Genomic DNA, 86,745 nt, shown 5'->3' with positions numbered 1-86,745 from the left:
TGAAGCCCCGGTAAACGGCGGCCGTAACTATAACGGTCCTAAGGTAGCGAAATTCCTTGTCGGGTAAGTTCCGACCTGCACGAATGGCGTAACGACTTCCCCGCTGTCTCCAGCATCGGCTCAGCGAAATTGAATTCCCCGTGAAGATGCGGGGTATCCGCGGTCAGACGGAAAGACCCTATGAACCTTTACTGCAACTTTGTAGTGGCATCAGGAAAACGCTGTGTAGGATAGGTGGGAGGCTTTGAAGCAAAGGCGCCAGTCTTTGTGGAGCCATCCTTGAAATACCACCCTGAGTTTTTTTGATGTCTAACCATATCCAGTAAGCCTGGATTGGGACCCTGCATGGTGGGCAGTTTGACTGGGGCGGTCGCCTCCCAAAAAGTAACGGAGGCGCGCGATGGTGGGCTCAAGCCGGTCGGACATCGGCTGTTGAGTGCAATGGCATAAGCCCGCCTGACTGCGAGAGTGACAGCTCGAGCAGAGACGAAAGTCGGCCATAGTGATCCGGTGGTTCCACGTGGAAGGGCCATCGCTCAACGGATAAAAGGTACTCTAGGGATAACAGGCTGATCTCCCCCAAGAGTCCACATCGACGGGGAGGTTTGGCACCTCGATGTCGGCTCATCACATCCTGGGGCTGGAGCAGGTCCCAAGGGTTCGGCTGTTCGCCGATTAAAGTGGTACGTGAGCTGGGTTTAGAACGTCGTGAGACAGTTCGGTCCCTATCTGCCGTGGATGTCGAGACTTGAGAGGATTTGCCCCTAGTACGAGAGGACCGGGGTGAACATACCTCTGGTGTACCGGTTGTTGCGCCAGCAGCACCGCCGGGTAGCTAAGTATGGAAAGGATAACCGCTGAAAGCATCTAAGCGGGAAACCCCCCTCAAAACCAGGTCTCATTACGGGCCGTGATAGACCATCACGTTAATAGGTCAGGTGTGAAAGCATGGAAACATGTGCAGCTAACTGATACTAATCGCCCTTGCACTTACTCTACTAAACACACATACACTCATATCAGTCACTCTTATAAAACTATCCAATCAAATTAACCAACCATAAACTCACAATACCAATAAACAAAAGGGTATATTAGATGACCTGGTGGCAATGGCGGGGAGTGAACCACCCGATCCCATCCCGAACTCGGCCGTGAAAACCCCCAGCGCCCATGATACTATGTCTTAAGGCATGGGAAAGTAGGTCGCCGCCAGGTCTTCTAATATACCCATTTAAAAATTACACTATAATCCAACACGTTAATCACCATCAATTAACCAGCATCCACTCACGGATTATAAATATCAATCTTCATTAATAATTATTCCATTAATGATTAAAAAAATTAACCATCTGAATAAGCCTTCATTAACAATTTAGCGCAATTCAGATCTATAATATAACTGAGCTCACCATCTAAAAAATAACTCAGTTACCTATATGCCATTGGGAAAACTTATGAACCCAAATCACTCAGGCATATACACCCAATGCGGGGTGGAGCAGCCCGGTAGCTCGTCAGGCTCATAACCTGAAGGTCAGAGGTTCAAATCCTCTCCCCGCTCCCAAATTATACCACATCATATATAAAAAATAAAAAAGCAAAAAAGCGTATCGATTATTAGCCTTAAATTTCTCTCATATTAAAGAAATTATAAAGATTCCTATATAGTGTGGCAGTTTAGTCGTTCAACTACAAAATTCATTTGCTGGTAAGTACGCTTGACCTGTTTGCGAGGCGTGGCGTCTAACCCTTGAAATAATTTCTTTAAAATTCATGACACCTGAGAAAAATAGGTATAGATGACTTGCGTCTATAGTGATTAATGTCGTTTTGCTGCCAGATGCTTCCGAAATTGCTACTTTACTGTAACCGCTTACTGATATCATTATTCCCATTGTATTATCTGCCATTTTGTTGACTTTTGCTTTTAAGGAATCGATCTCTGGAGCTCCAGACTGATTTTTTGTGAATTTTAGTTCCAAAAGATAGGTTGTCCCTTCGTGGGTTAAAGAACCATCTATTTGTCTACCACTAGTAATATATGGGCGTTTATTTTGGATTTCACAAAAATCAAGTAATTGATAAACCTACTTTTCAAAAGCATATCCTCCTTCTTGTGTTCCTATTTGAGATTGTAATGCCTCAAATCCTTGTTGCAGTTTGTGCTTATCAGTTTGTGATCGTTGAATGCGTTCTTTTTCAATTCGTGCTTGCTTTTGTATTTCTAAACGCTCTTTTTCAGATGTAGCTTGTTCATTTAGTTGTTTTAAATATGATTTTAGCTCTTGAATTGCTTTGTGGGCAGCTTGTATTTTCAAATCAGAATCTTCCCAGTATCTGAGGTCAGGAAAAGTGGATTGCTCTGAGAGGCTATGTGCCATGTGAGAAATGACAGCTTTGCCTTTTTCTGCCTGTTGTAGTCTATCAAAGAGCCTATCCAAAAAATCACGTTTGCGTTCCTCATGTAACCAAGTTGCAATGAATGAAGAAGAAATATGAGACGATATAAGAAATTTTTTAAGAGCCTCTTTTCTCCAATAAGACTTGAGAAGAGCTTCATAAGTTAAATCAATTAGACGAGGGGTTATATTTATATTCATAAAAGCCTCTTTCTGATTTATGTCTTTACATTCTTTAATTTACTAAGAGCTTATATTGATAGATTCATACAAATGATTGCAAAGGAACATTATAATTTAGCATTTTATAACTACGTAATAAAGCAAAAATGAAATATAAATTAGATAGTGATTTTATGGATTAATAGAAAACCATACAATAAAATAGGTCTTAAATTATGCATATATTACAAATTGCTATTAAAAGAAAAAGATTGTGGTGATATGTTGGTACATATTTGTCTTTAAGATTTAAATGGATAATGTTTCAAAGGTTATCCTTGAAATTTTCCGAAAAAAGTTGAATATATTTTAATATATTATTAATTTTGTAACAGGATTGATTAAATGCCCAAATATCGTTCACATACTTCTACTCAAGGTCGAAATATGGCTGGTGCTCGTGCTTTATGGCGGGCGACGGGGATGAAAGATGGGGATTTTAACAAACCTATTATTGCTGTGGTGAACTCGTTTACGCAATTCGTGCCTGGCCATGTACATTTAAAGGACTTGGGTGATATCGTTGCCCGTGAAATAGAAGCCGCGGGTGGTGTGACAAAAGAATTTAATACCATCGCCGTGGATGATGGGATTGCTATGGGGCATGATGGAATGTTGTATTCTTTGCCCAGTCGTGAAATTATTGCTGATTCTGTGGAGTATATGGTGAATGCCCATTGCGCGGATGCAATGGTCTGTATTTCCAATTGTGATAAGATCACACCAGGTATGTTGATGGCCTCAATGCGATTAAACATTCCCGTGATTTTTGTTTCTGGTGGTCCGATGGAAGCTGGGAAAAGTAATGTTTCTGATCATAAACTTGATCTAATCGATGCCATGGTGATGGCAGGGGACAACACTGTTTCTGATGATCATGTAACGGAGTACGAACGCTCAGCTTGTCCAACATGTGGATCGTGTTCTGGGATGTTTACTGCCAATTCAATGAATTGTTTAACCGAAGCCTTGGGATTATCTTTTCCAGGAAATGGAACGACATTGGCAACCCATAAAGATCGTGAATCTTTGTTTAAGAAAGCAGGTCGCAGAATTGTTGAGCTATGCAGACAATATTATGAACAAAACGACGATAGTATTTTACCACGTTCGATTGCTACGATCAAAGCATTTGAAAATGCGATGGCGCTGGATATTGCAATGGGGGGATCAACGAACACAATTTTGCATTTACTTGCCGTGGCGCAAGAAGGTGAAGTTCCGTTTACATTAAGAGAAATTGATCAGTTATCTCGTAAGATTCCACAACTATGTAAAGTTGCACCAAATACTCAAAAATACCACATCGAAGATGTGCATCGGGCAGGGGGTATTTTTGCGATTTTAGCAGAATTGGCCAGAGGTGGCTTATTGCACACCGATGTTAAAACCATTCATGCTGCTACGATGGCTGAAGCTATTGCCCAATGGGATATTATGTCAACCAAAGATGAAGCTGTGTTAAAATTCTTTAAGGCAGCACCAGGTGGCGTACCAACACAGCAAGCGTTTAGCCAAGATTCTCGTTGGAAAAGCTTGGATACAGATCGTCAAGAAGGATGTATTCGAACCGCAGAACATGCTTATTCACAAGATGGTGGATTGGCGGTTCTATATGGGAATATTGCTGAAGATGGTTGTGTTGTAAAAACAGCTGGGGTTGATCAATCTATTTTAACCTTCGAAGGCAAAGCAAAAGTCTTTGAAAGTCAAGATGCCGCTGTTGAAGGGATTTTAGGTGATCAAATTCAACCTGGTGATATTGTAGTTATTCGGTATGAAGGGCCAAAAGGAGGGCCAGGCATGCAGGAAATGCTTTATCCAACCAGTTATTTAAAATCTAAAAATTTGGGCAAAGTCTGTGCATTATTAACCGATGGTCGTTTTTCTGGGGGGACTTCTGGGCTTTCGATTGGTCACGTATCTCCAGAGGCTGCGTCAGGTGGGGCTATTGGTTTGGTTCAGGATGGGGATAAAATTACGATTAATATTCCTCAGCGTTCTATTGTTTTAAATGTCACGGATACTGAATTACAAAGACGCCGCAGTGAACAAGATCAAAAGGGCTGGAAACCTGCCAAGCCTCGTGCCAGAAAAGTCAGCATGGCGTTAAAAGCCTATGCGATGATGGCCACCAGTGCGGATAAGGGTGCGGTTAGAAATAAAGAGTTGTTTGAATAGGTTTTAAAACAACCCTATAGAAATTTTTCTATAGGGTTGTTTTTTTATATAAAGATTATGGTTCAATTAAAATATCATGAAATGAAAATCATAGATGATGCATTCAGAATGCGTGGTGGATATGTGTTAGATTTTTCAAATAAATCTTTTTCAGAGCATTTTCACGATGAATTCAATATCGATATTTATAGTGAAAATATGCGATTAATGGAGATTCTAAAGCTAAACGCTTACGGGCATTTGTGGAAATTGAATCATCAAGTATTGTTATACGAGTTTTAAAAAATTTGTGGGAGTATCGAACAAATAATTCTCTTTCTGATGAGACAGTTGAAGAGAAGATTCGTATAGAAAATTGCTTTTTACAATTGCTTGAGAGGATTGAAAATAAAGGAGATGTTATTCAGGCTGATGGGGTAGATACTTTTATAAAAGATCTGACTTTAGAAGAGTTGGTTCAATCTATTAAACAATATATTGATAATAATAAACCCCATGTTGCTATGGATCGTCTTCATACATACTCTATGAAGAAATTTGCTTATTTAATCTTGCAAGAAGATAAAACAATTTGCGAGGAAAGCGATCCTTTATATAGTCGTGTTGGTAAATATATAAAATTATTAAAGAATGACAAGAATTTAACGGCTACTTCAGAAACAATTATCAAAAGTTCAATTAATGTTTTTAATAAATTAAATGATATTCGAAATAATAAATCTTTAGCACATGACAATGATTTATTAGAATATTGTGAAGCAAGATTTATATTTAGCAGTATAAATCTTATTTTACGTTTTATTAAAGATATTGAGAAAGAAAAATTTGAACAATAATTTAATAGAAAATTAGTGGCATCCCGTACGGGATTCGAACCCGTGTTACCGCCTTGAGAAGGCAGCGTCCTAGGCCTCTAGACGAACGGGACAGAGGCGATGTGTTCTTAAGTATAATGCAAGAACAAAACAAAACGATTAGGTAACTAACACGTTTGAAAGTCATATATTGTATATGATATATATGAACCAATTACTATTGGCGTCCCGTACGGGATTCGAACCCGTGTTGCCGCCGTGAAAGGGCGATGTCCTAGGCCTCTAGACGAACGGGACAGAGGCAATGTACTCTTGATTATAGTACAAGAATAAAACAAAACGATTAAGTAACCAAATCGTTTGAAAGCCATATATTGTATATGATATATACGAACCAATAACTATTTTATTGGCGTCCCGTACGGGATTCGAACCCGTGTTGCCGCCGTGAAAGGGCGATGTCCTAGGCCTCTAGACGAACGGGACAGAGGCAATGACGCTCTTGATACATGGATATAAGAAACAGGTCAAGAGAAAAAAATTTTTTTCATGCAAAAGTCGCATCTTTTATGAAAAAATCTGCACTTTCCCTGCCATTCCAGCTATTAACCCGCAACCATCCAGCCAAATGAACGGGACGGCGATTGTTGAAATCTTCTAAAAAAGGGACAATGGGATTTTGATCTGCTTTGAAGATCAAAGCCTTGATGCTTGCACCATCTTCCCCTTGCAGAGTAAGGCGTAAGGTATTGCCGTCTTTGCCGATTCGATCAGAACGAAGAATATGCACGTTGGATAATACGATTAAAGGTTCATCATTGCCATTACCAAAAGGGGTCAGTCTCTCGATTTGTTTAGCTAACTCTACGGATGCACCAGCAAGGGTGGTAATACCTTCAATTTCTAAATCAACGACAGTGGGGCATTGTGCTGCTTTTGCTAAATACTTATTAAGAAAGTCATGCAGCATCGGGGCTTGATCGATATGATAGCTATATCCCGCAGCCATCGCATGCCCACCACCATGCAGTAACAATCCTGCTTGTTTTGCTGCAATAATTGCAGCCCCTAAATCTAAACCTGGAATTGATCGCCCTGAACCTTTAACTGTGCCATCGGATAGTTCCGCCCCGATTAAAGTAGGTCTATTTATTTGTTCCTTAATTCGTCCTGCAACGATACCAACGATACCAGGATGCCATTGCAGGTCATGTAACATAATAACGGAATTGCCTTGCTCGTGTTGTTTCATCGCGCGGTCAATAGCATTTTGCAGCATGTCTTTTTCAACAGATTGGCGTTGTTTATTGATGGTATCCAAGCGTTCTGCTAATTGATGGGCTTCAACAGGGTTTTTGCAAGTCAGCAATCTTACCCCCAAGTCAGATTCAGAAATACGCCCCCCTGCATTAATTCGTGGGCCAAGCGCGAAACCACAGCTAAAGGCATCAGGAGTGTTATTTACCCCTGCAACATCTAATAAAGCAGCTATACCAATGCGCTCTCGTTTGGCCATAATTTTCAAGCCTTGGGTTACCAAAGCACGATTTAGGCCCGTTAGGGGCATGACGTCGCAAACGGTTGACAAAGCAACCAAATCTAAAAGATTGAATAAATTAGGTTCGGGATGATTTTCAAAGAATTTTTGTTGTCTTAATGCACGAATGACAGCAACGGCGGTTAAAAAACTGACCCCCCCCGCACATAAATATCCCAGGCCAGATGTGCAATCTAAACGATTAGGATTAACAGTTGCTAAAATAGGGGGCGGTGTTTCCGATTTATGATGATCTAGGACGACAATATCGGTTTTGTCTTGTGGGATTTCGCGAAAAATATGATGGGCTGCCGTGCCACAGTCGACGCAAATAATTAAATCTATCCCCTGTTGGACCAGTCCTTCAATGGCGGGAACATTAGGACCGTATCCTTCTTTGAATCGATCGGGGATATAAGTAACAGGGTCTATCCCCAAACCGGTGAATAGATCTGTTAAAATGGCAGTAGAACATCCTCCATCAACGTCATAATCACCAAAAATAGCAATTTTCTCATGATTGATAACAGCCTTGGCAATGCGATTGGCAGCAATATCCATATCTTTTAAGCAAGATGGATCGGGTAATAAGCTGCGTAAGGTCGGGGACAAGAAGTGATTTACTTGTTCAGGTGATACCCCTCTGATAGCAATCATTTTTCCGACAATTTCAGAAATAGAAGCCTTTTGGGCAATCAACTGGGCATAACGATCCAAGGTCATTGGATCGTGGGACGAAGATTGCCGCCATAACCATCGTCGACCAGAAAAACTTTGCTTAGTATTAAGAACAAGGGAAGCTTCGGAAGAGGAATGGTTTTCAGTCACTGCACAATAATTACAAAAAATGTTATTTATTAATATCCATAGGTTTTGTTAGCACATGATGGCGTGCGTTGACAAATCTTACTGTTTTAGAATGGGAACGGGTAACAATGGAATTGGTCCATACGTAATCACCCCGCCATTGTACTCCTTTTAAGATGCTGCCATTTGTAACGCCAGTTGCAGAAAATAATACATGCCCACTGGCCATATCGGTTAGGGACAGTTTACGTTGAGGGTCGCTAGGGTTCATGGTTTTGGCACGATCAATTTGACTTTGATCTTCAAACAATAATCTTCCTTGCATTTGACCATCAAAACAACGTAATGCAGCGGCAGCCAATACACCTTCTGGTGCGCCGCCAGAGCCCACATAGATATCGACATTGCTGTCTGGGATACAGGTTGCAATAATTCCAGCGACATCCCCATCTGACAGCAGCTTAATACGCACACCAACTTCGCGTGCTTTGGCAATCATGGGCTGATGACGTTCACGATCCAAAGCACTGAGGGTTAATTCAGAAATATCAACTTTTTTAGCTTTTGCCAGGTTTTTAAGATTGGTTTCAATATTGTTATCTAGATCAATGACCCCTTCAGGATATCCTGGGCCAATGGCAATTTTGTCCATGTAAATATCAGGTGCATGCAAAAATTGACCTTGTTCAGCCAAGGCCACAACCGTGATGGCATCAGGCAGATTTTTGGCAACCAGATTTGTTCCTTCTAATGGATCAACGGCGATATCCATTTTAGGGCCACCTGAACCTACTTTCTCACCAATATATAGCATTGGTGCTTCGTCCATTTCTCCTTCACCAATGACAACAGTGCCAGAAATTGCAACTGTATCAAAAGCATGGCGCATCCCTTCAACAGCGGCGTTGTCTGCCTCATTTTTTTGACCACGACCAATCCAATGAAAAGATTTAATAGCAGCCGCTTCTGTAACCCGAACCAATTCGAGAGCCAAATTGCGATCTGATACAGTGTAGGTTGAGGAATGAGGGGATAACGGCATCGTCATAAGTCCTTTGTAAGGTGATGGTTATGCTTCTTCTATACGAATCATAACAGGTTTTTCTGTGATAACAGGCAGCTTTTGAATAGCCTCTAATGCCTGTAATAATGAGTTTTCTCTGGTTTGATGAGTTACCAAAATAATGGGGACGATTTCTTTTTGCGTTTGTGTGGTTATTGTTCCATGTTGCAATAAACTGCGTAAAGAAACATGATGTTCTTTTAAAATAGTGGCAATGTCGGCCACAACACCAGGCTGATCAACAACCATCAAACGAATATAGTAAGCTTTATTGAATTCGGATTGAGGGATGACAGTGGCTGGGGTTAATCCATTCCAATCCGTTCCCCACATGGGAATGGTGTTTCCTCGTGCCAAATCAATAATATCAGCACTGACGGCTGTAGAAGTTGGCCCTTCGCCAGCACCAGCACCTTCTAACATTAAGCGTCCTGAGAACTCACCTTCAGTAAACACGGCATTGGTTACCCCATTGACCCGTGCCAAAGGAGCATCATTAGGTAATAGAGCTGGGTGAACTCGTAATTCGATCCGATTATCTTTATGCTGTTGTGCCATTCCAACCAATTTAATTACATAGCCCAATTCCTGAGCGTAATGAAGGTCACAGGGGTTAATCCCACGAATCCCTTCAACAAAAACATCTTTGAAATTGATTGTATGCCCAAAACCCAAACTTGCCAAAATAGCAAGTTTGTGAGCTGCATCAAAGCCATCAATATCGGTGGATGGATCAGCTTCGGCATATCCCAGTTCTTGGGTTTCTTTCAGGATTTCATCAAACTGACATCCTGTTTTAGCCATAGCGGTTAAAATATAGTTACAGGTTCCGTTTAAGATACCACCAATTCTCTTTAAACGATCTGCTGTTAATGCCTCTTTAATTGTCTTAATGACAGGAATACCGCCAGCAACGGCTGCTTCGAACAATAAGGGTAATTTTTTTTGTTCTGCTAATTTTGCTAAATCATTACCATGTAACGCAATTAACGCCTTGTTGGCGGTTACAACACCTTTGTTTGCATTTAATGCAGCGTAAACCAATTCATGAGCAATCCCGTTTGCCCCGCCAATTAATTCAACGATAATATCAATATTTGGATCAGCAGCAAGATCTAACGGATTATCGTACCATTGAATATGGGACAGATCAATTCCCCGATTTTTATCCCGATTTTTTGCACTAATGGCAATAATTTCAATAGGGCGTCCAGCTCTGTGTGTCACAGATTGGGCGTTGGTTTGTAAAAGACGTACAACACCTGCCCCTACTGTCCCAAGACCAGCAATACCTAATTTCAAAGGTTTTTGGGAAGACGGGTTACTCATAAAATGTTCTCCAGTTTACTAAAATAGTGGATAAAATTATTTAGAATATTTATTCATAAACGTTTTGATTGAACGACAAGCTTGCCTTAATCTTTGCGTATTTTCAACCATTCCAATACGAACAAAGTCGTCCCCATGTTCGCCAAAGCCCAAACCTGGGGCAACGGCAACTTGAGCCTCTTTTAATAAAAGTTTGGAAAATTCGACACTGCCCATATGTTTAAATGGTTCTGGGATCGGAGCCCACGCGAACATAGATGCCGCAGGAGAGGGAACATTCCATCCAGCAGCGTGTAATCCTTTGATAATGGTATCGCGTCTGTCTTTATAGAGGGCTCGCATATCGTCAACATAGTCTTGCGGGCCGTTTAATGCGGCAACAGAAGCAACTTGAATAGGGGTAAAAGCCCCGTAATCCAAATAAGATTTAATGCGGGTTAATGCTGCAATTAATTTTGGATTGCCTGCTGCAAAGCCAATGCGCCAGCCTGCCATTGAATAGGTTTTAGACATTGAGGTAAATTCAACAGCAATGTCTTTTGCCCCTGGAACCTCGAGAATTGAGGGGGGGATTTGATCTTCGAAATAAATTTCAGCGTAAGCTAAATCAGATAAAATCCAAATGGACTCTTTTTTCGCAAAATCCACCAGTTCACGATAAAAGTCTAGTGTTGCCAAATCTGCTGTCGGATTAGAGGGAAAATTGACAATTAAAACAGTAGGCTTGGGTACGGAGTGTTTGACCGCCCTATATAATGCTTCTAGCATTCTTTCATCTGGGGTTGCTGGGATAGAGCGAACGGCAGCACCCGCAATAATAAATCCAAACTGATGTATAGGGTAAGAAGGATTGGGAACTAATATAGTATCCCCAGGACTGGTAATAGCTGAAGCCAAGTTTGCCAAGCCTTCTTTTGAGCCTAACGTCACTATTGCTTCTGTCTCAGGGTCAAGGGTTACGTTAAAGCGGCGTTGATAATAATTTGTTAGTGCTTTGCGCAGACCAGTAATTCCACGGCTGACAGAATATCCGTGCACGCGGGAAGAGGACGTGGTTGCTTCAACCAGTTTTTGTACAACATGTGGGGGCGGATTACTGTCTGGGTTACCCATCCCCAAATCAATGATATCCTCCCCCCGTGCTCGCGCTGCCTTTTTGGCCGCATTTACTTCAGCAAAGACATACGGTGGAAGGCGACGGATACGATGGAATTCTTCATTCATGGGTAACTCGATTCAATTAATAATCAATGAAAATAGTTAAATAATTATTCATCCATACGAATTCGCACGCCGTGACCAATGGCATGGGCGCGAAGCGCAATAGATGATTCAGGCACGTTATGGGCGATTAACATTTTAGCAACTGCTTTTGCTCGTAACAATGCCAAAGAAAGTGCATTGGCTTGTGCATCTGCGTTGATAGAATCTGCGTCCCCATAACCGTGAACAAAGATCATACGTCCATTTCGTTGCCATGCAATAGAATTAATTGTCTTATCTTGTTTTTCAGAAGGGGCATCTGACCCTAATGGGAAACGGATCAATTCACCTCTGGGAGCCTCTAGGGGTAAAGCAGAAGGACGAAATGGTGCTGGTAAATTGGCATCAGCAGGAATGTTAAATCCAGGATATTGCGGAGGCGATGGCGGATTTACGGGAATGGCAGGAATAACAACGGCCTGATCGTCAATTTTTGCACGTAACTCAGGCATGACAACAGGCACTTTGGGTTCTGGTGCGCGATGGAACGCCTTGGCGTCTTTTGATGTTGAGGACGCTTTACCGTTTTTTTGATCAGAACTAGGATCTTGTCCTGCAGCATCCAAAGTTGCAGAAGATGACTGGTCTTCAGTTTGGGGCGAAGTATTTTGTGCAGTTTTAGGAGTCTCTGATGGTTGAGTATTTTGTGGTGATTGTCGGGGTGCTGGTGGAATTTTAGGAATTTCTAATGGATCAACAGTGTCTTGCCATGCAGAAAGGGTTTTATCTTGCGACAATGTATGTGTAATTTCCTGCCGTAACGCAGGAGAGGGTAAAGGGGGTGCTTGTGTTGGGGTCAATCCTACATAGGGATAGGATTGATCATGGCCTGGGGCAGGTAGTCTGGGTTGTGCGATAATCCCGCCTTCCAGATTATGATACCAGCCGACAGGTGTTTTTATCATTGGGCTACTAGCACAGCCACCAAGACAAAAAAGACCTACTAAAATACTATAACGAAAAAATGGTTGGTAGATAACTGGCACTCTATAACCTCAACATTTTAAAATAGCGTTAATGAATTTAAACATTATTATAGATTTTTTCTTAAATACGCTATTTCCCATTTGCAGTCATTGAAAAATAATCATGATTTGTTGCAATAAAGAACAGTTTATTGCGATATTCAGTATTAATGTCTGAAAAAAAATCTAAATTATTTCTATTCTGTTTATTAAGGTGTATAAAAGGGTTTTAAGAAGAAAATCATCTTAAATATTAAGTGAAAATAATCAATTTATTTTATTTTAAGGGATAAATTAATGAAGTTTATGCAAAATGCAGAACATAATAAGGTGCGTTCAGATGAAAATGATCCAGAGGATCCCGTAAATCCTTCTGAACAACCTGATAATCCTAAAAAAAGTGATGAAGACCCTGCTTCAAGTAATGCATTAGAAAATAAACTTTTAAAAGAACGTAAAATTCTTATTTTTGGTGAAGTCAATGATAAGCTTGCCAAAGAAGTTACTGCACGTTTATTAGCATTGGCTTATGAATCTGATCGTCCAATTGATATTTATGTGAACTCTCCTGGTGGGCATGTCGAAAGTGGCGATACTATTCACGATATGATTCGTTTTGTCGATGATCATGCCCCAATCAATATGATTGGTACAGGATGGGTGGCATCAGCGGGGGCATTGATTTTTGCTGCAGGTCATAAAGATCGCCGTCTTTGTTTGCCAAATACACGTTTCTTATTACATCAACCTATGGGCGGTGTTCGTGGTCCAGCAACAGATATCGATATTGAGGCGCGCGAAATTTTAAAAATGCGTGAACGGTTAAATCATATTTTTGCTAAAGAAACTGGGCACACTTATGAAAAAATTGCTAAAGACACAGATCGGAACTATTGGATGTCTGCAAAAGAAGCAATTGAGTATGGTTTAGTCAGTCGTATTATGACAAAATGGTCTGATTTAAAATAATTCTTTTTAATACGAATTTTATGGAGCTTTCTAGTTAAATGTCTGATTTAGAAGCGATTTACTCAAAACTACCTGAGAATTTACATGATTTGCCTCAACCTAGCTCTGATAAAGAGTTGGAGGAGATGAACTATCGTGTACGCCATTGGATGAGTTCCATTCCTGGATCAATTAAGGTTGGCAGTAAGGAACATAAACAAATGGTTGCTCAGATGTTTCGCGAGACATTTAATCCTTACAGGCCAACTTTTATGGATTGGCCCAAGTTAAGCACAGACGAAATTAATCGACTGAAAAGTTTGCCTATTTGGGATATTGCCGTACATACTGAAGGTAAAGCACGGCTTAGAATGGCTGCATATGTTAAAGAACTCCTTGACCCAGAGATGGCCGACGCAATTGCACGGAATGCTTGGGAAGAAAATCGTCATAAAGAGGTTTTAGCTGATTTGGTAAAATTCTACGACATACCATTAGCATCTGAACCCCCTTATGAAGCACCCAAGGATGCAGAATGGGCCTATATGGTAACAGGGTTTAGCGAATGTTGGGATAGTTTTTTTGCGTTCGGATTGTTTGCTATTGCTGAAAAATCCGGTTTTTTTTCCAAGGAACTGGTCGAAACATTTGAACCTGTCATGCAGGAAGAATGTCGTCATATCCTATTATTTGCCAATTGGTTGGCTTGGCATCGTGCAAACTTGTCCTGGTTGCAAAGGGTTCGATTTGAATTAAAAGTTCTGGCCGTGCATGGTTTTTTAATTTATGAACGTTTGGGACTGATAAAAGGTGTCGATGTTAATGGTAAAGAATATTATGAAGATAATAATTTTACCATTAACGGTGTCAGTGAATTAAGCAGTCAGAAAACTACGTTAAAAGAGTTTTTACAGCTGTGTTTGGATGAAAATACACGCCGTTTTGCCGGATATGATCGACGATTATTGCGACCAAAAACTGCCCCGATATTAACAAAGTTGATTATTAAGTTATTACCTAAAAAACTTGCAAACAAGCAATTAACTTAGTTTTTTTGATGTTGCGTTTATTTAAAAGTCTTTTCTTCTTTATTTGAAAGGAAAGACTTTTTTATATAGGGACATTTAGACAAAATTGTCTTGCTTCTCGGCTGGATTTTACATTATTGGAAATACGACCTAACAGTTTGAATTCGTCAATATACTGAGCGACTTGCTCCCATAATTTGTTGTTAATGGGAATAATATTCTGATTTTGATTTTTCAGCATAGATAAAATTTGTGAAGCATTCATTTGTTTTGAATGATCCGCTAATAGAACACTAGTTTGTTGTAAGTGTTTATTTTGCCACTGTGAAGCCTCGTAAAGGCTTAAGGCTAGGGGTTTTACAATTGTAGGGTTTTGCGATAAGAAATCGTTACTGATCCCTAATATACGGTTTATTCTTGTACTCCAGCTGCCACTTTGGCTGCCAGCCAGTTCAAAAACTTGTTTATTTGCATTATTGAGGATTTCCCACATAAAAGGATCGTTGCCGATAATACCCTGCACTTGATTTGATAATAAGGCAGGTAGCAATTCCTCTGGTTCCATTTCAATCCATTTTACGTTTTGATCTGGATTTAGTCCTTTACGCCTTAGCAAAATAGAAAAAAACAGCCGTTCTTTTTGCGCATTCGGGCGGGTGGCGATCTTTAGCCCTGAAAAATCTGCCAAACGATCAATTCTCTGTTTACGGGAAACCAATAAACGAAAATTACCACCACTGATTCCTATGAGCAGTTTAGCAGGCATACCTGTTAATAAATTTGGTAACCAATCTAAAGCAGATGAAACAGCAGCATCGCAGTGACGTTGCTTTAACGATTCCAAAGCTTGAGAACTGGTGGCGATATAAGGAACTAAGATTACGTTCAAACCATATTTTTTGAAAAAATCTTTTTCTTGGGCAATAGTTAATAGCGAATCTTCTTCATTTTTTGGCCAGGCAATACGGATGGATTGAAGGGGGAAGTCTTCTATAATGCGTTTGCTGTTGGGGATGGTTTGAGTATAGGTATAAATACCAGCACCAGCAAGTAATGCCGAACATCCTATTCCCAATATTAATTTTCTTCTTTTAATCAATGTGTTGCGTACTTGTTGGTGTGATGACATAGAATGAATAATATCTTAAATGAAAAAAAATGAAAAAAAGTAAAAAAAACACTTTACCATTAATATCGATTTAGGCTATAGAGTGTTCACGGCTGATCCCGAATAGCTCAGTTGGTAGAGCAAGCGACTGTTAATCGCTCGGTCGTAGGTTCGAGTCCTACTTCGGGAGCCATCACAATACCAAAGTGCCGTAGATGTCTTGAACATAAGCATTATATAAGAAATTATCTTTTTATAAATTACCCCCCAAATACTAATCGATTATTGTTAACCATAAATCTGGCTTTATTATGGTTTTTAATCCACATTATACATCCTTTAAATTTTGTTGCCAATTTGTTTGATTTTGTCGGTATGAAAGCTTCTGTTTAGTTAAGGCAGGAAATAGAGCAAGTTTTCCATAAAAGTAGTAATTTTTATATATCTTTTGTTGTGATTATTTCAACACTTTATTTTTTTATACTATTTGGGCCTTAATTCGCATTAATTTTACTATGAGATTTGCTTAAATTAATATTTATATTAAGAAGTTGTTAACATCAAAAAAGTTAAGACATTGTTAAAGAATATCAGGGATATTAAACTATATTCAATCGTTGTTTTAAATTTTTAAGCAAGTAAATGGTAATATGTGAATATGGCATTATTTTGTATTAAAAACAGTCTGTTACGTAAAAAAGAATTTTATATACTTTTTAGCATAATGTTTGGGGGATCTGCCACTTTTTTAAATTCTTTTGCTAAGGCAGAAGATGAAGGGCAAAAGGCCTCTGCTGTTAAATCAGTGGATAGTGATAGTGATGTCTCAATGAGTGGCCTGACCGATTGGCACTTAGTGCCAGCTGGTGGTGGTGGTGACTGGAAAACGGCAATTGGTCGTGTACAAAGTAATGCCAAAGATATCGCAAAAATTGAGAAAGAAGGAAATCCACTTTTACCGCAACCTGAGCATCTTTTCGGAGATTGGGGGGGAATTCAACCTTGGTTATATCAGCGTGGGATCAATTTCAATCTTGATAACCAAAATGAGTTTGCTGGGAATATTACAGGGGGTAAAAAAAAAGGGGCAACCAACGCCGGTGCTGTTGACGCTAACCTTGACGTTGATTGGGCGACTTTGGTTGGACGTAATTGGTTAACCGATGGTTTGGTTTCCCATATGACAGTTTTAGGACGTTATGGTTCCCCTGTCAGTAAATTAGTTGGAGAGAATATAACCTCGGTTCAAGAAATTTACGGTGCTGGGGGAAATGTTGTTGCAAAGCTTGTAAACCTTTACAACGATAAATACTTTATGGATGGTAAAATTGTTACCTCTTTTGGTCGTACAAACGTTGGTGGATTTTATGCGACCAGCCCTATTCACTGTTATTTCATGAATAACGGGCTTTGCGGAAACCCAAAACCATTAACTGGACAGGCAGGAGGGTTTAACGCTTGGCCAGATTCAACATGGGGAATTACCACTTTATTTAGACCTTTACCTGAATTTTATATTCGTATTGGTATGTTTCAAGTCAATCGTTATACTTATGGTAATGAGGGTGGTAAACGCGCAGGTTGGGCCGCAATTGTTAGAACTGCAGGTAATGCGGGGGGAGAATTCCCTATTGAAATGGGGTATGAACCACGTTGGGGTAAAAATGAATTAGTTGGGCATTATAAGATTGGCTTTGCTTATGATACCTCTCCTTATCCAGTATGGGGTAGCGGATTGAATGGTCAACATATTACTGCGATGAATGGTGCAGATCAACGATGGAAACGGGGCAGGGATGTTGAATGGTTGTTACTTGATCAAATGATACATCGTAATGGCCCTGGTGATTTGAATGGTGTTATTGGATATGTTGGTTTTGTACACAGTAATCCTTTGACATTTCAACGCCAAAACCAAGTCATTGTCGGTATGATTGATACAGGGTTTTGGAAAGCAAGACCAATGGATGCATTCGGTATTTTATTTATCCATCAAATTATGAGTGGTAAAATGCGTGATGCGCAACGTTATAATTTGGCTCATGGTTTTCCTATTGGAAATATTGGGGGTGCAACAGGAATTCAAACGTCTGAAACGTCTTTTGAGTTAACTTATATTATTCATGTTTACAGAGGTATTCGTTTCCAACCTGATTTTCAGTATGAAATACATCCAAATGCGCAAAAGAACATCAAGGATGCTGCATTTCTTGGATTTAAAAGCCGTGTAGATTTTTAGACAATCGTTTATCAAATGACTAATAATTGATCCTAATAGATACCTAATTATTGAGTATCTATTAGGATTTTTTTATATTTAAATAACATATATTTATAATAGCTATTTTAGTAAAGAGATTGTGATCGTTAATATTATTGACTATTTTTTAGTTATTTGCGTTAACATATAACAACGTATTTAAGTATTATTTTTTATAGGCAATATATTATGAAATTATCACAATTTTTTTTAACTACCTCTATTCTCGCAACTCTACCTTGCACAGTATTGGCTATGGAACCTGTATGGAAGGATGTTAAATCTCCCCCAGGGGTTCGTGCCAAAGCACTTGTTAATGCCATGACGCAAGATGAAAAATTGCAATTAGTCATGAGTCGCTATGCACTGGGAAATGGTCCTAAACATCACAAGATTCCTGAGGGGGCACTAGGTTCTGCTGGATATGTCCCTGGTATTCCAAGATTGGGTATCCCAGCACAGCAAATTACTGACGCAGGCTTGGGTGTTACAAATCCCAATCAGGTCAGACCAAACGATGGTGCAACAGGGATGCCCAGTGGGCAAATCTTATCAGGAACATTTGATCCTGATTTGGCCTATGAAGCAGGCAAGGTTATGGGGAAAGAGGCATTTCATCGTGGATTTAATGTATTATTAGGAGGAGGAACCGTTTTGGTTCGTGACCCTCGTAATGGCCGTAATTTTGAGTATTTGGGTGAAGACCCTTTGTTAGCTGGAAATATCGCTGCTGCGCAAATTCAAGGGGTACAAAGTCAACACGTTCTTTCAACAGTCAAGCATTTTGCTTTTAATGCTGTTGAAACGAATAGAATGAAAGTCGATATGAAAATTGGAGAGCGAGCAGGCAGGGAATCCGATTTATTGGCTTTCGAAATTGCTGTAAAACAGGGCGAGCCTGGTGCAATTATGTGCGCTTATAACAAGGTTAATGGTATTTATAGTTGTGAAAATAGTTATCTACTACAACTACCTAAAAAGGCTTGGGGATATCGCGGTTATATTTTGACAGATTGGGGGGCTACCCACAGTACTGTTGCAGCAGCAAATGCAGGATTAGATCAAGAATCTGCTGCTGAATTTGACGCAAAAGAGTATTTTGGTAAACCATTAAAAATTGCTATAAAGAAGGGAGAGGTTCCACAGGGACGGTTGGATAACATGGCCTATCGAATTCTGTATAGTATGATCCATAGTGGCCTTTACGATCATCCAGCAACCAAATCTTTTGAGCCAGAGGATGTTGCCGCTCACGAGGCTGTTGCGCAACAAGTTGCAGAAAACGGAATGGTTTTATTGAAAAACCATCACAATATACTGCCTTTATCACCCAATATTCAAAGTATCGCAATTATTGGTGGTAATGCGGACAAAGGCGTTTTATCTGGGGGTGGATCATCTCAAGTTACTGCAAGAGGTGGAAATATTATTTCAAAAACTGGGCCTAAAACATGGCCTGGTCCCATATCTTACTTTCCTTCTTCTCCGATGAAGGCAATTGAAGCTTTGGCCCCAAAAGCGAGAGTGAATTTTGCATCGGGCGAGAATATTCAAGCCGCTGTTGATTTAGCAAAGCAATCAGATGTGGCCATTGTCTTTGCAACGAAATGGAGTGCAGAAGCCTTTGATTCTGCAGATTTACAGCTTTCTGACGCCCAAAATAAATCGATTGAGGCCGTCGCAAAAACGGGTAAACCTGTTGTTGTTGTGCTTGAGACAGGCAATCCAGTGGAAATGCCTTGGTTACATGATGTCGATGCTGTATTGGCCGCATGGTACCCAGGTACAGCAGGTGGCCCAGCGATTGCTAATATATTATTTGGTAGGGTTAACCCGTCTGGTCGTTTGACCACAACGTGGCCAAAGGCATTAAGTCAGGTTCCATATCCTTATATTGAAGGTGCTGGAAAAATCATTAACGCAGATCCAGGAAAACGTCCGCAGTATTCTTCTGATAATCAAGTTGTTTCATCGATAGATTTAAACGAGGATGGGGCGAATGTTGGATATCGGTGGTATGAGCAAAAAAGACTAACCCCTCTTTTCCCCTTTGGTTATGGATTATCTTACACAACTTTTAAATATAAGAAATTAAACATTGTTAAGAATTTTACTTCTGACAAACATACGATGATTGCAAATGTAACGGTTAAAAACACTGGTAATCGAGATGGTGCTGACGTTATCCAGGTTTACGGTAAAATGCCTGATGGTTCCCCAAGTCGTTTACTTGGCTTTAGAAAAGTTGATTTGAAAGCAGGTGAAACTAAAACTTTTGACGTTCCATTATTTCCTGCTAGCCTTTCACATTACGAGCCTGCAAAGCATGATTGGGAAATTGTTCCAGGTAACTATGAGATCTTCGTAAGACCTGACGCTTTATCCCATGAAGGGTTAAAAACAACCATGCATTTAGATAAAATTGATCTTCCTGACTAATTATCAGTATCCATTTCATAAATTGAAAAAGATTATGACGTCAAAAGTCATAATCTTTTTTTTAGGATCCATTGATACCGCTGTGATTGGCTTTGAAATAATTTTCATGCATCAGTAAGGTAGGAATAATTTTAGGTAGGATCATACTTTTATCGTTGAGTTGAATATCTGTTGAATTTGTTTACAGAGCTATTTAGCCAGATATTCTAATTTTAATAAAACTTATATAAGTTGTAGATTATATAGTTCGTTATTTTAGAACAAAAAAAACGCCATATTTTCATATGGCGTTTTACGAATTGATATCAAATTACATTGCAGATTTAAAGATAGCTTCCACTTCTGCTTGATTACCAGAACGCGGATTGGTTACTGCACATGCATCTTTTAATGCGTTTGTAGCCAGTGTTGGGATATCCTCAGCTTTTACCTTAAGTTCAGTTAAGTTTGCTGGAATATTAACATCTTTTGATAATGAGCGAATAGCAGCGATACATGCTTTGGCACCAGCTTCGTCATTCATGTTATCAACATCAACACCCATGGCTTTGGCAATATCTTTTAGACGACCAGCACATTTAGGTAGATTGTATTCTTGAACATGAGGTAACAAGACAGCATTACAAACCCCATGAGGAAGTCCATAGAAACCACCCAATTGATGTGCCATCGCATGAACATAGCCAAGAGAAGCATTGTTAAATGCCATGCCAGCCAATAATTGAGCATAGGCCATATTTTCTCTAGCAACCATATTTTTACCATCTTTTACAGCGGTGCGTAGGTTTTCAGCAATCAAGGTTGCCGCTTTTAACGCACATGCATCTGTAATCGGAGAAGCTGCAGTTGAGACATAAGCCTCTACAGCATGGGTTAAAGCATCCATACCCGTTGCAGCAGTCAATCCAGGAGGCATCCCAGCCATTAATGAAGGATCATTAACAGAAAGAATTGGTGTCACCATAGATGTAACGATTGCCATTTTGATATGACGTACTTCGTCGGTAATAATACAGAAGCGGGTTATTTCGCTGGCTGTACCTGCTGTTGTATTGATAGAGACTAAAGGTAATTGAGGTTTGGTTGGTTTATCCAATCCCTCGTAATCTTTAATTTCACCGCCATTTGTTGCAAGGAGAGCAATTCCTTTTGCACAGTCATGAGGAGAGCCACCACCAAGAGAAATAACAAAATCACATTGGTTTTGTTTAAGAATTTTCAATCCTTCATTTACGTTAGTTACCGTCGGGTTTGGATTAGTGCCGTCGTAAACTGAAGTTTTAATACCAGCTTTTGCTAATAAATCAGAGACTTGTTGAGCAGCACCAGATTTATTCATAAATGAATCAGTAACGATTAATCCATGTTTAAAACCATGTCCTTTAATATAAGGGACAGCATCACTTAATGCATTTGTTCCGATAACGTTAACGGGAGGAATGAAAAATGTTGTACTCATTATGAGTGGTATCCTTTTTATTATACAATTTTAAAATACTTTTTAGTATATGCGTGTAAGTATATAATAAAACCGCCTTACTTTGGGTAATTTTTACGTTATTTAAGAAAATTTAATAATTGAGTTTTTTCGTACAAGTTGTAAGATTAAGTTTTGCTTTCACTATAAAAAGCATGGTGCTAATAAAGAAAGGTTTTATACTTAAGATGTTATAAAACCTTTCCTTGACAGTATATTTATTTAAGTTTCAAGCCTTTTGCGATGCCTTGACCATAATCAGGATGTATCTTGGTAAAATGCTCAATCATGCGTTTGACAACGTCTGTTTTTACATCTTGCATGGAACCTACAATATTATCGATTAAGAGCTGCTTTTGCTCAGGGGTCATCAAGTTAAATAGAGCTGCGGGCTGACTGTAATAATCACCGTCTTCGCGATGATCATATATACCTGCCGGACCTGAAAGATCTGCTGGGAAATAAGGTTCTCTTAGATTGGTTTGCTTCGGGGTAGTTTCATCACTATTAGGTTCGTAATTAAGTGACCCACCTCCATTACTGTCAAAGCGCATAGCCCCATCACGTTGATAATTAGCATATGGGCATTTAGGTGCGTTAATTGGCAGCAATTGGTAGTTGGTACCAACTCGATAGCGTTGCGCATCGGCATAGGCAAAAACACGGCCCTGTAACATTTTATCTGGTGATAAACCTGTGCCCGGGATAACATTGCTGGGGGCAAAAGCTGCCTGTTCTACTTCTGCAAAGTAATTTTCAGGATTACGATTTAGCTCGAAATAACCTACTTCGTGCAAAGGAAATTCTTTTTGTGACCAAACTTTTGTGACATCAAACGGATTTTCTTTGTATTGTTTTGCCTGTTCTTCAGTCATAATTTGAATATAGACCCCCCATTTTGGGAAATCGCCTTTTTCAATAGCATCAAATAAATCCTGAGTGGCGTAATCGGGATTTGTTCCTGCCAATTCATCAGCTTTTTGGGGGTCAAGATTTTTAATACCTTGTTGTGTTCTGTAATGCCATTTTACCCATGTTCTGACCCCGTCCTTATTAATTAAGCTATAGGTATGACTGCCGTAACCATGCATAAAACGAAAACCATCAGGAATGCCACGGTCTGAAAATAAAATTGTGACTTGATGTAATGCTTCTGGTGAGTGAGACCAAAAATCCCACATCATATTTGGATCTTTAAGATTGCTTTTGGGATCTCTTTTTTGTGTGCGTATAAAGTCAGGAAATTTAATAGAATCTCTGATAAAGAAAACGGGTGTGTTATTGCCAACGATATCCCAGTTGCCTTCTTCAGTATAAAATTTTAATGAAAATCCTCGGGGATCACGCACAGTATCAGCAGAACCCCTTTCTCCACCTACAGTTGAAAATCGTGCGAAGATAGGTGTTTCTTTACCAACCTGGCTAAACAATTTGGCACAACTATATTTTGTAATATCTTTTGTAACAACAAATTTCCCATGGGCTGCTGCACCCTTAGCATGAACACGGCGTTCAGGGATATTTTCACGGTTAAAATGCGCCAATTTTTCAATTAAATGGAAATCGTCAATTAAAACAGGGCCTCTGGGACCAGCCGTACGAGCATTTTGATTATCTGCAACTGGTGCACCGTTTGCTCCGGTTAAGATTTTTTTACTCATGTCATAATTTCCTTAATTTATTTATAGGGTTAGGTATATTTTGTTTAGTCTGTTCTAATACAATAACGTGTTGTTTCATTTAATCAAGTTGAAAGATTTCATATAAACTATTGAAAAAAACGATCGCATATTTAATTTTTGATTAAATTTATCGTTATTTGTAGAAAAATTATCAGTACAATAAAAATAAATACCTTGGGTTGTATACACGAGCATAATATTTACGATACTATTCACTAAATAATAAAAAGATGAATAGAGTTTAGATTTATTTACAAGTTTGTGATCATCAATTGTAAATTGCAATTTTTGGCGATATGACTAAGCATTATACAAGACGTTTATAGCTTAACCCCCAACGTAATCAGGCGCTTTTTAATGAAAATTTATTATGTTATCAGCAGTTTAGAAGGAGGAGGGGCAGAATTTGTAGTTCCCGATTTAGCAGAATTTTTTACCAGTCTGGGTCATTCGTTCAAGGTATTGGCTTGTTTACCTAGGGATATGGAAACGGCGGCTTTACTGGAAAAAAGAAATGTGCCTTATCAATTATTGTCACTAAATGGGGATCATCGCTTAAAATCAACGTATAATTTACTAAAAACTGTGAGAAACGATCCCCCTGATATATTATGGACCTCTTTATCGCGTGGTGCATTGGATGGACAGATTGTGGGAAAATTGTGTAAAATTCCTGTAATAAGCTGGAAACACAGCGCTAATCTTGCAGCTTACACAGGTCCTATGGTACGTCTTTTACAACGGTTAAGCCAATTATGGATTGCGGATTCCGATGGGGTTGCTGATTTTTTACAAAATAACATGAAGGTTTCGGTCAATCGTATTATGACATGGCCTTTATTCAAGATTCCGACCCATTTGCCCGATCCCAAGCCATGGAACGGGCAAGGAATATTTCATATTGGTAGTATGGGAAGACTGCATCCTGTTAAAAATTTTGATATGATGATCAGAAGTATTCATTATATTAATCAAAAATATCCAGAAATCGGCAAGCGTATTCAACTCTCTATCGCAGGAGCAGGGGAAGAGGAAGCTAAACTAAGATCACTAATTGAGGAACTAAATTTACCCAACGTTGCATTGGTTGGGTTCTATACCAACGTCATGGATTATTTAAAGAACTTGCAACTATATATACAAGTTTCAACTTACGAAGGAATGTGTATAGCCTTACACGAAGCTCTGGCAGCAGGACTGCCTGTTATTTCAACAGACGTTGGCGAAATGCGGTTTTGCGTTAGAAATAATCCCATTGGTACATTACTGAACCAACATTCCTCTGAGGCTTTGGGTGAAGCTATTATTGAATATTTCAATAATTCAGAAAAAACCCAACAATTTGGGAGTAATGCCAGGACCTATATTCAGTCTCGATACAGTCAAAAAGCATTTCAAAATGCGGGACAGGCGATTTTACATCGTATTGAAAGTGAAATACTACCCCGATTCGTTTGATTGGATTTTGGCTTTACTTTTCTTCGATTGGGGGGTATCCGATCAGTTCCCGCCATTCATTTTCATTTAAACAGTTGATATTAAGCTCTTTTGCTTTACGGGCTTTACTACCACCATCAGCCCCTTCGATAACATAGTCTGTTTTAGCAGAGACAGAGCTTGTAACTTTTCCACCTAATCGTTCCGCTATATCTTTGGCCTCAGAACGCGTCATAGAGGTCAAAGTCCCCGTAAAAACAAGGGTTTTACCAACCAATCGTCCTTCTTGTGATGTTTCAACAGTTTCAATTGTTAATTCTGCAGCTAAGTCATCAAGTGTTTCTATATTGTGATCCTCGCTGAAAAAAGCGATTATTTCATTAGCAATGGCAGGGCCAATACCTTCAATGGATCCCAGGGTTAAACGTTCATCTGAACCGATTTGCTGGGCTGCAATCATTTGTTCCCTCCAATAGGGATAGGATCCATAATGTTTAGCCAGTAGTTTGGCGGTGGCTATCCCAATACGACGAATCCCCAATGCATAGATGAAGCGGTCTAATGAGATGGTTTTCTTTGCGTTGATTGCATTTATCAAATTTTGAAAAGAAAGCTCTGCCCACCCTTCGGTATGCAGAATCGTTTGTTGATGATTTTTAAGGTGAAAAATATCAGAAGGTTGATGAATGAGGCCTGCTTTAAAAAATTCAGAGACGGTTTTGTTCCCCATTCCTTCGATATCAAAGGCATCTTTAGAACAAAAGTGAATTAGGCGTTCTTCGATTTGGGCATTACACGTTAATCCTCCCGTGCAACGTCTTACAACCTCGTTTTCAGGTTTATCAGCAATCGCCCCGCAAACAGGACAATGGGTTGGAAAAACAAAGGGTTTTGATCGTAATTCTTTTAAACAAGATGGATCAACAGACACAATTTGGGGAATAACATCCCCAGCACGTTGTAAGACGACCAAATCATTTTCTCTTACGTCTTTTCTAATAATTTCGTCTTCGTTATGTAGTGTCGCTCGGGTTACAATAACACCACCAACATTAATAGGTTCAAGAATAGCAACGGGTGTTAGGGCCCCCGTACGCCCGACTTGGATTTCTATATGTTTTAGACGTGTGACTGCTTTCTCGGCGGGGAATTTCCACGCTGTTGCCCAACGCGGTGAGCGACCGATAAAACCTAACCGCTCTTGCAAGGGAATGGCATTCACTTTATAAACGATCCCATCAATATCATATGACAGCTCAGAACGTTGAAGGACCATCTCTTGTTGAAATGTTTCTGCCTCTTTGGCGTTTTTAACGACCTTGTATAACGGATTGACTTTAAATCCCCATATTTTTAATTGTTCTAAAAATTGTGCATGGGTAGAGGCAATCGAGTTGCTGCTGTAACCTTGGGCGTATACAAATAAAGACAAAGGTCTAGCCCGTGTGATTTCGGGGTCTAGTTGACGTAATGATCCAGCGGCGGCATTTCTTGGGTTGGCAAAAAGACGTTTGTTATTTTTTTCTTGTTCAGCGTTTAATGTCAGAAAATCTTCTTTCGAGATATAGACTTCGCCTCGAATTTCAATTTTTTCGGGAACATTTCCTACAAGTTGTAATGGCAAAGCAGCGATTGTTTTTACATTTTCAGTAACGTCTTCGCCTGTTGTGCCATCACCTCTAGTACTTGCTTGGGTTAATATACCTTGTTCATAGGTCAGATTAATTGATAAGCCATCAATTTTTGGTTCGGCCACAAAAGAAAGTTGTTCCATATCAGAAGGTTTAAGATCAAGATAGCGTTGAATACGGTCAATAAATTCCTGAAATTCCACCCCATTGAAAACGTTATCTAGGGAAAGCATAGGAACCAGATGTTTTCTTTTTTTCAATGCTGTATTGGGTTGGCTGCCTACGGTCTGTGTAGGGCTGCCTGCCAAAATGAATCCTGGAAAACGTTCTTCAATTTCTTTTAATCGACGGCGTAAATGGTCATAGGTAGCATCGTCAATAACTGGATTATCTTGATTATGATACGCATCATCACATTGACGAAGATAGTGGGATAATGCGGTTAATTCTTTTTTTGCTTGGGGAGGGGTCAGGTTAGAAGGGGTAATTGAATGAAAAGGCGATTGAAAATGATCCATTGAATTTCATCTATGCAATAAACTATCTGCTGCGGCCCTGGCCGCATCGGTTACATGATTACCAGCAAGCATGCGGGCTATTTCTTCGCGGCGTTCTTGTGATGTTAATTCCTTAGTATGGGTAAGCGTAACCCCATTATCAATGGTTTTAATAATTTTTAACTGCGTATCCCCGCTTGCAGCAACTTGCGGGCTATGGGTAACAACAAAAACCTGAATATTTTGGGCAACACGATGCAACCGTTCCCCAATGGCGGTTGCTGTTGCCCCCCCTACACCAGAATCGATTTCATCAAATACGAGAGCCGATAAAGTTGATTGATTACTGATTACAACCTTTAATGCCAATAACAAGCGAGATAACTCACCCCCTGATGCTGCTTTGTTTAAAGGTGCGGGGGGAACACCAGGGTTGGCGGCAATTAGAAACTGGACTTGATCCTTACCATTTTGATTCCAAGCTTCATTTGATAAAGGCGTTATCGATACGAAGAATTGAGCACGATCCAGCTTTAAAGGTATTAATTCCTTCGTAATTGCTGTTTGAAGTTTATGTGCAACTTTTTGACGATTCAAAGATAGTTTTTCAGCGGCTTCTTCAAACTCTTGCCTACAGGTCGCTACTTGTTGTTCAAGTTCTTGGATTTGATGATTACCTAAATCAAGATTAAGTAAACGTGTTTCGAATTCTTGTAATAAGGTCGCTAATTCATCTACGGCTACGTTATATTTACGGCTAGCAGCACGTAAGCTGAATAGTCTTTCCTCGATTTCATCCAAGGATTGGGGGTCTAGTTGAATATCATTAACCAGATGGGTCAAAATACTTTCTGCTTCGGCTAAAGCTTCTTCGGAACGGATGATTGCTTCTAACGCTTCTTGAATTGATTGATCTGCTGGGTTTGATGAAGACGTTTCTTCTAAGGAAGAAGGTAATAATTTTTGTAAAGCTTTGCTTGCATTTAATAATGTTTGTGCTGGTTGAAAGGCTCTGCGGTCTTGGGGGGATAGTTGCGCCAATGCTGATGTTAAAGCTTCCAATCGACGTTCATCTTGTTGTAATTCTTTACGTTGACGTACTAGTTCTAGCTCCTCTTCGCCTTTAGGTGCCAAGTTTTTCAACTCTTCAACAGCGTTTCTTAGCCATTCTTCTTCATGGGCGGTTGCTTCAAGAGTTGCTTTTAACGCTGCAAGTTCTGCTGTTTTTTTTATCCATTGATGATAGGTTTTTTGTGTTTCTTGTAACAATAGGCTAGAGACACCAAAATTATCTAAGATTTTAATATGTCCTCTTTGGTCCATCAATCCAACTTGTTCATGTTGTCCTTGCATTTCGACCAAGGATTGGGCGACCTCTTTTAGGAAATTGAGACTTACGGGTTGATCGTTAATATATGCGCGCGAGCGTCCATCAGCAGAGATAATTCGTCTGATCACCAACGTTGTTTCTGAGGGATCAAAAATTTCTAACCCTTGTTCATTTAGTTGATGGTAAATGGGGTGATTTTCTGGAATTTCAAAGCAGGCTGTAACGCTTGCTTGATTGGCACCGCTGCGAATAAGGGCGGTGCTGGCACGCTCGCCCAAAGCCAATCCTAAACTATCCAATAAGATTGACTTACCTGCACCAGTTTCGCCTGTGAAAACGGTTAATCCACGATTAAAAAATAAATCGAGCTTTTCTATTAAGACAACATTACGTATTGAGAGTTGTGTTAACATTTAAACAATCTGATGCAGAATATAAACATATTATCCTCTAGAAAAGAGAGGTAAAAGATCCCCACATGCGTTTAAAGAAACCAGGTTTTTTGCTTGTTGGTTTTTCAGTTTGTGCAGAAACCAAATTATATTTCTTCAAATCGTTATAGCTGTATCGATACCATTGACTGTTGGGATAGTTATAACCTAAAACTGCAGCAGCTTTACGAGCCTGATCAGTCAGTCCAAGTTTAAGATAAATTTCTACCAATCTGTGCAAGGCCTCAGCCACATGGTTGGTGGTTTGATAATCCAAAACAACACGTTGAAAGCGCGTGATGGCAGCTTCGTAATTTTTTTGCTCTTCGTAAAAACGACCTACTAGCATCTCTTTACCTGCTAAATGGTCACGACATAAGTCGATTTTTAATTGAGCGTCACGAGCATAAGAGGTTCCAGGAAAACGATTAACAACATCACTTAGGGCGGTTAACGCTTCGATGGTACTTTGTTGATCACGAGAGACATCAGAAATACGCTCATAATAGCATAAAGCACGTAAGTAAAACGCATAAGGTGCGTCTGGGCTATTAGGATGTAATTGTAAGAAGGTTTCTAACTGTTTTGCCGCTTCTGGATATTTATTTTGAAGGTAATAAGCGTAACCCTCCATTAATTGTGAATTTGCAGTATATCCAGAATATGGAAAATTTTCTTGCAAGGTTTCAAACTGTTTGGTTGCCAGTTTATAGTGCTTTGTCTTAATCGCATCTATACCATTATTATAGAGCTGTTCTGGTGTGCTTTGTTTATAGCTAAGCTCGGAATTATCATCCAGCTTAGATTTGCTACCGCTTTTATCACTTCCGCTACATGCGACCAAGCTTGCTGCAATTAAAACAGAAAAAAAGCCGCGTGATATATGTTGTAACCTATACGAATGTAATTTTTGATTCACTGTAACCACAGTTTTGACAACTTTCTGCTCGTTAAAAATGGCCCAATACTTTAGTAAAGAAATATTTTTATAACATGTAGTCAAAGAAGTTGAAGTCTTTAATTACACAAATTTACATTTTAATTAAAAGGTGAGGTTTTTAAGCCTCTTGTTTTTGTAAATTTGGTATCATAGTTATGCTGTCAAAAGATTTTGTTTTACGGCTAATATAACGCCAACATTCTGTTTTAGCCATTAGTTTACGTAATAACATATTATTTAAAGTATGGCCTGATTTATGACCAATGAAATGACCTTGTATACGGCTGTTTACCAAGGATAAATCACCAATCGCATCTAGCATCTTGTGGCGAACAAATTCATCCCTGCGTCGCAGTCCGCTTGGATTTAAAATACTGTTATTTTCAACAACAATTGCATTGTCCAAACTTCCCCCTTTTGCCAGTCCCATTTTATGCAAGGAATCAATTTCGTCTTTAAATGCAAATGTACGACAGTTTGCTAGCTCTTTTTTGAAATTTTGAGGGGTTAATTGCATGCTAAATTGTTGCTGGCCAATGATAGATGCAGGAAAATCGATAGATAGGCTTAATGACAATCCTTTATATACAGAAGGTCTTAATTCAGCAAAGGCATCTTTATATTCAACCCGAACAGGTTCAAGTATTTTGATTGTTGAAGCAATGCTGAGCAGTGTTTGACGACCTGCAGTTTGGAGTAACTGGTCAAATTTGGCAGCAGATCCATCTAATACTGGTAATTCAGGCCCATCACATTCAATGATAATATTGTCGATTTGGTTACCAGCCAAAGCAGACATTAAATGCTCAATGGTGGCAATTTTTATTTGGGGATTGTTAGGACACGCAATAACAGTGCTAAGGGTTGTATCGATAACGTGATCGTAACGTGCTAAAATAGGGGCGTTATTCAGATCCGTTCTACGAAATAGAATTCCTGTCCCCGCAGGGGCGGGTAGTAGTTTTAGATGAATATATTGCCCAGAATGCAGCCCTATGCCACAACAACTAATAGGAGTAGAAATCGTATATCCAGGAGATACATGGGTGTGCTGAAATGGATGTGGATATATTGCTGAGTGGTGAGAGGTACTGGTGGATTTTGATAATGATTTAACCCGTATTCCATCCATAATCTCTTCTCCTATTGATAGGTGTATAATATCTAAAATATATCAGCAGTATATATATTGGTTTTTAGGACGTAATTCATGAGAATACCAGTCAAAGTTTATTGCATAGTGTTACGGTTGTTATTTCGTAACGTTAATAAAAAAGCCTCTAATGAAAACCATTAGAGGCTTTTTTATTAATTATTTTAGGTAAATCATGAAGATTTTCTTCTTAGAAAAGCTGGGATATCCAATCCTTCTTCATCTGATTTAGCCTGATCACTATTATTGTGGTTTGGTTGAGTGGAATCTCCGTTCGTTATGGAGGGTTCACTTTTGGCATATTCATTTTGTGTGGGGACTGTTGCTTTATTTCCACGAAGTGCCCCTGTTACAATACCAAATAAACTTCTTGATGGCGGAGGAGGAGTGTCATCTTGGCGATGGTGGGGATCTGAAAACAGACCAGATCGCGGTGAAGTTTTAGATACACGCTCAGGAATTGCATCTGGAGAAGGGGCACGAGGCTCATCATTTGTAGAAGAGGGTGCCGTTTCGGATACAGATGTTGCTACAGTTGACGCCGCAGTCTGAGTCGTTGCTGGTCGAGGATCTTGATAACTTATTGGATCTGGCAGCCTATGAGTCGTTGTTTCGACTGGCGCGCTGGCTTTTTTTTCAATCTCAGGAGATGGGGCTGTTTCGTGTGTTGGCTTATGATCCTCTTTTTCAGCAGGTTGTGCTGCTGTTGGTTGTTTTTCATATTGTACGGGGCTATCAATGCCAGTTGCGACAACAGAAACACGAATCTTACCTGTTAGATTCTCATCAATAGCAGAACCGAAGATAATGTTTGCATCTTCTGCAACCTCTTCTCTGATACGATTCGCTGCTTGATCGACTTCGAATAATGTCAGATCTTCGCCACCTGTAATATTAATCAACAAACCACGAGCCCCAGACATTGATGTGTCTTCTAATAAAGGATTCGATATTGCTGACTCTGCTGCACGAATGGCTCTGTTTTCGCCTTCTACTTCACCAGTACCCATCATGGCTTTACCCATTTCAGCCATAACTGTACGAATATCTGCAAAGTCTAAATTGACCAAGCCAGGGGACATCATCAGGTCAGTAACCCCTTTAACACCCATATATAATACTTCATCAGCCATCTTGAAAGCATCTTTCCAAGTGGTGTTTTCAGTGGCTGTTCGGAATAAATTTTGATTGGGAATAACAATTAAAGTATCAACGAATTGTTGTAATTCAGCAATACCAGTTTCGGCAAGGCGTGCTCTTCTAGCGCCTTCAAAGGTGAAAGGTTTTGTTACGACACCCACAGTTAATATTCCACGTTCGCGTGCCATACGCGCAATTACAGGGGCAGCACCAGTGCCAGTACCTCCGCCCATTCCTGCGGTGATAAAGACCATGTGAACGTTTTCCATGTGGCGTGCGATCTCGTCTGCTGCTTCTTCTGCTGCGGCACGACCAATATCTGGTTTAGCACCCGCACCCAGACCTTGTGTTAGGTGTGGTCCTAATTGAATACGATTGTCAGAGCGGCTTTTCATAAGCTGCTGTGCATCTGTATTGGCAACAACAAATTCTACACCTTTGAGTTGCAACAGAATCATGTTATCGACAGCATTTGTACCGCCACCACCAACACCAATTACTGTGATACGAGGGGTAAAATCAGCATAAGTCGGTTGTGGAATTGTTAAATTGAGTGTCATAGTATCCTCGAACCAGTATAGCTTCAGTATCTTAAAAATTAGATTACAATAGAAAAGCTGTTAAATTCAAAGAAAATATTTATATATGTATACGAATAAACTCAATAAGCTTTTTTAAAAACCCTTCGGATTTTTTATCTGAAAAATCTAAATCAGCTAAGGTCCGCCCATCTCCTGCTGCCCAAAATAATAGACCTGCCGCAGTAGAGAATGCTGCAGATGTTGTATTGTCATCAGGTAAACCTATGATATTATTAGGTTTTCCAAGGCGTATTTGACGATTTAAGATACGGGCGGCGAGGGGCCCCAAACCATCCAACAGAGATGCACCACCTGTTAAAATTACCCTGCCATTGGCTGCGTTACCTACGTTTGCATTATCCAGACGGTCACGAACTAGTTCCAAAGTTTCTTCAATTCTTGGACGAATTATTGAAATAACTCGTGATAGTGGTATTTTTGTCACAATTTCATAGTCGTCATCGCCTATCATTTGGATAGGAAGTTGCTGATATTCGTCATCGTATGAGTATTCAGCACTGCCCCACATCGTTTTTAACCATTCCGCTGTATCAATGGAGGTGGATAAAATTCCTGCAATATCTCTGGTAATATGGGATCCACCTATAGGAATTTGTGATGTATACAACAATTGGTTGTCACCAAAAATACCAATGGATGTTGTTCCTCCGCCCATATCGACAATGGTCGCACCTAAATCACGTTCGTCATGCGCCATTACAGCGAGGCCAGCCGCCAAAGGCGAAGAAATGATGGCCTCTATTTCCAACTCAGCTCGCATCAATACGGTTGCTAGATTTCGTAAAGCTGTTGCTGAAGTATCAATGATATGCAGGCGTGTACTTAACATTTCACACTGATGCCCTCTGGGATCTTCAACACCAGAAGTTTCATCAACATCGAAAGCCAAAGGGAGTGCATGGATAATTTCACGGCCTTCGATTTGTGCTCTTAATACGCCTTCATTTACGAGTCGATAAATATCATGATTATTAATTTCACGACCACCAATTGGCCAGTCTACATTATAGAGCTGGCTTTGCGGTTTTCCCCCAGAAAGATTAACATAAATTTTGCTTAGTCGGCGCTCTGCTGCTTCTTCTGCTTGTCCAACTGCAGATCGAATGGCGCGTTCTGCTGCTTTTAAATTAACAATTCCACCTTGTTTAACACCATGGGACCGCCGCCAACCATAACCTAAAACTTTTAGTTGACCATTAGGTTTTCCTTGGCCAATTAAGCAGGTAATTTTAGTACTTCCAATGTCCAAAACCCCGAAAACACCAGGCAACCAATCCTTTTTTGAAGGGAGATCATCGGGGGGGAAAACCTTACTTTTTTCAAGTTGCCTGGACTGGGTCAGTGCCAATGCTTTGCTATCACGGTCAGACGCATTTTTCTTTTGATTATTCTTGTTTCCAGAAATTGACTGACTCATGACTTTATCTTATCCTAAAAAAGCTGTAAGTGGCAGAATGTTGACGATAAGGCTAAGGAGAGGTTGGATTTGAATCGTCTGAATTTTGATCATCAGGATTAGATGATGGATTCATAAAATTCTTGTCTTCACGAATAATTAGTCGATCTGACAGGCGTAAATCAATATTTTTTACAGGACGATCCAAAAGTTGAATTTCTTTTTGATAACGAATTAATCTTTGTATGGCAGGGAGTTCTTGATTTTCTGGAAGTTCTATAACCGTTCCATTTTTTAAATTAAGGTTCCAACGGCGATTCCCAACCCGAACGGCAGCAACCAATCGTTTTTTGACCTCGGGCTGTGCTGATAAAATATCAATTAATTCTGCTGCTGTCGTATTGGCACCGTATCCAACAACCAAAGGCAATTTCAAAAAAGCTTGTCCATCTTTACCACTCATGCCGTGATCATTAACGATATTTCCTTTGCGATCAATAAGCATAAATTTTCCTTTATGCTGCCATACAGCAAAGGGTCTACGTTCTGTAATGTGGATAATAATCGTGTTTGGCAGCTGTCGTTTTAATAAGGCTGTTTCAACGAAGGGAAGGTCGTTTAGTCTGCGTTGTGCATCTTGAACAGAAAAATTAAAAATCGAATCCCCAATTTTAATGCCTAACGCCTTTTTTATATCGTCCTCTGGGGTTAGATCACATCCTGTAATGATGATCTTACTAATTTTCATAGGCACAATATTTGCTAATTTTTCCTGTATGACAGCATAATGTTGATCTGCTGCGATACGAAAAATTAGCCATCCACCACCTATAAATAATCCAATAATAAGGATCAAAAAGAAAAAAGGACGCAAAAGCCGTTTTGAACGACGGAATGCAATTTTACTTTTTGAAGGTCGATCATTTTGGTATTCAGGACGTTTATTTAGGCTCGACATGATGCTTTTTCCACCAGCCACGCACAAAGTTCAGGATAAGAGATATTACAAAAATTTGCCTGTTCTGGTAATAAAGAGGTCTGTGTCATGCCAGGTTGTGTGTTTACTTCAAGAATATATAATTTTCCAGGCTGCTCTTTGCTTTCATTTGTAATATCGTACCTAAAATCTGTTCTGGAAGTTGGGAAACATCCTAAAATATGATGGGCTTTTTGAGCGTAAAGCAGTGCATCTTTGAATGCTTGTGGATGAATTTGTGCGGGCAAGACATGATTAGATTCCCCAACAGTGTATTTTGCATCATAATCATAAAAAATATGTGCTGCGGAAGAAATATCAGTAACTGTTAAGGCTTTATCATCCATGACGCTGACTGTTAATTCCTTTCCAGGAATAAATTCTTCAATCAACATCTCTGGACCGAAATTCCATTTTTCACTAATGGTTTTACGTTTTTCTTGACGGGCGGCATCATCATGTTCGGTAACGATATAAACCCCAACCGATGATCCTTCTTGAACAGGTTTTACAACATAGGGGGGGGGGAGAGGATCATAATCTATCAAATCTTTTGCTGGGATAACTTTGCCTTTTGCGACGGGCAGGCCTGCTTCTGATAATAAAGTACGGGTTATCTTTTTATTCATCGCAATGGCAGAGGCACATATATTACAATGGGTATAGGGAATATTCATCCATTCCAATACACCTTGTATTGCACCATCCTCTCCAAAACGCCCATGCAGTGCGTTAAATACGACGTCAGGGCGATGATTTTCCAAGAAGCGAACGATTTCTCCTAAATCATCGTTGGCAACAAGATCAGTGACGGTGTAGCCAGCTTGACGTAAGGCATCAATGACATTACGACCACTGGCTAAGCTGACTTCACGTTCTGAAGAGATTCCACCACGGATAACGGTTACATGTTTTGCAGGCATGGTTTTATTCTTTCTTACTTGGTGATGGGGAACCAATACGTTTAATTTCCCAGATCAGTTCTATACCAAACGTATCAAAAACACGACGTTTAACGGTTTCCCCTAGATTTTCAATATCTGTGGCAGTGGCTGACCCTGTATTAATTAAAAAATTACAGTGTTTTTCACTGACCTGCGCGCCACCAAGGGTTAACCCTCTGGCTCCTACCATATCAATTAATTGCCAAGCTTTGTGGGTGGAAACGGAAGGGTCTGGATTACGAAAAGTAGATCCCCCCGTTCGCGAATGTATTGGTTGTGAATCTTCACGTTGTTTTTTAATCGCAGCCATAGTTTGACTGATTGTATTTTTATCCGCAGGAATACCTTGCAATCGGGCTTTGGTAACGATGGCATCATGGGGTAGGGAGGAATGTCGATAACTTAACCCCAGTTCGCTGACCGATAGTCGTTTAATTTTTCCATCTCGGGTTATGATTTCAACCCAGTCTATGATTGTAGCCATTTCTGAACCATGTGCGCCTGCATTCATTTTAACAGCACCACCAATAGAACCAGGAATACCGACAAGAAATTCTAAACCTGTTATACCAGCAACGGCCGCGTGTTCCGCAACTGTAGTATCTAAACAGGCCGCACCAACAATTAATCCGTTTTGATCTTGGATAACCTGATTAAATCCTTTTCTTAATTGAAAGGTGATACCAGAGATACCTCCATCACGAATTAACAGATTAGACGTTGCCCCTAAAGTTGTGATGGGCCATTCCAAAGGAAGTTGTTGCAAAATATAGGCAAGGTCTTCATCATCAGCAGGATTAATTAAAATTTCAGCGTTGCCGCCTACTCTGAACCAGCTTCTGGTATGTAAGGGAACATTAAAATTTATTTTGCCTTTAAGATTTGGCAATAAATTTGTGATTGCTTCTGCGGTAAAAAGACCTGGTTGCATAATATTATCTTTTTAACCCCTCTTTTTGTAGTTTTTGTAATTGTTCTGGTAATGCATGCGCCCATTGTGTAATTGAGCCTGCACCCAAGCAAATAACGAAATCGCCAGGTTCTGCAATGGCATTGATCATTTCCGCTAATTGATCAGGATGTGGCAAGGCCACAACCGATTGGTGGCCGTGGGCTCGTAGGCCTTCGATTAATGTGTCTCGGTTAAAATCTGGAATGGGATCTTCCCCCGCAGCATATACGTCGGCAACAATAACAGTGCTGGCATCATTCATACACGAACAAAATTCTGCAAATAAATCACGAAGACGGGTATAGCGGTGGGGTTGCACAACAGCAATAACATTATTAGATGTTGCTTGTCGTGCTGCTTTTAGAACAGCCGAAATTTCAACAGGATGATGACCATAATCATCAATAATACTGATTTTTCCAACTTCACCGACACGTGTAAAACGACGTTGTACCCCTTTAAACGCAGCAAAGGCAGAACGTATATTATCTTCGTTAATATCCATTTCCAATGCCACGGCAATAGCAGCCAATGCATTTTGAATATTGTGATGTCCCAACATGGGTAGCCGGAAAGGGCCGATACGGCGATGAACCTTCTTGTGACGATTGGTTATGACAACATCAAAAGTTGTTCCCAATTTATCAGTTATGACTTTGTCAGCACGAATATCGGCCTGGGGTGAAAATCCATAGGTAATTAATCGACGATCGGAAAGATTAGGCAACATCTTTTGTACGCCAGGGTGGTCAATACATAAAACAGCAAAGCCATAAAAGGGGATATTTGAAACGAACTGATGATATGCTTTTTCCATCGCCTCTGGTGTGCCCCAGTGATCCATATGTTCAGGATCCATATTGGTAACAATAGCAATAACGACAGGTAAGTGTAAAAAAGAGCCATCACTTTCATCTGCTTCGACAACCATCCAATCCCCAGAGCCCATACGGGTGTTGGTGCCATAAGCCTCGATAATCCCGCCATTAATTACTGTGGGATCTAGTTTTGCATATTCTAATAGCGTGGCAATTAAACTGGTTGTTGTTGTTTTTCCATGTGTTCCGCCAACCGCAATTGACCATCGCAGACGCATCAGTTCAGCCAACATTTCAGCTCGACGAACAACTGGGATAAAACGTGCGCGGGCAGCTGTAATTTCAGGATTATCTTTTTTAATAGCAGAGGAGATCACCACCACTTGAGATTGACCCAGATTATCAGCATCATGACCAATATGAACCATAATTCCCAACTTACGTAGGCGCAGAACATTGGCATTTTCTGCAACGTCGGATCCCTGAACACTATAGCCAAGATAGTGTAATGCCTCGGCAATACCGGACATGCCAATACCACCTATACCAACAAAATGAATGGTGCCAATGGAAAGGGGGAGGGATCTCATAATGTTATTCTTTCTTAATCAAAGGGGCAAAGTTTGTTTATATTAATGAATATAAGATTCGATCAAATCCGCCAAATCTTTTGCTGCATTGGGATATGCTAGTTTATGGGATGCGGCTGCATGAGCCAGACGATCTGGATTGGTTAGAAGATCAGATAATAATGATGTCAACGTTGAAATGGACAGGTCACTTTGTTTGATAACCCATGCTGCGCCTTCTTTGGCCAATGCCAAAGCATTGTAATCTTGTTCTTTATTGGCAGCATAGGGATATGGCACTAAAATAGCAGGTCTTCCCGCCAAAGCCAATTCAGAGACAGAAGATCCCCCTGCGCGTCCAATGACCAGATGTGCCTTTTTCAATAGATCTGCAACATTTGTTAAAAAGGGTGCCAAGGTTGCTTGAATGTTGGCTTGTTTATAGAATTGTTCTACGCGTTCGATATCTTCCTTACGGACTTGCTGTGTAATGCGTAAACGTTGTTTGATTTCGGCGGGTAAGTTGCTTAAGGTTTGAGGCACAACTTCACTAAAAATAGCAGCCCCAAGAGATCCCCCCCAAATTAATAATGAAATTTCATTTTCAGGTGTCGTGTAGGATGAAGGATATAGTGTGGTAATATCAGGGCGAACGGGTAAGCCTGTAATTTGGGTGGGAATATTGTTTGGAACACCGATAACTTCTGGGAATGATGTTGCTATGGTTGTTGCAAAGCGAGCCAGCATGGCATTTGCCTTGCCAATAACTGCATTCCCTTCATGCAACAAGATTTTTGGTCGTTTCGATTTTGATATTAAACGGGCAGCAACCAGAGGGGGGATTGAAGGATAGCCACCAAAACCGATGATCGCTGCTACTGGATTTTTTCTTAAAATTGTATGTGCTTGGGCAATGCCTTTTATTAATTCAAAACTATTGAAAATTTTTTGAGTAAAAGATTTTTTTGCAATACCAGCCCCATCCACAATAAATTGTTGAACGTCATGCCATTCTGCCAGCTGTGGATCTTCAACGCGTTTGTCAGTCATAAATAAAATGGGGTAATGACGGTCACGTAATTGCATAGCCAATGCTTTGGCTGGGAAAAAATGCCCACCTGTACCGCCTGCTACGATTGCTATTTTTGGTTTTGTCATCGCATTAAATTTCTTTTACTGAAAGGTTGATTGTTTTTTTTGAAAAAATTGGGGGGTTCTATACGACGTCGAGTAAGTGCTAAAACCATACCAATGGTCAACGCAATGGAAATTGCTGAAGAACCGCCATAAGAAATAAAAGGAAGAGTCATGCCTTTGGTTGGAATCAGATGTAAGGTTGATCCCATATTGATAAATGCTTGCAGTCCAAATCCTGTAATTAGCCCCGATGTTGCTAAAATAATAAAGGGATCATCTTCTTTGATCATTTTTAATAGCGTTCTGGCTACCATAAAACAAAAAATAAAAATAATGACTAAACAAACAACCATACCATATTCTTCACCAGCAACAGCAAATACAAAGTCAGCATGCGCATCAGGCAATAGGTCTTTGACGCGTCCTTCCCCCGGTCCACGTCCCCATAATCCTCCATTTCCAAATGCGCGCAGAGCTGTATCAATTTGATAATGATCCCCAACATTTGGGTGGATAAAACGCTCAACTCGGGATCGCACATGGGGTAAAACCGTATAAGCCCCAATAAAGGCTGCAATCATCCCGCCAAAGGCTGAAAAGACCCAAAACATATTTAACCCATTAATGAAAAGTTGCGTTAGCAATACCGCAGTAATAACAGCCAACATTCCAATATCAGGTTGAGACTTCAACAACATCAATATAACAGCATAAAACCCAAACGCAATCAGCATTCCTGGGACGCAAAAACGTCTATGCCATTGGGTAAGTAACCATGCTGTTAAGATCGCAAAACAAGGTTTTAAAAATTCGGAAGGTTGTACAGACATAATTGGCAACGCAATCCATCGTCTTGCCCCTTTAATGTCCATACCGTGAACAAGGGTATATGCCGTCGCAAGAATAGCAATAAAACTGCCGATAATGCCTAGCTTTTTTATTCCATCAACAGAAATCATGGAAATAATTAAAATGACTAGGGCTGCAATACTTAAAAACATAACTTGTTTAAAAATAAAGACATCGCGCGAGGCACCAATTCTTTGGGCAACTGCGGGACTCGCAGCCATCATTAAAATATATCCAAAACCAATCAGCAATCCAACAGATCCTAATGTCCAATGGTCAATATTGCGCCACCAACGGGCAAGCAATGAATTGTCAGAGCGGGAAACACCAGCCATCGTTTGTAACCTTAATTTTTTTGGGTATGTTTTACGGATAAAGCAAGTTGTTGAACTAGCTGTGCAAAATGATCTCCTCGTTCTTCAAAACTATTATACTGATCAAAACTGGCACACGCTGGGGATAATAGTACGGTATGAATATGACGTTGTTGTGCAAATGTGAATGCTTCTGGCACAGCATGTTCCAATGTTTCTACGATTTTATAAGGAACGTTATGTTTTTGTAAAGTGTGCGCCAGGGTTGGGGCATCTTGGCCGATCAATAATGCAAGCTTAATTCGCGGAAAATAGGGAACCAGATCTTCAATGCCGTTGGTTTTTGCCATTCCCCCTGCGATCCAAACCAATTCACTATAACAGGCTAATGCTTTTGAGGCAGCATCGGCGTTGGTTGCTTTGCTATCGTTAACAAAGGTGATTTCATTTAATGTTGCAATGGGGCGTTGACGATGTGCCAATCCTTGATAAGTATTTAACCCTTGTTGAATTTTAGAACGATCAACACCTAAAGCCAAGGCCATCGTCACGGCCGCTGCTGCATTTTGGGCATTATGATCACCTGGCAGCAAGGGCGCCAAGCCTAAATCAGCAAGTATTCCCTCATAATCTTGTAAAATACCATCTTTAACCCAAACATTGGCTGTTTTATAACTTCCTGCAATGGTTTTGATGGTAACAGAATGATTTGTTTTTAAATGTTGGATGATATTGGTGCAATGATCGTCTTCGATACCGATAACGGCCAAGTTATCAAGCGACTGACGATCAAAGATATGCAATTTTGCGTCAATATATCCGTTCATATCCCCGTGGCGTTCCAAGTGGTCTGGGGTTAAATTTAAAAGACATGCGATGGTTGCGGCAAAGCTGGGCAAGCGTTCCAACATATAAGATGACATCTCTAATACATAGACGCCATCATTGCCTAAAAATGGCAAAGATAAAGCCGCAGGGCCTAAATTCCCCCCTGCAACGGCTGGAATACCAGCGTGGTCTAATAAATGGGTCAGTAAAACAGTTGTTGTTGATTTTCCATTTGTTCCAGTAATTGCAACAAAGCGTGCCGTTGATCCTGACTTTTTAACGGCCCGATAAAGAAGTTCAGCGTCAGATAAGATTGGAATATTCTGGTCAATTGCCATTTGTGCCACGGGATGTGGTTTAGGCAAGTGGTGAGGGATACCTGGCGATAAAACCAAGGCATTAAATCCCTGTAATGTTGTCAAAGGGGACAGGTATTGTTGCAGTTGGGGTGAAATTTCACATCGTTTTTTTTCCTGATCGTCCCATAGTTGGATTTCTGCCCCCATTGCAAGCAAACGCTGGGCTGCGGCAATACCATTTTTGCCAAGCCCCAAAATCGCATAACGATGATCTTGAAATAAAGTAGGTGAGAAATCCATTTTAACGTAACTTTAATGTGGCAAGGCCAATAAGGCCAAGAATAATAGAAATAATCCAAAAACGAACAACAATCTTAGACTCTGCCCACCCTTTTTTTTCAAAATGGTGATGCAAAGGAGCCATTAAAAAAACACGGGTTTTTGTGCGTTTATACCAAGCCACCTGGATAATAACGGATAAGGTTTCAATAACAAATAGACCACCGACAATACACAAGACTAATTCATGTTTAACCGCAACAGCAACGCAGCCCAATGCACCACCAAGAGCCAAGGATCCTGTATCCCCCATAAAAACAGAGGCTGGGGGAGCATTAAACCATAAAAATCCTAAACCAGCACCAATAACAGCAGCACAAAAAATTCCCAACTCTCCGGTTTGAGGCACAAAATGTAGTTGTAGATATTCGGCAAAAACTGCATTTCCAACAATATAGGAAATAAGGGCAAAGACTAAAAATGCAATTACCACTGGGACAATGGCCAAACCATCTAAACCATCTGTAAAATTAACGGCATTTCCAAAACCTGCAATGACAACCATACCAAAAATAGGAAAAAAATATCCAAGAGGAATTAAAACCGTTTTAAAAAAAGGAAGAGCCAGCATATTTTGTAAATTGTCGGTGGGGGTAATTGGCATTAATTGTTGTAATAAAAAGGCTGCAACAAGAGAAATTAAGAATTCTCCGCCTAATCGGGTGCGTTTGGACAGGCCATCACTATTACGTTTGGCTAATTTTTGGTAATCATCAAAAAATCCAATTAAACCAAATCCCAAAGTTACTAAAAGAACAATCCAGATAAATCCATTGGTCCAATCGGACCATAATAACGTTGCAACCGTTAAGGTGAATAATATCATGACCCCACCCATGGTTGGGGTTCCTGCTTTTTCTTTGATATGACGTTCTGGACCTAAGGCACGGATAGGTTGGCCATCACGCTGAATTTTGTGCAGTTTGGCAATGATATAAGGGCCCAGCCATAAGCTAAGAAAAAAAGCGGTAAAACATGCCGCCCCTGCACGAAAGGTAATATAGCGAAAGAGATTTAATAAGGGTTTATACTCCAACCCATGATGCATAATTAGATCATAAAGCATCAATTTTTCCTTATAGCTGGGGCTGTTAATGCGGTAACAATAATATTCATACGCATGCTGTTACTGCCTTTAATTAACAACGTATCATTATCTTGTAATATTGGTTTGATAAAAGGGATCAGTTCTTGAGCGCTAGCACACCAATGTCCTTTCATAGATTGTGGAAGCTGTTCAAATACAATGTTCATCATTGCACCGCAACCAAAAACCAGATCAGTATTTTCTAATAAATCAGGCAATAAAGATAAATGTTCTTGTTTGCTATGTTCTGCTAACTCTAAAATATCTCCTAGAATGGCAATTTTGCGTTTTGGTGCAAGAAGATTAAGTGTTTTCAACGCTGTTTTGACTGAAAGTGTTGAAGCATTATAAGTTTCATCTAAAACAATCCCTTTTTGAGGAAATAACGGCAGGATTTGCCCTCGACCCTTCCCTGTTTTGAAAGTTGCCAGTGCCGCAGAAACATTGTGCAACTCTAAATTAAGTGCATTGGCTGCACCAACAACCAAAGCGGCATTTCTGACCAAATGTTCACCAGGTGAGGATAAGAGAAATGAAATCGTATGGTGGTTTATACGAAGAACAAATTTGGATTGGTTTGCACGAAGATCAATACAATCAATTTGGATATCAGCTGTGCTTGATGTTCCTATTGTTTGCAGGTGTGCTTGATATTGCTGTGCCGTTTCCTTAAAAATTTGTAATCCATAGATATGTTCAGGTAATAAAACAGTGTTATTTGGGGACAGTGCGGTAATAATCTGGCTTTTTTCAATGGCAATAGCTTCCAAACTTTTCATAAACCCTAAGTGAGAGGACGCTACTTCCGTGACGATTGCAATATCAGGTTTCGCCAAGGCGGCTAGGGGGGCAATTTCACCACTATGGTTCATCCCAATTTCGCAAACACAAAAATCATAATGTTCAGGAAGACGGGCCAAAGTTAACGGAACCCCTAAATGATTGTTGTGTGAGCCTGCTGCGGCATGCACGGTACCAAAGGTGGCCAAGGTTGATTTCAACATTTCCTTGGTGGTAGTTTTTCCAACGCTGCCAGTAACAGCAATGGTTTTGCCACGAAAACGTGAACGTCCATAACGCCCCATATCCGTCAGGGCTTTAAAGGTATCATCAACATATAATAGGGGGGCGTTGCTTTCCAAATCTGTAATTTTTTTACTGACAATGGCACAGGCTGCTCCAGCTTGTAAGGCTTTGCTAACATAGTCGTGTCCGTCATTTTTATCCCCAGTAATGGCGATAAAAATATCATCTTTTTGCAGGGTACGGGTATCAATGGAAATCCCTTTACCAACGGATGTAAACGGGATAGAAAACGTTCCGCCTGTTGCTTTAACTAAGTCATCTTTAGTCCATAAAACGCTCATAAAAGACCTGCATGTTTTTGAATGATAGAAACATCATCGAAAGGATAGGTTACATCACCAATAATTTGGCCCTGTTCGTGTCCTTTGCCTGCGACCACTAAAATATCTCCTTTTTGTAACATTTTGAGTGTTTGAGCAATGGCACTTTCACGTCCAGCAATTTCGATAGCAGTTGTACATCCCATTTTGATGGTTTGACGAATTTGACTGGGATCTTCCGAACGGGGATTATCATCAGTGATAATCAGGTGATCTGCATACTTAGCAGCTTCTTGCGCCATAAGGGGACGTTTCCCTGTATCTCTATCCCCTCCAGCCCCAAATATAACATATAGTTCGTTATGGGTATGTGGACGCAAGGATTGTAAAAGATGTGCCAAGGCATCGGGGGTATGTGCATAATCAACATAAACTGCAGCCCCATTAGATAGGACCGCTGCTTGTTCCATACGTCCTCTGACTCCTTTTAAAGCGGGAAGCAAAGGTATAAGTCGATCAATATCTTTTGTATCCTTGGCAACTAATGCCAAAGCCAGTAAAATATTATCGACTTGATATCGCCCTAGCAAAGGTATGGTTGCAGAGTAAAGATGATGATCTTCGGTTTGAATTTGTATAGCTTGTCCTTCTGGTAAAGGACTGACAGAAAGAAGTTTTAAGAAAGAGCCTTGTTTCCCGACTAATCGCAATTTTTGATGACGCTGAGTAATGGCATCTATAACTTTTTGCAAAATATTGGGATTGATATCCGCATTAACCCCAGCAATTGCTTGTGTGGGTAATATTTCAGTAAATAATCGTAATTTTGCTTGTAAATAATGTTCAAAATCACCGTGATAATCCAAATGATCACGCGTCAGGTTGGTAAAACCAGCGGCTTGAAGAGGAATACCATCTAGGCGATATTGCGCCAACCCGTGCGAAGATGCCTCCATTACAACATGTTGGACATGATATTGTGTTAAATCTGATAAAATATGGTGCAGACTGATTGTATCAGGTGTCGTTAATACAGGCCCTGTATACTGATATGCCGTATTGCTAATAACCCCTAATGTTCCGATGCTGGCAACATTTAAATGTTGCAACGTCCACAACTGTCTAACGAAATCAGCAGTGCTTGTTTTGCCGTTTGTACCAGTAATAGCGATTTGATGGTCAGGATGATTGGTAAAGAAAGCTGCTGCCATTATGGCCAAAGCATGTCTGGGATTATCACAATAAATAGGTAAACAATGGTCATTTTCGGGGAAAGGTGTCCCTGTAGTGACTAAAACTGCCCTAGCTCCAAGCTTAATAGCGGTCTGGATATATTGGGCACCGTCAGTTTTGGTTCCCGGCAAAGCAGCAAATAAAAATCCAGGTTGAACGTGACGGCTATCTAATGTTATTCCCGTGATTAGGTGGTCTTGGGATACAAGGGGTAAATTGGCCCGTTGTAACAAACTGTTAAGAGACGTCATGTAAATAACCTTATTGAATTTTGGCTGAGGCAGCTTTGATGGACCGTTTTTGTTTTGTTTTTTCTTTATTTGCTGTTTGTTTTTGACGATTCAAACGCGGATCCCCAGGATCATTTCCCGGCCCCAATGCCCTAACCCCTTTTGGAACAGGGGGGCGCAGTGGAATAGCCATTTTAGCATCTATGGCTGCTGCATCTTTCAAATTTGGAAAGATATTCAGCATAGGACCAATGCGAGCGATAATTTTTGCAACGGTAGGCGCTGCATTCCATCCTGCTGTTGTCCAGCCATGGGTTGCTGGGGTGGGTTTTGGGCTGTCCAGCATGACATATACGGCATATTTTGGATCGTTCATGGGAAATACAGCCGTAAACGCAGAAACGTTGACGTGTTTTAAATACCCCCCAGTTTTACTGACTTTTTCACTGGTTCCAGTTTTACCACCAACAAAATAGCCTGGGACTTCTGCGTTTTTGCCAGTACCTTTGGTAACGTCTAAACGTAAAATCTTTCTTAATATTGCAGAAATTTCTGGGGAAATGACTCTTTCCCCCTTTGGTGTCGGTTTGACTGAATTTGCATTAACCGTGTCGGCATCTAGAGAAGAATTGTTGCTGATATCTTGTAATGATAATAGTGTTGGTTTAATTAAAATCCCTCCATTAACGGTTGCCGCTGTTCCTCTTACGATAGCCAGTGGGGATTCAGCAATACCGTGACCAAAAGCAATCGTCATTACGGTTGAAATACCCCAATTTTTTGCCGAAGGTGCTAGGGGTCTGCCTGCCTCTGGTAATTCGACGGGCACACGGGACAGGAATCCCATTCTGGCCATCCATTCCCTTTGTCTTTCTGCCCCAACATCTAGGGCAATATGCGCGGATGCAGGGTTTGAAGAATAAGCCATTACTTCTGGCACGCTAAGATAGGGAGGGAAACGATCTGTTTTCATATCTTTAATCGTAAAACGCCCAACCCGGATAGGGGCGGTCGCAAAGCGATCCCAGATATGGATAACCCTGTTTTCAAGAGCCATGGCAACATTTTGCAATTTAAAGGTCGATCCTGGCTCGTACATGCCGTTGGTGGCACGGTTAAACCGAAAATCAGGCGGGGCTTTGCTAAAATTATTGGCATCATAATCTGGTAGGCTAATCATGGCAATAATTTCACCAGTGTGAACATCCATAACAATACCGCAGGCTGCCTCTGCTTGGAATAGCTGTTTTGCGGCTTGCACTTCTTCTTGAACCGCGGTCTGAACATGGGTATCTAAAGATAATCGCAGTGGATGGCGCGTTTCCATCAAGCGCTTGTCAAAATATTTCTCTATTCCAGCGATGCCGTGATCATCGATGTCAACGCTGCCCATAATATGGGCAGCAAGCCGTCCCAAGGGATAATGCCTTCGTTCGCCAGCTTCGAAATATAAACCAGGAATTCCTAGGTTATTGATAGCCACCTCTTGTTGAGGGGAAATATCGCGTGCTATATATACAAATTGCTTTTTTGACGATAATCGTTGAATAGTAACAGCCAAATCAAGTTTGGGTAAGATGGTTTTCAGTTTATTAGCAACATCTGTTGGATCAATAATTTCTAATGGATTGGCATAAACCTGAGCAACAGGCAAAGAGATAGCCAATATTTGACCATTACGATCAATAATTGAAGCACGTTTGATTTGAGGCAAAGAAAAATCACCCGCCATTGTTCCTTTGGGATCACTTTTGGGGATTGGGGGTACTTGTGGGGCAATTTGTTGCTTTTGCGGGGAGAGGGGCATAAGAATTGTTGCAAAGGTCAATTTTAATGCCACAGCACTGTAAATAAAACAAAATGCGCACGAGGTTATCAATAAACGCGTACGGGTCTTATCGGCTTTATTGTAATTTTTCTTCTTTTTCTTAATCGTACTTTTGGTATTGCGGACGTCTATAGATGCGTCTTGTTCTTGGCCTTGTGGGGCATTTTGGTTTAAATCATCCCTGTACTTCATTGTTTCTTATATTGCTTTATGAAATGTAATTACTGGGTAAACGGAACAGGGGCTGGTAAGGCTTCATCAGAATTATTACTTAAAGCTGATTCAGAATAGGATTTTTTAGGTTCATAACGGGCCATACGAATAGAAGGACGATCTTTAGATGGATTAACTGCAACCTTGTGGGTTAATTTAGAAGTTTCCTTTTTATTATTAACTTTAACAATACCATCCTCTTTATTATCAGAAGCATTCGCAACAACTACTGGTTTTTGATGTACAGGTTTGTTGTTTTTAGTGACGTCTTTCATACGCGAAAATGTATTTCCGTTTTGAATATTATATGCAACATTTTCAATATGGTTTTGTTTCGAAGCCTCAGGTTTTTTAGGTTCTTTAGCTTGTTCGTTATCGTTGCTTACCTGAGCGACTTGTACTTTTTTACGAGGTTGTTTTACAGGTGTTGTAACAGCAGTAGTGCTGACAGGGTTTGTTACTTGGGCGATTACGTTTTTCTTAACTTTTTTAGGTTCTGCCGGTTTGGGGGTAGGTTGATCCGTGACTTTATCCACAACTGCAGAAGCAACCAAAGAGGGGTTTTGATTATTTGGAGTGATCAAAATTGGTGGTTCACCCTTATGCACAGAGGGAATAGTTTGACCATGGCTTGCAGCGACGGCTTGGGTCAATTGTTCCCGTGTTGAATCTTCGCTTTGATCTTTTTGAATATCAATCGGTGGTAGATATTTTGTTGCAGATGCCATTTGGACAAATTGATTGGGTTGTAAAGGGCGAAGTGTTGGCATGAATTTATTTGATAAATCTTTTAACCGATCAGGTTGATTCAACAACGTCCATTCTGTACGTAACACAGCTGTTCGAGCTTTGATTTTTTGCGTATCGTATACAATTTTGGCAATTTGATGGTCAAGCATCGTAGTTTTATGTTTTTGTGTATACAAAACCATGCCTGATATGCCAGCAAAAATAGCACAAAACAAAGTAAATGGACGGATCATCATCGGGACAAGTTCCTTTATTCAGATCGTGAGCAACGTTTAATCGCTCTTAATCGGGCGCTACGTGAGCGGGGATTTACAGTGCATTCTTCATCGCTTGGGCGTTGTGGTTTGACAGTTAGCAACTGAAAATCGATTTTATGCTCAATATTAGATAAAGACAGAGGGGAATGCCGAGAAGGCATAGCAACGCGTCCTGCTGCTTTATTCATGATTTCTTTGGCAATTCTGTCTTCTAAAGAATGAAAAGATACAACAATTAATTTGCCGTTCGGATTTAACAAAGTTAACGCATCTTGAAGTGCAACATGAATTTGCTCTAATTCATTATTAACAGCAATTCTTAATCCTTGAAAAGAACGAGTTGCTGGATTAATTCCACTTTTGTCTGTTGGAATTGTTTTTTTAATTAAATTGACCAATTCTTGAGTGGTTCGAAAAGGGGTCTCTGCGCGTTGTTTAACAATGGCTTTGGCAATACGACGGGAAAAGCGTTCTTCTCCATAGTGCCATAAGATATCTGCAATTTCTGTTTCTGATAAAGTATTAACCAAATCAGCTGCTGTTTTGCCGTGGCGGCTCATACGCATATCTAATGGCCCATCAAATCGAAATGAAAAGCCACGTTCGGCTTGATCTAGTTGAAAGGATGATACTCCTAAATCCAGAACAATCCCATCGCAAGATGCAATTCCTTGACGATGGAGCAAAGATTTCATGTGTGCAAATTCCCCTTCAATTAAGTGAAGGGAAGGATATTCTTTGCGGATTTCTTGACCTCTCAAAATAGCGTCTGGATCACGATCAATAGCCCAAACTTGACAATCAGCTTTTGATAAAATGGCTTTGCTATATCCCCCAGCTCCAAAAGTTGCATCTAAATATACGCCACCTGGTTGAGGATCTAGATATGTCATCACTTCGCCCAGCATCACTGAGAAATGACCTTGGTTCATGGAGGAGGCAAAATGATTCATGGTTGCTCTCTTCTCGTTTTGATAGGCGGAATAGACAAAGGCGTTTTTTGTAAATTTTGACGTGCGGATTTGCATCGTTCAAGCGCAGCTGATGGTTCCCAGATTTGAAAGATTGTTCCTAACCCCATAAAAGTAACCGTATCGGTCAGGTTCGCATGTTCTTTTAAATGATCAGGCAATAAAATTCGACCCTCTTTATCAGGTTCAATAGGCCATGCCTCGGCATATAGCGTGGTTGCGATATCGCCATGCTCCTCAGAGAAGACGTCCATTGTATCTAATGAATTTGTCAGTTCAGAAAAAATTTCGTAAGGCCACCCTTCGATACAAGCCATTTTATGAGAAGGGCGGAAAATAAGGGGATGGTTTTCCTTGGCTTGTCTTTGGCGTAATGCCGAACGAAAGCTGGCAGGAACAGAGACTCTTCCTTTTACATCAAGACGATTTTGATGTGTGCCAAGGAATAAACTCATTATTGCAATGCCCTTTACCACCAATAAGAACGACAAAATTATAATTTAGAAGATACAGCATGGATTTTATGAAGATCACTATGTGCATTTATGGGATAACATGGGTAAACATGGGAGGTCAAACATTAGAATATAAAAATTGTTATATTTTCAGTATGTTTTGCATAAAAGTTACGATGATTTGTTAACAACTGGGGGCGTTGTTAATGAATTCACAAGGAAAACAACATTTATTTATGGTTGATTATATACATGCATGAAAATTAATAGGGTCAGATAGCCTGTAAGCCGGGTTCTGTTCTTGAATATAAAAACAAGTGATGATCATTCATCTTGAATACGATTCGCATCGTATTTCATGCAACCAACCCGGATAACGAGATGGAAGCTCTCTGATTTCCAAAGAAATCGGTTATCCCTATTAGGTTTTGCTCCTGGTGGGGTTTACCATGCCATTCTTGTTACCAAGAATGCGGTGCGCTCTTACCGCACCGTTTCACCCTTACTTGTATTTATTTGAAACCAAATAAATCCGACAAGCGGTTTGTTTTCTGTGGCACTTTCCCTAAGGTCGCCCTCGCCAGTCGTTAACTGGCACCATCTTTCCATGGAGCCCGGACTTTCCTCCATTGTCTTGAATGAACAAGAGCAACAGCGATCATCTGGCTATCTGACAGGGATAAAGGTGCTTTTTTTATATAAAAAGTCAAGGGGAAAAGGTTTATTATCAGGATATTTTTGTAAATTAAGTCCCATAATATCCTGATAGGATGAACAATTGGATCTAAAATTTCTCATTTACGCAATAAGCGCAGGCTGTTGGTTATGACCAGCATACTGGCCCCAACATCAGCAAACACAGCCATCCACATAGTGCCCAGACCTGCAAGGGTTAATCCTAAGAAAATAGCCTTGATACATAATGCAACGGTAATGTTTTGAACAAGAATGGCATATGTTTGTTTAGATAAAATAATAAATTCGGGTATCTTGCGTAAATCATCGTCCATTAAGGCAACATCCGCTGTTTCGATAGCTGTATCTGTTCCCATTGCACCCATTGCAAATCCTATATTAGACAATGCAATGGCAGGGGCATCATTAATACCATCGCCAACCATTCCCGTAATCCCTTGTTGTGAATATTTTTTTATCGCATTCAATTTATCATCTGGTAATTGATTTCCATAGGCTTCGTCAATTCCAACCTGTTGTGCTATTGCGTTGGCTGTGTGGGTATTATCACCTGTTAGCATAATTGTTTTTACACCAAGTGTATGTAGTTTTTTGATGGCCTCGCGACTGGTATTTTTAACGGTATCCGAAACTGCAAATAATCCTAAAATATGATGACCATCACTTAAAATCACGACGGTTTTACCATCTTTTTCCAATGCTTGTACTTTGTCATGAATAGGTTGAGGGCATTGAGTTATTTCGTTAATTAGGCGTAAATTGCCCAACCAATAAGGTTTATTTTGAATATTGCCTTTGATTCCTAATCCAATAAGAGCTTCAAATGCATCAACTGTATATTGATGGATATGAGGGGATGCAGCTGTAATGGCTTGGGAAACAGGATGATCGGAATAGGCAGCAAGACTGACAGCTATGGATTGAATTGCTTCTTGATCATTATCCCCATAAATCTCCATATCCGTTTGAACAGGTTTGCCATGGGTAATGGTTCCAGTTTTATCCAAGGCCAGCCATTTTATTTTGCGACCAAGTTCAAGGTAAATTCCCCCCTTAATTAAAACCCCACGTCGTGCAGCAGTTGTCAGTCCACTAACAATTGTAATGGGGGTTGAAATAACAAGAGCACAAGGACACGCAATGACCAAGATAACCAGTGCTTTGTAAATCCATTCATACCAACTAGCTACTGTAAATAAAGGTGGAATAATCGCGATTGCTAGGGCAATAAAAAATACAGTTGGTGTATAGATCCGTGCAAATTGGTCAACAAAACGTTGTGTAGAGGCTTTGGCATTTTGTGCCTCTTCAACAACGTGAATAATACGGGCCAATGTGGTATCGTTTGCCGTGGCTGTAACACGATATTCAAAAGAACCTGATTCATTAATGGTTCCTGCAAATACAATATCGCCGACTGTTTTATCGACAGGTAAACTTTCACCTGTAATGGGGGCTTGATTGATCGTTGTGTGACCACGAATAATTTCGCCATCCAGACCAATACGTTCACCAGGTTTTATCCTGACAAGATTGCCAAGCGTGATGGTTTTGATTTCAACTTCTTGCCAGCTGCCGTCATTTTGTTTTACGACAGCTGTATCTGGGGAAAGTTTCATCAGCGAGTTAATCGCATTACGGGCACGATCCAGCGATTTTGCTTCAATTAATTCAGAAAGCGTAAATAAAACCATGACCATGGCAGCTTCTGGCCATTGTCCGATAATCAAGGCACCTGTCACGGCGATGCTCATCAAGGCGTTAATATTGAGATTGCCGTTGCGTAAGGCAATCCAACCCTTTTTGTATGTTGTTAAACCGCATGATGTAATTGCAAATAATGCCAATAGCAATACCAACCACTGCGGCATTTCAGTCCAGGAGGCAACTTCAGAACATACTGCCATGGTTAATGCTGCAATAAGAAGCAACCATGGTTGCTTTTGGTTTTCGATTATAGAAGATGAGTCGCCAGGTGCTGCTATTTGGGGATCAAAACCAAGAGTACGAATAGCGTCAAGAATGGCTTCCAGACCAGTTGGGGTATGGGTAACGGTCAATATTCTTTGAATAAGATTAAATTTTAGGGTTTTAACTTCTGTCATGTTGCCCAATTTTTTCCGAATTAAGGATTCTTCTGTTGGGCAATCCATCTGCATAATACGGATGTCTGTTTCAATGCCGTCATTGACCATTCGTGATGCCGATAATTTAGGAAGATTAGCTATCGGCGATCCCGCGCAGCAATGGTCGTGTTCATGATTGTGATCAGATTGTTCGCCGTGTTCATGACGATGGCTGGTTTGTTCTTCATGATGGTGATTACATGAATTATGTTTATGGTTATGATCATGATCATCACTATGTTTATGAGTTGTTGCACATCTAGTCATTTTAATCTTCCTATTTATAAGCTATAGTTCAGATTATAAACCCTGATGTAACTAAAGGGTCAAATGAAAGAAAAGCAGATCATGAAAATAGGTGAAATTGCAAAAAAAGCAGGCTGTCAGGTTGAAACAATTCGTTATTATGAAAAAGAGGGGCTACTTCAAAAACCATTGAGAGATCATGTAAATAATTATCGCTATTATGACCAATCGCATTTGGAAAGGTTAATATTTATTCGACGCTGTCGTGCATTAAACATGACGCTAGAAGAAATTCATGCATTGCTTCAGGCACGAGAGGAGGGACATAAAAATTGTGGTCAAATCGATGGTATTATTCGAGATCATTTAATCCATGTGCAGCAACGTATCAAAGAGCTATTGGCATTGGAAAAGCAGTTAAGACAATTGAATAAAAATTGTAACGCAGATCGTTCTGTTGATAATTGTGGGATATTACACACATTAGAACAACCTTTAACAGAAGATATAGAAAATGCACTTTCTACCAAAGACTTGAACAAAGTGCATTCTCATTAAAAACAGTGACGACTATGTATTATATGCTTGAATTTAATAAACTAAATTTGTTTTATAGTATGAAAGTCGAATTCCTGTCCGGCAGGATTTTCACCAATTCTAATAATGTTGGGTTTCAAAAATGTATGCGGTGGAATGGCTAAATTATAAGGGGCAGGCATTGCGTTATAAACTCTTCCCGCTAGGTCAAAATTAGAACCATGACAAGCGCATCGATAAAATCCCCCCAATTGGTTTCCTAATTTTAATGTCGGGACACATCCAAGATGAGTACACGATCCGATTAAAACAGCAATCTCTGGTCGAATAGAACGATGCCAGTTCTGAGTATAAGGGGGTTGTTGTAATTCCTTGCTGTCAGGATCGCGTAGGCGCATTAATAACATAGAATCTTGTAAGGCTTTTAACGTTTCATTTGGACGGTTTAATATAAAAACAGGATGATTTTGCCAGTTAACCGTGACTTGCTGTCCAGATTTTAAGGACGAGATATCAACGTCAACATAACTATGTTCGATCGTCGTATTTTGTTTTCCCAGACTGTTTAAAAAAGGCCAAGCCACAGCCACCCCACCAATGGTCACCGAGCTGGCAGTTAATAATGTTAAAAAATTACGTCGTGTTGGCGGCATAGGGGGAACAGGAGTATCTGGCTTATCCGTCATGTTTATGGGCCTTAATTCATAGGAATTAAATTATTGAATAGGATAAAAATGGTTGGGTGTGTTTTTATCAATTTGAATATTACCATTTTGTCGATTAACCCGGAAGGTGAAAAGAGTAGGGAAATCCGTACGTGTGTCAGTACAGATTGCGTTATGCTGTTCCTTGACAGCAATATCAACGCTGTCGCCACCCATATCATTGTTAATCACAAAAACCAGGCATTTTTGAGGCGTGTCTGTTAATTTCTGATGGGTTATAACGGTTCTGAGATAGGCAATAACAGCCTTATTATCAAGCCAATTTACTTTTTGTTTGGCAAATTGTTGGGTAATGTTATCCAGCCAACCCATTTCTTGGGCTGTTATAACACCTGCCGAAAAAATAAGGGCGATAATGACCCGTTGCAATATTCTTTTTTTAAGGGAGGTGCGACGATATCCCGTCAAACGAGATGGATTGCTATCTTGCTTGACGGTTTTTTTCGACGAAGATTCGTTCTTAGACATTCAGATTTACGGCATATCTTCGTGCCAAAGATGACCATCTTTAGCTAGTAATTCAGTTGCTTCGTTGGGACCCCATGTGCCAGATTTATACTTAGCCATTGGTGTTAATCCTTTAGACCAGCCATTTAAAATGGGTTCAATCCATCGCCATGCAGCCTCAACCTCATCGCAACGAATAAATAATAAAGGATCCCCTCTGACTGCATCCATCAACAATCCTTCGTAAGAATCTGGATAACGAATATGGAATGTTGGTGAGAAATCTATATCAATAAAAGTACTGCGCAAGCTAGTATGGGATTTGCTAGGGTCTTTAACTTGCAATGACAAAGATACCCCTTCGTCAGGTTGGATACGAATGTGTAAACGATTGGGCTCTGGAGAAGTAGGGAATAACGACCAAGTAGAGCTTTTAAATTGAATAACAATTTCACTTGTTTTTTCAGCCATTCTTTTTCCTGTTCTAAGGTAAAATGGCACACCACTCCATCGTGCAGTATTAATTTGTGCTTTGATAGCGATGAATGTTTCTGTATCGCTGCTGTCTTTTTTCAAATCTTCAAGATAGCTTGGGATTTTTTCACCGTTTTTGTTGCCCTCTTGATATTGCCCTCTGACAGTATTTGTTCGGATATCCTCATCTGTCATTGGTTTGAGAGAACGCAACACTTTCAATTTTTCATTACGTAAGTCATCTGCATTTAACGAAATGGGGGGATCCATTGCCACCATACACAAAACTTGTAGCAAATGATTTTGCACCATATCACGTAATGCACCCGCACCATCGTAATAGCCCCCACGGCTGCCGACACCAACGGTTTCTGCTGCTGTAATTTGGATATAATCAATAGAATCAGAATTCCACAACCGTTCAAACACAGGATTGGCAAATCGCAAGGCAATAATATTTTGAACGGTTTCTTTACCCAAATAATGATCAATACGGAAAATATGATTTTCGGGCAGATGTTTACCAACACGTCTGTTGATTTCTTGAGCAGTTTCTAACGAAGTGCCAATAGGTTTTTCCAAAACGACACGGGTTGTTTCTGTCAGCAGACCTTTATCTGATAGATTATCACAAATATCACCGTATAAGCGTGGGGCAGTGGCGAAATAAAAAATACGAATTTTATTGCCTTTGTCACCATTTAAAAGATTCTGTAGGTCGCTCCAGTTACTATTCGCATTGGCGCCATCGAGGCTGACATAATGAACTTGTTGAATGAAAGCTTCAATTTTTTCTTGATCGCGATCGGATTCTTGGACGAATTGATTTAATCCTGCGCGGGCGCGTTCTCTAAAATCATTATCATTAAGAGCTGAACGAGCCGCACCTATAATTCGTGTTTCTGCTGGTATTTGCTTATCCAAATAACGGTAAAATAAAGCTGGAATAAGCTTTCTTATCGTAAGGTCCCCAGTTGCACCAAAAATAATAAAATCAAATGGGGGATAGGTTTGTGGCTGTTCCATAAAAAAATTAACCTTTCAGATTATTTTGTTCAATCATATAATCGTTTGGAATAAAATGTATTTAAAATATATGTTTATAGAGTATGAACATAGCATTTTTTCTTATTATCATGATTTAACCTAACCTTAATATCATATTTTGCTTTTTCAAACTTTAAATTATAAAAGATAACTATAATCTTTTATCAAATAATTGACCATATAATATAGATTGCGTAATGCAATAGTATAACTGAGCCAATTGTATGATGCAGTAACAAAATATAGGAATAGAAATTGAGTGATTTAGAAAATACAACAGAAGTCGGTGGTGTTGCAGCAGACCGTTTACGCAGTATTATCGAACGTATTGAACGTTTAGAAGAGGAACGTAAAGGACTGGCTAATGATATCAAAGATATCTATGCTGAAGCTAAGTCAGCAGGCTTTGACGTTCCTGTCATTCGTCGTGTTATCAGTGCGCGCAAAAAAGAGCCTTCCGAAGTTGAAGAACAAGAAACATTATTTGATGTTTATCGTCGCGCTCTTGGCATGTAAGATTAATATGGCTTGATCAAAGCTGCCTGAATTTGCAAATTCATAAAAAGTCAGGGATAGTTGAAACTAATTGAGTTCTTGGCTTTATTTTTCAATGTTTTATTAAGTTAGTGGCTGGATAGGTTTATGGCGCTTTTTTTTCCAGAGTGGATTCCGTGGTGGTTACAATTAACAATTGTTGGGATCATTGTTATTTTTGGTATTTGCTTTTTACTGATGCCTTTTTCTGTATTTGGGGTAAAAAGCCGTTTGACGTATATAGATCACCAGATGGAGGACATACAGGCACAATTGCGTGTATTGCTGAAACGGATGCCAGATGGTCGGGACCGGATGGAATTTAAATTACAACCTATTCAAACTGGCGAGACAGAATCCTATCATTCAGATAATGATAAATTACGGGACAAACCAACATCAAATACAGAACATTATTATCCTCCTGTCCCACCAAGAAGTCGTCAAACTCGCTTTGATCCCCCAAAGCAAGAAGAAAATATAGCTAGCAAAGTGGTATTATCACGCTCTAGTTCACCTGAAATGTCATCGCAAAATGATATGAATGATGCTCAAGAACAAACCGTGCCTACACCTCGTCAGTCTCATGCTAACTCGACAGTTTTCACACGAGATGCTAAACAGCCTTCACCAATGCCAACGGGGAATCGGGATCAACGTATCATGGCATCTGTTCGACGTGATGAGCAGTTGTATGATCCCCCCTCTGCGCCCGTTAAAGAGGAAAGACAGGAAGATACGGGGGGGCGCCGTCGGGCCGAGCCTATTCTTCGGTGGCCTCCGCGTTAGTGGGTAAGGGGAAAACCATATCATCTTGGTGAATGACTTCGTCAGGTCCTTCCCAACCAAGGTAAGAGTTAATTTTTCCAGTTTGTACTCCTATAATTTGGGTAATTTCAGAGGAGTCATAGGCAGTAATACCGTTTCCAAGAATAGTTCCATCCTTACTGGCAATTTTAATTAAATCGCCTCTTTGGAAATATCCTTCAACTTTTGTAATTCCTACAGGTAATAGGGATTTCCCATCATAAAGGGCTTTTTCAGCTCCTTTATCAATATAGACTATTCCCTTTGTGGTGATGCTGCCAGCGATCCATCGTTTGCGTGCAGAGTAGGGGGACGGTGTTGGCAAAAACCAAGAACATTTACCACCATCAATTAATACTTGCAGAGGATGTTGAATTTTGCCATTGGCAATTGCCATGGCACATCCTGCCGTATTGGCTATTTGTCCAGCAGCTAGTTTTGTTGCCATCCCTCCAGAGGAATGCCCAGTAGGGGCTTTTCCACCCATTGCAAGAATATCAGGAGTAATTTCTTCAATAATTGGAATGTGTTTTGCCTGTGGATCACTTCTAGGATCAGCAGTATATAATCCATCAATATCTGAAAATAAGATCAGTTGATCAGCTTTAATCATTTCAGCAACCCGTGCAGCCAAGCGGTCATTATCGCCAAATCGAATTTCAGAAGGGGCAACAGTATCATTTTCATTAATAATCGGAATACATTTTAATCGTAGTAATGTTTCAATTGCTGAACGGGCGTTTAAATAGTGTAGCCGTGTTTCTGTATCCTCTAGAGTAAGTAAGATTTGTGCGGTTACAATGTCGTGGATATCGAAACTATCATTCCATGCTTGTGATATTTGGATCTGCCCGATTGCGGCCGCAGCCTGTTTTTCATCCAGACGTAATTTATGACGGTTTAGTTTTAGTTTATAGCGGGCTAGGGACACAGCGCCCGAAGACACAATAATAACGTCACAATTTCGTTTACGCAAATTGGTAATGTCTTCGACAATTGTTTGTAACCATGCGCGGCGAATAGCGGCTTTTTCGCCGTCCACTAGTAAAGCGCTGCCAATCTTAATAACAACGCGACGAGCTTTATCAATTTGTGGAGCTTTGATCATATTGGACTAAATCTTTTATCTGTTGAAGAAGTATTTAGTTTATGTTGGGTAATGTAATTCTGCAAATAATATAAAATATCTTTTACACCGTGATGAGTGGCAGCAGAAAGCAAGAACACTTTTTGCCCAGTTGCTTGTTCCAAAGCTTGTTGTTTTTGTAATGCTTCTTCGGGTAAAACAAGATCTGCTTTATTCAGTCCTATAATTTCGTGCTTGTCGGTTAAGTTACCACGATATTCTTGTAACTCGTGACGAATGGTTTTCCACGTTTGTACTACGTCTTCAGAGGTAATATCAATTAAATGCAGTAATAAAGCACAACGTTCCACATGCCCTAAAAAACGGTCGCCAAGACCACTTCCCATGTGTGCTCCTTCAATCAAACCCGGAATATCAGCCAATACGAATTCTTCTGTTGAAGACAAGCGCACCATTCCCAGTTGGGGATGCAGTGTTGTGAATGGATAATCAGCAATTTTAGGTCTTGCAGCAGACGCAACGGATAAGAAGGTCGACTTTCCAGCGTTGGGCAAACCAACCAAGCCAGCATCAGCAATTAATTTTAGGCGTAACCAGACCCAACGTTCCTCCCCAGGCCAACCTTTATCAGCACGACGAGGCGCGCGGTTAGTACTTGATTTAAAACGGGTATTTCCAAAACCACCGTCTCCGCCACGACACATAACGATTTCTTTGCCTGCTTCGTCTAAGTCTGCTAGTAATGTTTCTTTATCGTTATCAAATATTTGCGTGCCAACAGGTACTTTAATAACAACGGTCGGGGCAGCAGCACCCGTTCGATTAGAGCCAGAGCCATTATTGCCTTTTCTAGCACGAAAATGTTGAGTATAACGAAAATCGATCAAAGTATTTAAATTGTCGATAGCCTTGAATACAATATCACCGCCGCGTCCGCCATCACCGCCATCTGGTCCACCAAATTCAATAAATTTTTCCCGACGAAAGGCAACGGCACCATCGCCGCCATCCCCTGATTTAATATAGATTTTTGCTTGATCGAGAAATTTCATTGTTTAATTATACCTTAAAATGAAAAAGGTCGATTCATATGAATCGACCCTTTATTGAATAACAAAGACCTTAACGGTACAGTGATACCTTATTCAGCAGCGTTGCTTAGTGCTTCAACAGAAACGAGTACATTTCCTTTAGCACGGCTTTCAAAGCGTACGTTACCATCAATAAGGGCAAAAATTGTGTGGTCACGACCTAGACCAACGTTTCGGCCTGGTTTAATTTTTGTACCACGTTGACGAACAATGATGTTGCCAGCAATGACACTTTGTCCACCAAATTTTTTAACACCTAGACGACGACCTTCTGTATCGCGTCCGTTTCTAGAGGATCCGCCGGCTTTTTTATGTGCCATGATTTATCTCCTGTCTTTTAGTATGATTGTTTGGCGATATTAATTAAGCAGCATTAATTTCGGTAATGCGCAAAACAGTTACAGGTTGACGATGTCCGTTTTTACGGCGGCTATTTTGACGACGACGTTTTTTAAAGATAATTACTTTTTTCAAACGGTCTTGGGCGATCACGGTTGCTTTTACAGAAGCGCCTTGTACAAGTGGGGCCCCAATTGTGTTGGCTCCATCTTTTCCTACAGCTAAAACTTCAGAAAAAGTGACGGTATTTCCTGCTTCTACATCAAGTTTTTCAACTTTTAGTACCATATCAGGTGTAACGCGATATTGTTTTCCACCAGTGCGGATAATTGCAAACATTGTAAACTCTCTATATCTTGCAAACTCTTGTTATAAATGATTATTAACAGAGTTTCTTTTTTTAATATTGGCTTTGCATGGATAAATATCAACAAAGCATGATTATTAGAATTTTGACTTATATCTATTTTTTACCAGAAGAGTCAATAATTAACTCTATCATTTATAGGGATTTTTAACGTAATAGAATAATAATAGATAAACCAACTTGATTAAACTAAAGATTCAGCTTTAATATATAAGAAATTATAGACCTAGATTTCGGGAGAGGTGCCAGAGTGGTTGAATGGGATGGTCTCGAAAACCGTTGTGCATTTATTTTGTACCGTGGGTTCGAATCCCACCCTCTCCGCCATAGATTAATTTAATGTCGATATCAAATTTAATTCGATTTTGTATAAAATGCATTTTGCAAATAAACTTGTTTGGTTTATTTAAGTAATATTTTCAAAAATTTAGAACAACAAATTAAGATATAGCAGGATTTGTGTAGGATTTTGAAAAAAAATATTCTCTTGAAATATTAAAAAAGTTTAGATAAAGCTTTTTTGCATTATCTATTATGCAATTTAAGAACAACGATGCCATTTGGTAAATATTAAAATCTCAAATATTTGAATATTTACTTTTGGCCTCCTGAACCAATTTGCATGTAGGGGCCTTTAATATGGTTGTTAGTTGTTTGTGTACAATTTGATAAGCATAGTAAGGATAGAGGAAACAATATATAGATTATTTTAAATCTCGTCGTCATGTGAATATGCTTTATAATTGTATCAAATTGTTATTGAACTAATGGTATAATATTTCAAGAACACTGTCGACAGTAAACCTTTTCAACAAAGAAATTTGTATAAGCTAATAAAATAAAGCTATTTATTTCTTTGTACAAATTTTGGGAATTTTATAAGGTTTCTTGCTTTGGGTAGAGTAAATATTTATAAAATTATCTTGTAAAATAATATTTATTATATATTTTTGTTTTTAGTCTTGTAAATTAAAGTATTTAGTATGGCTTTTGGATAAATAACAATGGAATTAGAAGAAAAGAAATTGTCGCTATTAGAATTGACGGTGAAGGTTGTATCATCGCATCTTTCTAATAACACAGTAAATACGGATCAATTACCAGAATTAATTCGTCAAGTTCACCAAACATTAACCTCTATAGAAAAGAATGGTGCAGAAACAGAAAAACTACAACCTGTGGTCCCTGTGAAACGCTCTGTTTTTCCTGATTATATCATCTGCTTGGAAGATGGTAAGAAGTTGAAAATGTTGAAAAGACATATTCAAAGTGCTTATGGATTAACACCAGAACAATATCGTGAACGCTGGAATCTGCCCCCCGATTATCCAATGGTAGCGCCAAATTATGCTGAACGTCGTTCGAGTTTAGCACGTGAGATCGGTCTTGGTCGTAAGAATGTCGTAAATAGTAAGGCCGAAGGCCGTTTTCGTCGTGGCCGTAAAGAAGAATAATTGACGGTAACAAATACTGTTTAATATCAATTAAGAAGAATATATTTTGACGAAGTATATCACACCTACTATAAATTAGTATTTTGTTTCACATAAATACTTTTATTCTTAAGGCTAAGGTTAGATGCAATTAGAAAGCGATATATTATTAGAACGTCAAAAGATGCGGCGTAAGCTTATTTTATGGCGCTGCTTTGCCATTGTTATTTTTGTGCTCTCGATTGTACCGATATTAGCTACAACCATGTCTTCTAAGATGAATAACCTTAGTGATCATTTGGTAAAAATGAAGATTGAAGGGGTTATTTCCTCAGATGTTTCTAAGCAAGTTCAATTAATTGATAAGGCTTTAGATAATAAATCTGTAAAAGGCATGATTTTATATGTGAATAGCCCTGGTGGCGCCGTTACGGGGGGTGAGCAATTACACGATGCAATTTTACGTTTTGCAAAAAAGAAACCTGTTGTCGTTAGTATGGGCGGGGTTGCTGCATCAGCTGGATACATGATTTCTGTGCCGGCAAAACGTATTTTTGCTTTAAATTCAACACTGACAGGGTCGATTGGAGTTATTATGCAAACACCTGATATCTCAGGTCTATTGGATAAAGTCGGTGTTAATGTTGATCAATTGGTTTCTGGCCCATTAAAGGGGCAACCTTCAATGGTTAAGCCTTTATCCCCTGCAGGTCGTGAAATGTTACAAGGGCTAATTACTGATTTTTATGATCAGTTTGTGAATATGGTCGCACAGGGACGACACATGGATATTGCTAAAGTCAAAGAGCTTGGTGATGGTCGTCCTTATACGGGACAACAAGCGGTAAAGTTAGGGTTAGTAGATCAAATTGGTACTGAAAAAGACGCAAAATATTGGTTGATTACATCAAATCATTTGCCTAAGAATATCAAAGTTATCGAATTAAAAAGTGACCAACCTAAAAAGTGGTTTGCACGCTTTCTTGGTGAAACTCTTGGGGTTTCTGTAGACAGTGTAATACAGCAAATTCTTTATAAAGACCGTCTTCATCTTGGTGGTGCCGTAGCAATCTGGCAACCATAGAAAAACCAAAATTAAATTGTATTGAGTATTATAAATGACTAAATCTGAACTTATTTTAGAGATTGCGGCAGCGCATCCTAATTTACTATTAAAAGACATTGACTTGATCGTTTCAACGATATTTGACGAAATTGAATCCTCTTTAGCAAAAGGAGGCAGAGTTGAATTACGTGGTTTTGGTGCTTTTTTTGTTAAAAATCGTAAGGCTAGAACAGGACGCAATCCAAGAACGGGTGATCCTGTGGATGTAGAAGAAAAATATGTTCCGTTTTTCAAAACAGGTAAAGAGCTAAGACAACGCGCTAATCAACAGTTAACGGATAAATAATATAAAGCAGGGGATACGGTATGAGCGGGGCAGAAATATGTAAGGTTGTTCCGGTGATTTTATCCGGTGGAACTGGAAGCCGATTGTGGCCCGTATCCCGTGCAAGTTTTCCAAAACAATTATGGCCGCTTTTAACAGAACGGTCAATGCTTCAAGATACTGTATTACGGGGAATCGGGTCTATGTTTACAGACCCGATCATCGTTTGTAATAACGATCACCGTTTTTTGATTGCGGAACAGTTACGCGAAATCGGTATTGAAGAAGCCCAGATTTTATTAGAACCTATTGGAAGGAATTCCGCCCCTGCTATTGCAGCGGCAAGTTTACTGGTTGCTGAAAAAAATCCAAACCATACATTGTGGGTGATGGCTGCTGATGCCGTTGTTACAGAAACGCAAAAACTAGTTGATTTCGTTCAAGAAGCAGCAATTTTAGCAAAGAAAAAGAAGATCATTACCTTTGGTATTCAGCCAACTCGGCCAGAGACTGGGTATGGTTATATTGAAAAAGGTAATAAAATTGATCATAGTCGTCATGGGTTCGAGGTAAAGGCTTTTACTGAAAAACCAAATCTTCAGATGGCCTCTCAAATGATTGCTTCAGGGCGGTATCTTTGGAATTCGGGTATGTTTGTATTCATGGCTGAAACCATGCTGCAAGAAATGCAATTACATACACCCGAATTATTGTCGTCAGTAAAAACTGCTATAGATCGTCGCAAAACCGACCTGTGTTTTGAACGAATTCATCTAGAAGATTTTATTAAGGTTCCCGATATTTCAATTGATTATGCTATTGCTGAAAAAACTGAACATATGGCTGTGATTGCTGCTGACTTAACGTGGTCAGACATAGGCAGCTGGGACGGTTTGTGGGATATCAGTAATAAGGATGAACAGGGCAATGTATCTATGGGGAAGGTCTTTTTGGAAAATACCCATAACAGTTACGTGCGATCTGAAGATGTTGTCACTGCCGTAAATGGATTGGATGATGTGGTTGTCGTAGTGACAGGTGATGCTGTTTTAGTAACGCACCGCAGCAAATCCCAAGATGTCAAAAAGATCGTAGAAAAGTTGCTAGCAGCCAATCAAAAAGAGGCATTTGCCCATAATCGATGTTATCGCCCCTGGGGATATTATGAAACGTTAGCCAGCGGACATCGTTTTCAAGTTAAGCAGCTGGTAGTCAGTGTTGGTGCTCAGCTCTCTTTACAAAAGCATTATCATCGTTCTGAACATTGGGTTGTTGTCTCTGGGGTCGCCGAAGTTACAAGAGGGGATGAGGTCATTTTGGTTCAAGAAAATGAGAGTGTATATCTACCTCTTGGTACCTTGCATCGTTTAAAGAATCCTGGATGTATTCCTTTAGTAGTTATTGAAATCCAATCAGGGTCTTATTTGGCAGAAGATGATATCGTTCGTTTAGAAGATACATACAACCGTTTAGATTGACATAAAAGTAGGTAAAGACCTACTTTTATACGTAATTTTATTTCATAGACGCAATATAACGTTCGGCTTCTAATGCGGCCATACAACCTGACCCAGCAGCCGTGATGGCTTGACGATAATGTTTATCTTGTACATCACCCGCCGCAAAAATTCCAGGAATGGATGTATTAGGTGTTCCTGGGGTAGTAATAATATACCCTTCATCATCTAGCTGTATTTGATTCTTAAAAAAGGATGTATTGGGTGTATGACCAATGGCAATGAACACCCCATCAATTTCAAGAGTAGAGGTTTCGTTAGTTTTTACATTTTTTAATGCAAGACTTGTGACAGCAGCAGGATTACCACCAGAAAGGATATCCTCTACGACAGTATCCCAAATGACAGAGATTTTGGGGTTTGCCAGCAGTCGATCCTGTTGAATCTTCTCTGCACGTAAAGAGTCACGGCGATGAATTAAAGTAACGTGAGAGGCATGATTTGTTAAGTACAAAGCCTCTTCTACAGCTGTATTTCCCCCTCCGATAACGGCAACTTTTTTACCGCGATAAAAGAAACCATCACACGTAGCACAAGCAGAAACACCATAACCTTGCAAGCGTTCTTCCGCTTCTAAGCCAAGCCAACGCGCTTGTGCACCTGTCGCAATGATTGCTGTGCGCGCTTTGTAAATATTGCCCAAGTCTGTGTGAAAGGTAAAATATCCATCATCTTTAGAAGGGTTTAACAAAGAACATTCAGCAATACTATCCATGACGATATTTGCACCAACATTCTTGGCTTGGCTTGCCATTTGTTCCATAAGCCATGGACCTTGAATGGCTTCTGCAAATCCTGGATAATTTTCCACATCATTTGTAATAGTTAATTGCCCACCAGGTTGCAAACCCGTCAATAATGTAGGTTTTAGGTTGGCTCTTGCCCCATAAATTGCGGCCGTATATCCTGCTGGACCTGCACCGATAATCAGCAAATCCGTAAAAAAAGTTTCTGTCATAATAGCTGTTCCGATTTTTATCGTAGTGACTTTTCAAAAATTATATATAAGTTGTCTATTATATAAAAAGAAGACTATTATTTAACAATAATATTGATAGAAGTATATTCAAAGCGTTGAGCGGATAACAATCATATGGCACAATTAGTAGAACTTGATAAAATTGACTGGTTAATCTTAGACGAGTTGCAAAAAGACGGTCGTATAACGAATATTGACTTGGCTCAACGTGTGGGTATATCAGCCCCCCCTTGTTTAAGGCGTGTAAGACGTTTGGAAACATTAGGGGTGATTAAAAGTTATCACGCCAGAATTGATGTTCTATCTGTTGGTTGGTCTTTATCAGTATTTGTTTTGGTAGGGTTGGACAGTCAAAAGGAAGCTGTTTTAAAAGAATTCGAGACTCAAATGGCTCAGCTGCCCGAAGTGCGTGAATGCCACATGGTGCGCGGGGGGGTTGATTTTTTAATTCGCTTTATTGCCCGCGACGCAGAAGACGAGAATCGATTAACGCACGAATTAACCAGTAATCCACATGTTGCAAGGGTGCAGACCTTACAAATTATACGCACCAGTTTGCAACGTGAGGGCGTTCCTTTGGAAATAGAGGATAAAATATAGTTTGTTTATTATGATTTCGTTTTTTTACAGATCGCAATGACTGGTATGAATGCTTCCGCTGAATCAAATGTTCGTTTGGAACTCAGTGTCATTGTTCCGTGTTATAATGAATGCGGCAATGTTGAACCGTTATTTCATGCTTTAATCAAGGCATTAGAGGGACGACGATGGGAAGCAATTTTCGTTGACGACAATTCTCCTGACGGGACTATACAGCGTGTTTGGGAGCTTGCTCAACAAGATTCTCGTATTCGTGGCATATTGCGCGTGGGCAGACGCGGGCTTTCGTCGGCGGTGATTGAAGGGGTACTGGCCTCTTCTGCACAGTGTGTTGCTGTTATTGATGGGGATATGCAACATGATGAATCTTGTTTACCTGAAATGTTAGATGCAGTTTTAAAAGATCATTATGATTTTGCTGTAGGAAGCCGTCATGTTCAGGGTGGGGATTCTGTTGGGCTTGCTAATCGTTGGCGTCATGTTATTTCGCAAAGCGGTATTTGGCTGTCACAAAAGTTTCTACCTGTAAAACTAAATGACCCGATGAGTGGATTTTTCCTGCTAAGACGTGCATTATTTATTGAGCTATTACCTAGCTTATCTGGGACTGGATTCAAAATCTTGCTAGATTTGGTGATGTCTTGTCCAAAAAATATCCGTTTAAAAGAAATTCCTTTTCGGTTTAGACAGCGTTTGTCAGGGGAAAGTAAGCTTAATTTTAAGGTTATGTGGCAATTTCTTCTAATGATGGCTGAAAAACTGTGGCTTTGTTTTGTTCCCGTTCGGCTGTTAGTGACAATAATTATTTTTATTTTAGGTGTGGTTGGCTTTAAATATATAATAAAAGATTAAGGAATATTGATCAGAGATGAAACAAAAGAAACTAATCACGGTATTTCTGGTTTTTTATATATGAAGAATTCCCCTTTTTTTTGGATGTGTATGGGATTAATGGCAATTACCATAGTCCGTGTAGCCATTGCTGCAAATATTCCGTTATCCCCTGATGAAGCTTACTATTGGATTTGGTCCCAACGACTAGATTATAGTTTTTATGATCATCCCCCTATGGTGGCATTATGGATTAAAGCAGGCTGTTTTTTATGGGGAAATACTGCCTTAGGGATACGGTTTTTTGGTGCAGTTGCTGCATTATTAGGCAGCATTTTTATTTATTTTGCCACCTTTGATTTTAGTGGTTCTTTATTAAATCAGCAATCCAAGAAAAATGCTATTTATGCCGTACTGGCTTTAAACGCAACATTGGCTGTGGGGGTGGGGTCGGTTACGATGACCCCCGACACGCCTTTATTATTTTTTATTTGTATGTTTTTATGGGCATGTGGTCGGTTGCTTAGGACACAAATACCACAATGGTGGTGGATGATTGGCGTCAGTGTTGGCTTGGGATTATTAAGCAAATATACAATGCTTTTACCTGTAATGGGATTGGGAATATGGTGCTTCCTTACCCCGCAAGGCCGCTCTTATTTAAAATCAAAAGAATTATGGGGAGGGGCAGTGGTAAGCTGCCTTGTCTTTTCCCCTGTGATTTTTTGGAATGCACATCATCAATGGATTAGTTTTTTAAAGCAAGGAGGAAGAGCAGGTGATTGGAGGCCTGTGCGTGCTGTACAATTCTTATCTGAATTATTGGGCGGGCAGATTGGACTGTCGACCCCCGTATTGTTTATTTGTTTTTGTTTAGGATTTGCTTATTTAACCCGTAATGTTTTGAAAACAAGGGATCAAAAATCATTATTGTTATGGTTAATGGTCTTTATACCAATATGTATTTTTGTTCAACATGCAATTGGGGATCGCGTTCAGGCAAATTGGGTGGGGATTTTATACCCATTTTTGGCGATTATTGTTGCCGTTTATAGCCATAAATTTCTAAAAGTGGGGATTATTGTTGGTTTTCTTTTAGTCATCCCTATTTATGTTCAGGCAGCATTTGCACTTTTTCCCGTACCGCCAAAATTGGATATTACGTTAAAGCGGCTTGGTGGATGGCAAAATTTTAGCCAAACGTTAAATAGACAAGTCCCAAGTGATCAATCTATTTTTACAGATGAATATGGCTTAGGGGCTGAGATGGCATTTTATATTCCTAAGCGTCATATCATTTCTGTTGACCAAAGATGGAAATATTTTAAAAAGAATGATGATAGCAACGAGCAGAAAGGGTATGGTTGTTTAGTTCGTACTCAACGCCGAAAAGATCAACCTTCCTCAGCATATTTTAAAGATATCCAGAAAGTTGGTGAAATAAAACGCCTCAGAAATAATCAAACTGCAGAAGTTTATACACTATATAAAGTTCGATTGATAAATAATATTGGTCAAGATACGATGCTGTTGCCATCAGCACAATAAGTATTAACTTGCAATTGCTTCAGGTGTCCCGATCTTGCAGGCAGTTTCTACAGCTTCAAGTAATGTTTTGATTCTAAATGGTTTGTCAATTCGTTGGAAAGGTAATTGTGTTAATCGCTGATTTAAATCAAAATTTCCACTCATTAATATAATTTGACAATTTTTTTCGCTTAGTTTTTCCACTAGAACGTAAGGATCACCATCAGGAAGACAAATGTCAACAATGGCTATATCAAAGGTATGATTTGCGTATAGATGGCATGCTTGGGCAAGGGAGTTAGCAAAGTAGATGGTTGGGACCTTGTCTGATAAACTCAATTCTATAAGATCACATATTTCTTGTTGGTCTTCTATAATCAAAATAGAGGTTGAGGTGCGTATCATAAGCTATTCAATCTTCAGTTATTTTTCAAAAATGATTTTTGAATCTTATAACAAAAAATTGATTGATAATATAGGGGTGTTCTTGTAAATATTAATTATTTATTAATTTTTTGAGACTGTTATTAATAGTCATTTATTGGCGCACCCGACAGGAATCGAACCCATAACCCCCAGATTCGTAGTCTGGTGCTCTATCCAGTTGAGCTACGGGTGCGTCTGACATGGCTTTTATCGGATCTTTTTACAGACTGCAAGTCTTTTTTTATATTTTTAGAAAATTAATGTGCAACGGCGTCTGATAAACCGTAATGATTAGGACGATAGAACGTAATATGAGCCCGGCAGTCAGGGGTTCCATAAGTACCAATGATGTTTTCATTTTGTGCCTTACCTTCGAATACTAAATCATAGGGTTTATGTTCCATATCGAATTTATGCAAAGTTGCTACGAAATGGCGTGGTCTTTCTTTTTTATCAAAATCGCCACGTAAAATTAAAGCACCATTGTCAGGGGAAAAAAGAACAACTTTCTTATCAATACGCAGGGCTGCCATACGATCCGTTGGGCATGTGCCTTGCTCGACCTCTAATTTACCCAACCAAAGACCTTGGGGGTGATCTTCTGCTAATTTGCTGCTGCATGCGGTTGCAAATAGTAATGTTAATCCAAAAAAAGTCCCATTTTTAAAAAAACAATTAATTTTCTTTTTAATCATAGAAAGCTCCTGCAAGATTCGATAAAAGCAATATAGTGTATTTAGGGCAAAATTGATTTACCCTTATAAAGGAGAAAGGTAAATTATTTTTAGATGATTCCCTTTTTATCTAAATGTTTTTCGCCTATGTGATATGGAAACATGTTTTTCTATAAGTTTATGAAGAAGTTGGTATAATGACCCAAGTAAGTAACCTTGAACAATCTTTGCATGAAGAAAAGATTCTGATTCTTGATTTTGGTAGCCAGGTAACACAATTAATCGCCAGACGCGTTAGGGAAAGTGGCGTTTATTGTGAAATATGGCCATATACCAGTAAAGATGAGAAGATTCGTTCTTTTGCACCCAAAGGGATTATTCTTTCTGGTGGACCATCAAGTGTTACAGATGAAAATGCCCCCCGTATCCCTGATGAGGTTTTTGCATTAAATATACCCGTGCTTGGGATTTGTTATGGTGAACAAGCGATGTGTCATCAATTGGGTGGTCAAGTGGAGGGCAGTGATCACCGAGAATTCGGCCGTGCGCATGTCGAGGTGGTAGAAGATAGCGCTCTTTGTCGTGGGATTTGGGCCCGAGGCAGTCGCGAACAGGTTTGGATGAGCCACGGTGATCGTGTCGTAAAATTACCGCCAGGGTTCAAAGTTATCGGAACCAGTGAAGGGGCTCCATATGCTATGATTGCAGATGAAGGACGTCGTTTATATGGTGTTCAATTTCATCCAGAGGTTGTCCATACCCCACATGGTTCAGCATTATTAAAGAATTTTACCCATAATATTGTGGGTTGTCACGGCAATTGGACAATGGCAGGGTTCCGTGATTTAGAAATAGAGCGGATTCGTCAACAAGTCGGCGATAAAAAAGTTATTTGTGGACTATCGGGTGGGGTTGATTCTGCAGTTGCTGCGGTTTTAATTCATCAAGCCATAGGCGATCAATTAACGTGTATCTTTGTTGATCATGGCATGTTGCGTCAAGGCGAGGTGGATGAGGTCGTTAAAACGTTTACAGGACGATTTAATATTCCCTTGATTAAACGTGATGCTTCTGATTTATTTTTAAAAGAGTTGGAAGGGGTAACCGACCCTGAAAAAAAACGGAAAACGATTGGTCGTTTATTTGTTGAAGTGTTTGAAGAAGAAGCCAAAAAATTAGGTGGTGCAGATTTCTTGGCACAAGGAACATTATATCCAGACGTTATTGAAAGCGTCAGTGTTACTGGGGCTTCTGTAACGATTAAATCCCATCATAATGTGGGTGGATTACCAGAAAGAATGAATATGCAGTTGGTAGAGCCGCTGCGTGATTTGTTCAAAGACGAAGTGCGCGATTTGGGGCGAGAGCTTGGTATCCCTGAAAATATTGTAGGCCGTCATCCCTTTCCAGGGCCAGGGCTTGCCATTCGTATTCTAAGTGATATTACCCGTGATAAACTGGATTTATTACGTAAGATTGACTCGATTTATTTAGAGGAAATACGCAGTGCAGGCCTTTACGATGCTATTTGGCAGGCCTTTGCGGTTTTGCTACCTGTACGAACGGTGGGTGTTATGGGGGACGGTCGCACATATGACCATGCGTGTGCATTACGAGCCGTAACTAGCGTTGATGGAATGACGGCCGATGTTTATCCATTTGATATGGCTTTTTTAACGCGGGTTGCAGGGCGTATTGTTAACGAGGTGCGGGGCGTTAATCGCGTAACCTACGACATAACATCAAAACCCCCTGGAACCATCGAGTGGGAATGAAATCATAATCAATATTTATGGGAAGTGTATTACATATACTAAACTTCCTATAAATATGTTTCTGAAGTTTAGTAAATCTTAGAATATTTTGTTTTCTATTAGATAACTATGCAATTTATCATGAATAAGTGTTTTTTTATTTAGTTTTACTTCTGCCTTTTTTCCATATTTCACTAATTTTTTCTGTTTCCAATGGGTTAGGGTAGTTTAAACTTTCTCAGGATATAGTTGAGTTCGTAATCTTTACTAAAATTTACAAGCTTGTGGTCAGAGATAGGCAATAAATATTTCCTCATTATATTATTATTTAAGTTTATGATTTTACAATATTTTATTTAAGAGGGAAGTATATTTACTTTATTGGCATTTAACGCAATTTAATCGTTATTAAATTTATTGGAATAGCCCAAATGGCTAAGCTTGAAATTTTAAAAATATTTATGAAAAGATAAAAAATTCCCTTAAATAACGATAAGACGAGGTTTTGTTAAAAGTTATTCGTTTATATATAGAAGAAACGTGCTTATGCATAAAACAGGTAATGTTCTATCCCCCACATATTACAAGAATTGGCAAGCCGAATGGATTGGTGACCCGACAGATTCGGATGGAATACATATAATTCTTCATAATATAGCGCATTCACAACAGGTGATCTTTTGGAATATTGCTATAGAGGCAATAGAACAGACATTAAGAAAGCAGAATATTGTGATCTTGTGGGAGGATAAAAAAACATTATCTTATCTTTTATGTAAAGATTATCTATCTAAAAAGATGGCCAAAGCGATCATTCATAATTTTTATGAAAAAACGCATTCTAAAATAGTTTTTAACCTAACCCAACTAGGCTTTGATTTCGATTTTAGTTTGGTAATTTTATCTTTTATTTATGCTGAAAAAGATTGCCCAGAAATCAGATTTTCTTTTGAACAGCTAGAGATGCTGTTATCAAAGTATATAAAACAGTAGTTCTAAATTCATTACGAGATTACGGGATATTTTATGATAATCACGTAGTATCTGACCGTTATAGGTAGATAATTCTAGTGCTTTTGTTTACCAGCATTATGATTGATTTGATGTAAGCGAATTCATTACATTAAATACGCACATTTGAGAAAATGTGCTCTAAATAACGATCTTTTTAATTCGTTATAAAAACGATGTTAACCGTTATAATCAAATTTATGTGTCCTAATTGTACAGGGATAAAATAATTTCCTGTCAAGATTATTGTTATGTTGATTTTGTATCATCATATAGATATTTATAATCTTATATATACTATATATAGAGAAATAATATTTTTTGTTTAAAATTGATGGTGTATATTTGGGGATGTAAAATCCCTTAAACCCCCTAATTTTGTTTTGCGAGGATATGAGACGTGAGTCCTGTTGATGTACTTGAAAAAAAGCCCTCTACGACAGTCAGAAATAAAGTTGAACAACCGATGTTCAATTTTACCGATGCATTGGCTGGGGACATCCAGTTATACGGGCGTTATCAGGTAGAGTTAAAGCATTCTCGTGATGATCTGTTAACGCCTTTTGGTAAAGCAACATTAGACGACCGTTATCTGATGGAAGGCGAATCTTATCAGGACTTATTCGCACGTGTTGCCTCTTATTATGGCAGTGATGCAGGACATGCACAACGTTTGTATGATTATATGTCTCAGCATTGGTTCATGCCTGCAACGCCTGTTTTGTCAAATGGGGGCACAGCACGAGGCTTACCAATTTCATGTTTTTTAAACGAAGCAGAAGACAGCCTAAAAGGTATTGTCGAGTTGTGGAATGAAAATGTATGGTTGGCTTCTCGTGGTGGTGGAATTGGCTCTTATTGGGGTAATCTTCGCTCTATTGGTGAAAATGTTAAACGTAATGGTAAAACTTCGGGGGTGATTCCTTTTATCCGCGTTATGGACAGTTTGACATTGGCTATTAGCCAAGGGTCATTACGCCGTGGATCAGCAGCAGTTTATCTGCCAGTTTGGCATCCAGAAATTGAGGAATTTATCGAATTACGTAGACCGACAGGGGGGGATCCTAACCGAAAGGCATTAAACTTGCATCATGGTGTTTTAGTGTCGGATGCTTTTATGCGCGCAGTTGAAAAAAACGAAGAATGGGCTCTGCTTTCCCCCAAAGATCAATCTATTATTCGTAAAGTTTCAGCACGTTCCCTATGGATACGTTTATTAACAACCCGTATTGAACAAGGCGAACCATATATTATATATTCTGATACGGTTAATAATGCGCGGCCAGAACATCATAAATTGGCAGGGCTAGAGGTCAAAACATCGAATTTATGTGCCGAAATTACATTACCAACAGGTATTGATCATAAAGGGAAAGAAAGAACAGCCGTATGTTGTTTATCTTCCCTTAACTTGGAATACTGGGATCAATGGAATGAAAATCCACAGTTTATTCCAGATGTTATGCTGTTCTTAGATAATGTATTGCAGGATTTTATTGACAATGCCCCCGATGAAATGGAACGTGCACGTTATGCTGCTGCGCGCGAGCGTTCTGTCGGAATGGGGGTCATGGGATTCCATTCGTTTTTACAGGCTAATAAAATTCCATTTGAAAGCGTAATGGCAAAAGTTTGGAACAAGAAAATGTTCAAACATATTCGTCAACAGGCTGATAAAGCATCCGTAATGTTGGCAGATGAGCGCGGGGCATGTCCAGATGCGCAAGATTATGGCGTTCATGAACGGTTTTCTAATAAAATGGCTATTGCACCCACCGCATCAATTTCGATCATTGCTGGGAATGCCAGCCCTGGAATTGAACCGATTACTGCAAATGTATTTTTACAAAAAACATTATCGGGATCTTTTACAGTTCGAAATCGTCATTTGAAACGCTTACTTGAAGAAAAGGGACAAGATACAGATGCTGTATGGTCTTCTATTACTTTAAATAAAGGCAGTGTTCAGCATCTAGATTTTTTAACACAAGATGAAAAAGATGTGTTCAAAACGGCATTTGAATTGGATCAACGCTGGGTTATTGAACATGCGGCCGATCGTGCAGCGTTTATTTGTCAGTCGCAATCTGTTAATATTTTTGTTCCAGCAAATGTCCATAAACGCGATTTGCATCAGATTCATTATCAAGCTTGGAAAAAAGGTGTTAAATCGTTGTATTACTGTCGTTCTTTATCGCTGCAACGTGCGGATGATGTCAGTAAGTTAGCCATAAAAGAAGAGGTTCTATTGCCCGGTGAAAACTCTTCTAATGGAAGCAGTAACTACGAAGAGTGCCTTGCCTGTCAGTAAAACTAATTAACTAGATTTAAATGCCAATATAACCTCTATCTTAAAAAAGATAGAGGTTTTTTTACATTCGTTGTTTTTTCTTATAAGATACTAAAGAGCATTATAATACAATTTAAGTAAGAGGGATATCGAATGACAACTATTCCACAGATAACTTTAAATGATGGGGTATCCGTTCCAGCAGTAGGTTTTGGTACTTACAAATTAAATGGCAGGGAAGGTGCCAGTAATATAGTCAAAGCAATTCACAATGGATATCACTTCTTGGATTCTGCTTTCAATTATGAAAATGAAGGTGCAGTGGGACAGGCTATACGCCAATGTGGTCTGCCAAGGGACAAGATACAAATAACTTCGAAATTGCCAGGTCGCCGCCATCAATATGATCAAGCACTGGTTACCGTTGAGGAATCTTTATATCGTGCTCAGCTAGATTATTATGATTTTTATCTAATACATTGGCCCAATCCGATTACGGGTCATTATGTTGAAGCCTGGCAGGCCCTGATCGAAGCTCGAAAAAGAGGCATGGTTAAATCAATCGGGGTATGTAATTTTTTACCAGAGCATTTGGATCATATTATCAAAGAAACAGGGGTTACCCCTTGTATAAATCAAATCGAGCTGCACCCTTATTTTTCTCAGGCAACGCAACGTGCTTACAATCGAAAGCTTGGTATTGTAACGCAATCTTGGAGTCCTATTGGCAGAGCAAATAATATGTTGCAAAACCCAATAATTCAAGAGATTGCAGATCAATATCATAAATCCATCGCACAAATCATTTTGCGCTGGCACGTGCAATTAGGGGCTTTACCTATTCCAAAAGCAACATCAGAAGCCAGACAAAAGGAAAACCTTGCTTTGTTTGATTTCCAGTTGGCTCAGGCAGATATGGATAAGATTAGTGCTTTGGATAAGCCAGACGGTCGTTTAAAAGGACAAGACCCAGCTAAATATGAAGAATTTTAGTTCTTCTAGATAAGATGCTGTGAAAAGAGGTTATACAATAACCTCTTTTTATTTGATAGGATTATGCGTCTAAAATCATATCTTCAAAAGCATCTTCCCATGTTCCTTGCGTTGCCGCACGGCTATATTCAGTAGAACGATTTTCAAAGAAGTTGGTATGTTCCACAGCATTTAGCATTTCGTCCATCCAAGGTAGGGGATTGCTGTCGATAGGATATAGATTATCTAGGCCTAATTGTGTTAAACGTCGATTAGCAATAAAGCGAATATAATCTTTTACCATTTGTGAAGTTAGGCCTTCGACATCCCCCATTTCAAAGGCCAGGTCGATAAAAGCATCTTCATGCTCAACAATCGTGGCACAAATTTCTCGTAGTTCTTGTTGGAATTCAGGGGTCCATAAGGATGGATTTTCTTGAATAAAGGTACGAAATAATTTGATAATGGATAAACAATGCAAGGTTTCATCTCTTACTGACCATGAAATGATTTGTCCCATTCCTTTTAATTTATTAAAGCGAGGAAAATTCATCAAAATCGCAAAAGAGGCAAATAGTTGTAACCCTTCGGTAAAAGCCCCAAATACAGCCATTGTCTTAGCAATTTCATAAGGATTATCAACAGAAAAATTCTGCATATAATCGTATTTATCTTTCATTGCTTTATAATTCAAGAACGCTGAATATTCGATTTCTGGCATACCGATCGTATCAAGTAGATAGCTGTAAGCAGCGATATGAATGGTTTCAATATTTGAAAAAGCAGACAGCATCATTAAAACCTCAATGGGTTTAAAGACCTGACTATAATATTTCATATAGGCATTATTGACCTCTACATCAGATTGCGTAAAGAAACGAAAGATCTGTGTAATTAAATTTTGCTCTGCAGTATTTAATTTTTTATGCCAATCTTTTACATCTTCGGCCAAAGGAACTTCTTCGGGGATCCAGTGAAGACGTTGTTGAGTTAACCAAGCATCATAAGCCCATGGGTAATGAAAAGGTTTATAAACAGGGTTGTAGGTCATTAGATCATAATGATTTTCGTTATTTTGCTTGTCAGTACTCAACATGCGTCTCCTTTGCAAATTCGTCCTTAACTTTGCCATAGATTTAATATTGAACAAAGAGAAAAACAAATTAATATATAAAGCAAATTGCCATATATAGTATGATAGATTATTTTCTTAGTTTAGATAATTTATTATATATATGGTGGTCAAATAAAAGTAAATATACCATATATTGTTTTATGATTATTTTTTGGCATGTTTTACATAAGATGAAAATAAGATATAAGTTTAGAATTATGGCAGTAATGGCAGTGCCTTGCCTTCTCTTAAAACATGATTTGCTTCAGTTGTAAAATCCCCACTATCATTATGTAAAATTAACCCTGGCGAGATATGACCGCCCCCTGTAGAACCCATACGTCCTTGTAACAAAATGATTCGTGGGGGACGATTAATTTTAGGCCATAAGGGAAATAAGATGATAGATCCTAATTTATAATGATGCATGGTTGCACTAGCCTCGGCATAAAGAGATGCAGATAAAGCTAATGTCAAAGTGCCTCCTTGTCGTAAAGGTCTAGTAAGGGCGTATATCCACTCTGCAAGAAATCCTTTTGGCAGTCTTTTGGCTAGATCTTTTTTAGAATTAGGAGAGCGGCAAGTATTATGGGGATGCCATGGCGGATTTGCAAAGACATGGTCTACATGTTCTTGTCCTTTTGGTAAAAAAGAAAATGGACGTTTTGGCAGTTTTGGTAAGGTGACCTCTATAGCCTTGAGATTAGGCATCTTATTAAGCATAAAATTTTCATTGGCCAAGGTAATCATTTCAGGATGTTTTTCAAAACCGATTCCAGTAATTTCAGGAACGCGATGATTTAAACACATTAATCCAGCACCAGCACCACAGCCCCCTTCAATGACAGTTTGGCCCGACTTAGCGGGGATAGATGCGGCCATTAATATTGGTTCTAGGGCAGTTCTGTACCCTTCTTGATATTGTCGATAGAAAATCTTTCCTTCCAGTAAAGTTCCATCCGATGTATTTTTTGATTTATGGTGTATAAGAAAGGACGAAGGTAGCAATTGCATAAATCATGGACCAAAATAATGTTTTGAACAAAGTAAAATGTATTCTAGCTTAACTGCAGATGAAGTGTTAATGATAAATATGTTCCATTATTTTGCCTTATGTTTTAGAAGGGATGTGTTAAGTGTTACACATAGTCGTCTGGAATTAAAGAGCCAATTCAATAAATGGTTGAGAGTAAGAAGCCTGTTTCCATGGATAAAGAAGAACCTTTACAAAAGTTATTAGATTATCTGGCCGCAGACATGGCCATGTGTAATCACGTCATTATGGATAAAATGAAAAGTTCTGTGGATTTAGTTTCACAGCTGGCTGCACATTTAATTGTTGCTGGCGGTAAGCGTTTGCGGCCTTTGTTAACTTTGGCTTCTGCACATTTATGTGGATACGAACAAGACAGTAATGATCTTCAACCCCGTCATGTTCGACTAGCCGCATGTATCGAATTCTTACATACAGCTACATTATTACATGATGATGTTATCGACGAAAGTATGTTACGACGCGGGACAGACAGTGCCAATGCAATATTTGGAAATTCGGCTTCTGTTTTGGTTGGGGACTTTTTATTTGCCCGTGCATTTCAATTAATGACTGAAGATGGATCTTTAAAGGTTATGCGAATTGTCTCTCAGGCCTCTGCAACGATTGCAGAGGGTGAGATTTTGCAAATGACGATGCAAAATGATTTATCGACTTCTGTCTCTCGTTATTTTGAAGTCGTGTACGGTAAAACTGCGGCATTATTTGCAGCATCTTGCAGAGTTGGGGCTCTTGCTGCTGAATGTAAGTCTCAGGATGAAGAGGCCTTGGACGTGTATGGAACTAATCTAGGCATGGCATTTCAATTGGTTGATGATGCATTGGATTATTCGGCTGATCAAGAAAAGTTGGGCAAAACGGTTGGGGATGATTTTCGCGAAGGTAAAATTACCTATCCCGTATTGATAGCTTATGAAAAAGCAGATGCCGAAGAAAAAAAATTCTGGGAACGTGTCATTGAAAAAGGTGAGCAAAACGAAGAAGATTTGCTGCATGCTTTTTCGTTAATTCGTAAACATCACGCGATTGAGGCAACATTACAAGAAGCAATGGTTTTTGCTAATAAAGCATGCGATGCATTGGCTCACTTCCCAGAAAGTGAATTACGTAATTTATTCCAAGATATTGCCAAATATACGGTAAATCGTCATTTTTAAAAAGGAAAATGACAAAGTTTATCATAACCTAGAGAAGTAATTTGCTTTAAAAGCCTTTCATCTTCTTTGGGTAATGCTGTGCAATAAAAATGGTTATTTCTAACTTCATGAGACGTAATTGGAACCTCGTTTTGTAGAAGTAAATCAATGCTATGTTTTGCAACAGCGGTTGCTGGATCTAACCATTCAATATGTGAAGGCGAAAGTTTGCGTAAAATATCCAATACAAATGTATAGTGTGTACATCCCAAACAAACAGTATCAATTTTATGGGCATTGGGCATTTGCAACAATGTATCCAGTTCTTGTTGTATTTGCGCAATTTCAAAAGGCTCTTGCCGAAATACAGCCTCTGCGATTTTGGCTAAATGGGGGGACCCATAAGCAATAAGTTCGCAATCAGACGCAAATTGCTGTTTTAATTCGTAAAGATATGGCCGTTTTACCGTGGCTCGTGTTGCCAATAGGCCGATATGTTTGCTTTGACTAATACGTGCTGCCCAACGAATGGGGGGTACGCAGCCAACAAATGGAACTTTGGGATAGTGCTGGCGCAAAGCTTGTAGGGCAATGGTGCTGGCAGTATTACATGCAATAATAATTAAATCAGGTTGTAATTTTTCAATCGCATGACCCATTAAGGTAACAATACGTTGAATTAAATAATCATCAGGTTGTTCCCCATAGGGAAAGATTAAATTATCGGCCAGGTAATCGATTGATGGTTTGACAGACGTCACCATTAATTGTTGACGGAGGTTTTGAACGATGCCTAAACCCCCGATCCCTGAATCAAATGCAAGAATATGATATGGCATTTAATGTATATTGCTTTGATTAAAGGCGAGATTGCTTATAGGCTAGGGCTTCTTTTTCATTACTGACCCCACCGTGTTTTGCTGACCACGCACAAGGATCTTCAAGAAAACGGCGAATTTCGGACGTATCTCCATTGGAAAAATAAGGGTATTCGGAGCTTACTTCCAAAATATCCCACCAAGTACAAAGTGAATGTAAGGTAATCCCCATTTCACTTAAGGTTTGATAGGTGCTAGAAAATACACCATAAAAGAAAACAACAAAAGCATGATTCACAATGGCGCCAGCGTCACGAAGTGCTTTGGCAAAGCCAACCTTAGACATTCCGTCTGTGGTTAAATCTTCAACCAATAGGGTTCGCATATTTTCAGGAACATCCCCCTCAATCTGCGCATTTCGTCCAAATCCCTTTGGCTTCTTACGAACATAAGCCATGGGGGTCATCATACGATCAGCAAACCACGCAGCAAAGGGAATACCCGCAGTTTCGCCACCGACAACAGCATCAAAAGATTCATATCCGACGTGACGACAAATTTTTTCAACGCCTAATTCAATAATTTTTGCCCTAGCTCTGGGATAAAATATGATTTTTCGACAATCGATATAGACAGGGGATCGCCATCCCGCAGTCAGAAGATAGGGATCTTCTGGGCGATAGTTCACAGCCTTAATTTCCAAAAGTAATCTTGCTGTAATAAGGGCTGCGTCACGATCCCATTCTGTGACACGTGGGGAACGTGGTTGTTTTCTAGATGAAGGAATAGTTGTTTGAGACATTATTTTTTTTGCTCTGTAATCAAGACGTTTTACAATAAGTAAAGCTTTTATATACCTTTTTACAAAAAAAAGCAGCAGTTATCGTGTCTAAAATGTCAAAAGCCAATACAAAATGTTATATTTACGTTATAACTGCTCTTTACTCTTTAGCTTTTGCTTCTTATTCTCATTGTTATAAAACAAGTAGGTTAGGATAGGCGTGTGGTTATTCAACAAAAAAACATTCAAAGGCGTTGTGAACGTTCCGTAATTACAGCATACCAAGAGTTAAAGTCTGCTGGTGTAAGTGAGATACGAATTTTTCAAAGTTGTACGAATTTATATCGAATCTACCATCCAGAAGCCTCTATTAATGAGGCAAGATTGCTGGTTTCAGAATGGATTGATCATCACATTTATCAAAATAATCACCAAAAAACGCGTGGATGCGATTGCGACGAAAAGGGTAATCTGAAACATTAAGCTGTTTTGATACCCTTTTGTTATTAAGTAATTGATTACATTACCACTGTTTTGAACTTTTCAAATCCCTCTCTTCTGGTCCAGTATATAGCTGACGCGGACGATATATTCTGCGCAAAGGATCGTTGAAAGCTTCTTTCCACTGGCTGACCCAACCTACTGTTCTTGCAACGGCGAAGAGGGCAGTGAACATACTTTCTGGAATACCCATTGCTTTAAAAATAATGCCAGAATAAAAATCAACGTTAGGATATAATTTACGTTGCACGAAATATTCGTCTTCTAGTGCATACTTTTCCAATTCCACCGCAAGTTCAAGTAAGGGATCATTTTCAATCCCTAGCTCTTGTAATACTTCATCGCATGTTTTTTTCATAATTTTTGCACGTGGGTCAAAATTTTTGTAAACGCGATGACCAAATCCCATCAAGCGAACGTCACTGTTTTTATCCTTAACCTTTGCAATAAAATCAGGAATATTTTCTTTTCGACCGATGGAATGTAGCATTTTAAGAACTGCTTCATTTGCCCCACCATGGGCTGGTCCCCACAATGATGCAATACCAGCAGCAATGCAAGCAAAAGGATGTGCCCCTGTTGAACCAGTCAGTCTGACAGTTGATGTAGATGCGTTTTGTTCATGATCTGCGTGTAAAATTAAAATACGATCTAAGGCTCGGCTGTAGATGGGATTAATTTTATAAGGGGTGTCGGGACGAGCAAACAACATATTCAAAAAATTCTCTGAATAAGAGTAATCCGCTCTAGGATAAACGAAAGGTTCGCCACGAGAGTATTTATAAGCCCATGCCGCCAAAGTAGGCAGTTTGGCAATTAAGTGAATAGCTGAAATATCACGGCTTGTTTCGTTTGAGGTATCAGTTCCCTCTGGATAGAAGCCTGAAAGACCAGCAACCGTGCCACAAAGAATAGCCATAGGATGTGCATCACGACGAAATCCATTAAAGAAATTGCGGATTTGTTCATGGAGTAAGGATTTTTCCTCTAGACGTGTAACAAACTCATTATATTCGTGACGTGTAGGTAAATTACCGTACAACAAAAGATAAGCAACTTCTGGAAAAGTTGATTGCTCTGCAAGTTGTGTAATGGGATATCCTCTGTAAAGGAGAACTCCTTTGTCCCCATCAATAAATGTAATTTTACTTTCGCACGATGCTGTGGTCCCCAGTCCTGGATCGAAGGTAAAAAGCCCCATATCTTTTTGTAAATTACGAATATCGATAACGCTACTACCATTGGTTCCAGATAAAACGGGCAGGGTCGCTGTTGTGCCCTTATAGCTGATGGTTACGGATCCTTCGTCTTGTGGGGGGGGGAAGGATGGAGTGTTTGTTGTTGATTGTGTCATACACGTACTCCTTAAATAAATTGTTTAAAATAAAAGTATAGACTTTACTCGCAAGAATAATATAGCAAAACTGAAATTATCGCTTTTCACGTCTATGAGAGGGATTAAGGTTTTTATGAATGATACTCAGAAAGTCGACCTTTGTAAAAATCAATTTCAAACCAATATTGGCATGAAAATTCTATTTTAGCCAAAGCACATGTTGGGAAAGATATTGACAGTAAATGTTGTGCGTCATTGTTTTTTGTCGTTGGGGCAAGTAAATCATAGGCAAATTGATGTAACCCGGGATTATGGCCTATAATTAGAACAGTGTCGCCTTGTTCAACATGATGCGTATATTTCAATAACGTTTGGGTATCGGCCAGATATAAGTCTTTTGATACTGTCACACGAGATGAAACGGTATTTAAATTCAAAAATTGTAATGTTTCCTGCGTGCGTGATGCTGCACTACATAAAATAACATCTATTTTAGATGCAATGTTTTTTAAAAGCTTTCCTTGACTGATGGCTTGCTGCTGTCCGTGCGGGGTTAGAGATCGTTCGAAATCCGTAGTTCCCTGTTTGTTTGCTTGGCCATGTCTTAATAAGAAAAGGGTTAATGGAGTAGGAGAAGGCATTATTGTTTTTCTTTTTGCTCTGCTATAGCTTTATGGTGCTGAATTACTTCTTTAATAATGAAATTTAAGAATTTTTCTGCAAAATCAGGGTTTAGATGGGCAGATTTTGCCATTTCACGCAGACGCATAATTTGTTGTGCTTCTCTTTGATGGTCCGCTGCTGGCATATGGTAGGTTGCCTTAAGTTCGCCAACACTTTGAGTTAAACGAAACCGTTCTGCTAAAATATGGATTAATGCATTGTCAATATTGTCAATACTTAATCTTAATTTTTTAAGCTGTTCTAATGCTTCTTCTGGGGTAAAAGATGAGGTCATAGCACGATTCCTTTAAATAAAGATGACAATATAGATATAACGAATTTATAATGATAGTTTAATAGAAATATTTATAGCGAAATATCAACCCAAGACAGATGTCCCCCTTTGCTGGCACCCGTATCCATAAATACAGCGACCCCACCACCATATCCTTTGCGAACCCAAGGACGACCATCTGTTGATCGACAGTCATGACCACAATAAAGTGTATACCCAGCGGGGATATGATTAATCCAATTTAATTTACGAACAGGATAGCCATCATGATACATTTTGTTGGTTGTTTCGCCATATAATGCACGAGATAATAAAGAAGTAATGGGGGTTAATGGTTTTGGAGAGGGTTCGGTTAACATTCTCGTATGAAACCCACCATGGACAAAGATGAGTTTGTTGAGGATTAACCATGCAGGTGCTTGTTCTAATGCTTGCAAGATTTTGTTAGGGAGTTCTTTATCTGGATGACTTTTGATTTGATCAATAGTCGTGTTAAGGGCGCTGTCACGGCGTACTCTGTATCCTTTTAAAAATAATCCTAATTTACGATCATGATTACCAATTAAAAACAGGCCTCTTTTTTCTTCTTGAATTTTAATCATCAATGCCATGACATTACCACTGTCTGGTCCGTAATCTACTAAATCGCCAAGTTGAATAATAAAGTGGTTTGTATTAATCGCATGACGAAAGGCATGGATATCACCATGTACATCACCAATTATACGTATAGATTTAGGGTAAGAGGACGGTAAAACAGACATAACCGTCAATTTAACAATAAAGCATCGATTTTGCATCTATATAATTACAAAAAAAGTGATTTATCTAATGTTCACTTTTTTTTGTTGGAATATATCGCTTTTTTGACTGGTTATAAGAGGTCTGTTGGCTATATAAATTATATAAAATTGAAGAGGGCATATTATGAGTAACGATAAACGCATTCATCATTTAGGATTACAACGTAAAGTTTGCAGTGCTGAAGAAGCCGCACAATGGATCAATCCTGGTGATATTATAGGAACTAGCGGTTTTACAGGATCAGGATATCCCAAAATAGTGCCAGGAGCACTAGCAGCGCGTATCAAACAGGCCCATGAACAGGGAAAAGAATTTAAAATAAAGTTATTAACAGGGGCATCTACAGGTCCTGAACTTGACGGTGTCTTGGCTGAAGTTAATGGTGTTTCTTATCGTACCCCGTTTAATACAGATCCCAAGATGCGTAAACGTATTAATGACGGTGATACCAATTATTTAGATATGCATTTAAGTTATGTTGCTCCTTTATATCGCAGCGGTGCGTTGGGTGATATGGATGTAGCGATTATTGAATTATCCAGCATTCGTGCTGATGGTACTTTGGTTGCATCAACAGCGGTGGGTAATAATCAATTATGGTTAAATAGTGCCAAAAAAGTTATTTTAGAGGTTAATCATTGGCAACGGGCTGAATTAGAAGGGATGCACGATATTTGGGAAGTATCCCCAACTTTCCCGCAGAAAATAGTTCCTATTGTTAATCCACATGATCGTATTGGTAACCCTTATATGACGGTGGATCTTGATAAAGTGGTGGCTATTGTTGAAACAAATGCCCCAGATCGCAATGCGCCTTTTTCCCCATCAGATGGTAATGCCCGTGCGATTGCTGGGCATTTAATGGAATTTTTTAATTATGAAATTAAAAAGGGTAAAATGCCCCAGCAGTTGTTACCACTGCAGTCCGGCATTGGGAACGTTGCTAACGCAGTGATGGAAGCCCTTAGTCAGGGACACTTTGAAAATCTAAGTGCTTATACCGAAGTTATACAAGATGGTATGCTTAGTATGTTGGAAACGGGAAAAATGCGTATTGCTTCGGCAACTTCGTTTTCGTTAAGTCCAGAAAAAGCACAATATTTTAATGATAATATTCAAAAATTCCGTCAAAAAATTATTTTAAGACCTCAGGAGATTAGTAACCATCCCGAAGTTATTCGCCGTATTGGATGTATTGCCATGAATGGTGCTATTGAGGCTGATATTTTTGGGAACGTTAATTCAACGCATATTATGGGATCACGAATGATGAATGGTATTGGTGGTTCTGGTGATTTTACGCGTAATGCGTATGTATCTATATTTATGACCCCTTCATTGGCTAAAGATGGGAATATTTCATCTATTGTGCCCATGGTTCCTAGGGTTGATCATATTTCACAAGATGTGCAAGTTATCGTAACCGAGCAAGGGCTAGCTGATTTACGCGGTCTATCCCCAAGATGTCGAGCCAAGGTTATTATTGAGAATTGTGCGCATCCCACTTATAAACCTCTTTTAACGGAATATTATAAATTAGGGTTAAAAAATACGCCGATGCAAACCCCTCACTTTTTAAGAGAGGCACTATCATGGCATGAAAAATTTGTTTCTACAGGAACGATGTTGCCGAAATAATAACTGTATACCGTTCTATCGATTAATATTCGTGAAATATCAATCGATAGAACATGCAATTTATATGAAAGATACTTATTATCTATTAAATATTTAATTGATAATTACACAATTCTTTCGAGCAATTTACTCTTTGAAACTGTTTAATTTTCCTTAAACAGTTTGCAACGGTTGGTCAAATAAAGAGCTTAATAAG

At 39.4% G+C, this 86,745-nt stretch carries 73 protein-coding genes, 7 tRNA genes, 2 rRNA genes and 1 other RNA gene (1 of these 83 cut by a window edge); 29 read left to right on the top strand and 54 right to left on the bottom strand.

Translation table 11 applies throughout. The annotated features are described in order from the left end of the window. The 3 genes from QJV27_RS05245 to QJV27_RS05235 form a co-directional block, all read left to right on the top strand. Positions 1-997 (top strand): 23S ribosomal RNA (locus QJV27_RS05245); it begins 1,741 nt to the left of the window's first position. Between the two features lie 105 nt (positions 998-1,102). Then, positions 1,103-1,218: ribosomal RNA gene (rrf, locus tag QJV27_RS05240) — 5S ribosomal RNA — on the top strand. Positions 1,219-1,493: 275 nt separating this feature from the next. After that, a tRNA-Met gene (locus QJV27_RS05235) sits at positions 1,494-1,570 on the top strand. 121 nt (positions 1,571-1,691) lie between these two features. On the opposite strand, the gene QJV27_RS05230 is transcribed toward QJV27_RS05235, so the two are convergent. Further along, the gene (locus QJV27_RS05230) at positions 1,692-2,027 is read right to left on the bottom strand and encodes a restriction endonuclease (protein ID WP_281448976.1); all 336 of its coding nucleotides are present in this window, start codon (positions 2,025-2,027) and stop codon (positions 1,692-1,694) included. 66 nt (positions 2,028-2,093) lie between these two features. Next, positions 2,094-2,606, bottom strand: a complete 513-nt coding sequence (locus QJV27_RS05225) for a hypothetical protein (RefSeq protein WP_281447909.1) — start codon at positions 2,604-2,606, stop codon at positions 2,094-2,096. Between the two features lie 366 nt (positions 2,607-2,972). On the opposite strand from QJV27_RS05225, the gene ilvD reads away from it, so the two are divergent. Continuing rightward, the gene (ilvD, locus tag QJV27_RS05220; protein WP_281447908.1) at positions 2,973-4,808 is read left to right on the top strand and encodes a dihydroxy-acid dehydratase; all 1,836 of its coding nucleotides are present in this window, start codon (positions 2,973-2,975) and stop codon (positions 4,806-4,808) included. Between the two features lie 242 nt (positions 4,809-5,050). Next, positions 5,051-5,644, top strand: a complete 594-nt coding sequence (locus tag QJV27_RS05215; RefSeq protein WP_281447907.1) for an abortive infection family protein — start codon at positions 5,051-5,053, stop codon at positions 5,642-5,644. A 16-nt stretch (positions 5,645-5,660) separates the two neighbouring features. Here QJV27_RS05215 and QJV27_RS05210 read toward each other — a convergent pair. The 8 genes from QJV27_RS05210 to QJV27_RS05175 form a co-directional block, all read right to left on the bottom strand. After that, positions 5,661-5,736, bottom strand: a tRNA-Glu gene (locus QJV27_RS05210). A 108-nt stretch (positions 5,737-5,844) separates the two neighbouring features. After that, positions 5,845-5,920, bottom strand: a tRNA-Glu gene (locus QJV27_RS05205). 113 nt (positions 5,921-6,033) lie between these two features. Then, positions 6,034-6,109 (bottom strand) — tRNA-Glu (locus tag QJV27_RS05200). A 61-nt stretch (positions 6,110-6,170) separates the two neighbouring features. Continuing rightward, complete coding sequence (gene recJ, locus QJV27_RS05195) at positions 6,171-7,988, bottom strand: single-stranded-DNA-specific exonuclease RecJ (RefSeq protein WP_281447906.1); 1,818 nt, start codon at positions 7,986-7,988, stop codon at positions 6,171-6,173. 22 nt (positions 7,989-8,010) lie between these two features. Next, entirely contained in the window at positions 8,011-9,009 is a 999-nt protein-coding gene (gene glpX / locus QJV27_RS05190) for a class II fructose-bisphosphatase (protein ID WP_408869617.1), read from the bottom strand. A gap of 27 nt (positions 9,010-9,036) precedes the next feature. Next, on the bottom strand, positions 9,037-10,359 hold the full coding sequence (locus tag QJV27_RS05185; RefSeq protein WP_281447904.1) for a homoserine dehydrogenase: 1,323 nt from the start codon (positions 10,357-10,359) through the stop codon (positions 9,037-9,039). A gap of 36 nt (positions 10,360-10,395) precedes the next feature. Then, a complete protein-coding gene (locus tag QJV27_RS05180; protein WP_281447903.1) occupies positions 10,396-11,583 on the bottom strand; it encodes an LL-diaminopimelate aminotransferase in 1,188 nt (395 codons plus the stop codon). A 44-nt stretch (positions 11,584-11,627) separates the two neighbouring features. Further along, positions 11,628-12,608, bottom strand: coding sequence for a hypothetical protein (locus tag QJV27_RS05175; protein WP_281447902.1), 981 nt, complete (start codon positions 12,606-12,608; stop codon positions 11,628-11,630). 276 nt (positions 12,609-12,884) lie between these two features. Between QJV27_RS05175 and QJV27_RS05170 the strand changes: the two genes are divergently transcribed. Continuing rightward, positions 12,885-13,556, top strand: coding sequence for an ATP-dependent Clp protease proteolytic subunit (locus QJV27_RS05170; RefSeq protein ID WP_281447901.1), 672 nt, complete (start codon positions 12,885-12,887; stop codon positions 13,554-13,556). A gap of 38 nt (positions 13,557-13,594) precedes the next feature. Then, positions 13,595-14,584: a ferritin-like domain-containing protein gene (locus QJV27_RS05165; RefSeq protein ID WP_281447900.1), complete on the top strand. Its 990-nt coding sequence runs from the start codon at positions 13,595-13,597 to the stop codon at positions 14,582-14,584. 61 nt (positions 14,585-14,645) lie between these two features. On the opposite strand, the gene QJV27_RS05160 is transcribed toward QJV27_RS05165, so the two are convergent. Then, entirely contained in the window at positions 14,646-15,692 is a 1,047-nt protein-coding gene (locus QJV27_RS05160) for an ABC transporter substrate-binding protein (RefSeq protein ID WP_281447899.1), read from the bottom strand. A gap of 96 nt (positions 15,693-15,788) precedes the next feature. Here QJV27_RS05160 and QJV27_RS05155 point away from each other — a divergent pair. The 3 genes from QJV27_RS05155 to QJV27_RS05145 all read left to right on the top strand — a co-directional run bounded on the left by QJV27_RS05155 (position 15,789) and on the right by QJV27_RS05145 (position 20,370). Further along, a tRNA-Asn gene (locus tag QJV27_RS05155) sits at positions 15,789-15,864 on the top strand. A 465-nt stretch (positions 15,865-16,329) separates the two neighbouring features. Beyond that, positions 16,330-17,910, top strand: coding sequence for a carbohydrate porin (locus QJV27_RS05150; protein ID WP_281447898.1), 1,581 nt, complete (start codon positions 16,330-16,332; stop codon positions 17,908-17,910). A 210-nt stretch (positions 17,911-18,120) separates the two neighbouring features. Continuing rightward, entirely contained in the window at positions 18,121-20,370 is a 2,250-nt protein-coding gene (locus tag QJV27_RS05145; RefSeq protein ID WP_281447897.1) for a beta-glucosidase, read from the top strand. 310 nt (positions 20,371-20,680) lie between these two features. On the opposite strand, the gene yiaY is transcribed toward QJV27_RS05145, so the two are convergent. Then, a complete protein-coding gene (gene yiaY / locus QJV27_RS05140; protein ID WP_408869616.1) occupies positions 20,681-21,829 on the bottom strand; it encodes an L-threonine dehydrogenase in 1,149 nt (382 codons plus the stop codon). A 236-nt stretch (positions 21,830-22,065) separates the two neighbouring features. Continuing rightward, positions 22,066-23,508 (bottom strand): catalase, encoded by a 1,443-nt coding sequence (locus tag QJV27_RS05135; protein ID WP_281447896.1) that lies wholly within the window; start codon positions 23,506-23,508, stop codon positions 22,066-22,068. A 378-nt stretch (positions 23,509-23,886) separates the two neighbouring features. Between QJV27_RS05135 and QJV27_RS05130 the strand changes: the two genes are divergently transcribed. Beyond that, complete coding sequence (locus QJV27_RS05130) at positions 23,887-24,987, top strand: glycosyltransferase (protein WP_281447895.1); 1,101 nt, start codon at positions 23,887-23,889, stop codon at positions 24,985-24,987. A gap of 13 nt (positions 24,988-25,000) precedes the next feature. Here QJV27_RS05130 and ligA read toward each other — a convergent pair whose 3' ends face one another. The 22 genes from ligA to QJV27_RS05020 form a co-directional block, all read right to left on the bottom strand. Further along, entirely contained in the window at positions 25,001-27,115 is a 2,115-nt protein-coding gene (gene ligA / locus QJV27_RS05125; protein ID WP_281447894.1) for an NAD-dependent DNA ligase LigA, read from the bottom strand. Between the two features lie 6 nt (positions 27,116-27,121). Next, positions 27,122-28,837: a DNA repair protein RecN gene (gene recN, locus QJV27_RS05120; protein WP_281447893.1), complete on the bottom strand. Its 1,716-nt coding sequence runs from the start codon at positions 28,835-28,837 to the stop codon at positions 27,122-27,124. 37 nt (positions 28,838-28,874) lie between these two features. Beyond that, complete coding sequence (locus QJV27_RS05115) at positions 28,875-29,774, bottom strand: outer membrane protein assembly factor BamD (RefSeq protein ID WP_281447892.1); 900 nt, start codon at positions 29,772-29,774, stop codon at positions 28,875-28,877. Positions 29,775-29,913: 139 nt separating this feature from the next. Next, positions 29,914-30,927: a UDP-3-O-acyl-N-acetylglucosamine deacetylase gene (lpxC, locus tag QJV27_RS05110; protein WP_281447891.1), complete on the bottom strand. Its 1,014-nt coding sequence runs from the start codon at positions 30,925-30,927 to the stop codon at positions 29,914-29,916. A gap of 194 nt (positions 30,928-31,121) precedes the next feature. Then, positions 31,122-32,648, bottom strand: a complete 1,527-nt coding sequence (gene ftsZ / locus QJV27_RS05105; protein ID WP_281447890.1) for a cell division protein FtsZ — start codon at positions 32,646-32,648, stop codon at positions 31,122-31,124. Positions 32,649-32,727: 79 nt separating this feature from the next. Next, positions 32,728-34,107 carry a cell division protein FtsA gene (ftsA, locus tag QJV27_RS05100; protein ID WP_281447889.1) on the bottom strand — a complete coding sequence of 460 codons (1,380 nt, stop codon included), beginning with the start codon at positions 34,105-34,107 and terminating at the stop codon, positions 32,728-32,730. 52 nt (positions 34,108-34,159) lie between these two features. Then, a complete protein-coding gene (locus QJV27_RS05095) occupies positions 34,160-35,044 on the bottom strand; it encodes a cell division protein FtsQ/DivIB (RefSeq protein WP_281447888.1) in 885 nt (294 codons plus the stop codon). Then, on the bottom strand, positions 35,032-35,985 hold the full coding sequence (locus QJV27_RS05090; protein ID WP_281447887.1) for a D-alanine--D-alanine ligase: 954 nt from the start codon (positions 35,983-35,985) through the stop codon (positions 35,032-35,034). The genes QJV27_RS05095 and QJV27_RS05090 overlap by 13 nt, the downstream gene beginning before the upstream one ends. A 4-nt stretch (positions 35,986-35,989) precedes the next feature. After that, entirely contained in the window at positions 35,990-36,937 is a 948-nt protein-coding gene (murB, locus tag QJV27_RS05085; RefSeq protein ID WP_281447886.1) for a UDP-N-acetylmuramate dehydrogenase, read from the bottom strand. Positions 36,938-36,941: 4 nt separating this feature from the next. After that, positions 36,942-38,366, bottom strand: a complete 1,425-nt coding sequence (gene murC, locus QJV27_RS05080) for a UDP-N-acetylmuramate--L-alanine ligase (RefSeq protein WP_281447885.1) — start codon at positions 38,364-38,366, stop codon at positions 36,942-36,944. Between the two features lie 42 nt (positions 38,367-38,408). After that, positions 38,409-39,503 (bottom strand): undecaprenyldiphospho-muramoylpentapeptide beta-N-acetylglucosaminyltransferase, encoded by a 1,095-nt coding sequence (gene murG, locus QJV27_RS05075; RefSeq protein ID WP_281447884.1) that lies wholly within the window; start codon positions 39,501-39,503, stop codon positions 38,409-38,411. Beyond that, on the bottom strand, positions 39,500-40,666 hold the full coding sequence (locus QJV27_RS05070; protein ID WP_281447883.1) for an FtsW/RodA/SpoVE family cell cycle protein: 1,167 nt from the start codon (positions 40,664-40,666) through the stop codon (positions 39,500-39,502). The genes murG and QJV27_RS05070 overlap by 4 nt, the downstream gene beginning before the upstream one ends. Before the next feature lie 11 nt (positions 40,667-40,677). Continuing rightward, the gene (gene murD, locus QJV27_RS05065; protein WP_281447882.1) at positions 40,678-42,072 is read right to left on the bottom strand and encodes a UDP-N-acetylmuramoyl-L-alanine--D-glutamate ligase; all 1,395 of its coding nucleotides are present in this window, start codon (positions 42,070-42,072) and stop codon (positions 40,678-40,680) included. A gap of 1 nt (position 42,073) precedes the next feature. After that, positions 42,074-43,177: a phospho-N-acetylmuramoyl-pentapeptide-transferase gene (gene mraY / locus QJV27_RS05060; RefSeq protein ID WP_281447881.1), complete on the bottom strand. Its 1,104-nt coding sequence runs from the start codon at positions 43,175-43,177 to the stop codon at positions 42,074-42,076. Beyond that, entirely contained in the window at positions 43,177-44,565 is a 1,389-nt protein-coding gene (locus QJV27_RS05055) for a UDP-N-acetylmuramoyl-tripeptide--D-alanyl-D-alanine ligase (protein WP_281447880.1), read from the bottom strand. The genes mraY and QJV27_RS05055 overlap by 1 nt, the downstream gene beginning before the upstream one ends. After that, positions 44,562-46,028, bottom strand: coding sequence for a UDP-N-acetylmuramoyl-L-alanyl-D-glutamate--2,6-diaminopimelate ligase (locus QJV27_RS05050; protein WP_281447879.1), 1,467 nt, complete (start codon positions 46,026-46,028; stop codon positions 44,562-44,564). Before QJV27_RS05050 ends, QJV27_RS05055 begins: the two co-directional genes overlap by 4 nt. Positions 46,029-46,038: 10 nt before the next feature. Further along, the gene (locus tag QJV27_RS05045; protein ID WP_281447878.1) at positions 46,039-48,027 is read right to left on the bottom strand and encodes a peptidoglycan D,D-transpeptidase FtsI family protein; all 1,989 of its coding nucleotides are present in this window, start codon (positions 48,025-48,027) and stop codon (positions 46,039-46,041) included. Between the two features lie 29 nt (positions 48,028-48,056). Next, positions 48,057-49,034: a cell division protein FtsL gene (ftsL, locus tag QJV27_RS05040; protein WP_281447877.1), complete on the bottom strand. Its 978-nt coding sequence runs from the start codon at positions 49,032-49,034 to the stop codon at positions 48,057-48,059. 14 nt (positions 49,035-49,048) lie between these two features. Beyond that, positions 49,049-50,008 carry a 16S rRNA (cytosine(1402)-N(4))-methyltransferase RsmH gene (gene rsmH, locus QJV27_RS05035; RefSeq protein WP_281447876.1) on the bottom strand — a complete coding sequence of 320 codons (960 nt, stop codon included), beginning with the start codon at positions 50,006-50,008 and terminating at the stop codon, positions 49,049-49,051. Beyond that, on the bottom strand, positions 50,005-50,481 hold the full coding sequence (gene mraZ, locus QJV27_RS05030; RefSeq protein WP_281447875.1) for a division/cell wall cluster transcriptional repressor MraZ: 477 nt from the start codon (positions 50,479-50,481) through the stop codon (positions 50,005-50,007). Before mraZ ends, rsmH begins: the two co-directional genes overlap by 4 nt. A 268-nt stretch (positions 50,482-50,749) precedes the next feature. Then, an RNA gene (rnpB, locus tag QJV27_RS05025) (RNase P RNA component class A) lies at positions 50,750-51,155 on the bottom strand. 120 nt (positions 51,156-51,275) lie between these two features. Continuing rightward, complete coding sequence (locus QJV27_RS05020; protein WP_281447874.1) at positions 51,276-53,570, bottom strand: heavy metal translocating P-type ATPase; 2,295 nt, start codon at positions 53,568-53,570, stop codon at positions 51,276-51,278. 63 nt (positions 53,571-53,633) lie between these two features. Here QJV27_RS05020 and cadR point away from each other — a divergent pair, with 63 nt between their 5' ends. Next, positions 53,634-54,107: a Cd(II)/Pb(II)-responsive transcriptional regulator gene (cadR, locus tag QJV27_RS05015; protein ID WP_281447873.1), complete on the top strand. Its 474-nt coding sequence runs from the start codon at positions 53,634-53,636 to the stop codon at positions 54,105-54,107. Positions 54,108-54,148: 41 nt separating this feature from the next. Here the strand turns inward: cadR and petA are convergent, their stop codons facing one another. From petA to zwf, 3 genes are read right to left on the bottom strand one after another with little or no spacing between them, the layout of a single operon-like run. Continuing rightward, the gene (gene petA / locus QJV27_RS05010; protein ID WP_281447872.1) at positions 54,149-54,772 is read right to left on the bottom strand and encodes a ubiquinol-cytochrome c reductase iron-sulfur subunit; all 624 of its coding nucleotides are present in this window, start codon (positions 54,770-54,772) and stop codon (positions 54,149-54,151) included. Between the two features lie 30 nt (positions 54,773-54,802). Then, the gene (locus QJV27_RS05005) at positions 54,803-55,279 is read right to left on the bottom strand and encodes a hypothetical protein (protein WP_281447871.1); all 477 of its coding nucleotides are present in this window, start codon (positions 55,277-55,279) and stop codon (positions 54,803-54,805) included. A gap of 6 nt (positions 55,280-55,285) precedes the next feature. Then, a complete protein-coding gene (gene zwf, locus QJV27_RS05000) occupies positions 55,286-56,758 on the bottom strand; it encodes a glucose-6-phosphate dehydrogenase (protein ID WP_281447870.1) in 1,473 nt (490 codons plus the stop codon). Positions 56,759-57,034: 276 nt separating this feature from the next. Here zwf and QJV27_RS04995 point away from each other — a divergent pair, with 276 nt between their 5' ends. Together QJV27_RS04995 and QJV27_RS04990 are read left to right on the top strand one after the other, a co-directional pair. Beyond that, a complete protein-coding gene (locus QJV27_RS04995) occupies positions 57,035-57,295 on the top strand; it encodes a DUF2312 domain-containing protein (protein WP_281447869.1) in 261 nt (86 codons plus the stop codon). Between the two features lie 126 nt (positions 57,296-57,421). Beyond that, on the top strand, positions 57,422-58,102 hold the full coding sequence (locus QJV27_RS04990) for a hypothetical protein (RefSeq protein WP_281447868.1): 681 nt from the start codon (positions 57,422-57,424) through the stop codon (positions 58,100-58,102). Here the strand turns inward: QJV27_RS04990 and proB are convergent. The 4 genes from proB to rplU all read right to left on the bottom strand — a co-directional run bounded on the left by proB (position 58,077) and on the right by rplU (position 60,976). Beyond that, the gene (gene proB / locus QJV27_RS04985; protein WP_281447867.1) at positions 58,077-59,228 is read right to left on the bottom strand and encodes a glutamate 5-kinase; all 1,152 of its coding nucleotides are present in this window, start codon (positions 59,226-59,228) and stop codon (positions 58,077-58,079) included. The genes QJV27_RS04990 and proB overlap by 26 nt on opposite strands. Next, positions 59,225-60,259, bottom strand: a complete 1,035-nt coding sequence (gene obgE, locus QJV27_RS04980) for a GTPase ObgE (RefSeq protein WP_281447866.1) — start codon at positions 60,257-60,259, stop codon at positions 59,225-59,227. Before obgE ends, proB begins: the two co-directional genes overlap by 4 nt. Before the next feature lie 89 nt (positions 60,260-60,348). After that, positions 60,349-60,618 carry a 50S ribosomal protein L27 gene (rpmA, locus tag QJV27_RS04975; RefSeq protein ID WP_281447865.1) on the bottom strand — a complete coding sequence of 90 codons (270 nt, stop codon included), beginning with the start codon at positions 60,616-60,618 and terminating at the stop codon, positions 60,349-60,351. A 43-nt stretch (positions 60,619-60,661) separates the two neighbouring features. Further along, a complete protein-coding gene (gene rplU, locus QJV27_RS04970; protein ID WP_281447864.1) occupies positions 60,662-60,976 on the bottom strand; it encodes a 50S ribosomal protein L21 in 315 nt (104 codons plus the stop codon). Positions 60,977-61,240: 264 nt separating this feature from the next. Here rplU and QJV27_RS04965 point away from each other — a divergent pair. The 5 genes from QJV27_RS04965 to QJV27_RS04945 all read left to right on the top strand — a co-directional run bounded on the left by QJV27_RS04965 (position 61,241) and on the right by QJV27_RS04945 (position 65,306). Further along, positions 61,241-61,331: transfer RNA gene (locus tag QJV27_RS04965), tRNA-Ser, on the top strand. A gap of 677 nt (positions 61,332-62,008) precedes the next feature. Then, complete coding sequence (locus QJV27_RS04960) at positions 62,009-62,458, top strand: MucR family transcriptional regulator (protein ID WP_281447863.1); 450 nt, start codon at positions 62,009-62,011, stop codon at positions 62,456-62,458. A 124-nt stretch (positions 62,459-62,582) separates the two neighbouring features. Further along, positions 62,583-63,521: a signal peptide peptidase SppA gene (gene sppA / locus QJV27_RS04955; protein ID WP_281447862.1), complete on the top strand. Its 939-nt coding sequence runs from the start codon at positions 62,583-62,585 to the stop codon at positions 63,519-63,521. Positions 63,522-63,555: 34 nt separating this feature from the next. Further along, complete coding sequence (locus QJV27_RS04950) at positions 63,556-63,849, top strand: integration host factor subunit beta (RefSeq protein ID WP_281447861.1); 294 nt, start codon at positions 63,556-63,558, stop codon at positions 63,847-63,849. A gap of 20 nt (positions 63,850-63,869) precedes the next feature. Next, positions 63,870-65,306 (top strand): mannose-1-phosphate guanylyltransferase/mannose-6-phosphate isomerase, encoded by a 1,437-nt coding sequence (locus tag QJV27_RS04945; RefSeq protein WP_281447860.1) that lies wholly within the window; start codon positions 63,870-63,872, stop codon positions 65,304-65,306. A 37-nt stretch (positions 65,307-65,343) separates the two neighbouring features. Here QJV27_RS04945 and trxB read toward each other — a convergent pair whose 3' ends face one another. Beyond that, on the bottom strand, positions 65,344-66,303 hold the full coding sequence (gene trxB / locus QJV27_RS04940; RefSeq protein WP_281447859.1) for a thioredoxin-disulfide reductase: 960 nt from the start codon (positions 66,301-66,303) through the stop codon (positions 65,344-65,346). Between the two features lie 135 nt (positions 66,304-66,438). Between trxB and QJV27_RS04935 the strand changes: the two genes are divergently transcribed. Genes QJV27_RS04935 through QJV27_RS04925 form a run of 3 tightly spaced genes read left to right on the top strand, consistent with a single transcriptional unit; the run spans position 66,439 to position 69,303 of the window. Further along, a complete protein-coding gene (locus tag QJV27_RS04935; protein ID WP_281447858.1) occupies positions 66,439-66,924 on the top strand; it encodes an Lrp/AsnC family transcriptional regulator in 486 nt (161 codons plus the stop codon). A gap of 45 nt (positions 66,925-66,969) precedes the next feature. Beyond that, positions 66,970-67,776 (top strand): polyprenol monophosphomannose synthase, encoded by an 807-nt coding sequence (locus QJV27_RS04930; RefSeq protein ID WP_281447857.1) that lies wholly within the window; start codon positions 66,970-66,972, stop codon positions 67,774-67,776. A gap of 60 nt (positions 67,777-67,836) precedes the next feature. Continuing rightward, on the top strand, positions 67,837-69,303 hold the full coding sequence (locus QJV27_RS04925; RefSeq protein ID WP_281447856.1) for an ArnT family glycosyltransferase: 1,467 nt from the start codon (positions 67,837-67,839) through the stop codon (positions 69,301-69,303). A 3-nt stretch (positions 69,304-69,306) separates the two neighbouring features. On the opposite strand, the gene QJV27_RS04920 is transcribed toward QJV27_RS04925, so the two are convergent. From QJV27_RS04920 to QJV27_RS04910, 3 genes are all read right to left on the bottom strand, one after another. Further along, entirely contained in the window at positions 69,307-69,687 is a 381-nt protein-coding gene (locus QJV27_RS04920) for a response regulator (protein WP_281447855.1), read from the bottom strand. Between the two features lie 137 nt (positions 69,688-69,824). Beyond that, positions 69,825-69,901 (bottom strand) — tRNA-Arg (locus QJV27_RS04915). A gap of 64 nt (positions 69,902-69,965) precedes the next feature. Beyond that, positions 69,966-70,403 carry a hypothetical protein gene (locus QJV27_RS04910; protein WP_281447854.1) on the bottom strand — a complete coding sequence of 146 codons (438 nt, stop codon included), beginning with the start codon at positions 70,401-70,403 and terminating at the stop codon, positions 69,966-69,968. A 176-nt stretch (positions 70,404-70,579) separates the two neighbouring features. Here QJV27_RS04910 and guaA point away from each other — a divergent pair, with 176 nt between their 5' ends. The 4 genes from guaA to QJV27_RS04890 all read left to right on the top strand — a co-directional run bounded on the left by guaA (position 70,580) and on the right by QJV27_RS04890 (position 76,430). After that, positions 70,580-72,157 (top strand): glutamine-hydrolyzing GMP synthase, encoded by a 1,578-nt coding sequence (gene guaA / locus QJV27_RS04905; protein ID WP_281447853.1) that lies wholly within the window; start codon positions 70,580-70,582, stop codon positions 72,155-72,157. Positions 72,158-72,682: 525 nt separating this feature from the next. Further along, positions 72,683-73,129 carry a hypothetical protein gene (locus QJV27_RS04900; RefSeq protein WP_281447852.1) on the top strand — a complete coding sequence of 149 codons (447 nt, stop codon included), beginning with the start codon at positions 72,683-72,685 and terminating at the stop codon, positions 73,127-73,129. A 484-nt stretch (positions 73,130-73,613) separates the two neighbouring features. Next, positions 73,614-75,458, top strand: a complete 1,845-nt coding sequence (locus tag QJV27_RS04895; RefSeq protein WP_281448974.1) for a ribonucleoside-diphosphate reductase subunit alpha — start codon at positions 73,614-73,616, stop codon at positions 75,456-75,458. 132 nt (positions 75,459-75,590) lie between these two features. Beyond that, positions 75,591-76,430: an aldo/keto reductase gene (locus QJV27_RS04890; RefSeq protein ID WP_281447851.1), complete on the top strand. Its 840-nt coding sequence runs from the start codon at positions 75,591-75,593 to the stop codon at positions 76,428-76,430. Between the two features lie 61 nt (positions 76,431-76,491). Here the strand turns inward: QJV27_RS04890 and QJV27_RS04885 are convergent, their stop codons facing one another. Both QJV27_RS04885 and QJV27_RS04880 read right to left on the bottom strand, forming a co-directional pair. Next, a complete protein-coding gene (locus QJV27_RS04885) occupies positions 76,492-77,505 on the bottom strand; it encodes a ribonucleotide-diphosphate reductase subunit beta (RefSeq protein WP_281447850.1) in 1,014 nt (337 codons plus the stop codon). Between the two features lie 234 nt (positions 77,506-77,739). After that, positions 77,740-78,537 carry a tRNA1(Val) (adenine(37)-N6)-methyltransferase gene (locus QJV27_RS04880; RefSeq protein ID WP_281447849.1) on the bottom strand — a complete coding sequence of 266 codons (798 nt, stop codon included), beginning with the start codon at positions 78,535-78,537 and terminating at the stop codon, positions 77,740-77,742. 165 nt (positions 78,538-78,702) lie between these two features. Between QJV27_RS04880 and QJV27_RS04875 the strand changes: the two genes are divergently transcribed. Further along, positions 78,703-79,734 carry a polyprenyl synthetase family protein gene (locus QJV27_RS04875; RefSeq protein WP_408869615.1) on the top strand — a complete coding sequence of 344 codons (1,032 nt, stop codon included), beginning with the start codon at positions 78,703-78,705 and terminating at the stop codon, positions 79,732-79,734. Here the strand turns inward: QJV27_RS04875 and murI are convergent. Together murI and QJV27_RS04865 are read right to left on the bottom strand one after the other, a co-directional pair. Beyond that, positions 79,731-80,552 carry a glutamate racemase gene (gene murI, locus QJV27_RS04870; protein ID WP_281447848.1) on the bottom strand — a complete coding sequence of 274 codons (822 nt, stop codon included), beginning with the start codon at positions 80,550-80,552 and terminating at the stop codon, positions 79,731-79,733. The two genes, QJV27_RS04875 and murI, sit on opposite strands and share 4 nt — an antisense overlap. Positions 80,553-80,571: 19 nt before the next feature. Further along, the gene (locus QJV27_RS04865; RefSeq protein WP_281447847.1) at positions 80,572-81,333 is read right to left on the bottom strand and encodes an orotate phosphoribosyltransferase; all 762 of its coding nucleotides are present in this window, start codon (positions 81,331-81,333) and stop codon (positions 80,572-80,574) included. A gap of 201 nt (positions 81,334-81,534) precedes the next feature. On the opposite strand from QJV27_RS04865, the gene QJV27_RS04860 reads away from it, so the two are divergent. After that, on the top strand, positions 81,535-81,795 hold the full coding sequence (locus tag QJV27_RS04860; RefSeq protein WP_281447846.1) for a hypothetical protein: 261 nt from the start codon (positions 81,535-81,537) through the stop codon (positions 81,793-81,795). A 40-nt stretch (positions 81,796-81,835) separates the two neighbouring features. Here the strand turns inward: QJV27_RS04860 and QJV27_RS04855 are convergent, their stop codons facing one another. The 4 genes from QJV27_RS04855 to QJV27_RS04840 form a co-directional block, all read right to left on the bottom strand. Continuing rightward, complete coding sequence (locus tag QJV27_RS04855) at positions 81,836-83,167, bottom strand: citrate synthase (RefSeq protein WP_281447845.1); 1,332 nt, start codon at positions 83,165-83,167, stop codon at positions 81,836-81,838. 113 nt (positions 83,168-83,280) lie between these two features. Beyond that, positions 83,281-83,790, bottom strand: coding sequence for a SixA phosphatase family protein (locus QJV27_RS04850; protein ID WP_281447844.1), 510 nt, complete (start codon positions 83,788-83,790; stop codon positions 83,281-83,283). Further along, positions 83,790-84,107 carry a chorismate mutase gene (locus QJV27_RS04845; protein ID WP_281447843.1) on the bottom strand — a complete coding sequence of 106 codons (318 nt, stop codon included), beginning with the start codon at positions 84,105-84,107 and terminating at the stop codon, positions 83,790-83,792. The genes QJV27_RS04850 and QJV27_RS04845 overlap by 1 nt, the downstream gene beginning before the upstream one ends. 71 nt (positions 84,108-84,178) lie before the next feature. Continuing rightward, entirely contained in the window at positions 84,179-84,907 is a 729-nt protein-coding gene (locus QJV27_RS04840) for a metallophosphoesterase (RefSeq protein ID WP_281447842.1), read from the bottom strand. A gap of 127 nt (positions 84,908-85,034) precedes the next feature. On the opposite strand from QJV27_RS04840, the gene QJV27_RS04835 reads away from it, so the two are divergent. After that, positions 85,035-86,549: an acetyl-CoA hydrolase/transferase family protein gene (locus tag QJV27_RS04835; protein WP_281447841.1), complete on the top strand. Its 1,515-nt coding sequence runs from the start codon at positions 85,035-85,037 to the stop codon at positions 86,547-86,549. Positions 86,550-86,745 lie beyond the last annotated feature (196 nt).

It is taken from the genome of Commensalibacter oyaizuii (assembly GCF_029953265.1).
Classification (GTDB): domain Bacteria; phylum Pseudomonadota; class Alphaproteobacteria; order Acetobacterales; family Acetobacteraceae; genus Commensalibacter; species Commensalibacter oyaizuii.
This window is presented reverse-complemented; position numbering and strand designations above follow the sequence as displayed.

Coding starts and splice junctions, on each gene's coding strand:
- QJV27_RS05225 (WP_281447909.1), bottom strand. CDS start 2,606: ATGAATATAAATATAACCCCTCGTCTAATTGATTTAACTTATGAAGCT.
- ilvD (WP_281447908.1), top strand. CDS start 2,973: ATGCCCAAATATCGTTCACATACTTCTACTCAAGGTCGAAATATGGCT.
- glpX (WP_408869617.1), bottom strand. CDS start 9,009: ATGCCGTTATCCCCTCATTCCTCAACCTACACTGTATCAGATCGCAAT.
- QJV27_RS05185 (WP_281447904.1), bottom strand. CDS start 10,359: ATGAGTAACCCGTCTTCCCAAAAACCTTTGAAATTAGGTATTGCTGGT.
- QJV27_RS05180 (WP_281447903.1), bottom strand. CDS start 11,583: ATGAATGAAGAATTCCATCGTATCCGTCGCCTTCCACCGTATGTCTTT.
- QJV27_RS05170 (WP_281447901.1), top strand. CDS start 12,885: ATGAAGTTTATGCAAAATGCAGAACATAATAAGGTGCGTTCAGATGAA.
- QJV27_RS05165 (WP_281447900.1), top strand. CDS start 13,595: ATGTCTGATTTAGAAGCGATTTACTCAAAACTACCTGAGAATTTACAT.
- QJV27_RS05160 (WP_281447899.1), bottom strand. CDS start 15,692: ATGTCATCACACCAACAAGTACGCAACACATTGATTAAAAGAAGAAAA.
- QJV27_RS05150 (WP_281447898.1), top strand. CDS start 16,330: ATGGCATTATTTTGTATTAAAAACAGTCTGTTACGTAAAAAAGAATTT.
- QJV27_RS05145 (WP_281447897.1), top strand. CDS start 18,121: ATGAAATTATCACAATTTTTTTTAACTACCTCTATTCTCGCAACTCTA.
- yiaY (WP_408869616.1), bottom strand. CDS start 21,829: ATGAGTACAACATTTTTCATTCCTCCCGTTAACGTTATCGGAACAAAT.
- QJV27_RS05135 (WP_281447896.1), bottom strand. CDS start 23,508: ATGAGTAAAAAAATCTTAACCGGAGCAAACGGTGCACCAGTTGCAGAT.
- QJV27_RS05130 (WP_281447895.1), top strand. CDS start 23,887: ATGAAAATTTATTATGTTATCAGCAGTTTAGAAGGAGGAGGGGCAGAA.
- ligA (WP_281447894.1), bottom strand. CDS start 27,115: ATGGATCATTTTCAATCGCCTTTTCATTCAATTACCCCTTCTAACCTG.
- recN (WP_281447893.1), bottom strand. CDS start 28,837: ATGTTAACACAACTCTCAATACGTAATGTTGTCTTAATAGAAAAGCTC.
- lpxC (WP_281447891.1), bottom strand. CDS start 30,927: ATGGATGGAATACGGGTTAAATCATTATCAAAATCCACCAGTACCTCT.
- ftsZ (WP_281447890.1), bottom strand. CDS start 32,648: ATGACACTCAATTTAACAATTCCACAACCGACTTATGCTGATTTTACC.
- ftsA (WP_281447889.1), bottom strand. CDS start 34,107: ATGAGTCAGTCAATTTCTGGAAACAAGAATAATCAAAAGAAAAATGCG.
- QJV27_RS05095 (WP_281447888.1), bottom strand. CDS start 35,044: ATGTCGAGCCTAAATAAACGTCCTGAATACCAAAATGATCGACCTTCA.
- QJV27_RS05090 (WP_281447887.1), bottom strand. CDS start 35,985: ATGCCTGCAAAACATGTAACCGTTATCCGTGGTGGAATCTCTTCAGAA.
- murB (WP_281447886.1), bottom strand. CDS start 36,937: ATGCAACCAGGTCTTTTTACCGCAGAAGCAATCACAAATTTATTGCCA.
- murC (WP_281447885.1), bottom strand. CDS start 38,366: ATGAGATCCCTCCCCCTTTCCATTGGCACCATTCATTTTGTTGGTATA.
- murG (WP_281447884.1), bottom strand. CDS start 39,503: ATGACAAAACCAAAAATAGCAATCGTAGCAGGCGGTACAGGTGGGCAT.
- QJV27_RS05070 (WP_281447883.1), bottom strand. CDS start 40,666: ATGGCTGGTGTTTCCCGCTCTGACAATTCATTGCTTGCCCGTTGGTGG.
- murD (WP_281447882.1), bottom strand. CDS start 42,072: ATGGATTTCTCACCTACTTTATTTCAAGATCATCGTTATGCGATTTTG.
- mraY (WP_281447881.1), bottom strand. CDS start 43,177: ATGCTTTATGATCTAATTATGCATCATGGGTTGGAGTATAAACCCTTA.
- QJV27_RS05055 (WP_281447880.1), bottom strand. CDS start 44,565: ATGAGCGTTTTATGGACTAAAGATGACTTAGTTAAAGCAACAGGCGGA.
- QJV27_RS05050 (WP_281447879.1), bottom strand. CDS start 46,028: ATGACGTCTCTTAACAGTTTGTTACAACGGGCCAATTTACCCCTTGTA.
- QJV27_RS05045 (WP_281447878.1), bottom strand. CDS start 48,027: ATGAAGTACAGGGATGATTTAAACCAAAATGCCCCACAAGGCCAAGAA.
- ftsL (WP_281447877.1), bottom strand. CDS start 49,034: ATGATGATCCGTCCATTTACTTTGTTTTGTGCTATTTTTGCTGGCATA.
- rsmH (WP_281447876.1), bottom strand. CDS start 50,008: ATGAATCATTTTGCCTCCTCCATGAACCAAGGTCATTTCTCAGTGATG.
- mraZ (WP_281447875.1), bottom strand. CDS start 50,481: ATGAGTTTATTCCTTGGCACACATCAAAATCGTCTTGATGTAAAAGGA.
- QJV27_RS05020 (WP_281447874.1), bottom strand. CDS start 53,570: ATGACTAGATGTGCAACAACTCATAAACATAGTGATGATCATGATCAT.
- cadR (WP_281447873.1), top strand. CDS start 53,634: ATGAAAGAAAAGCAGATCATGAAAATAGGTGAAATTGCAAAAAAAGCA.
- petA (WP_281447872.1), bottom strand. CDS start 54,772: ATGACGGATAAGCCAGATACTCCTGTTCCCCCTATGCCGCCAACACGA.
- QJV27_RS05005 (WP_281447871.1), bottom strand. CDS start 55,279: ATGTCTAAGAACGAATCTTCGTCGAAAAAAACCGTCAAGCAAGATAGC.
- zwf (WP_281447870.1), bottom strand. CDS start 56,758: ATGGAACAGCCACAAACCTATCCCCCATTTGATTTTATTATTTTTGGT.
- QJV27_RS04990 (WP_281447868.1), top strand. CDS start 57,422: ATGGCGCTTTTTTTTCCAGAGTGGATTCCGTGGTGGTTACAATTAACA.
- proB (WP_281447867.1), bottom strand. CDS start 59,228: ATGATCAAAGCTCCACAAATTGATAAAGCTCGTCGCGTTGTTATTAAG.
- obgE (WP_281447866.1), bottom strand. CDS start 60,259: ATGAAATTTCTCGATCAAGCAAAAATCTATATTAAATCAGGGGATGGC.
- rpmA (WP_281447865.1), bottom strand. CDS start 60,618: ATGGCACATAAAAAAGCCGGCGGATCCTCTAGAAACGGACGCGATACA.
- rplU (WP_281447864.1), bottom strand. CDS start 60,976: ATGTTTGCAATTATCCGCACTGGTGGAAAACAATATCGCGTTACACCT.
- QJV27_RS04960 (WP_281447863.1), top strand. CDS start 62,009: ATGGAATTAGAAGAAAAGAAATTGTCGCTATTAGAATTGACGGTGAAG.
- sppA (WP_281447862.1), top strand. CDS start 62,583: ATGCAATTAGAAAGCGATATATTATTAGAACGTCAAAAGATGCGGCGT.
- QJV27_RS04950 (WP_281447861.1), top strand. CDS start 63,556: ATGACTAAATCTGAACTTATTTTAGAGATTGCGGCAGCGCATCCTAAT.
- QJV27_RS04945 (WP_281447860.1), top strand. CDS start 63,870: ATGAGCGGGGCAGAAATATGTAAGGTTGTTCCGGTGATTTTATCCGGT.
- trxB (WP_281447859.1), bottom strand. CDS start 66,303: ATGACAGAAACTTTTTTTACGGATTTGCTGATTATCGGTGCAGGTCCA.
- QJV27_RS04935 (WP_281447858.1), top strand. CDS start 66,439: ATGGCACAATTAGTAGAACTTGATAAAATTGACTGGTTAATCTTAGAC.
- QJV27_RS04930 (WP_281447857.1), top strand. CDS start 66,970: ATGAATGCTTCCGCTGAATCAAATGTTCGTTTGGAACTCAGTGTCATT.
- QJV27_RS04925 (WP_281447856.1), top strand. CDS start 67,837: ATGAAGAATTCCCCTTTTTTTTGGATGTGTATGGGATTAATGGCAATT.
- QJV27_RS04920 (WP_281447855.1), bottom strand. CDS start 69,687: ATGATACGCACCTCAACCTCTATTTTGATTATAGAAGACCAACAAGAA.
- QJV27_RS04910 (WP_281447854.1), bottom strand. CDS start 70,403: ATGATTAAAAAGAAAATTAATTGTTTTTTTAAAAATGGGACTTTTTTT.
- guaA (WP_281447853.1), top strand. CDS start 70,580: ATGACCCAAGTAAGTAACCTTGAACAATCTTTGCATGAAGAAAAGATT.
- QJV27_RS04900 (WP_281447852.1), top strand. CDS start 72,683: ATGCATAAAACAGGTAATGTTCTATCCCCCACATATTACAAGAATTGG.
- QJV27_RS04895 (WP_281448974.1), top strand. CDS start 73,614: ATGTTCAATTTTACCGATGCATTGGCTGGGGACATCCAGTTATACGGG.
- QJV27_RS04890 (WP_281447851.1), top strand. CDS start 75,591: ATGACAACTATTCCACAGATAACTTTAAATGATGGGGTATCCGTTCCA.
- QJV27_RS04885 (WP_281447850.1), bottom strand. CDS start 77,505: ATGTTGAGTACTGACAAGCAAAATAACGAAAATCATTATGATCTAATG.
- QJV27_RS04880 (WP_281447849.1), bottom strand. CDS start 78,537: ATGCAATTGCTACCTTCGTCCTTTCTTATACACCATAAATCAAAAAAT.
- QJV27_RS04875 (WP_408869615.1), top strand. CDS start 78,703: ATGGTTGAGAGTAAGAAGCCTGTTTCCATGGATAAAGAAGAACCTTTA.
- murI (WP_281447848.1), bottom strand. CDS start 80,552: ATGCCATATCATATTCTTGCATTTGATTCAGGGATCGGGGGTTTAGGC.
- QJV27_RS04865 (WP_281447847.1), bottom strand. CDS start 81,333: ATGTCTCAAACAACTATTCCTTCATCTAGAAAACAACCACGTTCCCCA.
- QJV27_RS04855 (WP_281447845.1), bottom strand. CDS start 83,167: ATGACACAATCAACAACAAACACTCCATCCTTCCCCCCCCCACAAGAC.
- QJV27_RS04850 (WP_281447844.1), bottom strand. CDS start 83,790: ATGCCTTCTCCTACTCCATTAACCCTTTTCTTATTAAGACATGGCCAA.
- QJV27_RS04845 (WP_281447843.1), bottom strand. CDS start 84,107: ATGACCTCATCTTTTACCCCAGAAGAAGCATTAGAACAGCTTAAAAAA.
- QJV27_RS04840 (WP_281447842.1), bottom strand. CDS start 84,907: ATGCAAAATCGATGCTTTATTGTTAAATTGACGGTTATGTCTGTTTTA.
- QJV27_RS04835 (WP_281447841.1), top strand. CDS start 85,035: ATGAGTAACGATAAACGCATTCATCATTTAGGATTACAACGTAAAGTT.